Here is a 115,343-nt window from a genome sequence, read left to right on the forward strand (position 1 = left end):
TTATCTTCACCCGCCTGAAGCGATCGGGTCGGCGCACCATCCTGGAGCGCCTGCTTGTATGCACATGTCTATCGCCGACACTCCATCAGTCTTATCCCCTCCGATGTTTCTGTTTGGCGCCCGCGCCCCTATAATGGCTGCCTTTTTCGCCCAATGATTTTGCGGAGTTGGTGATGGCCGAACGTAAGGCGTCCGTCGAGCGCGACACTCTGGAAACCCAGATCAAAGCCTCGATCAACCTGGATGGCACCGGAAAGGCCCGATTTGATATCGGTGTCCCTTTTCTTGAGCACATGCTGGACCAGATCGCCCGTCACGGGCTGATCGACCTGGATATCGTCAGCAAAGGCGACCTGCATATCGATGACCACCACACGGTGGAAGACGTTGGCATCACCCTCGGCCAGGCGTTTGCCAAGGCTATTGGCGACAAAAAAGGCATCCGTCGCTACGGCCACGCCTACGTCCCGCTCGACGAAGCGCTGTCGCGCGTTGTCATCGACTTCTCTGGCCGCCCAGGCCTGCAGATGCACGTGCCCTACACCCGCGCCACTGTGGGCGGCTTTGACGTTGACCTGTTCCAGGAATTCTTCCAGGGTTTCGTCAACCACGCACTGGTCAGCCTGCACATCGACAACCTGCGTGGCACCAACACCCACCACCAGATCGAAACCGTGTTCAAGGCCTTCGGCCGCGCGCTGCGCATGGCCGTCGAGCTGGATGACCGCATGGCCGGGCAAATGCCATCGACCAAGGGCGTCTTGTAATGCAGACGGTCGCGGTTATCGATTACGGCATGGGTAACCTGCACTCGGTGGCCAAGGCCCTCGAACACGTAGGGGCCGGCAAGGTGCTGATCACCAGCGATGCCAACGTGATTCGCGAAGCCGACCGGGTGGTGTTTCCCGGCGTCGGTGCGATTCGCGACTGCATGGCCGAAATCCGCCGCCTGGGCTTTGACAGCCTGGTGCGCGAAGTCAGCCAGGATCGGCCGTTTCTCGGTATCTGCGTGGGCATGCAAGCCTTGCTCGACAGCAGTGAGGAGAACGACGGCGTCGACTGCATCGGCCTGTTCCCAGGCCAGGTGAAGTTCTTCGGCAAGGACCTGCACGAAGACGGCGAACACCTGAAAGTCCCGCACATGGGCTGGAACGAAGTCCGCCAGACCGTGGATCACCCGCTCTGGCACGACGTGCCGGACATGGCGCGTTTCTACTTCGTGCACAGCTACTACATCGCCGCCGGTAAACCGGGCCAGGTGGTGGGTGGCGGTCACTACGGCGTCGATTTCGCCGCCGCGCTGGCCGAGGGTTCGCGCTTTGCCGTGCAGTTCCACCCGGAGAAGAGCCATACCCACGGCCTGCAATTGCTGCAGAACTTCGCCGCCTGGGACGGGCGCTGGTAAATGGCCAGGAAGCCGAAGCAGCCGATCTTGAACCTCACGCCCGAACAGGAGAGTGAGGCTACCCTCAAGATCAAGCGCTTCATGGAGGACCGATTCGAGCTTAAATTGGGCTCGTTCGAGGTCGCCGAGATTCTTGAGCTGTTCACCACTGAAGTGGCTCCGCATTATTACAACAGGGCGATTTTCGACACGCAGACGCTCCTTAAAGAAAGGTTCGAAAGCATCGAAAGCGACCTGTGGTCGCTTGAGAAACCCTGATTTCCCAAGCATTGCTGAATATCGAATAAGGTTTGCCAGATGCTGATTATCCCCGCTATCGATCTCAAGGACGGCGCCTGCGTACGTCTGCGCCAAGGCCGCATGGAAGACTCCACTGTGTTCTCCGATGACCCGGTGAGCATGGCTGCCAAATGGGTAGAAGGGGGCTGCCGTCGTCTGCATCTGGTGGACTTGAACGGCGCCTTCGAAGGCCAGCCGGTCAACGGCGAAGTGGTTACCGCCATTGCCAAGCGCTATCCGAACCTGCCGATCCAGATCGGCGGCGGTATCCGCTCCCTGGAAACCATCGAGCATTACGTTAAAGCCGGCGTGAGCTACGTGATCATCGGCACCAAAGCCGTGAAAGACCCGGCGTTCGTCGCCGAAGCCTGCCGCGCGTTCCCCGGCAAAGTGATCGTGGGTCTGGATGCCAAAGACGGCTTCGTCGCCACCGACGGCTGGGCTGAAATCAGCACCGTGCAGGTGATCGACCTGGCCAAGCAGTTCGAAGCCGACGGCGTGTCCGCCATCGTTTATACCGACATCGCCAAAGACGGCATGATGCAGGGCTGCAACGTACCCTTCACCGCCGCGCTGGCGGCTGCGACCAAGATCCCGGTGATCGCTTCTGGCGGTATCCACAACCTGGGCGACATCAAGTCGCTGTTGGACGCCAAGGCGCCCGGCATCATCGGCGCCATCACCGGCCGTGCGATCTACGAAGGTACCCTGGACGTCGCCGAAGCCCAGGCTTACTGCGACGCCTACAACGGCTGAGGACTGACCATGGCGCTGGCCAAACGCATCATCCCTTGCCTGGACGTCGACAACGGTCGCGTGGTCAAGGGCGTCAAGTTCGAGAACATCCGCGACGCCGGCGACCCGGTGGAAATCGCTCGTCGCTACGATGAGCAAGGTGCCGACGAGATTACCTTTCTCGACATCACCGCCAGCGTCGATGGCCGCGACACCACGCTGCATACCGTCGAGCGCATGGCCAGCCAGGTCTTCATCCCCCTGACCGTGGGCGGCGGTGTGCGTACCGTGCAAGACATCCGCAACCTGCTCAATGCCGGCGCGGACAAGGTTTCGATCAACACCGCAGCCGTGTTCAACCCGGAGTTTGTCGGCGAAGCGGCGCAGCATTTCGGCTCGCAATGCATCGTCGTTGCCATCGACGCCAAGAAGGTTTCTGGCCCGGGTGAAACCCCGCGCTGGGAGATCTTCACCCATGGCGGGCGCAAGCCCACCGGCCTGGACGCGGTGGAGTGGGCAATGAAGATGGAAGGCCTGGGCGCCGGTGAAATCCTGCTGACCAGCATGGACCAGGACGGCATGAAAAACGGCTTCGACCTGGGCGTGACCCGCGCCATCAGCGATGCGCTGGGCATTCCGGTGATTGCTTCCGGCGGCGTCGGCAACTTGCAGCACCTGGCCGACGGTGTGACCGAAGGCCACGCCAGCGCGGTGCTGGCGGCGAGTATTTTCCACTTTGGCGAGTACACCGTTCCTGAGGCCAAGGCCTACATGGCGGCGCGCGGTATCGTCGTTCGCTGAATGCTGCTGGACACCATGGCAAGTGCGCGGCACTCTCTGCGCTTGCCATGGATTCCGGTAACTTACATGTTCAAGCACCTGCTGCTCGCCTTCGCCAGTACGTCCCTCCTGTTGGCAGGTTCGGCCCGCGCCGAAGAACCGTCCGACGCCTCCCTGGTGCTGCTGACGGAAAACTTCCCGCCCTACAACATGGCGAAAAACGGCAAGAACTTCGCCAAGGAAGAGAACATCGAAGGCATTGCCGTGGACATCGTGCGCGAGACCTTCAAGCGCGCCGGTATTGCCTACAACCTCACCCTGCGATTTCCTTGGGAACGCATCTACAAGCTCGCCCTGGAAAAACCCGGTTACGGTGTGTTCGTGATGGCCCGGCTGCCGGACCGTGAAGCGCTGTTCAAATGGGTCGGCCCCATTGGCCCCGACGATTGGGTGCTGCTGGCCAAGGCTGACAGCAAAATCCAACTGGCCCACCTTGAGCACGCCCGCCCCTACAGGATCGGTGCCTACAAGGGTGATGCGATTGCCGAGTCCCTGGAAAAACAGGGTTTAAAGCCGATAGTCGTGCTGCGGGACCAGGACAACGCGCAGAAACTGATGGATGGCCAGATCGATCTGTGGGCCACCGGCGATCCTGCCGGACGTTACCTGGCGCGCCAAGTCGGCGTGACGGGGCTCAAGACGGTCCTGCGCTTTAACAGCGCCCAGCTCTACCTTGCACTGAACAAGGACGTGCCGGATGAGCTGGTGGCCAAGCTTCAGGCCGCGCTGGACCAACTGCGAAAAGATGGCGTCGTCGACGAGATCATGGCGAACTATCTGTAACCGGCCGAACTCCCTGTAGGCGCTGGCAAGTCGGCGCCTACAACGGATCGTCAGCGGTAAATGCCATCCTTGCCGTGCCCGGCCATGGCCTGGTTGCTGCGCACGCTAATCATCAACTTGATATTGATCCAGTCGACGCCCTGGGCCTTGAGCTTGGGCAATTCGCGCTCCAACACCGCCAGGGTTTGTGGGTAAGGGTGGCCGATCATCACCACTGAACCCTGCTTGTGCGCCAGCTTGATTGCCGTCTGCAATTGCGTGGTGATCGCCGCTTCGGTGCGCTCGTCATCCAGAAACACATCCCGCGACACATGGGCCAGGCCAATCTTCTGCGCCTCGGCGGCCGCCACGGTTTGCGCACTGGTGCGGCTGTCGACAAAGAACTTGTTGCGCCGTTGCAGCTCGGCCATCAACCAGGCCATGGCGGCCGGCTGGGCAGTCATGCGGCTGCCCATGTGGTTGTTGATACCGGCGGTGTAGGGCACGGCCTGGAACGCGGCGTCCAGGCGCTTGCCGAGTTCTTCGATGGACAACTCGGGGTGCCAGGCAAACGGTCCGGTAGCCGGGTCCATGGGCATGTGCAGGATCACGATCTTGCCGGCCTTGTGCGCTTCGCGGGCGAATTCGGCGGCGTGGGGCGTGTCGGGCATGATCGCCGTGGTGACCGGCCCAGGCAGGGCCAGCACGCGACGATCGCGGGGCAGGTTTTGCCCGAGATCGTCGATGATGAGGGTCAGGTAGGCTTTGTGCGGCTCACCGGCAGGTGTCGCGTGGGCGACGCCTGCCAGGCTGCACAGCACAGCAATGATCAGGGCAAAACGCATATCAACGGCTGCGGGTGATGCTCAGGCCCTTGAGCAGGCTCAGCGCCTGGGCCAGCTGGTAATCGTCGTCCTGCGGCATCGGTTTGGCTTTCTTGCTGCTGTCGGTTGGCTGGTCAGCGCCGCCGTTGCCATTGCCCAAGTGACCTTGCAGGTCAGCCTCTTTGTAGTACTCGCTGTCGATCTCGTTGGTGATCTTGGCCTTGCGCACCTCGATGTCCGGCACGATGCCCTGGGCCTGGATCGAGCGGCCATTCGGTGTGTAGTACAGCGCAGTGGTGATCTTCAGCGCCCGCTCGTTGTTCAGCGGCAATACGGTTTGCACCGAGCCTTTGCCGAAGCTGGTGGTGCCCATCAGCACGCCGCGCTTCTGGTCTTGCAGCGCGCCGGCGACGATCTCCGAGGCCGAGGCGCTGCCGCCGTTGATCAGCACGGCCAGTGGCACGTTTTCGCTGAGATCGTTGCCGGTGGCCGAGAAGCGCAGCTCGGAGTTGGCGATACGGCCCTTGGTGTAGACGATCAGGCCTTTGGTGATGAAGTGGTCGACCACTTCCACCGCCGACTGCAGCACGCCGCCTGGGTTATTACGCAGGTCGAGCACGATACCGTTGAGTTTTTTGCCGTTGTCCTTGCGCAGCTTGGCCAGGGCCTTGGCCACTTCGTCGCCGGTCTTGACCTGGAACTGGGTGATGCGGATGTAGCCGTAGCCCGACTCCAACAGCTGACTCTTCACGCTCTTGACCACAATGGTCGCGCGGGTCAGCGTCACGTCGAACGGGTTGCCGCCGTCGCGTACCAGGGTCAGGGTGATTTTCTGGCCGATCTTGCCGCGCATCTTGTCGACGGCTTCGGTCATGGTCTGGCCACGGGTCGGCTGACCATTGATCTTGACGATAAAGTCGCCAGCCTGGATGCCTGCCTTGGACGCCGGGGTGTCATCGATCGGCGAGACCACCTTGATGTTGCCGTCTTCGGAGCCGACTTCAATGCCCAGGCCGCCGAATTCACCGCTGGTGCTTTCCTGCAGCTCGGCGAAATCTTCCGGGCCCAGGTAGGCGGAGTGCGGATCGAGGTTGCTGAGCATGCCCTTGATGGCATTTTCCAGCAGGGTCTTGTCGTCTACGGGTTCGACATAGGCTGCCTTGATGCGGTCCATGACCTCGGCGAACGTGCGCAGCTCATCCAGCGGCAACGGCGCCTTGGTGGTCGCGGCCGTGGCGGCGGGTGCAGCCGGAGCGGCCTGGTCGGCGAAAGCCAGGGGCGCGCCGATCACCAGGGCGATCGTCAGGGCCAGCGAAGTGAGGCGGGACAAATGCAGCATGTCGAACGAACTCCTAATGTAGATGCAGCCCTATCCTTGGGAACGGCACCATTGTGCAGGGTCGCTCGGGCGGCCCTGCTGACGAATAGCGAAGTACAGCGCCGGGGTGTCCTGGCCACCACTGTTACCGACAGTGGAAATGGATTCACCGGCTTTTACAACATCACCTGCCGACTTGAGTAAAGTCTGATTGTGGCCGTAAAGACTCAAATAGCCATTACCGTGGTCAAGAATCACCAACAAACCGGCACCCCGCAGCCAATCGGCAAACACCACGCGCCCACCGTGGACGGCGTGCACCTGGCTGCCAGCGGAGGCGCTGATCATCACGCCATCCCACTTCGCGCGGGTGTCATCGCCACGGGTTTCACCGAAGCGTGCCAGTAATCGACCATCAACCGGCCATGGAAGTTTGCCGCGCGCTGAAGCAAAAGGGCCGCCGAAGGATTCGCCGGCGCTGGAAACCAGCGGGCCAGGCGCTGCACGCGCCGGTTTACGCGGTGCCGGGGCGTCCGAGGTGGCAGCCAGCTCGGCCTCACGCTGGCGCTTTTTTTCGGCTTCCTGCTGGGCGATCAGCGCTTTTTGCCGCGCTTCTTCGGCCTCACGTGCCTGGCGGGCCAGGGTTTCTTCAATCGTTTTGAGGACTTTGGCCAAGTCGGCCTGGTCCTGCTCGCGGGCTTGCAGCTTGGCGTCGCGGGCCTTCACGTCGTCATTCAGCTTGGCCAGGGCCAGCTGGCGCTCTTTGCGAACCTTGTCCAGCTCGTCGCGCTGAGCGTTGAGGCTGCTTTTCTGGTCCTCAAGCTGCGACTGCTGGTTAGCGATTTCCTGTTCGACGTTGACCAACTGGCGCAAGGTCTCGTTGAAGCTTTTCAATTGCTCCAGGCGAGCCTTGCTCAGGTAGTCGTAGTAGGTCAGGGTGCGCGCGAATTTTTCCGGGTTCTGCTGGTTGAGCAGCAGCTTGAGGTATTCCTGGCGGCCATTCTGATAGGCGGCACGAGCCTGGATCGCGATCAAGCGTTGCTGTTCAACGCGTGCGCTCTGGAGTTTTTTTTTCTCAGCGTCGAGTCGCTCCAGTTCCGACTCGCTCTTCTTTAGTTCTTTTTGTAACTCCTGGACCTGCTTCTCCAGCTTGCCCATCTCGGTTTCCGTGCCGCGCAGGTCTTTCTGCACGCCGGATTTTTCTTCCTGGAGCTTGCCGAGCAGTTTTTTCAGCTCGGTAATGTCCTGACGCGTAGCGTCCAACTGTTGTTGGGTTTGTGCGCGCTCATCGGCAAACGCCGGTTGGAGCAGGCAGACAAGAGCGAGGGTAATCAAGGCGCGAAGCATAGAGGCGGGCGACACCAGGGAAAGGGACGCTCTAGTATGCCCGCCAAGCGCGGCAAAAAAAACGCCCAATTCGGGCTGGGGGGCAAGATAGGTGCCGAGTGGCGGTGGTATGGCGAAAAGACATCTATCAAACAGCGTACAACCAATGTGGGAGCGGGCTTGCTCGCGAATGCGGTGTGCCAGTCGCTGAAAATGTCGACTGAGCTACCGTATTCGCGAGCAAGCCCGCTCCCACACTGGTTTTGTGGTGAGGCTGGGATCAGACCAGAATCGAAGTCCCGGTCATCTCCACCGGCTTCTCCAGCCCCATCAGCATCAGCATGGTCGGCGCCACATCTGCCAGCACGCCGCCTTCGCGCACTTTCAAATCACGCTTGCCGACATAGATAAACGGCACTGGCTCAGTCGTGTGGGCTGTGTGGGCCTGGCCGGTGGATTCATCGGACATCTGTTCGCAGTTGCCGTGGTCGGCCGTGATCAGTGCTTCGCCGCCGACTTTCTCCAGGGCATCGACGATGCGACCGACGCAAAGGTCCAGGCATTCCACGGCCTTGGTCGCGGCTTCCAGGTTACCGCTATGGCCGACCATGTCGCCGTTGGCGTAGTTGACCACGATCACGTCGTAACGCTGGTGTTCGATGGCGTCGACGATCTTGTCGGTGACTTCCGGCGCGCTCATTTCCGGCTGCAGGTCGTAGGTCGCAACCTTTGGCGATGGGATCAGAATGCGTTCTTCGCCTGGGAACGGCTCTTCACGACCGCCGGAGAAGAAGAAGGTCACGTGGGCGTATTTCTCGGTTTCGGCAATGCGCAGCTGGGTCTTGCCGTTTTTCGCCAGGTAGTCGCCCAGCACGTTGTCCAGGCTGCCCGGAGCAAAGGCCGCGGGGGCCGGGATACTGGCGGCGTATTGGGTCAGGCCCACGTACTGCACTTTGGGCTGGCGGGCACGCTCGAATTCCTTGAAACCGTCTTCGACAAACACGCGGCTCAGCTCGCGGGCGCGGTCGGCACGGAAGTTCATGAACACCACCGCGTCGCCGTCTTCTACCTTCACCGGCTCGCCGATGGTGGTGGCCTTGACGAATTCGTCGCTCTCGCCACGGGCGTAGGCGGCCTCCAGGCCTTCCTGGGCGGTGGCGGCGTGGAATTCGGCCTGGCCGTCGACGATCAGGTTGTAGGCCTGGGAGACGCGGTCCCAACGGTTGTCGCGGTCCATGGCGAAGTAACGGCCGACCAAACTGGCGATACGGCCTTTGCCGAGGGCGGCGAAGGTGGTGTCGAGCAGTTCGATGGAGGATTGCGCGCTTTTCGGCGGGGTGTCCCGGCCGTCGAGGAAAGCGTGCAGGTAAATCTTGTCGGCGCCGCGCTTAAAGGCCAGTTCGGCCATGGCGACCAGGTGGTCCTGGTGGCTGTGGACGCCGCCATCGGACAGCAGGCCCATGAAGTGCACGGCCTTGCCGGCAGCCACTGCTTTATCTACCGCGGCGCAGATGGTCGGATTCTCGAAGAACTCACCATCGCGGATCGCTTTGGTCACACGGGTGAAGTCCTGGTATACCACTCGTCCGGCGCCGAGGTTCATGTGGCCGACTTCCGAGTTGCCCATCTGACCGTCCGGCAAGCCTACGTCCATACCTGAACCAGAGATGAGGCCGTTGGGTACGCTGGCGGTCAGGCGGTCGAGTACCGGCTTCTTGGCCGCGTATACCGCGTTGTCGTGGTGGCTTTCACTGTGTCCGAAGCCATCGAGAATTATCAGGACCAAAGGTTTAGGCGTAGTAGTCATAGATCCTCTCGCGGCGGTAATAAAGGAAGACAATTGAAAAGGGAGTGGCAGTTTAAAGCGAAGTTCCGACCACGTCACCGCTTTACGGGGGTTGGCCCCCCCTGACGGCTGTGTATACTTACCGCCATTTTAACGCCCTGGAACCTCCTTGATGGTTGATCACCTGATTGCATTTGCCACTGCCCACTACCTGCTCGTGGGTGCCTTCGTCATCCTGCTGGCGCTGCTGATCGCTCACGAATTGAGCCGCGGTGGCCGCAGCCTGAGCACGGCGGAGCTGACCGCACTGGTCAACAAGGATGAGGCCGTTGTCGTGGACATCCGCCCGGCCAAGGATTTTGCCACCGGCCACATCGTCGGTGCCCTGAACATTCCGCAGGACAAGCTGATCGCGCGCCTGGCCGAGTTGGAAAAGCACAAGGCCAAGACCATCATCCTGGTCGACGCCCAAGGCCAGCACGCCGGCACCCACGCCCGCGAAATGCTCAAGACCGGTTTCACCGCCGCCAAGCTGTCCGGTGGCATCAGCAGCTGGCGCGCCGATAACCTGCCGCTGGTGAAGTGATATGAGCCAGGTTGTCGTGTATTCCAGCGATTGGTGCCCTTACTGCATGCGGGCCAAGGCTCTGCTGGAGAAAAAGGGCGTTGCCTTCGAAGAAATCAAGGTCGACGGCAAACCCCAGGTGCGCGCCGAGATGGCCCAGAAGGCGGGGCGCACGTCCGTGCCGCAGATCTGGATCGGCGCCAAGCATATCGGTGGTTGCGATGACCTGTTTGCCCTGGAGCGCGCGGGTAAACTCGATGCGCTGCTGCTCGTCTGATGCCTAAACCCTAAAAGACCCCAAGATCACAAGGATCTGCGATGACTGACCAACAGAACACCGAAGCTGCAGAAGCCCAAGCGCCACAGTTTTCGCTGCAGCGCATCTACGTGCGTGACCTGTCGTTCGAAGCGCCGAAAAGCCCGGCCATCTTCCGCCAGGAATGGACCCCAAGCGTTGCACTGGACCTGAACACTCGCCAGAAGGCCCTGGAAGGCGACTTCCACGAAGTCGTGCTGACCCTGTCCGTGACCGTCAAGAACGGCGAAGAAGTGGCCTTCATCGCTGAAGTGCAACAGGCCGGTATCTTCCTGATCCAGGGCCTGGACGAAGCGTCCATGAGCCACACCTTGGGCGCGTTCTGCCCGAACATCCTGTTCCCGTATGCCCGTGAGACCCTGGACAGCCTGGTCACCCGTGGCTCGTTCCCTGCGCTGATGCTGGCTCCGGTGAACTTCGATGCCCTGTACGCTCAAGAGCTGCAGCGCATGCAACAGGAAGGTTCGTCGACCGTTCAATAAGTCGATGCGGTAAAAATGTGGGAGGGGGCTTGCCCCCGATAGCGGAGTGTCAGTCACATAGATGTCGACTGGCACTCCGTCATCGGGGGCAAGCCCCCTCCCACACTTGTTTTACGGTGTTACTTGAAACCGAGCTGGCGCCAGCCTTCGTAAACCGCGACGGCCACGGTGTTGGACAGGTTCAAGCTGCGGCACCCCTCGCGCATCGGCAAGCGCAGGCGATGGCCATCGGGCAGGGCGTCGAGTACCTCGGCCGGCAGGCCACGGCTTTCCGGACCGAACAGGAAGGCGTCACCTTCGGCAAAGCTGACATCGTGGAACGGTTGCGAGCCCTTGGTGGTGAACGCGAACAGTCGCGGATGCCCCAGGCTTTCCAGGCAACTGGCCAGGTCGGCGTGGCGCTTGAGCGTGGCGTACTCGTGGTAGTCGAGCCCGGCACGGCGCAGGCGCTTGTCGTCCATGTCGAAGCCCAGGGGCTCGATCAAATGCAGGTGGCAGCCACTGTTGGCGCACAGCCTGATAACGTTGCCGGTATTCGGCGGAATTTCTGGTTGAAAAAGGATGACGTGAAACATGCACGGCTCCGAAGGCAAAGATGCGCTGCATTCTACCCCTGAAGAGGACCCAAGACCGAAGCTTATGCCTCGGGTCATGGGCTCATTGGCGATTGTTGGCATGATGGTGGGCCTGATGATCGGTCGCCTGACCACACCGGACCCGGTCGAACTGCAGCAGGTCGAGACCGCGGCGGACGGCGTGGTGGTGTGGTTCAACAGCGAACCCAAGCTGCACGGCGAGCATATCGACGGCACCGTGGCGCTGCTGTTCGACGCACAGGGCCAGGCCGCCGGTGGGCAGCTCAAGGTCAATGACAAGGATGTGAACTGGCGCGTGCGCAAGACCGATGGCGGCCTGCTGCTGAACCTGGTGGCGGCTCGGCCGTTGCGCGGGGAATGGAAAGGGGAGGAGGCTGACGGCCGCTGGCGGCTGGAGATCCATCTCCAAGAGCAATAAAAGAGGGAGTTCCCGGCCTGCCTGTACCAGGGCTCCCAAAACAGGGTGAAGCTTGCAAAGCTTCGGTGTTAAAGAGGGAATCCCCGGCCTGCCTGTACCGAGGTTCCCCAAAGCGGTGTGGGGCGCGACGCTGCTCGCGTCAAGCACCCCGGGTGTAAAGAGGGGATTCTCGGCCTGCCTGTACCAAGGTCCCCGAAACTGGGTAGTACAAGGGTTATTGCAGGGCGCGTGCCAGAGTGGCGACGTTGTGCCAAAAAAATCCTAAAAAAAGCGCAAAGCCCCGGAATACGGGGCTTTGGTGTTTTTGGTATTCAGATTGTCATCAACGAGCCTGAGGCTTGATGCGTTAGATTCATGCCCGATGCCGGTTCATGGTGCATTGAAGCGGTGCACGGCGCTGGAACCTTGTAGCGGTCCAAATGTGGGAGGGGGCTTGCCCCCGATAGCAGTAGGTCAGTCACAACATCTGTGGCTGATATACCGTCATCGGGGGCAAGCCCCCTCCCACATTGGATCTTCAGTGGATCTGAGATTCAGGCTTCATCACCCTCGTCATCATCCCCACCATCCACCTTCATCCCCAACTCCTTGATCTTGCGCGTCAGGGTATTGCGGCCCCAACCCAGCAACACGGCGGCATCGCGGCGGCGACCGGCGGTGTGCTTGAGGGCGGTCTCGATCATGATGCGCTCGAACGCCGGCACGGCGCTGTCCAGCAGGTTCGACTGGCCGCGCGCCAGGGCCTGGTCGGCCCATTGGCGCAGCGCTTGTTCCCAGTTGGTCACCGGCGCGGAATCCTGCGGAAGGCTCAACAGCTCCGGAGGCAGGTCGCTGATGTGCACTTCGCGTCCGGAGGCCATCACCGTGATCCAGCGGCAGGTGTTCTCCAACTGACGCACGTTGCCGGGCCACGGCAGGTTCTTCAGGTATTCCTCGGTCTCGCTTTTCAGCAGCTTCGGCTCGACGGCCAGCTCCTGAGCGGCGCGGCTGAGGAAGTGGCGGGCCAGGGTCGGGATGTCTTCGCGACGGTCCGACATGCGCGGGATATGGATGCGGATCACGTTGAGGCGGTGGAACAAGTCCTCACGGAATTTGCCCGCGTGCACCAGGGTTTCCAGGTTCTGGTGGGTCGCCGCGATGATGCGTACGTCGACCTTGACCGGTGTGTGTCCGCCCACCCGATAGAACTCACCGTCCGCCAGCACGCGCAGCAGGCGGGTCTGGGTGTCGGCCGGCATATCGCCGATTTCATCGAGGAACAGCGTGCCGCCGTCAGCCTGTTCAAAGCGCCCGCGACGCAGGTTGGCTGCGCCAGTGAATGCGCCTTTTTCGTGGCCGAACAGCTCGGATTCCATCAAATCCTTTGGAATCGCCGCCATGTTCAACGCAATGAACGGCGAGGCTGCGCGTGGGCTGTGACGGTGCAGGGCATGGGCGACCAGCTCTTTACCGGTCCCCGACTCGCCGTTGATCAGCACGGTGATGTTGGAATGGCTCAAGCGCCCGATGGCGCGAAACACTTCCTGCATCGCCGGCGCTTCGCCGATGATTTCCGGGGTGCGGGTCAGGGCGGGTGGAGCTTCCTGGTTCTGTTGTTCCTGGGCGTGCTGGTTGGCGCGTTTGACCAATGCCACCGCTTCGTCCACGTCGAACGGCTTGGGCAGGTATTCAAAGGCGCCGCCCTGATAGGACGCGACAGCGCTGTCCAGGTCCGAGTGCGCCGTCATGATGATCACCGGCAAGCGCGGGTGCTGCTCGCGAATCCGCGCCAGCAGGTCCAGGCCACTGGCGCCGGGCATGCGGATGTCCGAGATGATCACGTCGGGCTGCTGGCGCGCCAGGCGGCTCATTACACCGTCGGCGCTGTCGAAGCTCTGGGTGGTCATGCCTTCCTGTTGCAAGGCTTTCTCGAGGACCCAGCGGATAGAACGGTCGTCATCGACGATCCAGACAGTTTCACTACGGCTCATGTCGATGGGGCTCCTTGTTCCAGTGGCAGAAAGATCGAGAACGTGGTGTGGCCAGGATGGCTCTCACACTCGATCAGACCCTGGTGCTGGCTGATGATGTTCTGGGTAATGGCCAGGCCCAGCCCGGTACCGTCCGGGCGGCCACTGACCATGGGAAAGAAAATGGTTTCCTGCAGTTCCGCAGGAATCCCCGGGCCGTTGTCGATGATCTCGACCTTGGTCACCAGGCGATGGCGCACATGGCCAATGGTGAACTGACGCAGGGCGCGGGTGCGCAGGCTGATGCGGCCCAGGCGCAGCTCGTTCTGGCTGCTGATGGCCTGCATGGCGTTACGTACGATATTGAGCACCGCCTGAATCATCTGTTCGCGGTCGATCAAAACGTCGGGAATGCTTGGGTCATAGTCGCGCACCAAGGTGATGCAGCCCTGGCTTTCGGCCTCAACCAGCTGACAGACACGCTCCAGCACTTCGTGCACGTTGGTCATCGCCAGCGACGGCAGCTTGTTGGAGCCGAGCATGCGGTCCACCAGGTTACGCAGGCGGTCGGCCTCTTCGATGATGACGTTGGTGTAGTCCTTGAGGTTATCGTCCGGCAGCTCGCGGGCCAGCAGTTGCGCTGCGCCACGGATACCACCCAGCGGATTCTTGATCTCATGGGCCAGGCCACGCACCAACATCTTGCTGGTCTCCTGCTTGGACAACTGCGCTTCTTCCTTGGTGATGCGCAGGAGGCGGTCGCGCGGGTGCACTTCCAGCAGCAGCAAGGTGGCGCCGTTGCTGAGGATCGGGGTCACGGCGTAGTCGACGGTCAGGGTCTGGCCGGTCAGGGCCGTGAGCATCGCTTCGCGCTTGGTGAAGGGGTGGGCCTGCTCCACAGCCTGGCGCAATGAGCTCAAGGCTTCGGCTGACTCGGTGAACAATTCGCTGATGAACTGCCCATGGCTGCGCTGGCCGCTGATGGCCAGGAGCATCTCCGCCGCCGGGTTCATGTACTCAAGACGCAAGTCGTCGTTGAGTAGGATGGTCGCGGTGGTCAGGTTGTCGAGTAGCAAACGGTGCAGTGCATCGCTGATGGTCATCAGGACCTCTTTTGGAGCAACGCGCGGGCTTGAGGCACACGCTGATACAAGGAAAATGCAAAAACCAAACCAAGGCTCCGAAAAGAAGCGTGCAAGCCCTGAAATGGGGGTTTTAGGCGCGAAACTGTGGCGTTCTGCCAGCTTGCTCGGGAAGTTTCGAACCAAAATGGGCTGGGCAGGTGGGTAGGGTGCAGCCTATCGCACCAATATAGTGCGGTTTTGTGAAGGTTGTTCAGGAAGTGCTGGGCGGACCGTTTTCAATGCGGGGTGAAAACGGTTCGGGACGGTCAGCGTTGCTCTGACAGTGGCATGCCTGGAGTGCCCGCATAAAAGACCAGAAGCTCAACGGGTGTGTTTCCGGTAATGCCGCGATGTTCGGTGCCCACCATCTCGGCCAGGGTTTGCCCTTGCCTCAAGGTCCGCGAGGCGCCGTTTGCGCGGGTTTCAACGGTCAACTCCCCTGAAACGATGTAGGCAGCGTTCGGCATCGGGTGGGTGTGCCAAGGCAGTTGCGTGCGTGCCGGGATCTTCAGGCGTATCAGCGTGAGCTGCGGCGGGCCGGACGGGTAGGCTGTGTAGGGCGTGCCGTCCCAAGACTCGCTACGTTCAAGCAAGACCTCTTTCTCGATCTGTGCCGCATCCTTTGCCTGCGTGCCGCAGCCCAGCAACGACAAAACGGTCGCTGCTGCAGTCAAGCACTTGAGGGTGTCCATGGTTCCATCCTGTTCGGTCAGTGAACGCTCAGGCTATGGCTGTCGGCCCAGGTGAAGATGCAGGACGGTTCCTCAAATCAAGTAGGTCGAACGCACAGCTCGGCCGTGGCACGGATCATCGCCAGTTGCCGCAGTGGATCGTTCAGCGGCTCATGCACGGCTTCGGCCAGCCACTGTGGGCACTGCGGGTCGGTGCGCTGCGGGGTAAAGTCGGCCAGCTGCTGCAGCAGGCGTTTTTGCAGTTCATCCAGCTGCGGGCGTATCTGTTTGATCAGGTCCGGGCGTGGGTCGTCCGGCGCCTTGCCTTGGAATTGCCAGTCGGAAAGGTGGGTGTATTGCACCAGCTTGTTGGCCTCGATCTGCGCCGAAAAAAACTGCTCGGCGGCGGCCGCGTCCAGCTTGTAGGTCGGTGCCTGGGCGCTAACGCTGGCGATCACCTCTTGTTCGCGCTTTTTATCTTCCACGGGCTTTTTGCTGTCCCATTTGCTCAGGGCTACCTGGTCGGCGATCTCCAGGCGTTCGGCAATGCTGTTGAGCAGCGGCTCCAGAGTGGGCGGCGCAGCACTCGCACTGGCACTGACGAACAACAGAGCGAACACAAGTCGACGTTTCAAGGATGATCTCCTGTGGGAGCGGGGCTTGCCCGCGATGGCGGAGTATCAGTCAATACAACAGGTGCTCGATGCGGCGCAATCGCGGGCCAAAAAAAAGACCTCCCGAAGGAGGTCTTTTTTCATCACGCTACATTAAGCAGCGCTACCGGATCAGCAGCTGTAGTACAGCTCGTATTCCAGTGGGTGTACGAAGGTGCGAACCTTGATTTCTTCTTCGCTCTTCAGGCCGATGTAAGCGTCGATGAAGTCGTCGCTGAACACGCCGCCTTTGGTCAGGAACGCACGGCCCTTGTCCAGCTCTTCCAGGGCTTCTTTCAGGCTGCCGCACACTTGTGGGATCTCTTTGGCCTCTTCAGGCGGCAGGTCGTACAAGTTTTTGTCGGCGGCGTCGCCAGGGTGGATCTTGTTTTGGATACCGTCCAGGCCAGCCATTACCAGGGCAGCGAAGGCCAGGTACGGGTTGGCTGCTGGATCCGGGAAGCGTGCTTCGATACGGCGAGCGCGAGGGCTGGACACGTATGGAATACGGATCGAAGCGGAACGGTTGCGCGCCGAGTAGGCCAGCATTACCGGTGCTTCGAAACCTGGGACCAGACGCTTGTAGGAGTTGGTCGACGGGTTGGTGAAGCCGTTCAAGGCCTTACCGTGCTTGATGATACCGCCGATGAAGTACAGGGCAGTGTCGGACAGGCCGGCATAACCTTCGCCAGCGAAGGTGTTCTTGCCCTCTTTGGCGATGGACAGGTGAACGTGCATACCCGAACCGTTATCGCCGTACAGAGGCTTAGGCATGAAGGTAGCGGTACGGCCGTAGGCAACGGCAGTGTTGTGTACGCAGTACTTCAGGGTCTGTACTTCGTCAGCCTTGGCCACCAGGGTGTTGAATTTCACACCGATTTCGTTCTGGCCGGCAGTGGCCACTTCGTGGTGGTGCACTTCGATGGTCAGGCCCATGTCTTCCATGGCGTTGCACATGGAGGTACGGATTTCGTGGTCGTGGTCGAACGGCGGAACTGGGAAGTAGCCACCTTTGATGCCTGGACGGTGGCCATGGTTGCCGCCTTCCACGTCTTGATCGGACATCCAGGAGCCTTGTTCGGAGTAGATCTTGAACATGGAGCCGGAGATGTCGGACTTGAACTTCACTTGGTCGAAGATGAAGAATTCTGGCTCTGGGCCTACGAATACAGTGTCACCGATACCGGTCGACTTCAGGTATTCCTCGGCACGCTTGGCGATCGCACGTGGGTCGCGGTCGTAGCCTTGCATGGTCGAAGGCTCGATCACGTCGCAGACCAGGATCAGGGTCGGCTCTTCGGTGAACGGGTCGAGTACGGCAGTGCTGTCGTCCGGCATCAGGATCATGTCGGAGGCTTCGATGCCTTTCCAGCCAGCGATGGAGGAACCGTCGAACATTTTGCCTTCTTCGAAGAAAGCTTCATCCAGCGCGTCGCGAGCCGGCATGGTCACGTGGTGCTGAGTGCCTTTGGTGTCCGTGAAGCGCAGATCAATCCATTTAACGTCATGATCTTTGATGAGTTGAACCGACTTCGACATAGTGTCCTCCGGGTGGCTTCGGGCTGGGGTAGTGGAGTTAGCCCTTAGAATGTGGGTGATGCCGGCGCGGATAGTCCGCCATGGCAACCTGCCTCACAAGAGAGCAAATTGCATGCCAGTGCGCCAACATGGGTTTTCTGCTCAAAAAACGACCCTATAAAGGTGCATTACGACAAAAGACCAAAAATGGCGCACCGCAATGTAGCGCAAAGGCGCACAAATGCACCTATTTAGTGCGTGATACGTGCGATGCATATTAACTGGTTAAACCTTGAGCGATTTCCGCTATAATCCGCGCCCCCCTTTTTCAGCAGGCCCGGCGCGCGCTGTTTCCATGAAATTAATCGTTAAAGTCTTCCCCGAGATCACCATCAAAAGCCGACCGGTACGGACGCGTTTCATCCGTCAGTTGGCCAAGAACATCCGTGCCGTGCTCCGCGATCTGGACCCGGCTGTGGTGGTGAACGGCGTGTGGGACAACCTCGAGCTGGAAACCCGTGTCACCGAGCCCAAAGCCTTGAAGGACATGACCGAGCGCCTGAGCTGCATGCCGGGCATCGCGCATTTCCTGCAGGTGGATGAGTACCCGCTGGGCGACTTCGATGACATCACCGAGAAGTGCAAACAGCACTACGGCAGTGAGCTTGAAGGCAAGATCTTTTCGGTGCGCTGCAAGCGTGCCGGCAAGCACACCTTCAGCTCCATGGACGTCGAGAAATACGTCGGCAGCAAGCTGCGTCGCGAGTGCGGCGCAGCCGGAATTTCCCTGAAAGCGCCACAAATCGAAGTGCGCATGGAAATTCGCGACCAACGGTTGTTTGTGATCCACAGCCAGCACAACAGCATCGGCGGCTACCCGCTGGGCGCCCTGGAACAGACCCTGGTGCTGATGTCCGGCGGTTTCGATTCCACGGTGGCGGCCTACCAGATCATGCGCCGCGGCCTGATGAGCCACTTCTGCTTCTTCAACCTGGGCGGGCGTGCACACGAATTGGGCGTGATGGAAGTCGCGCATTTTATCTGGAAGAAGTACGGCAGCTCCCAACGCGTGCTATTTGTGAGCGTACCGTTCGAGGAAGTACTGGGCGAAATTCTCGGTAAAGTCGATAACGGTCATATGGGCGTGGTATTGAAGCGTATGATGTTGCGCGCGGCCTCGCGAATCGCCGACAAGTTGCAGATCGATGCACTGGTAACCGGTGAGGCGATTTCCCAGGTCTCCAGCCAGACGCTGCCGAACCTGTCGATCATCGATTGCGTCACCGAGAAGCTGGTCTTGCGCCCGCTGATCGCCAGCCATAAGCAGGACATCATCGACCTGGCAGAGCAGATCGGCACCGCCGACTTTGCCAAGCACATGCCCGAGTACTGCGGGGTCATTTCGGTGAACCCCAAGACCCACGCCAAGCGCCATCGCGTGGAGCATGAAGAGAAAGAATTCGACATGGCGATTCTGGAGCGTGCGCTCGAGAACGCCAAGCTGGTCCCGATCGATCGCGTGATCGACGAATTGGGCCAGGACATCAAGATCGAAGAAGTCAGCGAAGCCCTGGCCGGCCAGATCGTCATCGACATCCGTCACCCGGATGCCGCTGAGGATGAGCCGCTGGAAATCGCCGGCATCGACGTACAAACGCTGCCGTTCTATGCATTGAATGCGCGTTTCAAGGAACTGGATAACAGCCGTCAGTACCTGCTGTATTGCGACAAAGGCGTGATGAGTCGCCTGCATGCCCACCATTTGCTCAGTGAGGGACATGCCAATGTGCGCGTTTATCGACCGAGCTAAGAGCCCGGGGCTGTTTGCCTGTGGCCTGCGTCACCGGCCCCCCGACTCTGCCGTCAAGCTGTAACGGCAAGGCCTGACTCTACTGTTAATCGCTGCCACGACCTGTCAGCACACCGAATCCTCTGATCGAGATACACAAGTGATCGAAAATCTACGTAACATCGCCATCATTGCTCACGTTGACCATGGTAAAACCACCCTGGTAGACAAACTCCTGCGTCAATCCGGCACCCTGGAGCGCAACGAGCTCAACGACGAGCGCGTGATGGACTCCAACGACCAGGAAAAAGAGCGCGGTATTACCATCCTGGCTAAAAACACCGCTATCAACTGGAACGGCTACCACATCAACATCGTGGATACCCCGGGCCACGCCGACTTCGGCGGCGAAGTAGAACGCGTAATGTCGATGGTTGACTCCGTTCTGCTGCTGGTTGACGCTCAAGACGGCCCTATGCCGCAAACCCGTTTCGTGACCAAGAAGGCGTTCGAAGCCGGCCTGCGTCCGATCGTGTGCATCAACAAGGTTGACCGTCCAGGCGCGCGTCCGGACTGGGTTCTGGACCAGATCTTCGACCTGTTCGACAACCTGGGTGCCACCGAAGAGCAGCTGGACTTCAAAGTCGTCTACGCCTCGGCCCTGAACGGTATTGCCGGTCTGGACCACACCGACATGGCTGAAGACATGACCCCGCTGTACCAGTCGATCGTCGACAACGTACCAGCCCCGGCTGTTGACCGTGACGGCGCGTTCCAGATGCAGATCTCCGCTCTGGACTACAACAGCTTCCTGGGTGTTATCGGCGTTGGCCGTATCGCCCGTGGTCGCGTCAAGCCGAACACCCCGGTTGTCGCTATCGGCGCCGACGGCAAGAAGCGCAACGGTCGTATCCTGAAGCTGATGGGTCACCACGGTCTGCACCGCATCGACGTTGAAGAAGCGGCCGCTGGCGACATCGTGTGCATCAGCGGTATGGACTCGCTGTTCATCTCCGACACCCTGTGCCACCCGGACACCGTCGAGGCGATGAAGCCTCTGACCGTTGACGAGCCAACCGTTTCCATGACCTTCCAGGTAAACGACTCGCCTTTCTGCGGTAAAGAAGGCAAGTTCGTGACCTCCCGTAACATCAAGGAGCGTCTGGACAAAGAGCTGCTGTACAACGTTGCACTGCGCGTTGAAGAAGGCGACTCGGCTGACAAGTTCAAGGTTTCCGGCCGTGGTGAGCTGCACCTCTCGGTACTGATCGAAACCATGCGTCGCGAAGGCTTCGAAATGGGCGTTGGTCGTCCAGAAGTGATCATCCGTCAGGTTGACGGCGTGAAGCAGGAACCGTTCGAAAACGTCACCATCGACACCCCGGAAGAATCCCAGGGCAAGGTGATGGAAGAGATGGGTCTGCGTAAAGGCGACCTGACCAACATGGTGCCGGATGGCAAAGGCCGTGTGCGTCTGGAATACAACATCCCTGCTCGTGGTCTGATCGGTTTCCGTAACCAGTTCCTGACCCTGACCAACGGTGCTGGCATCCTGACCTCGATCTTCGATCGCTACGACACCATGAAGTCCGGCGACATGTCCGGCCGTCAGAACGGTGTTCTGGTATCGGTAGAAACCGGCAAGGCACTGACCTACTCCCTGGAAACCCTCCAGGCGCGTGGCAAGCTGTTCGTTGAACACGGTCAAGAGATCTACAACGGTCAGATCGTTGGTCTGAACAGCCGTGATAACGACATGGGCGTCAACCCAACCAAAGGCAAGAAGCTCGACAACATGCGTGCTTCGGGTAAAGACGAAACCATCGCTCTGGTTCCACCTGTTCGCTTCACCCTGGAACAGGCCCTGGAATTCATCCAGGACGACGAGCTGTGCGAAGTCACGCCTAAGTCGATCCGCCTGCGTAAGAAGATCCTGGACGAAGGCGAGCGTACCCGCGCTGCCAAGAAAGCCAAGAACTGAGTTAACTCAGGCTGAATGAAAAACGCCCCCGGTCGAAAGGCCGGGGGCGTTTTTTTTTATGCCTGCAAAATGTGCAGTGATTGTGCCGGCCTCTTCGCGAGCAAGCCCGCTCCCACATTTGACCGCGTTTTTTCAGGATGAATGAGGTCAAGTGTGGGGGCGGGCTTGCTCGCGAACGCGGTAGCCCAGGCAATAAAGAACTTGGATCAGAACTTATCGAGTGTCCGAAACTTGGTCTCGCGCACCACTTCCTTCGGCTTGTACGCGCAATACCCAGGGCGTGGACCGATCTTCGGGTGGTTGCGGCAGGTATCCGGGCGCTTGTCATAAATAGTGCAGAAGCGCGTCTTACGATCCAGGTACAGGCAATCGTTGTTGCTCATGCGCTGCAGGGTAAAAATCTCGGATTTGGCGTTGAAGCGCTCGACGATGCCTTCCTTCTGCAAGCGCTTGGCGATGTTCTTCGGCGGGTCGCCGCGCTCGAATTCATCGACGATACCAATGCGGATCAGGTCCTTGATCTTCACTTCGACCGGCAGCGTGCAGCAGCTGGACACGCAACCACCGCACATATGCGCGGAATATTTCTGCCACGTTTCAAGACGGTCGAGTTCCGCGGCGGCGATCAGTTGAGGCTTCATCAGGGTTCCAAGGTGGGGCGGTGTCCGGGCGCGCGATCATACCGGGATTGATGATTTTTTGAACAATTTTTTATGGGTTTCGGCCAGAAGGCGCGCTTGTATCAAAAGCAGGCACGGCCAATGCATCAAAACCCTGTAAAGGTAAATGCGTTAAAAAAGTGCCGAACCAGAGCGTCTACCGTCTGTCAGACCGTCTAGGCTCTAGCAACTCCTTCTATCTCGCCCGAGGTCGCAATTGATGTCTCAGGAACCACTTGAACGAGAAGCAGAGGTAGCCGCATTCCGCGATGCCGTCTTGACCAAACTTACCTACGCGGTGGGCAAGGACCCGGATCACGCCTTCGACCACGACTGGTTCGAAGCCATTGCCCTGGCCGCGCGCGACCAGATGGTCGATCACTGGATGGACCACACCCGGCGCATCTACCGCAAGGGCCAGAAGCGGGTTTACTACCTTTCCCTGGAATTCCTCATCGGCCGCTTGCTCTACGACAGCCTGAGCAACCTCGGCGTGCTGGAAATCGCTCGTGAAGCGCTCTCGGAGCTGGGTGTCGACCTTGAGCGCATCCGCCTGCTGGAGCCCGATGCCGCACTGGGCAACGGCGGCCTGGGTCGCTTGGCGGCGTGCTTCATGGAAAGCATGTCGACCCTGGGCATTGCCGGCCATGGGTATGGCATCCGTTATGAGCACGGCTTGTTTCGCCAGGCGATTGTCGATGGCTGGCAGCAGGAGCAGACCGAGCGCTGGCTGGACTTCGGCAACCCATGGGAATTCGAACGCCCTGAAGTGGCGTACCCGATCGGCTTTGGTGGCAGCGTCGAAACACTGGAAGATGCCTCCGGGAAAATGATCCAGCGATGGACGCCGAACGAAACCGTGCGCGCCATTGCTTATGACACGCCGGTTGTCGGCTGGCGCGGTGCCAGCGTCAACACGCTGCGGCTGTGGCGTGCCCGGGCGGTGGAAGACCTGCACCTGGAGCGCTTCAACGCCGGTGACCACCTTGGCGCGGTCGCCGAAGTGGCACGCGCCGAAAGCATCTCCCGAGTGCTTTACCCGGCCGACAGCACCGAAGCAGGGCAGGAACTGCGCCTGCGCCAGGAATACTTCTTTGTCGCCGCCTCCCTGCAAGACCTGCTGCGCCGCCACAAGAACATGCACGGCTCGGTGCTGAGCCTGGGCGAACACGCCGCGATCCAGCTCAACGACACCCACCCGTCCATCGCCGTGGCCGAGCTGATGCGTCAATTGGTCGACCTGCACCACATTCCGTGGGAAGCGGCGTGGGATGTGACGGTGGAAACCCTGTCGTACACCAACCACACGCTGCTGCCTGAAGCGCTGGAAACCTGGCCGGTCGGCCTGATGGAACGCATGCTGCCCCGGCACATGCAGATCATCTACCTGATCAACGCCCAGCACATCGACTCGCTGCGCGCCAAGGGCATCCACGACTTTGACGTACTGCGCGCGGTGTCATTGATCGAAGAAGACAACGGCCGCCGCGTGCGCATGGGCAACCTGGCATTCCTGGGCTCCCACAGCGTCAACGGCGTGTCCGGCCTGCACACCCAATTGATGCGCAGCACGGTGTTCTCCGAGCTGCACAAGCTGTACCCGGAACGCATCAACAACAAAACCAACGGCATTACCTTCCGTCGCTGGTTGTACCAGGCCAACCCCAAGCTCACGTCCATGCTGGTGGAAGCGCTCGGCCCGGACATTCTCGACAAGCCCGAAGAGCGGTTGGGGGAGCTTGAGCCATTTGCCGAAAAACAGACGTTCCGCAAGGCATTTGCCGAGCAGCGCCTGCACAGTAAGCGCGCGCTGGCGGACATCATTCACGAGCGCCTGGGCATTGCGGTCAACCCGGCGGCGATGTTCGACGTGCAGGTCAAGCGTATCCACGAATACAAGCGCCAGTTGCTCAACCTGCTGCACACCGTGGCGCTGTACCAGGCCATCCGTGCCGAGCCGGGCACCGACTGGGTGCCGCGCGTGAAGATCTTCTCGGGCAAGGCGGCGGCCAGTTATCACCAGGCCAAGTTGATCATCAAGTTGACCAACGACATCGCCCGCACGGTCAATAACGACCCGACCGTACGCGGTTTGCTCAAGGTGGTGTTCCTGCCCAACTACAACGTCAGCCTGGCGGAAAGCATCATTCCGGCGGCGGATTTGTCGGAGCAGATTTCCACCGCCGGTTTCGAGGCCTCGGGCACCAGCAACATGAAGTTCGGTCTCAACGGTGCGCTGACCATCGGCACAATGGACGGCGCCAACGTGGAAATGCACGAGCGTGTGGGGGCCGAGCACATGTTTATCTTCGGCCTCAGCGCGCAGCAGGTGGAAGCCCGCAAGCACGCTGGTGAATTCAATGCAGGTGCTGACATCGCAGCGTCTCATCGATTGAACGACGTGCTGCAAGCGATCCGCGGCGGGGTGTTCTCGCCGGACGATCCGGGCCGCTACGCGGGGCTGATCGACGGGCTGATCGACTACGACCGCTTCCTGGTGTGTGCCGACTTCGATTCGTACTGGGACGCCCAGGCGCGGGTTGAGGCGCATTGGCATGATTCCAAGGCGTGGTGGCGTTCGGCGGTGCTGAATACGGCGCGGATGGGTTGGTTCAGCTCGGATCGGACCATCAGGGAGTACGCGACCGAGATCTGGAAAGCCCTCGACTGAACACGGCTGACCTGAATATGTGCGCGGGCTTGTGTGGCAGCTGGCTTGCCTGCGATAGCATCACCTCGGTGTGACAGATACGCCGAGGTGTCTGGGTCGCGGGCAAGCCCGGCTCCCACACACGCCTGCTTCCACATGGGTGCAGCGTCGATATACTAGGCCTCGGTTTGCTTGCCTCGGGCTGCTTAGGGATATCGACCATGCAATGGATTTTCATGCTGATTGGCCTGGTGCTCGGCTGGACGCTCGACGAATCGTTCAGTGATGCGGGTATCGGTGCGCTGCTGGGGCTGGGCATTGGCCAGGCGATTCGCCTGGCGCAGCTGTCGGCCCAGGCGGACAAGCAGGCGCGTCAGTTGGACACCACGCAGAAGTCGCTGATCGCGCTGGGCGAGCGCTTGCGGCAACTGGAAGTGCCCGCGCCTGCAAGCAGCGTGAAGGTCGAGCCCTCTGTTCCCGAATCGGCACCTGTCGCCAAACCGCCCGAGCTGGTGTGGGAGCTGCCTGCCGAGTTGGCCCCCGTTACCAGGGGCGCCGAACCGAGCCAGCCGCTGCCGGATGACGTGTGGGCTCCGGCGCCGACGCCTAAAGAACCTGCAATCCCTCGCGGCCCCAACCTTATCAAGCGCGCCATTGAAGGTGCGCGCAATTGGCTGTTTGGCGGCAACACCGTGCTGCGGGTCGGCGTGGTGCTGTTGTTCCTCGGCCTGGCTTTCCTGCTGCGTTATGCCACTGAAGGCATGGTGGTGCCGATCGAGCTGCGCTACGCCGGCGTTGCCGCTGCCGCGTTGGGCCTGCTGGGCCTGGGCTGGTGGCTGCGGCTGCGCAACGGCAACTACGGCTTGATGCTGCAAGGCGCGGGGATTGCCGTGTTGTACCTCACGGTATTTGCGGCAATGCGTTTGCATCCCCTGATCGATCCTGGCGCCGCAATGGGGTTGCTGGTAGCCGTCACGGTCTGTTCGGCGATCCTGGCAATCACCCAGGATGCCATCGGCCTGGCCTGTGCGGCGGCGTTGGGTGGTTTTGCGGCACCGATCCTGGTGTCGACCGGCGCTGGAAGCCATGTGGCGCTGTTCAGCTACTTTGCGTTGCTCAACGCCGGCATCCTCACGATTGCCTGGTTCAAAGCCTGGCGCCTGCTGAACGTGATCGGTTTTGTTGGCACCTTTGGTATTGGTTTCGCCTGGGGCATGCGCGCCTACACGCCGGAGCTGCTGTGGAGCACCGAGCCGTTCCTGATCCTGTTTTTCCTGATGTACCTGGCTATCGGCCTGTTGTTCGCGCGGCGTAAATTGCTGGAAACCCAGGACGCCCCCGAAGATGCCAGCCGTGGCGCGCAACTGCGCTGGTCGGCGGCCAAGGGGGATTATGTCGATGGCACGTTGTTATTCGGCCCACCGCTGGTGGGCTTCGGTCTGCAGTTCGCGCTGGTACAACACCTTGAGTTCGCTGCTGCGTTCAGTGCGCTGGGCCTGGGCATCATTTACATGGTCTTGGCCCGCGTGCTCAGTGGCGCGCGCGCCTTGCTCCTGACGGAAACCTGCCTGGCCCTTGGCGTGATCTTCGCCAGCCTGGCCATTCCCTTGGGCCTTGATGCGCGCTGGACTGCTGCGGCGTGGGCCGTCGAAGGCGCCGGGATCTTCTGGCTCGGTCTACGCCAGCATCGCCCCGTCGCGCGGGCGTTCGCCCTATTGCTGCAACTGGGTTCGCTGCTCGCCTTCCTCGGCGAACTGCGCGATGGCCAGGACACCTTGCTGCAGGGGCCGCCATTGGGAGCGTTGCTGCTGGGTGCGGCACTGCTGTTCAGCTTTTATCAAATACACAACGCCGCGCCGCAACAGACCCGGCGTTGGGAGCGCCTCGGCGCTCCAGGGCTCGCCGTCCTCGGCCTGGGCTGCGCTTACCTGCTGGCGCCGCTGGTGTTTTCGACCCAAGGCAGCATCGTCAGTTGGTCGGTTGCGGGCCTTGCGACCGTGTGGGCGGGCCTGCGTATCGGCTCGCCATGGGTTGTGCGCTGTGGCGTTGCCGTGCAAGTGCTTGCGGGCGCGCTGTTTGCGCTCGACCCCGTGAACAATGCCTGGACACCGCTGATCATTGCCTTGGCGGCCATGCTCGGCGCCTGGTGCTTGCCCCGTGGGCGCTTGTCCGCCGGTCTGCTGGCCTGGGGCGTGGCGTGGTGGGCGTTGGCGGTGATCATTGAAGTCTGGCGCTTGGCACCTGCGGCCTTGCACGCTTCGCTGTTGGTGCTGGCGGCCGCGCTGAGCGTGGTGATCTGGACGGCACTGGCGCTGCGTTTGCGCTGGGCGGCGTTGGGTATCGCCAGCACGTTGTTGATGCCTGCGGTGGGGCTCGTGTTGTTGGGCGCGTGGACCGAGTATTACCACCCGGCCGCGCAGTTCGGCTGGCTGGCCTGGTGGGTGGTGTTCGTGGTGCATTTCATCTCGCTGCGGCATTTGTCGACGGTGGTGCCCGGCAAAGTGCTGAGCGCGGCTCACGTACTGGGTTGTTGGATGCTGATCGGTGTGCTGGCGCTGGAACTGCGCTACGGCCTGCTGGTGCTGTCGAGCGAATACAACGCCTGGCGCTGGTTGGGCTGGGCGATTCTGCCAAGTCTCTATCTCGTGCTGGCTGCCGCACCGCGCCATTGGCCATGGCCGGTGTCGGCCTACCCCAGGGAATACCGCGTATTCGCTGCATTACCGCTGGCGGTGCTGATGCTGGGTTGGTTCTGGCTGGCGAACATCTTTAGTGACGGCACGGCCAAGCCGCTGCCCTATGTGCCACTGCTCAACCCATTGGACCTGGGCCTGCTGTTCGCGCTGCTGGGCATTTACCTGTGGTCGCGCAGTGCGGCGCCGGAACGTGGGCCGCGCGTTGAGTTGATCGCCCAGGGCGTGGCCGGCATTTCGCTGTTCGCATTCTTCACCGCGCTGGTGATGCGTACCGCCCACCATTGGGGCGGCGTGCCGTTTCATCTGGATGCGTTGCTGGAGTCCATGCTGGTGCAGGCCGGCCTGTCGATCGTCTGGACCCTTATTGCCCTCGGACTGATGATCGGCGGCCATTTGCGCCATCGTCGCGAAGTGTGGCTGATCGGCGCGGCACTGATTGCCGTGGTGGTGGCCAAGTTGTTCTTTGTCGAGCTGAGCAACCGTGGCGGTTTGGCGCGGATCGTGTCGTTTATCGGCGTGGGCGGTTTGTTGCTGGTGGTTGGCTACTTTGCGCCGCTGCCGCCTAAGCGCGTTGAACCTGAGGGAGCATCTTCTTGATGGGCAGGCTGAGTCTGAGTGGGTTGACGATATGGATGCTGTGTTCGGCGACGTTTGCTCAAGAACGTCCGGCTGATTTCGCCACCCAGGTGCCGCTGGCCGTAAGCGGCGCTGGTCCCTGGTATAGCCTGGAGCTGCCATTGGCGGTTCAAATGAGCGCGCGCCAGGCAAATCTCAGCGATGTTCGGGTTTTCGACGCTGCCGGTGAGCCTCAGGCGTATGCGTTGTCGCGCCCGTCCGCGCAGCGCACCGAGAGCCGCAACGTCACCGACGTGAAGTGGTTCCCGCTGTACGCTGCCGACACCGAGCAAGCCTTGCCTGACGTGGTGATGAAGGCCACCACCACCGGCGCCCTGGTGGAAATCACACCGTCCACTGCCGCTAAGCCCGGCAAGCAGGTACTGCGTGGCTGGGTGTTGGACGCCAGTGCGATCAAGGCGCCGTTGCAGCAATTGAGCCTGGACTGGAGCCATGAGCAAGAGGGCTTCCAGCGTTTCAGCATTGAAGCCAGTGATGATTTGCAGCACTGGCAAGCCTGGGGTGATGGGCAAGTGGCGCGTTTGTCATTTGCCGATGAGCGGGTCGAGCAGCATGACGTGAGCCTGCCCGGTCAATCGGCGCGTTACTTGCGGTTGGTGTGGCAGGGCCAGGCGGCGCCGTTGCTGACGTCGGCCCGCCTGGAGAGCTCCACTCGCAGTAACCTGCCGATGCCGTTGGTGTGGTCGCAAGCGTTGCCGGGGGGTCGCCTCAAGGCGGGCGAGTACAGCTGGCAATTGCCCACGGGGCTGAATGTGGAGCGCTTGCGGGTCGAGTTGAAGCAGCCCAACACGCTGGCGCCCGTGACGTTGTCGGGGCGAAGTGAGGTCAAGCAAGCGTGGCAGCCGTTGAGCAATGGCCTGCTGTACCGCCTGAGCCAGAACGGCAAGGAGGTGGTGCAGGATGAATTGCAGTTGCCGGGCCAGGCGGTTGCTCAGTTGAGATTGCAGGTGGACGAGCGGGGCGGCGGCCTGGGCGTCGAAGCGCCCGTGTTGCGCGTTGCCGTACGGGCCACGCAGTTGGTGTTCCTGGCACGGGGTGAGCCGCCGTTCACCCTGGCGTTGGGGAATGTGTCCGTGAAAGGGGCGAACTTGCCGCTGTCGACGCTGATCCCCGATTACCGTGACGAGCGCCTGAAAACCTTGGGCCAGGCCACGTTGGCGGGGGAGATCGCGGTCAAACCGGCTGCGATTGCTGCGTTACCCGACACTGGCCCCGACCTGAAGAAGCTCGGCCTCTGGGCCGTGCTGCTGCTCGGCGTGGCGGCACTGGGCGCCATGGCCTACAGTTTGCTGCGCAAGCCGCCGGTGGCACGTTAAATAAAGTCCATGAACTCTATTGGGTTTAAATCCTCTGATAGGAGGAAATACGCCCCGACTCGCGTTAAACTGCGCGGGTTTTCAAGCCCCCCATTTTCCGGAGCCTTACATGTCCCGCGTTACCTTGAGTCGCTATTTGATTGAGCAGACCCGCAGCAACAACACGCCTGCCGATCTGCGCTTCCTTATCGAAGTGGTGGCGCGTGCTTGCAAGGAAATCAGCCACGCCGTGTCCAAAGGCGCACTGGGTGGTGTCCTGGGCAGCATGGGCACCGAAAACGTGCAGGGCGAAGTGCAGAAGAAGCTCGACGTGCTCTCCAACGAGATTCTGCTCGAAGCCAACGAGTGGGGCGGTCACCTGGCCGGCATGGCGTCCGAAGAAATGGACAATGCCTACCAGATCCCCGGCAAATACCCGAAAGGCGCCTACCTGCTGGTGTTCGACCCACTGGACGGCTCGTCCAACATCGACATCAACGCCCCGGTCGGCACCATCTTCTCGGTATTGCGTTGCCCGAACGAATACCTGAGCCAGAACGAAGCCCTGAACGAAAAGGCCTTCCTGCAGCCAGGCACCGAGCAGGTCGCTGCCGGCTACGCCATCTACGGCCCGCAGACCATGCTGGTACTGACCCTGGGCGACGGCGTCAAAGGCTTCACCCTGGACCGCGAAATGGGCAGCTTCGTACTGACCCACGAAGACATTTCCATCCCGGCTTCCACCCAGGAATTCGCGATCAACATGTCCAACCAGCGTCACTGGGAAGAGCCGGTGAAGCGCTACGTCAACGAACTGATGGAAGGCGAAGAAGGCCCGTTGAAGAAAAACTTCAACATGCGCTGGGTCGCCGCGATGGTCGCCGACGTGCACCGCATCCTGACCCGTGGTGGCTTGTTCATGTACCCACGCGACAGCCGCGAGCCGTCCAAGCCAGGTAAGCTGCGCCTGATGTACGAAGCCAACCCGATGTCCTTCCTGGTCGAGCAAGCGGGCGGCGCGTCGACCGACGGCCACCAGCGCATCCTCGACATCCAGCCTGAAGGCCTGCACCAGCGTGTGGCGGTGTTCCTGGGTTCAAAGGAAGAAGTTGAGCGTGTGACGGCCTATCACAAGAAGTAAGTTGATGCGATAAGTGACCGGCGTTGTTGTGAGCCGGTTCACCCTTGAAGAAGCCCCGAAACGTTTCAGCGTTTTCGGGGTTTTTTTGTTTTCGTTCATCGGGAACCAGACACCTCTTTTCCCTTCTAAGCTTCTGGCAGATACCCACGCTGCTTCGTCCCTCCAGGAGTTTTTCCATGTCGTTACGCCGTCTCGCTTTGCTGGCTTTTTGCGTGTTGTTGGGCGCTTGCAGCAAGGTCAACCAAGAAAACTACGCGAAGTTGTCGGCTGGCATGGCCAAGGCTGAGGTGGAGTCGTTGCTGGGTAAGCCGACCGATTGTTCCGGCGCGCTGGGCATGTCCAGTTGCACCTGGGGCGATAAAACCAGCTTTATCAGCGTTCAATATGCCGGTGACAAAGTTCTGATGTTTTCCGGGCAAGGCCTGAAGTAAACCGGGGCGAGAGCCTGCGGGAGAAGAAGAATGATGCGTTTTGTTTTGTTCCTTTGTGCCAGCCTGTTTTTGGCGGGCTGCGCCAGCCATTCTGGCGATGATCTGCAACCCAAGACAGCCGGCAGCGTCAACCTCAAGCGTTACCAGGGCACCTGGTATGAGTTGGCCCGATTGCCGATGTATTTCCAGCGCAATTGCGCCCAGTCCGAAGCGCGCTACACCCTGTTGCCCGATGGCGATATGTCGGTGTTCAACCGTTGCTTGACGACCGAATGGAAGTGGGAAGAAGCCAAGGGCACCGCCACCCCGCAAGTGCCAGGCAAGACCGACAAGCTCTGGGTGGAATTCAATAACTGGTTTACCGCGCTGTTACCCGGCGTCGCCAAGGGCGACTACTGGGTGCTGTATGTCAGCGATGACTACAAGACTGCGATCGTCGGCAGCCCTAGCCGGCGCTACATGTGGATCTTGTCGCGCACGCCGACGGTCAATGCGGACACCCGCGAAGACCTGCTGAGCAGGGCGCGGCAACAGGGGTATGACACCACACGTTTGATCTGGCGCACGTCGGACAAGCAGATGGCGAAAACCTCGCAATAACCCTGAATCAATGCGGATCAAAATGTGGGAGCGGGCTTGCTCACGAATGCGGCGTGTCAGTCGACAGATGCAATGACTGGCACACCGCATTCGCCAGCAACCCCGCTCCCACAGTTTTAATCGAGTAAGTCCTTTAATACCTGTGTGAAGGCGCGATTGCTGTCCTCTTCGCCGGCATGGTGCCCATCGCGCACCACCCACTTCCCATTGACCAGCACATCCCGCACCTGCCGATCTCCGCCTGCGAACAGCCAGCGATTGAGAATCCCGTCCTCCGTTGCCGTCGCCAGGTACGGATCATTACCGTCCAGCACAATCCAATCCGCTCGCTTACCCACTTCCAATCGACCAATCGGCTGCCCCAGCGCTTGGGCACCACCGTCCAGCGCGGCATCAAACAGCGTGCGGCCGACCATCGGCTGATCACCGCGATACAGCCGGTTACGCCGCTGATCGCGCAAGCGCTGGCCGTATTCCAGCCAACGCAACTCTTCCACCACGCTCAGTGATACATGGCTGTCGGACCCGATGCCCATGCGTCCGCCCTGGGCGAGAAAATCCACCGCCGGGAAAATCCCGTCACCCAGGTTGGCCTCGGTGGTCAGGCACAAGCCGGCAATCGCACGGCTCTTGGCCATGCGCGCGACTTCATCCGCATCGGCATGGGTGGCATGCACCAGGCACCAGCGCTCATCCACTTCTACGTTGTCATACAGCCATTGCAGCGGACGTTTGCCGCTCCAGGCCAGGCAGTCATCGACTTCTTTTTGCTGTTCGGCGATGTGGATATGCACCGGGCACGCCTTGTCGCTGGCGGCCAGCACTGCATTGATTTGTTCGGGCGTCACCGCACGCAAAGAGTGGAAACACAACCCCAACTGTTGCGCCGGTTGTGCGGCGAGGATGGGTTTCAACTGCGCCTGCAGGTCCAGGTAGTGTTCGGTGCTGTTGATAAACCGTCGCTGGCCTTCATTTGGCGCCTGGCCGCCAAACCCGGAGTGGGTGTAAAGCACTGGCACCAGTGTCAGGCCAATCCCGCTGCTGGCTGCCGCCTGGCTGATCTGCCGCGACAGCTCCGTACGATCGGCATACGGCTGGCCGCTGATGTCATGGTGCACATAGTGGAATTCGGCCACCGACGTGTAGCCGGCCTTGAGCATTTCGATGTACAGCTGGCGTGCGATCACCTGCAATTGATCCGGGTTGATCTTGCCCACCATGCGATACATCAGGTCGCGCCAGGTCCAGAAACTGTCATTCGGGTTACCGGCAACTTCCGCCAAACCGGCCATGGCACGCTGGAATGCATGGGAGTGCAGGTTCGGCATGCCCGCCAACACCGGGCCTCTCAGCCGTTCTGCACCCTCTGCCCTGGCATTGGCCTCTACTTTGATCAGCAGGCCATCGGCGCTGACTTCAAGACGTACATCATTGGCCCATCCATTAGGCAGCAGCGCGCGTTCGGCAAAGAAAGCGGACATGATCAAGGCACCCCGGTCGTGTGTTTATTTGTATATACATATACAGACGTTTGCCTGCTCGGTAAACTCCGGCAATCTATGCATCTTTTCCCCCTGCAAGGATTCCCTGTGCCGACTCCGCCTGCCAAGTCTTCGCTGGCTGCCCACATGGACGAAAGTCCGGCGCCCTTGTATGCCCGCGTCAAACAGATGATCAGTCAGCAGATTCTCAACGGCAACTGGCCGCCTCATTACCGCGTGCCGTCGGAGAGCGAACTGGTCAGCCAGCTGGGTTTCAGCCGCATGACCATCAACCGCGCCCTGCGCGAGCTCACCGCCGAAGGGTTGTTGGTGCGCATGCAAGGTGTCGGCACCTTTGTCGCTGAGCCCAAGAGCCAGTCTGCCCTGTTCGAAGTGCACAACATTGCCGATGAGATCGCCTCCCGCGGTCATCGGCATACCTGCCAGGTCATCCACCTGGGCGAAGAGGCCGCCGGTTCCGAGCGCGCCGTCGCCCTGGAGATGCGCGAAGGTGGACGGGTATTCCACTCGTTGATCGTGCACTTCGAAAACGATATTCCCGTGCAAATCGAAGACCGTTTCGTCAACGCCCTGGTCGCGCCGGAATACCTGCAGCAGGATTTCACCCAGCAAACGCCCTACGCCTACCTGAACCAGGTGGCGCCACTGACCGAAGGCGAGCACGTGGTCGAAGCCATCCTCGCCGACGCGGCCGAGTGCAAGCTGCTGCAGATCGAACCCACCGAACCGTGCCTGTTGATTCGCCGACGCACCTGGTCGGGCCGCCAGCCGGTGACCGCCGCGCGTTTGATCCACCCCGGTTCCCGTCACAGCCTGGAAGGACGTTTCAGCAAATGAGTTCGGTAACAGTCTGGCGCGCCGCCGATTACGTACGCATGCCGTGGAAAAACGGCGGCGGCAGCACCGAAGAAATTACCCGCGATGCCGGTACTGGCCTGGATGGTTTTGGCTGGCGCCTGTCGATTGCCGATATCGGTGAGTCGGGCGGGTTCTCCACATTCGCCGGCTACCAGCGCGTGATCACTGTGATCAAAGGCGCGGGCATGGTGTTGACCGTGGATGGTGAGGAACAGCGCGGGTTGTTACCGCTGCAACCGTTCGCGTTCAAAGGTGACAGCCAGGTGTCGTGCCGGCTCATCACTGGCCCGATCCGCGATTTCAACCTGATCTATTCGCCACAGCGTTACCACGCCCGCCTACAGTGGATCGACGGTGTGCAGCGTTTTTTCAGTACCGCTCAGACGGTGCTGGTGTTCAGCGTGGCTGATGAAGTGAAGGTGTTGGACCAGAAGCTGGGTCATCACGATTGCCTGCAAGTGGACGGTAACACTGGCGTGTTGGACATCTCCGTCAGTGGCCGCAGCTGCATCATCGAGCTGGCTCCGCGCGGTTAAAACTGTGGGAGCGGGCTTGCTCGCGAATGCGGTATCTCAGCACCAGATAGGCTGGCTGACCCACCGCATTCGCGAGCGAGCCCGCTCCCACATTTGTTTTGTGGTAAGCACAAATTCTGTTTCCTGCCCCTCGCACCAATTTGTTACCAAATGCCCCAGCGTGGCGCAAAACCCCGCTGTCGTGACAAACCTTTCGCGTAGCAAAACGCCTCCGCAAGAAATTTCATAAAGTCTCAAAGCCTTATTTTCCAAGGCTTGAGCTCGACTTCGAAAAAAATCCGCACGGCGCCCTCGGGAAGTTGGCCGCTTGATTGCATATGCTTGTATGTACAAGTAAAGATGTGTGCGTAAGACTCTGCTTCGCACCATCCATGTTCGCGCATCGATCGCCGAGGAGTCCTAGCTGTGACCAAGCCTACAAAGTACCGTGACGTCGAAATCCGTGCCGCCCACGGTAACAAGCTCACCGCCAAAAGCTGGCTGACTGAAGCGCCGCTGCGCATGCTCATGAACAACCTTGACCCGCAAGTGGCCGAGAACCCGAAAGAATTGGTGGTGTACGGCGGTATCGGCCGTGCAGCGCGTAACTGGGAGTGCTACGACCAGATCGTCGAGAGCCTCACTCATCTGAATGACGACGAAACCCTGCTGGTGCAATCCGGCAAGCCGGTCGGCGTATTCAAGACCCACAGCAATGCCCCGCGCGTGCTGATCGCCAACTCCAACCTGGTGCCACACTGGGCCAGCTGGGAACACTTCAACGAACTGGATGCCAAGGGCCTGGCCATGTATGGCCAGATGACCGCCGGCAGCTGGATCTACATCGGCAGCCAAGGCATCGTCCAGGGCACTTACGAAACCTTCGTAGAAGCCGGCCGCCAGCACTACAACAGCGACCTTACCGGCCGTTGGGTACTCACCGCCGGTCTCGGCGGCATGGGCGGCGCGCAGCCTTTGGCGGCAACCCTGGCCGGTGCCTGCTCGCTGAACATTGAATGCCAGCAGGTCAGCATCGACTTCCGTCTCAACAGCCGCTACGTCGATGAGCAAGCCACCGATCTCGACGACGCCCTGGCGCGTATCGCCAAGTACACCAAGGAAGGCAAGGCCATCTCTGTCGCCCTGCTGGGCAACGCGGCGGAAATCCTGCCGGAACTGGTCAAGCGCGGCGTGCGTCCGGACATGGTCACCGACCAGACCAGCGCCCACGACCCCCTCAACGGCTACCTGCCGGCCGGTTGGACCTGGGACGAATACCGCGCCCGCGCCAAGACCGAGCCTGCTGCCGTGATCAAGGCCGCCAAGCAGTCGATGGCCGTACACGTCAAAGCCATGCTGGAATTCCAGAAACAAGGCATCCCGACCTTCGACTACGGCAACAACATCCGTCAGATGGCGCAAGAAGAAGGCGTGGAAAACGCATTCGACTTCCCAGGTTTCGTCCCGGCCTACATCCGCCCACTGTTCTGCCGTGGCATCGGCCCGTTCCGTTGGGCGGCGCTGTCCGGTGACCCGCAGGACATCTACAAGACCGACGCCAAGGTCAAAGAGCTGATCCCAGACGACGCCCACCTGCACAACTGGCTGGACATGGCGCGTGAGCGCATCAGCTTCCAGGGCCTGCCGGCGCGAATCTGCTGGGTTGGCCTGGGCCAGCGCGCCAAGCTGGGCCTGGCGTTCAACGAAATGGTACGCAGCGGCGAGCTGTCGGCACCGGTCGTGATCGGCCGTGATCACCTGGACTCCGGCTCGGTCGCAAGCCCGAACCGCGAAACCGAAGCCATGCAGGACGGCTCCGACGCCGTGTCCGATTGGCCACTGCTCAACGCCTTGCTCAACACTGCCAGCGGCGCGACCTGGGTGTCGCTGCACCACGGTGGCGGCGTGGGCATGGGCTTCTCCCAGCACTCCGGCATGGTCATCGTCTGCGACGGGACCGATGAAGCGGCCGAGCGCATTGCCCGTGTACTGCACAACGACCCGGCCACCGGTGTGATGCGTCACGCGGACGCCGGTTACCAGATCGCCATCGATTGCGCCAAAGAGCAGGGCCTCAATCTCCCGATGATCAAATAGCTAATGTGGAAGCGGGCTGGCTCGCGAATGCGGTGGGTCAGCTACAGAAAGATTGACTGGACGTCCGCTTTCGCGAGCACGCCCGCTCCCACATTTGATCTGCAGTGAACCAGGAAACAATCCATCAGAGGTTGAACACACATGGCTGCAAATGACGCACGTGCAAGCACCACCCCGTTGATCGAAAGGCGTTCGATCGACTACATCCCGGAAGCGGAAAGACACGGTCGTCTATTTAGCCAGTTCACCCTGTGGATGGGTGCCAACCTGCAGATCACCGCGATTGTCACTGGGGCCTTGGCCGTGGTGCTGGGCGGTGATGTGTTCTGGTCGTTGATCGGCCTGTTGGTCGGTCAATTGATCGGCGGTGGCGTCATGGCGTTGCATGCGGCGCAAGGGCCCAAGCTCGGCCTGCCGCAGATGATCTCCAGCCGGGTGCAGTTTGGGGTGTATGGCGCGGCGATCCCGATTGTGCTGGTGTGCCTGATGTACCTCGGCTTCACCGCCACCGGTACGGTACTTTCCGGTCAGGCGCTGGGTCAGTTGTTCGGGGTCAGCGACAGCGTCGGTATCCTGATTTTTGCCAGTGTCATCGTGCTGGTCACGGTGCTCGGTTATCGGGTGATCCATTTCATCGGCCGTGTCGCCAGCGTTATTGGCGTGATTGCCTTTGTCTACCTGTTCAGCCGTCTGATGAGCCAGACCGACGTTGGCGCACTCTTGCAGATTCGCCATTTCAGCTGGAGCAGCTTCCTGCTGGCGGTGTCGCTCGCGGCCTCCTGGCAGATCGCCTTCGGCCCCTACGTGGCGGACTACTCACGCTATTTGCCGAGCGACACCTCCTCGCTGAAAACCTTTCTCGCCGCGGGTGCGGGTTCGGTGATTGGCGCGCAGGTGGCAATGATCCTCGGCGTGTTTGCCGCGGCGATGTCCAACGGGCAATTCGCCGGTCACGAAGTCGCCTACATCGTGGGCTTGAGTGGTACGGGTGTCACTGCTGCGCTGCTGTACTTCAGCATCGCCTTCGGCAAGGTCACCATCTCGACGCTGAACTCCTATGGCAGCTTCATGTGCATCGCGACCATCATCAGCGGCTTTCGCGGTCGCCTGGAGGTCACGCGCTTGCAGCGTCTGGTGTTCGTGCTGGCGATTGTCGGCACGGCGACCTTGATCGCGTTGCTCGGCCAGCATTCGTTCCTCGGGGCATTCAAGTCTTTCATCCTGTTCCTGTTGGCGTTCTTCACGCCTTGGAGCGCGATCAACCTGGTGGACTACTACTGCATCACCCGTGAACGCTATGACGTGCCGGCGCTGGCCGACCCAAACGGTCGCTACGGTCGCTGGAACCTGCTGGGTATCAGCGTGTACGTCTTCGGCGTGCTGGTGCAGTTGCCGTTCATCTCCACCAAGTTCTACACCGGCCCTTTGGTGGCCGCGCTGGGTGATGTGGATATTTCCTGGATCATCGGACTGGTGCTGCCGGCAGCGCTGTATTACCTGTGTGCGAAAAAATGGCACGGCACGGTGCCCGATCAATTGATCCTGCCAACAGAGCAGGGCGCTATACCAAGAACAAACGGGCTGGCTGCACAAGCCTGATGGGACGTGGACAGGGCAGGACGCCTACTGACTGCCGTAATCCATTTCAAGATTGGGAGCGTCACAACAATGAAAATGCATAAGACCCTGATGGCCACCTTGCTCTCTGCAGGTGTGTTGGCAAGCGCTGGCGCCCAGGCGGCAGGTTGGTGCGAATCCGGTAAGCCGGTGAAATTCGCAGGCCTGAACTGGGAAAGCGGCATGTTGCTCACCGACATCCTGCAAACCGTGCTGGAAAAAGGCTACGACTGCAAAACCGACAGCCTGCCGGGCAACTCCATCACCATGGAAAACGCCCTGAGCAGCAACGACATTCAGGTCTTCGCCGAAGAATGGGTGGGCCGCAGTGAAGTCTGGAACAAGGCCGAGAAGGCCGGCAAAGTCGTCGGCGTCGGCGCCCCGGTTGTCGGCGCTATCGAAGGCTGGTACGTGCCGCGTTATGTGATCGAAGGTGATGCCAAACGCAAGCTGGAAGCCAAGGCACCGGACCTGAAAAATATTGCCGACCTGGCCAAGTACGCCTCGGTGTTCAAGGATCAGGAAGAGCCGTCCAAGGGCCGTTTCTACAACTGCCCGGCTGGCTGGACCTGCGAGCTGGACAACAGCGAGATGCTGAAAAGCTATGGCCTGGAAAGCACCTATACCAACTTCCGTCCAGGCACCGGCCCGGCGCTGGATGCCGCCGTGCTGTCGAGCTACAAGCGTGGCGAGCCGATCCTGTTCTACTACTGGTCGCCAACGCCGCTGATGGGCCAGGTCGACCTGGTCAAGCTGGAAGAAAAGCCCGGTGTGGATAAAAGCGTGAGCATCAAGGTCGGCCTGTCCAAGACCTTCCACGAGCAAGCGCCTGAACTGGTGGCTGTGCTGGAAAAGGTCAACCTGCCTATCGACCTGCTGAACCAGAACCTGGGTCGCATGGCCAAGGAGCGCATTGAGTCGCCAAAACTGGCGAAAATTTTCCTCAAGGAACATCCTGAAGTCTGGCACGCCTGGGTGAGCGACGACGCAGCCAAGAAAATCGACGCGGCCTTGTAGGTCAAGCGTGCCCGGCTACCCTGAGGGGCAGCCGGGCGCCTGGCCACAACCCACTGGATCGAGAGCACGATATGTTTCCTGAGAGTTTTACGTTTTCCATCGCCGACTGGGTCAACGGTTGGGTGGACTCATTGGTCACCAACTACGGTGATGTGTTCCGGCACATTTCCGACACCCTGCTGTGGGCCATCGTCAACCTGGAAGGGTTGCTGCGCGCAGCGCCCTGGTGGCTGATGCTGGCCATCGTCGGCGGTGTCGCCTGGCACGCCACCCGCAAGGTGGTGACCACGGCGGTGATCGTCGGTTTGCTGTTCCTCGTAGGTGCGGTTGGCCTGTGGGACAAGCTGATGCAAACCCTGGCCTTGATGATGGTCGCCACGGTGATCTCGGTGTTGATCGGCGTGCCGCTGGGTATCCTGTCCGCACGCAGCAATCGCCTGCGCTCGGTGCTGATGCCGCTGCTCGACATCATGCAGACCATGCCGAGCTTCGTGTACCTGATCCCGGTGTTGATGCTGTTCGGCCTGGGCAAGGTCCCGGCGATTTTCGCCACGGTGATCTACGCCGCACCGCCGCTGATTCGCCTGACAGATTTGGGGATTCGCCAAGTCGACGGCGAAGTCATGGAAGCGATCAACGCCTTCGGTGCCAACCGTTGGCAGCAACTGTTCGGCGTGCAGCTGCCGCTGGCGTTGCCGAGCATCATGGCCGGTATCAACCAGACCACCATGATGGCGCTGTCGATGGTGGTGATCGCCTCGATGATCGGCGCCCGAGGCTTGGGTGAAGATGTCCTTGTCGGCATCCAGACCCTCAACGTCGGGCGTGGCCTTGAGGCCGGCTTGGCGATCGTGATTCTCGCAGTGGTCATCGACCGCATTACCCAGGCCTATGGTCGTCCCCGGCATGAGGCGAGCAAATGACTACTGTCAGCAAAATCGAAGTTAAAAACGTCTTCAAGATCTTCGGCGCCCGCTCCAAGGATGCGCTGTCGCTGATCGGCCAGGGCAAGACCAAGGACCAGGTGCTTGCCGAGACCGGCTGCGTGGTCGGCGTGAACGATCTGTCCCTGAGCATCGGCACGGGTGAGATCTTCGTGATCATGGGCTTGTCGGGTTCCGGCAAGTCCACGTTGGTGCGCCACTTCAACCGCCTGATCGATCCCACCAGCGGCGCGATCCTGGTGGACGGCGAAGACATCCTGCAACTGGACATGGAAGCCCTGCGCCAATTCCGTCGGCACAAGATCAGCATGGTGTTCCAGAGCTTCGGCCTGCTGCCCCACAAGAGCGTGCTCGACAACGTCGCCTACGGCCTGAAGGTACGGGGTGAAACCAAACAGGTGTGCGCTGAACGCGCCCTGCACTGGATCGGAACCGTCGGCCTCAAGGGCTACGAAAACAAATATCCGCACCAGCTCTCTGGCGGCATGCGCCAGCGCGTCGGCCTGGCCCGTGCATTGGCGGCGGATACCGACATCATCCTGATGGACGAGGCCTTCAGCGCCCTCGACCCGCTGATCCGCGCCGAGATGCAGGACCAATTACTGGAGCTGCAAAAGACCCTGCACAAAACCATCGTGTTCATCACCCATGACCTCGATGAGGCCGTGCGTATCGGCAACCGCATTGCGATCCTCAAGGACGGCAAGCTTATCCAGGTCGGCACGCCTCGGGAGATCCTGCATTCGCCGGCGGATGAGTATGTGGATCGGTTTGTCCAGCGGCGGGCCGCGGTGGTCTGATTTCGACCTTGTGGTGAGCCGGCTGGCGCTATCGCAGCGGTGCGACGATTCGACAAGCCAGCTCCCACAAGTTAATCGGTTCACACAGTTCAGCTGTGGGAGCCGGGCTTGCTCGCGAAGAGGCCGGCAAAGCTGCACAAGAATTAAAGAAGGTATGAAGATGTCCCAGGCAACAAAAATCACCATCGCCGATGCGCCATTGCGCTGGCAGGACGTAGCCGCCGTCGCCCGTCATGGCGCTGTCCTGGAGCTTTCGGGCCAGGCCTGGGCGCGCATCGACAATGCCCAGGCGATCGTGCAGCGCATTGTCACCAGCGGCGAGCGCGCCTATGGCGTGAACACCGGCCTGGGCGCGTTGTGCAATGTGTCGCTCAAGGGTGAACAACTCAGCCAGTTGTCGCGTAACACCTTGCTGAGCCATGCCTGCGGCGTCGGCCCGGTACTGAGTGACGAGCAGACCCGCGCGATCATCTGCGCGGCGATCATCAACTACAGCCACGGCAAATCCGGCCTGCATCCGCAGGTGGTGCACTCGTTGCTGGCGTTGCTCAACCATGGCATCACACCGCAAGTGCCGTCCCAGGGGTCGGTGGGTTATTTGACCCATATGGCCCATGTCGGGGTGGCCCTGCTGGGTGTGGGCACTGTGAGTTATCAAGGCCGGATCGTCCCGGCTCAAGAAGCATTAAGCGCGGAAGGTTTGCACCCGGTAGTGCTGGGCGCCAAGGACGGCCTGTGCCTGGTCAATGGCACGCCGTGCATGACCGGCCTGAGCTGCCTGGCCCTGGCCGACGCCCATCACTTGTTGCAATGGGCCGACGTGATCGGCGCCATGAGCTTCGAAGCCCAGCGCGGCCAGATCGACGCGTTTGACGAAGAAATCATCGCCCTCAAACCCCACCCAGGCATGCAACAAGTGGGCATCAACCTGCGCGCCTTGCTTGATGGCAGCGAAGTGATCGCCAGCAGCCAAGGCATTCGCACCCAGGACGCCCTGAGTATCCGCTCGATCCCGCAGATCCACGGCGCGGCGCGCGATCAGGTAGAACACGCCACCCGCCAGATCGAGACCGAACTCAACAGCGCCACCGACAACCCGTTGGTGCTCGGCACGCCGGACCACTACCGCGTGGTGTCCCAGGCCAACCCGCATGGGCAGTCTGTGGCGCTGGCGGCGGACATGCTGGCGATTGCCATGGCCGAAATCGGCGCGGTGGCCGAACGTCGCCTGGACCGTCTGATCAACCCGCACGTCAGCGGCTTGCCGGCGTTCCTGGTGAGCAACCCAGGGGTCAACTCCGGGATGATGATCGTGCAGTACGTCGCCGCTTCACTGTGTGGGCAAAACCGCCAATTGGCACAACCGGCGGTGCTCGACAACTTCGTCACCTCGGGCCTGCAGGAAGACCACCTGAGCATGGGCACCAATGCCGCGCTCAAGCTGCACCAGGTGCTGGCCAACGTGACGCAGATCCTCGCTATCGAGTACCTGCTGGCGGCCCAGGCGTTTGAGTTCCTCAAAGAGCAACGCTTCGGCGCCGGCACTGACCGCGCCTGGCGCCTGTTGCGTGAAGTGGTGCCGGCCTATGAGCAGGACCGCTGGCTGGCGCCAGACATTGCGGCCGCCGCCAAGCTGCTCAAAGACACCGATTTACCGAATTTCCACTGAAAACCAATTCAAAAGAACAATTCAAAAGGAGTATGAATGTGACCGCGCTAAACCTGATTCCAGGTCAACTGAGCCTTGCCCAACTGCGAGCTATCTACCAGCAGCCGGTAACCCTTAGCCTGGATGACAGCGCCACGGCGCAGATCGAAGCCAGTGTTGCCTGCGTGGAGCAGATTCTCGCCGAGAACCGCACCGCCTATGGCATCAACACGGGTTTCGGCCTGCTGGCTTCGACCCGCATCGCCAGCGAAGACCTGGAAAACCTCCAGCGTTCCCTGGTGTTGTCCCATGCCGCCGGCGTGGGTGAGCCGATCAGCGACGCACTGGTGCGGCTGGTCATGGTGCTCAAGGTCAACAGTCTGAGCCGTGGGTTCTCCGGAATCCGCCGCCAGGTGATCGACGCGCTGATCGCGCTGATCAACGCCGAGGTGTACCCGCATATTCCTTTGAAAGGTTCGGTCGGTGCCTCCGGTGACCTGGCGCCATTGGCGCACATGTCCCTGGTGCTGCTGGGCGAAGGCAAGGCGCGCTACAAGGGCGAGTGGCTGGACGCGACCGAGGCGCTGAAAGTCGCCGGTTTGACCCCGCTGACCCTTGCCGCCAAAGAAGGCCTGGCGCTGCTTAACGGTACCCAAGTGTCCACCGCCTATGCGTTGCGTGGCCTGTTTGAAGGCGAAGACCTGTTCGCCGGTGCCCTGGCGTGCGGCGCGCTCACCGTGGAAGCGGTGCTGGGCTCGCGCTCGCCGTTCGACGCACGTATTCACGCCGCGCGCGGCCAGCGTGGGCAGATCGATTCGGCTGCGGCCTATCGTCATCTGCTGGGTGAAAGCAGCCAGGTGTCCCAGTCGCACCAGAACTGCGACAAAGTGCAGGACCCGTACTCCCTGCGCTGCCAACCACAAGTCATGGGCGCCTGCCTGACCCAGTTCCGCCAGGCCGCCGAGGTACTGGTGGTAGAAGCCAATGCCGTGTCGGATAACCCGCTGGTATTTGCCGCACAAGGCGACGTGATTTCCGGCGGTAACTTCCACGCCGAACCGGTTGCCATGGCGGCCGATAACATGGCGCTGGCCATCGCTGAAATCGGCTCCCTCAGCGAGCGTCGTATCTCGCTGATGATGGACAAGCACATGTCGCAACTGCCGCCGTTTCTGGTGGGCAATGGCGGCGTGAACTCCGGCTTCATGATCGCCCAGGTGACCGCCGCTGCGCTCGCCAGCGAAAACAAGGCGCTGGCCCACCCCCATAGCGTCGACAGCCTGCCGACCTCGGCCAACCAGGAAGACCACGTGTCCATGGCCCCAGCTGCGGGCAAGCGCCTGTGGGAAATGGCCGAGAACACCCGTGGCGTTCTCGCCGTGGAATGGCTTGCCGCGTGTCAGGGCCTGGACCTGCGTGAAGGCCTGAAAACGTCACCTGCGCTTGAAAAGGCGCGCGGGATTCTGCGCGGCAAAGTGGCGTTCTATGAGAAGGACCGTTTCTTCGCGCCGGACATCAACGCCGCCAGCGAGCTGTTGGCCAGCCGCTGCCTGAATGAGTTGGTGCCGGCCAATCTCCTGCCGAGCCTTTAAGCGCGACAGCGGACCATTGAGGGCGCTGGCTTGCCTGCGATAGCTATCTGTCAGTTGAAGCATGTGTGATTGATACACCGCCATCGCAGGCAAGCCAGCTCCCACATTTGATCTTTTGCAGATTCAGATTTTCTCGGGATAACAATAACTAGGGAAGAGAAATGCAACAGCAAGAAAAGGGTTTGAAACGCGGGCTCAGCGCCCGACATATTCGCTTCATGGCACTCGGTTCCGCGATCGGTACCGGGCTGTTCTATGGCTCCGCCTCCGCCATCCAGATGGCTGGCCCTGCCGTGCTGCTGGCCTACCTGATCGGTGGCGCCGCCGTATTCATGGTGATGCGCGCCCTCGGCGAAATGGCTGTGCACAACCCGGTGGCCGGTTCTTTCGGCCAGTACGCCAGCACCTACCTGGGCCCTATGGCAGGGTTCATTCTTGGCTGGACCTACGCCTTTGAAATGATCATCGTCTGCCTCGCCGACGTGACAGCCTTCGGTATCTACATGGGCTTCTGGTTTCCCGACGTCGCGCGTTGGGTCTGGGTGCTCGGCATTGTGCTTTTGATTGGCGGCCTGAACCTGTGCAACGTCAAAGTGTTTGGCGAAATGGAGTTCTGGCTGTCGTTGCTCAAGGTCGGCGCCATTGTGGCGATGATCCTCGGCGGTTTTGGCATCATGCTGTTCGGCATTCATTCGGCCGGTGAAACCCAGGCCAGCGGCCTCAGCAACCTGTGGGCCCACGGCGGCTTCATGCCCAACGGCATCGGCGGCCTGATCGCCTCCTTTGCAGTGGTGATGTTCGCTTTTGGCGGCATCGAAATCATCGGCATCACCGCCGGTGAAGCCAAGGACCCACAGCGCGTGATCCCCAAGGCGATCAACGCGGTGCCGCTGCGCATTCTGTTGTTCTACGTGCTGACCCTGTTTGTGCTGATGGCTATCTATCCGTGGCCGCAGATCGGCAGCCAGGGCAGCCCGTTCGTGCAGATCTTCAGCAACCTCGGCATCGGCTCGGCGGCGACCATTCTCAATATCGTCGTGATCTCGGCGGCCGTCTCGGCCATCAACAGTGACATCTTCGGCGCGGGTCGCATGATGTACGGCCTGGCCCAGCAAGGGCAGGCGCCCAAGGGTTTTGCACAACTGTCCAAACAGGGCGTGCCCTGGATGACTGTCGTGGTAATGGGGGCGGCGCTGCTTGGCGGCGTGGTGCTCAACTACCTGATCCCGGAAAACGTGTTTCTGGTGATTGCCTCGATTGCGACCTTCGCCACTGTTTGGGTGTGGCTGATGATCTTGTTCACCCAGGTCGCCATGCGCCGCTCGATGACCAAGGAACAGGTCGCCGAACTGAAGTTCCCCGTGCCGTTCTGGCCCTACGCGCCAGCGGCCGCCATCGTCTTCATGCTGTTCGTGTTTGGTGTGCTGGGTTATTTCCCGGACACCCAGGCCGCCTTGCTGGTCGGTGCCGTGTGGATCGTGTTGCTGGTCGTCGCGTACCTGCTGTGGGTCAAACCTTCGGCAGGGCAAGCGGCCAAGGTCCATTACGACGCGGCTTTGTCTCATCGATAACTTAGGGAGGCGTTGATGAAAACGCTTTGGCAACACTGCCACGTCGCAACCATGGCACAGGGCAACTACTCGATCATCGAGGATGCCGCCATGGTGACTGCCGGTTCGCTCATTGAGTGGATCGGCCCCCGCAGCCAGGTACCTACGGCAGATTACGCCCAGGTGCATGACCTGCAAGGCGCGTGGGTCACCCCCGGGCTGATCGACTGCCACACCCACACGGTGTTCGGCGGCAACCGCAGCGGCGAATTCGAGCAGCGCCTCGAAGGCGTGAGCTACGCCGAGATCGCGGCCAAGGGCGGCGGTATTGCCAGCACCGTGCGCGCCACCCGTGCCGCGACCGAGGATGAACTGTTCGCCAGCGCCCACAAGCGCCTGCGCAGTTTGCTGCGCGACGGCGTCACCACAGTAGAGATCAAGTCCGGCTACGGGCTGGATCTGGTCAACGAACGCAAAATGCTGCGGGTGGCCCGTCGCCTCGGTGAAGCACTGCCGGTCAGTGTGCGTGCTACGTGCCTGGCGGCCCATGCCTTGCCACCCGAATACAAAGACCGCGCCGACGATTACATCGACCACATCTGCGTCGAGATGCTGCCGGCACTGGCGGCAGAAGGTCTGGTGGACGCGGTGGATGCGTTCTGCGAATACCTGGCGTTTTCCACCGAGCAGGTGGAGCGCGTGTTCAAAGTCGCCCAGCAGTTGGGCCTGCCGGTGAAGCTGCACGCCGAGCAACTGTCGTCGCTGCACGGCTCCAGCCTGGCTGCGCGTTACCAGGCGCTGTCGGCGGATCACCTGGAATTCATGACCGAAGACGATGCCATCGCCATGGCCGCCTCCGGCACCGTTGCGGTGCTACTGCCGGGCGCCTTCTACTTCCTGCGCGAAACCCAGCTACCGCCGATGGATGCCCTGCGCAAGCACGGCGTGAAGATCGCCATTGCCAGCGACCTCAACCCCGGCACCTCGCCGGCACTGTCGGTGCGCCTGATGCTGAACATGGCCTGCACGCTGTTCCGCATGACCCCGGAAGAAGCCTTGGCGGGCGCCACCCAACATGCGGCCACCGCATTGGGCATGGGCGACACCCACGGCTCGCTGGAAGCGGGCAAGGTCGCGGACTTTGTCGCCTGGCAGATTGATCGCCCCGCCGACCTGGCCTATTGGCTGGGCGGCGAGCTGGATAAACGCGTCGTACGCCACGGCGTCGATGTCACTGTTTGAGGAGTGCTACTTGTGGATAAGGTTCTGAATTTCAAACAAGGCCGTGTGCCGCTGTTGATCAGCATGCCCCACGCCGGCCTGCGCCTGACGCCTGCTGTCGAGGCGGGGTTGATCCCTGAAGCGCAAAGCTTGCCGGACACCGACTGGCACATCCCCACGCTCTATGACTTTGCCGAAGAACTGGGCGCCAGCACCCTGGCGGCCGAGTACTCGCGGTTCGTGATCGACCTTAACCGCCCATCCGACGACAAGCCGCTGTACGCGGGCGCCACCACCGGTCTGTATCCGGCGACACTGTTTGATGGCGTGCCATTGTTCCGCGAAGGGTTGGAACCGAGCGAGGCCGAGCGCGCCAGTTACTTGCAAAAGGTCTGGGGCCCGTATCACCGCACGTTGCAAGAGGAACTGGCGCGGCTCAAGGCCGAATTCGGCTACGCCTTGCTGTTCGATGCGCATTCGATCCGCTCGGTCATCCCGCACCTTTTCGACGGCAAACTGCCGGACTTCAACCTCGGTACGTTCAACGGAGCCGCCTGTGATCCTGAGCTGGCCAACCAGTTAGAGGCCATTTGTGCCGCGCATCCGCAGTACACCCATGTGCTTAACGGGCGCTTCAAGGGTGGCCACATCACCCGTCACTACGGCGACCCGGCGCAGGATATTCACGCGGTGCAGTTGGAGTTGTGCCAGAGCGCCTATATGGAGGAGTTAGAACCGTTCCGTTATCGCCCGGATCTGGCCGAGCCGACTCGGGTGGTGCTGAAGCAGTTGTTGCAGGGGCTGTTGGCGTGGGGGCAGAAGCGCTACGGCTGACCGTCTGTCGCCTGGGTGCAAAACCCGGTCGCCACAGGTCGCTTTTGTCGAGGTCTCGCTGAGTAAGGTTGTGGATACGGCGCGTCAGACGCCACTCCTACAATAAAGCTGCCGAGTGAGACCTCCTCCATGAAACGACTGTTGTTGACCCTCACCGCCGCCGCGTTGCTCAGCGCCCATGCCATGGCCGCCGAACCGGCTTCCTGCAAGAACATCCGCATGGGCGTGGTCAGCTGGACTGACGTGGTCGCCACCTCCGGGATGGCCGATGTGCTGCTCAATGGCCTCGGCTACGACAGCAAACAGACCAGCGCCGTGCAGCAGATCATCTTTGCCGGCATCCGCGACAAGCGCCTGGATATCTTCCTCGGCTACTGGAAGCCCGCGATGGACAACAACATCGCGCCCTTCCTCGCGGCCAAGCAGGTCAAGGTGTTCGACACCCCGAGCCTCTCCGACGCCCAGGCCACCCTGGCCGTGCCGCAATACGTGGCCGATGCCGGCTTGAAGACCTTCGCCGATATCGCCCGTTTCAAGGACAAGCTCGGCGGCAAGATCTATGGCATCGAGCCAGGCAGCGGCGCCAACACCGACATCCAGAAAATGATCGACACCAACCGCTTCGGCCTTGGCGGCTTCAAGTTGGTCGCCTCCGGTGAAGCGGGGATGCTGGCGGCGGTGCAGCGTGCGGTGAACCGCAAGGAATTCGTGGTGTTCGTCGGTTGGACCCCGCACCCGATGAACATCAACATGAAGATGGCTTACCTCACCGGCAGTGAAGACGTATTCGGCCCCGACGAAGGCCGCGCTACCGTTTCCACCGTCACCGCCCCGGATTTTGCCGAGCGCTGCCCCAACGCCAATCGCTTGTTGGAAAACCTCACTTTCACCGCCGCCCAGGAAAGCCAGTTGATGGTGCCGATCATGGAGCGCGAGTCGCCCCAGGACGTGGCCCGGCAATGGCTGCGTGATCATCCTGAGGATTTGCAGCGCTGGCTGGCCGGGGTCACGGCGTTTGATGGCACGGACGGAGTGGCGGCCGTACAAGCCAGCCTGGAGCTCTGAGCCGAACCTGCCAGACCAGACAACACCGAACTCGTGTGGGAGCCGGGCTTGCCCGCGATAGCGGTGTATCAGGCAATGAATGCTTGGCAGGTACACCGCTATCGCAGGCAAGCCAGCTCCCACGTTGATCTCCAGCGTCAGGGATATTCGAGCATGTATCCGATTTCTCCAGAGTTGGCCGCTTTCGTTGCCAAAACCGCGTCCTTCACTGGCGACGACTCGTCGCTCGCCGGGATGCGCCAGGCCTACAACCACATGTGCCGGGCCTTCACCTCGCCCACGCCTGAGGGTTTGGCGGTCACAGACTTTTCCCTCGCAGGCAGAGGCGTGCGCAGTTACCTGCCGACCATGCTCGGTCCTGCTGATGGTTGGCCGTGCCTTCTTTATATACACGGCGGCGGCTGGGTGGTGGGCGGGCTGGATTCCCACGACTTCATCTGCGTCGAACTCGCCAGCGCTCTGCAAGTGCTGGTGATCGCCATCGACTACCGCCTGGCGCCGGAGCACCCTTTCCCTGCCGCTTACGAAGATTGTCGTGCCGTGTGGCGGGCGATCCAGGCGGGGCAGGGGCCGCATGCGATCAACCGGCAACGTCTGGTGGTGATGGGCGACAGCGCTGGCGGCAATCTGGCTGCGGCCTTGTGCCTGGGCCTGCGCGACGACGGCGAGCCGCAACCTCGGGCCCAAGTACTGATTTACCCAGGCCTGGGCGGCCCGGCGGATTTGCCCTCGCGCCGCGATTGCAGGGACGCGCCCCTGCTCAGCAGCGCCGACACCGACAGCTACCTGGCGCTGTACCTGCAGGGCAGTGGCAAACCGTCGCCCTACGCCATGCCGCTGCTGGCCGCAGACTTCAGCGGTTTGCCCAAGGCGTTCATCGCCGTGGCCCAGTTCGACCCCTTGCGCGACGACGGCATTTTGTACGCCGAGCGTCTGCAAGCGGCGGGTGTGACCGCCGTGCTGTATCCCGGCAAAGGCCTGGTGCATGGCTGCCTGCGCGCGCGGCGGCAGGTGCCGGAAGTGGACCGGCTCTACGATTACCTGCTGGATTACCTGGGCAGCGAAGGGCTGACACAGGTCTAAGCGCTCTAGGACATGCTCATTGCACAATTCGGGTTTATAGTGCCAGACGGCAAAATAAAAGACGTCCCCCCAGGGATGAACCCGACCCCCTACGGAGCGCGCAATGCAGACTTGGTACCCGCAGATCAAACCCCACGCCCGGCACGATCTGGCCGTCGATGACACCCACACGCTGTACGTCGATGAAAGTGGCTCCCCCGAAGGCTTGCCCGTCGTATTCATCCATGGTGGTCCTGGTGCTGGTTGTGATGCCCAGAGCCGCTGCTATTTCGACCCGAACCTGTACCGCATTGTCACCTTCGACCAGCGTGGCTGCGGCCGCTCCACCCCGCGCGCCAGCCTGGAAAACAACACCACCTGGGACCTGGTCGCTGACCTTGAGCGCATCCGCGAGCACCTGGGCATCGACAAATGGGTGCTGTTCGGTGGTTCCTGGGGTTCGACGCTGGCCCTGGCCTACGCGCAAACCCACCCGGAGCGCGTTCACGGCCTGATCGTGCGCGGTATTTTCCTGGCGCGTCCGCAGGACATTCATTGGTTCTACCAGGAAGGGGCCAGCCGCCTGTTCCCGGATTACTGGCAGGACTACATCGCGCCGATTCCGCCGGAAGAGCGCCATGACATGATCGCGGCCTACCACAAGCGCCTCACCGGCAACGACCAGATTGCCCAGATGCACGCGGCCAAGGCCTGGTCCGGCTGGGAAGGGCGCATGCTCGGCCTGTGCCCGAGCCCGCAGCATGTGGAGCGGTTTTCCGAGCCGCAACGTGCCTTGTCCATCGCGCGAATCGAGTGCCACTACTTCACTAACAACTCCTTCCTGGAGCCCAACCAACTGATCCGCGATATGCACAAGATCGCCCATCTGCCTGGCGTAATCATCCACGGGCGCTACGATATGATCTGCCCATTGGATAACGCTTGGGAGTTGCACCAGGCGTGGCCCAACAGTGAGCTGCAGGTGATTCGCGAGGCCGGCCATGCCGCCTCCGAACCCGGCATCACGGATGCCCTGGTGCGTGCGACCAGCCAGATGGCACGTCGCTTGCTCGACTTGCCGCCTGAAGAAGCATGAAGGGCCTGTTGCAACGGGTGCGAGGCGCCCGGGTCGAGGTCGCGGGCGAAATCGTCGGCGCCATCGACCAGGGTTTGCTGGTCCTGGTGGCCGTTGAGCCTGCGGATACGCCGGAGAGTGCCGATAAGCTGTTACACAAGCTGTTGAACTATCGGGTGTTCAGCGACGACGAAGGCAAGATGAACCTGTCGTTGAAGGATATCGACGGGGGGTTGCTGCTGGTGTCGCAGTTCACGCTGGCGGCGGATACCAAGAGCGGGCTGCGGCCAAGCTTCTCCACCGCGGCCCCGCCAGCCTTGGGAGCGGCGCTTTTTGATCACTTGCTGATACAAGCGCAACAATTGCATGGCAAGGTGGCGTCAGGGCGTTTTGGCGCCGATATGCAGGTGCATTTGGTCAATGATGGCCCTGTGACCTTTCTCTTGCAGACGTGAATGTATTAAAAACGACTTTTAATGCCTAAAAACGCAGGATTTCGCTACAAATACTTCGTTATCCCTGATGCGTTGTTTCGCGGGCTACTAGATAATCGCGCGCTACGGGGATCAGCGTTGTTTGGTCCATTTTGACTTAGGTAGAGACTTGTCCGACAACCACTGGGGAATCATTTTGCCCCACGGGAGTCGGAACAATGCTCGCCAACCTGGCATATAGATAGCTGGCCGTTGGTTTTTTGATCTGTTTTCGGCGAGGGTTGCTCGTGATTGTTAGTCCCTGTAATGCACCAAAATTGTCTGCCAAACGGTTACGAAACGCACTGGTGACGGGCTCCGCCCTGTTTTGCCTGTTCGGCGCGGGTCAACTGTGGGCATTCAGTCTGGATGATGTGTCGGCCAAGGCAAAAGAGCTGGCCGGGCAGAAATACGAAGCTCCGCGCAGCAATCTGCCGAACGAATTCCGCGAAATGAAGTTCGCGGACTACCAGAAGATTCGTTTCCGCAACGAAAAAGCCGAGTGGGCCGATCAGAACACCCCGTTCAAGCTGTCCTTCTATCACCAGGGTATGCACTTTGATACACCGGTGAAAATCAACGAAGTCACCGCCGACAGCGTTCAGGAAATCAAATACGACCCGACGCGCTTCGATTTCGGCGACGTGAAGTTTGATCCCAAAGCCACCGAACAGCTGGGTTATGCCGGCTTCCGTGTGCTGTACCCGATCAACAAGGCCGACAAGCAAGACGAAATCATGACCATGCTGGGCGCGAGCTATTTCCGCGTGGTCGGCAAGGGCCAGGCGTATGGCCTGTCCGCCCGCGGCATGGCGATCGACACGGCATTGCCGTCCGGCGAAGAATTCCCGCGTTTCACCGAGTTCTGGATCGAGCGTCCAAAGCCGGGTGAGAAACAACTGGTGATCTTTGCCCTGCTGGACTCTCCACGGGCTACGGGTGCTTATCGCCTGATCCTGCGTCCGGGCACCGACACCATTGTCGACGTGAAATCCCAGATGTTCCTGCGCGACAAAGTCAGCAAACTGGGCGTTGCCCCGTTGACCAGCATGTACCTGTTCGGCGCGAACCAGCCTTCCAAAGTGCTGAACTACCGCCGTGAACTGCACGACTCCAGCGGTCTGTCGATCCATGCCGGCAACGGCGAGTGGATCTGGCGCCCCCTGAACAACCCTAAACACCTGTCGGTCAGCAACTTCACCGTAGAGAACCCGAAAGGTTTCGGCCTGCTGCAACGCGGTCGCGACTTCAGCCACTACGAAGACCTGGACGACAACTACGACAAGCGCCCAAGCGCCTGGATCGAGCCTGAGGGCGACTGGGGCAAAGGCACCGTCAACCTGGTGGAAATCCCGACCGCCGATGAAACCAACGACAACATCGTTGCGTTCTGGAGCCCGGCAGAGCTGCCTGAAATCGGCAAGCCACTGGACGTTTCCTATCGCCTGCACTGGACCATGGACGAAAAGGCCCTGCACCCGAGCGACAGCGCCTGGGTCAAGCAGACCCTGCGCTCCACCGGTGACGTGAAGCAATCCAACCTGATCCGTCAGCCGGATGGCAGCGTGGCCTACCTGGTGGACTTCGAGGGCCCGTCCCTCAAGGCTTTGCCGTCGGATGCCGCGGTGCGTAGCCAAGTCAGTGTCAGCGACAACGCCGAACTGGTTGAAAACAGCGTGCGCTACAACGAGCACACCAAAGGCTGGCGCCTGACCCTGCGCATGAAGATCAAGGACGCAGGCAAGCCGACCGAAATGCGCGCAGCGCTGGTGCAGGACGTTCCGCCACCTGCCCCTGAGCAGGACTCGAGCCACGTGCTCAAGGCCGACAAGGTCCTGGCCAAGCAGCACGAAAAACAGGCCAAGAAAGACGCGAAAGACAAGGAAGCCAAGCAGCCAGAAGCTGCCCCAGCCACACCGGAGCCGATCAAGACCGAACAAGTCCTGACCGAAACCTGGAGCTATCAGTTGCCTGCCGATGAGTAACTCTCAAGTCCAGCCAGAAACTCTGCAGGAGTATCTGGCGCATCTACCGATGACCGCTGAGCAGCGCGCCGAACTGGCGGGCTGCACATCCTTCACCGAGTTGCACGAACGCTTGTCGTCGTCGACCTTTGACGCGCCTGGCGATGCCGCACAGGCGTCGGTCGGCACGCGGTTGACCCTGAGCACGGCCGAAGAGCTGCAAGACGCCGAAATGCTGGCGCTCGACGCCGCTGGCCGCGTGTGCCTGAAGGCCACGCCGCCGATCCGTCGTACCCGCGTGGTCCCGGAGCCATGGCGCACCAATATCCTGGTGCGCGGCTGGCGTCGTATCACCGGGCGCAGCAACCCGCCTGCTCCGCCAAAGGATGAGCGTGTATTGCCGGCTGCGCGCTGGCGTACCGTCGGCTCCATCCGCCGTTACATCCTGCTGGTGCTGATGATCGGCCAGACCCTCGTCGCCGGTTGGTACATGAAAGGCATCATGCCGTACCAGGGCTGGTCGCTGGTGGACTTCGACGAAATCCGCAACCAGACCCTGCTGCAAACCGCCACCCAGGTACTGCCATACGCCCTGCAAACCAGCATCCTGATCATGTTCGGGATCTTGTTCTGCTGGGTGTCGGCCGGTTTCTGGACTGCGCTGATGGGCTTTCTGGAGTTGCTGACTGGCCACGATAAATACCGCATCTCCGGTAAAAGTGCCGGTGACGAGCCGATTCCCAAAGACGCCCGTACCGCGTTGGTGATGCCGATCTGCAACGAAGACGTGCCTCGGGTATTTGCCGGTTTGCGCGCGACGTTTGAGTCGGTGGCCGCCACCGGTGACCTGGATCGCTTCGACTTCTTCGTGCTCAGCGACAGTAATGACGCCGACATCTGCATCGCCGAGCAGCAAGCCTGGCTCGACGTGTGCCGTGAAGCCGGTGGTTTCGGCAAGATCTTCTATCGCCGTCGTCGCCGTCGCGTAAAGCGCAAGAGCGGCAACCTCGACGACTTCTGCCGTCGTTGGGGCGGTGACTACAAGTACATGGTCGTGCTCGACGCGGACAGCGTGATGAGCGGCGAATGCCTGACCAGCCTGGTACGCCTGATGGAAGCCACGCCGGACGCGGGGATTATCCAGACTGCGCCGCGTGCGTCGGGTATGGACACGCTGTATGCGCGCATGCAGCAGTTCGCTACCCGTGTGTACGGCCCGCTGTTCACCGCCGGCTTGCACTTCTGGCAGCTGGGTGAATCCCACTACTGGGGTCACAACGCGATCATCCGCATGAAACCGTTTATCGAGCACTGCGCCCTGGCGCCGTTGCCGGGCAAAGGCGCGTTCGCCGGTTCCATTCTGTCCCACGACTTCGTTGAAGCTGCGCTGATGCGTCGTGCTGGCTGGGGCGTGTGGATTGCCTACGACCTGCCAGGCAGCTACGAAGAACTGCCACCGAACCTGCTGGATGAGCTCAAGCGTGACCGTCGCTGGTGCCACGGCAACCTGATGAACTTCCGCCTGTTCCTCGTCAAGGGCATGCACCCGGTGCACCGTGCGGTGTTCCTGACCGGCGTGATGTCCTACCTGTCGGCGCCGTTGTGGTTCCTGTTCCTGGTGCTGTCCACGGCGCTGCTGGCGGTAAACACCCTGATGGAGCCGCAGTACTTCATGGCACCACGCCAGTTGTACCCGCTGTGGCCGCAATGGCACCCGGACAAGGCGGTGGCGCTGTTCTCCACGACTATCGTGCTGCTGTTCCTGCCGAAACTGCTGAGCATCATCCTGATCTGGGCCAAGGGCGCGAAAGAGTTCGGTGGCAAGTTCAAGGTGACCTTGTCGATGCTGCTGGAGATGTTGTTCTCCATGCTGCTGGCGCCGGTGCGGATGATTTTCCACACTCGCTTCGTACTTGCCGCGTTTCTCGGCTGGGCTGCGACCTGGAACTCGCCGCAGCGTGACGACGACTCCACCCCATGGAGCGAAGCGGTCAAGCGCCACGGTCCGCAAACCCTGCTGGGCTTCCTGTGGGCGCTGCTGGTGGTGTGGTTGAACCCGAGTTTCCTGTGGTGGTTGGTACCGATCGTGGGTTCGCTGATGCTGTCGATCCCGGTGTCGGTGATCTCCAGCCGTGTCGGTTTGGGCCTCAAGTCCCGTGACGAGAGCCTGTTCCTGATCCCTGAGGAATACAATCCGCCGCAAGCGCTGTTGTCCACCGACAAGTACACCCACGAAAACCGTTGGCACGCGCTGAACGACGGCTTCGTGCGTTCGGTGGTCGACCCGCAGCAGAACGCCCTGGCCTGTGCCCTGGCAACCTCGCGTCATGCCCAGGCCGAGCCGATCGAGTACCTGCGTGCCGAGCGTGTGCGTCACGCGTTGAAAGTCGGCCCTGCCGGCCTCAACAACGCTGAACGCCTGGCCTTGCTCAGTGACCCGGTGGCCCTTGCCCGCCTGCACGAGCAGGTCTGGAGCGAAGGCCATGCCGAGTGGCTCGCCGCCTGGCGGGATTCGATCAAGGCTGACCCGCACGCGCCGTTGCTGCCGTTGCAACCGCTGTTGTCCCAGGCCCAACCGGCCTGATTCAGACGCCCCCGAGGGCTCACCTCGGGGGTGTTTTAAGCGCTGTTCCTACAGCGTCTTCCGCTTCTTCCCCTCCTGCGCCAACCCCTTGTTTTTTCGAAACAAAAGACCTCGTTTGAGGCGTATTGCCGTGCCCGTCGCTGAGTTAGCATCGCCCCCGTATTTGACTCGCCACAGGGATAATCCATGAGCAAAAGCTATTGTTCGGCGCTGTTGCTAAGTGCTGTCGCGTTGATTCACATGGGGCTGGCGCAGGCAGGCGCGATTGATGACGCCGTTCGACGCGGCGTGCTGAAAGTTGGTACCACGCCCACCTATGTGCCCTTCGAAATGACCGATAAACAGGGCCGTATCGTCGGTTTTGAAATCGACCTGCTTAACGTGATGAGCCAGGCTCTGGGGGTAGAGCTTGAAATGGTCTCGATGCCTTACACCGAGCTGGTGGCGGGGTTGCAGGCGAAGAGTTTCGACCTGATCGGCAGCGGCATGACCGTCACTCAGGAGCGCAACCTCAAGCTGAACTTCAGCGACTCGTTCATTGTGGTCGGCCAGTCCGTGTTGTTGCATCCACGCCTTGCGGGCAAGGTCGCCAGTGTCGAGGACCTGGACGACGCCAGCTACCAGATCGCCACCACCGAAGGCACTACCGGCGAGGCGGCGGCGCGACGGTTCCTTGGGGCGGCCCGAATCAGCAGTTTTTCGACACCGGAGGAAGGGGTACGCCAAGTGGTGCAGGGCAAGGCGGATGCTTTTATTCATGACGCGCCCTACAACCTGATCGCCCTGAGCCGCCCGGAAAACGCCACGCTGCTGGCACTTGAGCAGCCGTTCACGTTCGAGCCGCTGGCGTTTGGCGTGAAAAAAGGTGATGTCGACAGCCTTAACTGGATCAATCATTTCCTCAACCAGATTGCCCAGGACGGGACCTACGATCGTCTGCATGACAAGTGGTTCAACGACACTGCCTGGCTGGCGGAGATCGAGTGAAAGTCATAACTGCTTACACATCAAGTCGTTGCCTCAATCGCTCACGCACGTGTCTACGCCTGCTCTTTGCTGCCCTGTTGTGGGGCCTTTCCGACATACGCCGATAACAAATAGCCGTGAAACCTTTGTGACAGCAGGGGAGTGGGTTAGGATCGCACCCCGAAATGGTGCAGCCCTTTCGCGCGCCGACCTTATAAGAATCGTTCAGGGGACTTGATGATGAAAAAGTATCTTTCGATGCTGCTGCTTGGCGTCACCGCGCTGGTCGCGGTCAATGCGGCCCAGGCCGGCGCCATCGACGATGCGGTCAAGCGCGGTACGCTGAAAGTCGGCATGGACCCGACCTACATGCCGTTCCAGATGACCAACAAGCGTGGCGAAATCATCGGTTTCGAAGTGGACATCCTCAAGGCCATGGCCAAGTCCATGGGCGTCAAGTTCGAGCCGATCTCCACCGGCTACGACGGTATCATCCCGGCCCTGCTGACCGACAAGTTCGACATGATCGGCAGCGGCATGACGCTGACCCAGGAACGCAACCTGCGCCTGAACTTCAGCGAACCCTTCATCGTGGTCGGCCAGACCCTGCTGATCCGCAAGGAGTTGGAAGGCACCATCAAGTCCTATAAAGACCTGAATGACGAGAAATACCGCCTGACCTCAAAGCTCGGCACTACCGGTGAGATGGTGGCCAAGAAGCTGATCTCCAAGGCCAAATACCATGGCTACGACAACGAGCAGGAAGGCGTGCTGGACGTAGTCAACGGCAAGGCCGACGCCTTTGTGTATGACGCGCCGTACAACGTAGTGGCGGAGAAAAAGGTCGGTAATGGCAAGCTGGTGTACCTCGAAGAACCCTTCACCTTCGAACCCCTGGCATTCGGCCTGAAGAAAGGGGACTACGACAGCATCAACTTCATCAACAACTTCCTGCACCAGATCCGCAACGACGGCACCTACGATCGCATCCATGACAAGTGGTTCAAGAGCTCCGAGTGGCTCAAGGACATGGAATAAGGCTTAAGACCGAGTCGCGCCCTTCGCGAGCAAGTCGAACGTCGCCCCCACATTTGACCGAGTTCCAACATGAGAATGCGATCGAATGAGGGAGCGGCGGTTCGACGGTTCGACTTGCTCGCGAAGGCAGCCTCACAGGCGACACACACCCTGGAACCAGAAATGAAACAGAAAAAAGCCCAATGGCCCTGGCACCTGCTGACCGTGGTCGTGCTGGTCGGCCTGGCTGGCGCCCTGTACTACGCCACCTCGCTGATGTCCTACGAGTGGCGCTGGAACCGCGTGCCGCAATACTTCGCCTATCAGGCCGAAGTGTCCCAGCGCGCCGAGGACATCTCCACCGTCGTTGAGTTGGTGCGCAAAGGCGACGTCGCCGAAGTGACTCTGCGCAACGACGCGGGCGCCGAGCAAAAGCTGACCGTTGCCGACAACAGCCTGCAAGTCGCGCGTGGCGACGACGTTGCCGAAGGCGATGTGGTGGGCGTGACCCGCCATTGGGCATTGGGCCCGCTGATGTGGGGGTTGTGGACCACGCTGTGGCTGTCGGTGGTGTCCGGCATCCTTGGGTTGATCATCGGCCTGGCAACCGGCCTGTGCCGTTTGTCCAGCAACCCGACCCTGCGGGATCTGTCGACGATCTACGTCGAACTGGTGCGTGGTACGCCACTATTGGTGCAGATCTTCATTTTCTATTTCTTTATCGGCACGGTGCTCAACCTGTCCCGCGAATTCGCCGGGATCGCCGCGCTGTCGTTGTTCACCGGCGCGTATGTGGCGGAAATCGTCCGCGCCGGCGTGCAGTCCATTACCCGTGGCCAGAACGAAGCCGCGCGGTCCTTGGGCCTGAGCGCCAGCCAGTCGATGCGTCATGTGGTGTTGCCGCAAGCGTTCAAGCGCGTGCTGCCGCCGTTGGCCGGGCAATTTATAAGCCTGGTGAAGGACACATCACTGGTCTCGGTGATTGCCATTACCGAACTGCTCAAGAGCGGCCGCGAAGTGATCACCACCTCGTTTTCGCCGTTTGAAATCCTGTTCTGCGTCGCAGGCCTGTACCTGCTGATCAACCTGCCGCTGTCGAAAATGGCCAGCCGGCTAGAGCGGAGGCTCGCGCAAAGTGATTGAAGTCCGCGATCTGGTAAAAGTCTTCGACACCCGTGGCCATGTGGTCCGCGCGGTCGACAACGTGACCACCCAGGTGGCCAAGGGCGAAGTGCTGGTGGTGATCGGCCCGTCCGGCTCCGGCAAGTCCACCTTCCTGCGTTGCCTCAACGGCCTGGAAGAATTCGACTCGGGATCGGTGAGCATCGACGGCCTGCAACTGGCTGACCCGAAGACCGACGTGAACGCCTATCGCCGCGAAGTCGGCATGGTGTTCCAGCACTTCAACCTGTTCCCGCATATGACCGTGCTGGAAAACCTGTGCCTGGCGCAGAAGGTCGTACGCAAGCGCAGCAAGAAGGAGAGTGAGGCCAAGGCCCTGGCCTTGCTGGAAAAGGTCGGGATTGCGCAGAAGGCCAACGAATTTCCATCACGCTTGTCCGGCGGCCAGCAGCAGCGGGTCGCGATTGCCCGGGCCTTGGCAATGGACCCCAAGGTCATGCTGTTCGACGAGCCCACCTCGGCGCTGGACCCGGAGATGGTCGGCGAAGTGCTGGATGTGATGAAGACCTTGGCCCTGGAAGGCATGACCATGGTCTGCGTCACCCACGAAATGGGCTTTGCCCGTGAAGTGGCAGACCGGGTGCTGTTCTTCGATCACGGCAAATTGCTGGAAGATGCGGCCCCGGCCGAGTTCTTCGATGCGCCGAAGGACCCCCGGGCCCAGGCGTTTCTGCGTCAAGTTCTGTAGGACTTGGTCAGGGCGGTCAGACCTTGAACTGCCCCACGCACTGCTGCAAATCCGTTCCCAGTCGCGCCAGTTCGATGCTCGCCGCTGCCGTCTGTTCGCTGGCGGCGGCGGTTTGCTCCGAGGCATCGCGAACTTTCAATACACTGCGATTGATCTCTTCGGCGACCGCGCTTTGCTCTTCGGCGGCTGCCGCAATCTGTGGGTTCATTTCCTGGATGACCAGGACTGTACGGGCGATTTCGCTCAGGGCGTCCCCGGCATTGCGTGCCAGGCCGACGCTGTTGTCGGTCAGCGTGCGGCTGTAGTCCAGGATATCGGCGACTTGCTGCGTGCCACTGTGCAAGCCACCAATCAACTCTTCGATTTCCTCGGCGGACTGCTGGGTCCTTTGAGCGAGGCTGCGTACCTCATCGGCGACTACCGCAAACCCTTGGCCAGCCTCGCCGGCCCGTGCGGCTTCTATCGCGGCGTTGAGCGCCAGCAGATTGGTCTGCTGCGACACGGACTTGATCACATCCAGCACGCTGCCGATCTTCTGGCTCTCCCGTTGCAACGCCAGCATGGCCTGGCTTGAGCGTGCCATCTCATGGGCGAGGTGCTCAATTTGCGCCACGACATCCGTCACGACCTGATCGCCCAGGTCAGTCTGGTGATTGGCCTGGCCGGCGGCAATCGAAGCCTGCTCGGCATGGCGCGCAACTTCCTGGGCGGTGGCCAGCATCTGATTCATGGCGGCTGCCACCTGCTCGGTTTCCTCTCGCTGATTACTCACCCCCGCACGGGTTTGTTCGGTGATGGTGGAAAGCTCCTCGGCAGCGCTGGCGATTTGCTGCGCGTTATCGCTGATATTGCCAATCAGCCCGCGCAGGTTCAGCGTCATCTGAGTCATGCTGTGTTGCAGCTGGCCCAACTCATCCTTGCGACGGGTCTGCACTTCGTGGCTCAGATCGCCTTCGGCAATGCGATTGGCCACTGACAGGGCTTTGCGCAGCGGTGTCACTATTTGTCCGGCAATCACCCAGGCGGCCAGGATGCCCAAAAGCAATGCGGCAGCGGTCACGCCGAGGGTTTGGGTGCGGGCTTGCTCGGCTTCGTGGTCGCGTCGCTGGGTCTGATCCTGGCTCAACAAGTCACTCTGCCCGAGTAACTGATCCAACTGCTGCTCCAACTGGTTTTGCGATTTTTCGGTCGTAAGCTGTGCTTCCTTGAGGCGTGTCAGGCGGGTGCGGATCTCGAGTACGGCATTTTTCAGTGCGGTGCTATCGACCGGCAGCTTCGCGACGGCCGCCTGGGCGAGTTCGAGGTTGCGCTCTGCGTCGTTCACGGCCTGGGCATAAGCATCCAGGGAACTGGCAGCCCAGGCGGGGCTTTGGGCTCGATCTTCCGCCTGCTCTATGGCCTGGCGCAGGTTTTCGACGGCGTCGAGGGCTTTTTCGTCTTCTTGATCAGGCAAGTCACTGGCCAGTTGCGCCAGCACGTCGCCGGTCCGCGTGGAGCTTTGTTTCAATTCTTCGCGGGTGTTTTCGCGTGTTTTAACCAGCGAAGGCACGTCCTTGAGTGTGGTGTTGAACGTTGCGCCAATACGCGCCATCTCTTGCAGATACTCAATGGGTTTTGGCGCTATCAGTCGGTTGGAAAGCGCCTTAAGGTGTCCATCGATTTTCTCCATGCTCGCGCTCAACCTATTGAGGCTATTGGCATCGTCAAGGGTGCGGTAGAGGATTCTGTCAGCGCGCAATTCCTCACCTGCCACCGCCAGTTGCGCGAGCACGGTCAGCGTTTGCGAACGGTAGAGGGAGGCCGCCAGGGCTTGCCAGCCTGTTACGGCAATGATGAGGCTCAGGGCCAGTACCAGGGAAAAGCCCAAGGCCAGTTTGAGGGTGACACTGGCGTCACCCAACAGGTGAGTCATTCGACGAAGCATGATCAACCTCCGACAAGTGAGTAGCGGGCGTTATCGTCGTGTCGGGCACCGCAGGTGCGCGCACACATTGACGTGACTTGAACGCTAGCTCTCTTGGCGGTCGGGTGAGCCTGATAAACGTGTAGGAAATTTCACAGACTGAAGGCGGCGACCCTGGGCAGGTCGCCACGCGGTGAGGTGCGTCAGACCCTGAAGCGGCCGACCAGTGCTTGCAAATGGGTGCCCAGGCGCGCCAGTTCGGTACTCGACGCTGCGGTCTCTTCACTGGCCGCAGCCGTCTGCTCCGACACATCGCGCACATTCAGCACGCTGCGGTTGATCTCCTCGGCCACCGCGCTTTGCTGTTCGGCAGCGGTGGCGATCTGCGAGTTCATCGCCTGGATGGTCGAGACTGTCCGAGTGATGCTCGCCAGGGCACTGCCGGCACGGCGGGTCAGTTCGACGCTGCTGTCGGTCAGGCCGCGGCTGTTGTCCATGATGGTCGCCACTTGCTGAGTGCCGCTTTGCAGGCCGACGATCAGTTCTTCGATCTCTTCGGTGGACTTCTGAGTGCGTTGGGCCAGGCTGCGCACCTCGTCCGCTACCACAGCGAAGCCCCGACCGGCTTCCCCGGCACGCGCGGCTTCAATCGCAGCGTTGAGGGCCAGCAGGTTGGTTTGCTGGGCCACGGACTTGATCACGTCGAGCACGCTGCCGATCTTGTCGCTTTCGCGCTTCAGGTCGCCCATGGCAACCGTGGAGTTGCCCACTTCGGTGGCCAGGCGCTCGATCTGGGCGATGGCTTCGCCGACCACCTTGTCGCCTTCACGGGCCTGCTGGTCAGCCGCTACGGCCGCTTCGGAGGCTTCCTCGGCGTTACGCGCGACTTCTTGCACGGTAGCGGCCATTTCATTCATGGCGGTGGCCACCTGGTCCGTTTCGACCTTCTGGCTGTTGACCCCGGCGCTGGTCTGTTCGGTCACGGCCGACAGTTGCTCGGCGGCGCTGGCGATCTGGGTGACGCCGTCGCTGATGCCGCCGATCAGTTCGCGCAAACCGACGGTCATGCTTTGCATGGCACGTTGCAGCTGGCCCAGCTCATCCTGGCGCATGGAGGTGAGGTTGTGGCTCAGGTCGCCCGATGCCACGCGCTGGGCAACCTGGAGGGTCTGGTTCAGCGGAATCACGATCTGGCGCGTGATCGCCCAGGCGGCCACCAGACCAAAGATCAGCGCCAGTACGGTAGCCAGCAGCAAGAGTTGTTTGGCGTGCGCGGCGTCGGCGTCGCGCACCACGGTTTGCGAGAGGGTGAGTTTGTCGCTGTGGCCCAACAGCGTGTCACCCTGGGCACTCATGATCTTCAACGCAGCGGCGGCGGCGGTCTGAGAGTCACGGTACTGGCTGACCGCCGCGCGGTAGGCTTGCAGCGAGGTGCTGGCCTCCTCCAGGTTGGCCTGGTACTGCGCGGGCAGTTGGCCCTGCAGTTCGGTGATCTTTTTCACCGCGTTATCAATGGCGTCGAGGGCCGGTTGTTCAGCTTCGACCTTGGCGCTGTAGGTGTAGCCGCGCACCTGGAAGCGCGCCTGCTGGATCAGTTTGCTCAGGTCGACCACGCTGTTGAACTGCGTGACGCTGTCGCCTTGCAGCAGGCTTTTTTCGACCTCGCTGACCTTCGCTACGGCGTTGTCGGCGGTATCGCCCAGTTTACTGCGGGCACCTTCACGCTTGAGCCCGGCCTGAACCATGGTGGCAAAGGCCTTTTTATACTGGCTCAGGGCGTCCTGTTGCTGTTCGACAAGGGCCTTGTCGTCGGGTTGTTCGATCAGGTCTGCGGCGGTTTTCAGACCACTGTCCAGCTTGGCGATCAGGTTGTTGACCGCGTCGGTGCCTTGTTCGCCGCGCCGCATTTCGAAGTCCAGGCGCGCCAGGCGCAAGTCCTTGGTCAGCCCGTTGAGGCTGGAGATATGGCCCAGCTTGTCACCGCGACTGGTGACATCGCCCAGGCCGGTCCAGCCAGTGAACATGATCAATAATGTCAGCAGTAACACCAGGCCGAAGCCCACGCCGAGTTTGGTCTTGACGCTGATATTCCCCAGCTTTTCGGCTAACCAACGATGCATGCTGCGAACTCCCCTGGAACAAGGCTTGGACTTATTCAAAGGGTATCGGCGGTGACAGACTTTTCTGTAGGAGGGCGGCGAGTGAGATTTAGAAGAGACGGGCGAGCAGGGCGGTGACGGCGGTTTCGACGCGCAGGATGCGCGCGCCCAACTGCACGGGCTGCAAGCCAGCTTGGGTGAGCAGGTCCACTTCGTAGGGAATCCAGCCACCTTCCGGGCCGATCGCCAGGGTCACCGGCTCGTCCAGTCCGCGTGGGCAGGCCGGGTAATCACCGGGATGGCCAATCAGCCCCAGGCTGCCTGCGGCCATGGCCGGCAGGCGGTCTTCGACGAAGGGCTTGAAGCGTTTTTCGATGATGATCTCGGGCAATACCGTGTCCCGCGCCTGTTCAAGGCCGAGGATCAATTGCTCGCGAATCGCCTCAGGTTCCAGGAATGGGGTTTGCCAGAAGCTCTTTTCGACCCGGTAGCTGTTGACCAGCACCACCTTGGGCACGCCCATCGCCGCCACAGTCTGCAATACCCGACGCAGCATCTTTGGGCGGGGAAGGGCCAGCAGCAGGGTCAGCGGCAGCTTGGCCGGTGGTGGTTGGTCGACGCTCACTTGCAGCTCGGCTTCGGTGGCTTCCAGGCGCAGCAGTTGCGCATTGCCCATCAGCCCGCCAATGCGGCCGACGCGCAGGCTGTCGCCGACGACGGCGCGATGGACTTCCTGCATGTGCACCAGGCGCCGATCACGCAGTACCACGCGGTCGGCCGCGATGAAGTCGGCCTCTTCCAGTAGCAGCAGGTTCACGGCTGGGTCGCTGGCGGCTGGTCGTCGTCAGGCTGATCATCCGGGTGTTCGCCGCGCTTGCTGATCAAGCCGCTGAACAGGATGCCGATCTCGAACAGCATCCACATCGGTACGGCCAGCAAGGTCTGGGAGAAGATGTCCGGCGGCGTGAGGATCATGCCGACCACGAAGCAGCCGATGATCACGTACGGGCGGATTTTCTTCAGGTACGCCACGTTGACCACGCCGATCCACACCAGCAGTACCACGGCCACCGGAATTTCGAAGGCCACGCCAAAAGCGAAGAACAGCGTCATCACGAAGTCGAGGTAGCTGGTGATGTCCGTCATCATTTCCACGCCGGCCGGGGTGGCGGCGGCGAAGAATTTGAAGATCAGCGGGAACACCAGGAAGTAGGCGAACGCCATGCCGGTGTAGAACAGCAGGATGCTCGACACCAGCAACGGCACGGCGATGCGCTTCTCATGCTTGTACAGGCCCGGTGCGATAAAGCCCCAGATCTGGTGCAGGATCACCGGGATCGCCAGGAACAGCGACACCATCATGGTCAGCTTCAACGGCGTGAGGAACGGCGACGACACATCGGTGGCGATCATCGTCGCACCGGCCGGCAGGTACTGGCGCAGTGGTGTGGAGACGAAGGTGTAGATCTGCTGGGTAAAGGCGAACAACCCGGCAAAGATGATGAAGATGGCCGCTACGCAACGCAGCAGGCGGGTACGCAGCTCGGTGAGGTGCGAGACCAGCGGCATATGCTGGTCGTTTTCCGGTTTATCAGCGCTCATGGGGCTCGCGGCGGCAATGTAGGGTCATGGGGCGCGGGCGACGCGGTGGGCGTCGGCGCAGGCTCGGTTGGCGCGGTCGGTGCCACGGGTGCGGCCTCAACCGCAGGCGCGATGCTGTTTTCGACAGCGGGCTCCGCCGGTTTGGCGGGCTCATGCACGGGCGACAGAATCTTCCGGGCTTCCTGTTCCAACGACAGAATATGCTCGTTGTGCAGTTGCCGACGGATCTCGTCGGCGCCGATTTCCCGTTCAACTTCCTGTTTGATGGCGTTGAAACTGCGTTTCAGGCGCCCGATCCACAGGCCGGCCGTGCGTGCTGCACCGGGCAGGCGTTCCGGCCCCAGTACCAGCAGGGCCACGAGGCCGACGAGCAGCAGTTCAGAGAAGCTGATACCAAACATTAGTCAGTGCTCACGAGTCTTTGCGGGTCGGCTCTTCGACTTTCTCAGCCTGTACGTCGAAGGTGCGACGCTCGGTGATCGGCTGAGTGGCCTGCGGGTGCACAGGCTGCGCCGGGGGGACCGGGTTGGCGGCGGGATCGGCCGGCTTTTCGTCGTCGTTCATGGCTTTGCGAAAGCCCTTGATCGACTCGCCCACGTCGGTGCCCAGGTTCTTCAGTTTCTTGGTGCCGAACACCAGTACCACCACCACCAGGATGACGATCCAGTGTTTCCAGTCAAAAATGCCCATGCTGCAAATCCTCTAGTCTTGGTTATTCAGGCGGACGGGCGCGAGGCCTTCTCGGCATGCCCGGACAAGCCGAAGCGACGGTCCAGTTCATCCAGCACTGCCTGCGGATGCTGCCCCAGTTGGGCGAGCATGACCAGGCTATGGAACCATAGGTCGGCGGTTTCGTAGATGACATCGCTGCAGTCGCCGCTGATTTGCGCGTCCTTAGCGGCGATGATGGTCTCGACGGATTCTTCGCCGAGTTTTTCCAGGATCTTGTTCAAGCCCTTGTGGTACAGGCTGGCGACGTAGGAGCTGTCGGCATCCGCGCCTTTGCGGTCTTCCAGCACCTGGGCCACGCGGTTCAGGGTATCGCTCATGTCTTAGTGTCCTGCCGAGTAAATGGCGTCGGGGTCTTTGAGCACCGGCTCGACGGTCTTCCATTCGCCATTTTCGAAAACGCGATAGAAGCAGCTGTGGCGGCCGGTGTGGCAGGCGATGTCGCCGATCTGCTCGACCATGAGGATCACCACGTCGGCGTCGCAGTCGATGCGCATCTCGTGCAGGGTCTGCACGTGCCCGGACTCTTCGCCCTTGCGCCACAGTTTGCCACGCGAGCGTGACCAGTAGATGGCACGCTGCTCAGCGGCGGTGAGGCTCAAGGCCTCACGGTTCATCCAGGCCATCATCAGCACGCGCCCGGTCTTGTAGTCCTGGGCAATGGCCGGCACCAGGCCGTCACTGTCCCACTTGATATCGTCCAGCCAGTCTTTCATGTTCGGCTCCGGCAATTTGCGACAGTGTATAACCGGATTGGCTATCGACGCACGATCAGATAGATACCCACGGCGACCATGATGCCAGCCGGCCAGTGGCCCAGTTGGTTCAGCGGGCCACCGATGGCCAGCATCACCCCACCGACCAGGTGAGCAGCGCCCAGCAGGCGCAGGAACCAGTCGTCCTTGCGCTTCTTCCAAGGCGGCGCCGGGTCCTTGGCGTGGGGCTGGGACATGCGCTCCAGCAGGTCGCGGGTCATGTTGGCCAGGTGCGGCAGTTGTTCCATCTGGCTGTGCAGGTTGCCCAGCACGGTTTTCGGGCTCATGCGCTCGCGCATCCAGCGTTCCAGGAACGGCTGGGCGGTGTTCCACAGGTCGAGGTCCGGGTACAGCTGGCGGCCCAGGCCTTCGATGTTCAGCAGGGTTTTTTGCAGCAATACCAACTGTGGCTGCACTTCCATGTTGAAGCGCCGCGCGGTCTGGAACAGGCGCATCAGCACCTGGCCGAAGGAAATATCTTTTAATGGTTTTTCGAAGATCGGCTCGCACACGGTGCGGATCGCCGCTTCGAATTCGTTGAGCTTGGTTTCCGCCGGCACCCAGCCCGAATCGATGTGCAACTGCGCCACACGCCGGTAGTCGCGCTTGAAGAAGGCGAACAGGTTGCGGGCCAGGTAGTCCTGGTCTTCCGGGGTCAGGCTGCCGACGATGCCGCAGTCGATCGCGATGTACTGCGGGCTCCACGGGTTCACGGTGCTGACAAAGATGTTGCCGGGGTGCATGTCGGCGTGGAAGAAGCTGTCGCGGAACACTTGGGTGAAGAAGATCTCCACGCCGCGCTCGGCGAGCATCTTCATGTCGGTGCGCTGGTCGGCCAGGGTCGCGAGGTCGGTGACCTGCACGCCGTAGATGCGCTCCATCACCAGCACTTTAGGGCGGCACCAGTCCCAATACACTTGTGGCACGTACAGCAGTGGCGAGCCTTCGAAGTTGCGCTTGAGCTGGCTGGCGTTGGCGGCTTCGCGCAGCAGGTCGAGTTCGTCGTAGATGGTTTTTTCGTAGTCGGCGACCACGTCCACCGGGTGCAGCAGGCGTGCATCGGCCGAGAAACGCTCGGCGGCACGGGCGAGGATGAACAGCCATGCCAGATCCTGGCCGATGATCGGCTTGAGGCCAGGGCGGATTACCTTTACCACCACTTCTTCGCCGGTCTTGAGCTGTGCCGCGTGCACTTGGGCCACGGAGGCCGAGGCGAGGGGCTCGACGTCGAAGCGGCTGAAGACTTCGCTGATCTTCTTGCCCAGTTGCTCTTCGATCAACGCCATTGACTGTTGGGAGTCGAACGGCGGCACGCGGTCCTGCAGCAGCATCAACTCGTCGGCGATGTCCTCGGGCAGCAAGTCGCGGCGGGTCGAGAGGATCTGCCCGAACTTGATGAAGATCGGCCCCAGGTCCTGCAGTGCCAGGCGCAGGCGTGCGCCACGGCTCAGTGCCAGTTGTTTGCGCGGGAACCAGCGCCACGGCAGCACATAGCGCACCGCCAGCAGGAACCACGGCAAAGGCAGGGCGAACAGCAGGTCATCGAGGCGGTAGCGGATTACGACGCGCTGGATACGAAACAAACGGCGGACGGCGAGCAGCTTCATGCGTTATCGCTTGGATCAAGGGAACGGCTTAGGCGCTCGAAGCGCGCCTCAAGGCGTTCCAGGTCGATTTTGGCCTTGTCGAGTTCACGAAAGCGCGCTTGCGCTTCCCGTTCTCCGACCAGGGTGCGCGATTCTTCGCTCAGGTATTCGGCGAGGTTCTGGTTAAGGCTGGCGAACCCTTGCTGGTACCAGCGCGAGCGGCTGCGCAGGTGCCCGCTGATCAACTGGGTGGCCACTGGACCGATCCAGCGCGACAGCTCGTATTCCCAGTCCAGTTCCAGGTCCTGCAGCACGGCGGCCAGGTCCATCAGCACCGAACTGTCGCCTTCCAGCTCCACCTCGGCGCTGTGCAGGATGGCCGTCTTGTTGCGGCTCAGGGCCAGGTGCAGCAGGCTCGATGCCGGCGCACGCAGGGTACAGTCGGCTTCTGCGGCCCATTGGCTCGCGAGCATCAGGCCTTCATCGCTGGGCAGGATAAACAGCTGCAAGGCGGGGCTGCGGCAGTCGACGGCAATGACTTTGCCGCTGAGGTGCGCAAGCCGCGCCAGGGCGGTACTGTCCAGGCGCAGCACACGGTTGAGGCCGTGTTCAACGCTGGCGAGAAGGCCGGCGAACAGCATCAGGGCTTGATGCCGCGATGCAGGGCGACGATGCCCGAGGTCATGTTGTGGTAGGTCACGCGGTCGAAACCGGCTTCTACCATCATTGACTTCAGGGTTTCCTGATCGGGGTGCATGCGGATCGATTCGGCCAGGTAGCGATAGCTTTCGGCGTCATTGGTGATCAGCTTGCCCATCAATGGCATGAAGGCGAAGGAGTAGGTGTCATAGACCTTGGACATCAGCGCGTTGGTGGGCTTGGAGAACTCCAGCACCAACAGGCGGCCGCCCGGCTTGAGGACGCGCAGCATCGAGCGGATCGCGTCTTCCTTGTGGGTCACGTTGCGCAGGCCGAAGGCGATGGTCACGCAGTCGAAATGGTTGTCGGGGAACGGCAACTTTTCAGCGTCGGCCTGGACGAACTCGATATTGCCCGCCACGCCCTTGTCGAGCAGGCGGTCACGGCCGACCTTGAGCATCGAACCGTTGATGTCCGCCAAGACCACCTGGCCGGTCGGGCCAACGAGCTTGGAGAACTTGGCCGCCAGGTCGCCCGTACCACCGGCGATGTCCAGTACGCGGTTGCCGGTGCGAACACCCGACAGCTCGATGGTGAACCGCTTCCACAGGCGGTGCATGCCACCGGAGAGCACGTCGTTCATCAGGTCATACTTGGCCGCTACGGAATGGAACACCTCAGCGACTTTTTCCGCTTTCTGGCTTTCCGGGACGTTCTTGAAGCCGAAGTGAGTGGTGGGTTCGGCATCGCTGCCTTTGCGCTGATCAGTCATATCGCTGTCACCAAAAGAGAATGCGGGACATGATAATCCCCAAGGCCTACTTTGTCTTGGCAAGGCTGCAGGTAAGATGGGTGGTCACCGAGACCTTTTGCCGCATCGAAGGTATCCACTTCCCCATAAAGAGGAGTCATTGCAATGGCCCGTATAACCGTTGAGCGTGCACATTCCCTGGGTAAAGAAGGCGCACGTGCAAAGGCCGACAAGTTGGCGCACAAACTCAAGGAGCACTATGGCCTGGAGCCGTCGTGGTCCGGCGATACCTTGAACCTCAAGCGTTCGGGGGTTAAGGGCACTGTAGTCGTCGCCGATGATTCGTTGCGCATTGATGTGGAACTGGGCCTGTTGATGTCGGCCATGAGTGGCACCATCAAGTCCGAAATCGAAAAGGCCCTGGATAAAGCGTTGGCGTGATCAACCTGTTCTTAGGGTGCCGATTCTAATTTTCCAGCCTACTTTGTGCCCAAGCCCTCAACTCCTGTGGGCCGTTCCTCCACCCTATTCTGCGTGAGGTGCACCATGGCCAAAGTTATCCTGAAGAAAAAAATCGACGCCCAGACCACTACCTTGAGCGAGGTTAAATCCTACGCCCGCAAGATCTGGCTGGCAGGACTTGGTGCTTATGCCAAGGTCGGAAGCGAGGGCGGCGATTACTTCAAAGAGTTGGTTAAAGCCGGTCAACATGTTGAAAGTAAAGGTAAAAAAGTTGCAGTTGAACAACTTGAAGCCGCCAACAGTCAGATTGACCAAGTAAAGAGTAATGTCTCCTCCGTCAAAGGTCTGGTAGAAGTTCAGCTTGATAAAGTTGAAAAAGCTTTTGACACTCGTGTTGCCAGTGCCTTGAATCGAATCGGCATTGCGTCTAAACATGACGTTGAGACACTCTCTGCTAAGCTCGAAGAGCTGACGACATTGCTAGAACGTGTCGCGCGTAAACACTAAGGAGACATCGGGATGGCTGTTAAAAAGACTACTCAGAAAGAAGGCAGCTCGTGGGTCGGGGAAGTTGAAAAATATTCCCGTAAGATCTGGCTTGCTGGTTTAGGCGTGTACTCGAAGGTTAGCAGTGACGGCGGCAAATACTTCGAGACTTTGGTCAAGGACGGCGAGAAGGCCGAGAAGTTGACCAAAACCACGGTTGGTAAAAAAGTTGAAGCGGCCAAGGCAACTGCCGGTTCCGCCAAGTCGAGCCTTTCGGACACTTGGGGCAAGTTGGAAGAAACTTTCGACAAGCGCCTCAACAGTGCCATTTCGCGACTGGGCGTGCCGAGCAAGGCAGAGCTGAAGACGCTGCACAGCAAGGTCGATACCCTGACCAAGCAAATCGAGAAACTGACCGGCGCTAAAGTGGCTCCCGTGAAAACGGCGGCGGCCAAACCGGCTGCCAAGCCAGCGGCGAAAACCGCAGCGGCCAAACCGGCTGCGAAAACTGCCGCCAAGCCTCTGGTGAAAGCTGCCGCGAAACCGGCTGCCAAACCCGCTGCCAAGGCAACCGCTAAACCCGCCGCCAAGCCGGCGGCAAAAACGGCAGCTGCCAAGCCCGCCGCCAAGTCGGCAGCTAAGCCGGTAGCCGCGAAAGCTGCTGCCAAGCCTGCCGCTAAGCCAGCAGCCAAGGCAGCCGCAAAACCTGCCGCCAAGCCTGCGGCTAAAACCGCAGCCGCAAAACCCGCTGCCAAACCCGCCGCTGCGAAACCTGCAGCCAAGCCGGTCGCCGCGAAACCCGCCGCCAAACCTGCTGCAGCCAAGCCAGCGACAAAACCAGCCGCCGCGAAGAAGCCAGCGGTAGCGAAAAAGCCAGCAGCATCGAAGCCTGCGGTTGCGGCAAAGCCTGCTACTGCGCCAACCGCTTCCACAGCCAACTCGGTGTCCGCGCCGACCCCTGCTGCTGTGACCCCGACTGCAACGCCGGCAACCCCGACGCCATCCAGTCAGTCCTGATTTTTCCCAGGACACAAAAAATGCCCGGCCTGCAAAGGTCGGGCATTTTTTTAGGTGTGTGGGCTTGCTCCGACATGTTTAGACGCTGTCATCCAGGTATTTCAGCGCGAACTTCTCGGTTGCCAGGCGTGCCGGCAGCAATAGATGCGGCGCTACCAGCATCATGACCTGGTACACCACCACCCGTACCTCACCTTCACGATCAATAATCCGCTGGTAATCCAACGAGAACAGCAAGGTCAACGTGATCTGCTCCACCAGTTGCCCCAGGGCCTGGGTGCTACTGACCAACTGACCTGCCGCCTTCAGTCGCGCCAGCAATGACGCCAGGGTCCGCTTGAGCGCAGTCAGCTGGTTGCGAATGCCTTTGGCCAGCTTCGGCAAACGCCCCGCCAGGTTCGACAAGTCCTGGAACAAGAACCTGTAATGCGCCATGCGCTCGACAATCAGGTGCAGGAACAGCCAGTAATCCTCGGCCTCCAGTTGTGCGTCCGCCGGTGGGTCCAGCAGGGGCGCCAGCTCATTCTGGAAGCGTTCGAACAACCCGAGTACCAGTGGCTCCTTGCCATGGAAGTGGTAGTAGAGGTTGCCGGGGCTGATCCCCATTTCATTGGCCACCTCCATGGTCGACACGTTTGGCTCGCCCTTCTGGTTGAACAACTGCAGGGCACATTCAAGGATACGGTCGCGGGTCTTCATCCAGTCTTCTTAATGTGATCGCTGAGCTCAGCGCACCCGCACATAGGTGCCGGGCGCTGCTTCCATCGGTGGGTAATTCTGGTTGCCCAGGGCGGTAAGGGTTTCCCGTTGCACGCCGGAGCGCTGCTGGATCCACTCCAGCCATTGCGGCCACCAACTGCCTTCGACGTGGTTGGCGTCGTAGTACCAGGCGCGCGGGTCGCTGCTCAGCTTGGGGTTCTCGACGTAATTGGCCTTGGGATTGCCCGGCGGGTTGAGAATGCTCTGGATATGCCCGCTGTTGGACAGCACGAAGCGCCGCTCGCCGCCCAGCAATTGGGTCGAGCGATACACCGCGTCCCATGGCGTGATGTGGTCGTTGATGCCTGCCACGCTGAAGCTGTCCACCGTGACCTTCTGCAAATCGATCGGTGTACCGCACACCTCCAGGCCACCGGGATGACTCAGCGGGTTGTGCTTGAAGAAGTCCAGCAGGTCGCCGTGCAGCGCGGCGGGCAGGCGCGTGTTGTCGTTGTTCCAATACAGGATGTCGAAGGCCGGCGGTTCCTTGCCCAGCAAGTAGTTGTTGATCCAGTAGTTCCAGATCAGGTCATTCGGACGCATCCAGGCGAACACCTTGGCCATGTCGCGGCCGTCCAGCACGCCTTGTTGATAAGACCGACGCTTGGCGGCTTCCAGGGTCTGCTCGTCGGCGAACAGCGTGGCGGGGCTGTCGATCTGGCTGTCCAGCAGGCTCACCAGGTAGCTGGCGCTTGAGATGCGGCGCAGCTGGCGTTTGGCTTGCAAGTGGCCTTGCAGCGCGGCGATGGTCAGCCCGCCGGCGCAGGCGCCCATCAGGTTGACCTCGCGGGCGCCAGTGATCGCGCGGCACACGTTGAGCGCTTCCTCCAGCGCCGCAACGTAGGTGGACAGGCCCCATTCGCGATGCCGTACATCCGGGTTGCGCCAGCTGACCATGAAGGTCTGCAAGCCGTTTTTCAGGGCGTACTGCACAAAGCTGTTGGCCGGGCTTAGGTCGAAAATGTAGTACTTGTTGATTTGCGGCGGCACGATCAGCAGTGGCTTGGCGTACTGCTTTTCGCTCATCGGCTTGTACTGGATCAGTTCCAGCAGTTCATTGCGAAATACCACCGAGCCGGGCGTGGTGGCGACCGTCTTGCCCACTTCGAAGGCGTGCTTGCTCACCTGGCGCGGCAGGCCGTTGTTGTGCAGCATGTCTTCGAACAGATGGGTCACTCCGCGCACCACGCTGTTGCCGCCGGAGTTGAGCAGCTCCTTGATCGCCAGCGGGTTGAGCAGGGTGTTGGAAGGGGAGACCGCATCGTTGATCAGCGAGAAGGCGAAGTGTGCGCGAGTGCGGTCATCGGCGCTCAGAGTGCTGTCATCGATCCAGTGCCGGGTCTGCTTCTGCCAGCTCAGATAAGCTTGCAGGCTACGCCGGTACAGTGGGTTGAGTGTCCAGGTGGGGTCGGTGAAGCGGCCGTCGTTGGGGTTGGGTTCGTGCACGGTTTCACCGAGCAATACGCGCCCCAGTTGTCCGCTCAACGCCCAGGCATGGCGAACGGTATGCACCGGGTTGCGCAAGCCGTGGGCGGCCACGCTGCGCAGGGTCGACAGCAGGTCCCGACCCCGCAGGCCGGTGATCGCATTTTGCGCATTGATGAACGCCGCCGGGGTGGGCGCCGGGTTCGTCACGGGTCTTTCTCGCATGAGCCAACACTCCTTCGTCAAGCCATCAAACAGGCACGCCAATTCAGAACCATAGTCGGTTCCTGGCAAGTTGCGCGGCGGTGTGTCCTTACACGGCCGGTCGCGGATGAATCACCGCACGCATACGCTCCTCTTCAAGAAATTTCATGATGATCGGCGCCACGGCTTCCGCTCGGGTGATCAGGAACAGGTGGCCGTCATCGATGATGTGCAGCTGTGCATTGGGAATGCGCCAGGCCAGCATGCGCATGTTGATCAGCGGGATCAGCGGGTCGTCGTCCCCCGCCAGCACCAGGGTGGGTTGGCGGATCTTGTGCAGCCAGTGGATGCTGGTCCAGCCCAGTCCGGCGAACAGCTGCCAGTAGTAACCGAGCTTGCCGGCCGAGCGCACTTTGCTCGCATGCTCGGCGGCCAGGTTCGAATCGCGGCGGAACGAGCCGCCATAAATCATCGGTGCGATGCGCACCACGTGGGACGGTTGGATGTAGCGCCGGGGACTGGCCATCAGCCACAGCACCTTGGGCTTGCCGGGCACCATAAAGGCCCCGGCAGCGGTGGCGGCGAGAATCAGTTTTTTGCAGCGTTCCGGATAGTCATAGGCGAACTGTTGCGCCAGCGCACCGCCCCAGGACACACCCACGGCGTTCACTTGGCCATAGTCCAGGTAATCGAGCATGCGCGCGGTGAGTTTGGCCAGGCCGGGAAAGCGGTAGGGTCGTTTGGGCGTCGAGGAGCCGCCCACGCCAGGCACATCGAAGGCGATCACTTCCAGGTCCGGGTCCAGCGCCTGGACGAATGGAAACACCAACTCAAGGTTGGCGCCGATGCCATTGAAGATCAGCAACGGCGTCAAGTGAGGCTTGCCCGGGCGCACCGCCGTGCGGAGGGCCTGGCCATCCAGGTCGATGGTACGAAAGATGAACGGTTGCGGCATGCTCAAGCCCTGTGAGGTGGTGCATAGGTCTAATGGGCGGTGCGGACCTTGTGGCAGCTGGCTTGCCTGCGATGCCGGCGGTGAATGCAACACCGCTTCCGCAGGCAAGCCAGCTCCCACATCGGTCTCATTTCAACCACAAGGTCGGGTTAGCGTTCATGCACATATGTTCCCGGCGCAGCTTCGGCTGCGGCGTACGTTTTATTACCTAATACCGTCGGTGCTTTCTTTAATTTGCCCGCCCGTTCCGCCTGCCAGGCCTGCCAATGCAGCCACCAGGAATCCGTATGCTTGGTCGCGTTTTCCTGCCACTCCAGCGGCTTGCCGGCCAGGCTGTCGTTGGTCTGGTAACGCGCCTTGGGGTTGCCTGGCGGGTTGAGGATGCTCTGGATATGCCCGCTGCTGGACAGTACAAACTCCACCTTGCCACCGAACAACTGTGCTGATTTGTAGCAGGATTGCCACGGCGTGATGTGGTCATTGGTGCCGGCCAGTGAATAAATATCGGCAGTGACTTGCTTGAGGTCGATGGGCGTGCCGCACACTTCCAGGGCATTCGCCCGCACCAAAGGGTTGTTCTTGAACAGCTCGATCAGGTCGCCGTGGAATGCCGCCGGCAAACGCGTGGTGTCGTTGTTCCAGAACAGGATGTCGAACACCGGCGGCTCGTTGCCCAGCAGGTAGTTGTTGACCCAGTAGTTCCAGATCAGGTCGTTGGGGCGCATCCACGCAAACACCTTGGCCATGTCGCGGCCTTCCAGCACACCGGCCTGGTAGGAGTGGCGCTTGGCCGCCTCCAGGGTCTGCTCGTCGACGAACAGTGCCACCTGGGTGTCCAGCGTGGTGTCCAGCACGCTCACCAGCAGTGTCAGGGCATTGACCTTTTTCTCCCCCAGCGCCGCATAGTGGCCGAGCAACGCGGTGCAGGTGATACCGCCGGAACAGGCGCCGAGCATGTTGATGTCCTTGCTGCCGGTAATCGCGGTGACCACATCCACGGCTTCCTTGAGCGCATCGATATAGGTCGACAGCCCCCACTCGCGCTGGGCCTTGGTGGGGTTGCGCCAGCTGACAATGAAGGTTTGCTGGTTATTGCGCAGGCAGAAACGCGCCAGGCTCTTTTCCGGGCTCAGGTCGAATACATAGAATTTGTTGATCTGCGGCGGCACCACCAGCAGCGGGCGTTCGTGCACCTGTTCGGTGATCGGCTTGTACTGGATCAGCTCCAACACGTCGTTGCGAAACACCACCGAGCCTTCGGTCGTGCCCAGGGTCTTGCCCACTTCAAAGGCGCCCATGTTCACCTGGCTCGGCATGCCGCCGTTGTGCACCATGTCCTTGGCCAGGTGGGACAAGCCATCGAGCAGGCTCTTGCCGCCGGTTTCAAAGAAGCGTTTGACCGCTGCCGGATTGGCCGCGCTGTTGGTGGGGGCCATGGCTTCGGTCATCAGGTTGATCACGAAGTGGCCGCGGCTGATGTCCTGTTCCGACAGGTTACTGTCGCCGATCCAGTCGTGCAGTTCCTTGCGCCACGCCAGGTAGGTTTGCAGATAGCGTTTGTACAGCGGGTTCTGGCTCCAGGCCGGGTCCTGGAAGCGACGGTCGTCGTTCTCGGGCACCAACGCGGACTTGCCGAACATCACGTTCTTCAACTCAACGCCAAAATGTGCGACGTGCTTGACGCTGTGCAACGGTTGTTTGATGGCTTGGGTCAGCACCATCTTCGCTGATGCGAGTAAATCCTTTTTACGTAACGCGATGATCGGATTGAGCCCCAGGGTGTTTTCCGAGGCCTGGCGTTTCAAGTCATCGTTGTTCTTGTTACTCATCTACGACGCTCCATTGTCCGAAAGACGAGTACCGGGGACCGCTGCGCACCCAGTTTCGATACACAACACAAGCCTGGTACTGCGACTCGGGTGACCGTTGATACCGCATCGTCAAATGCAGGGAACTTGCCAGTTCCATTGGTTACCCGAGTTTAATTTTTTTCGCAAGCGGACCAATCGTTGGTCACGCGACAGGGCATTCAAGCAGATGAAATTAGAAAATGCCCTCTAAAGAGCAAGACCCCTGGGCTAGAGCATCAGCCGCACGACCGACTGATCCGGATCGCGGGTTTTGCCGGCTGCTTTGAGTTCGGCGAGGTAATCAGCCCACAGCGCGTCCTGACGCACGGCCAGTTGGTAGAGGTAGTCCCAGGTGAACAGTCCGCTGTCATGGCCGTCGTCGAAGGTCAATTTCAGTGCGTACTGACCGGCCGGTTCGACCTTGGTCAACCGGACGTTGAGCTTGCCGAATTGCAGGATGGGTTTGCCGTGACCCTGGACCTCGGCGGAAGGCGAGTGGGTGCGCAGCAGTTCGGCAGGGAGTTGGTACACCTCGTCGGGCCCGTAGGTAAGGCCGAGGGTGTTGGAGGTTTTGTGCAGGTTTACAGCTGTAGGAAATTTGGACATTGGAGATGATCCTGAAGGAACCGGCTCGAAAATGTGGGAGCGGGCTTGCTCGCGAATGGGCAGTGTCAGTCAGTACAGGTGTGACTGATACACCGCATTCGCGAGCAAGCCCGCTCCCACCTTAAAGCAAAGCGGCTCTGCGTGAGGCTTACAGGATATAACGAGACAGATCTTCGTTCTGCGCCAATTCGCCCAAGTGGCTGTTGACGTACTCAGCATCAATCTTGATTACTTCGCCATTCTGCGCACCGGCCAGGTCGCCGGCGCTGAAGGATACTTCCTCCAACAAGCGCTCCAGCAGCGTGTGCAAACGACGGGCACCGATGTTCTCGGTCTTCTCGTTGACCTGCCAGGCAATCTCCGCCAGGCGCTTGATACCGTCCGCCTGGAACTCGATACCCAAGCCTTCGGTTTTCAGCAGCTCACGGTATTGCTCGGTGAGCGACGCGTGCGGCTCACTGAGGATGCGCTCAAAGTCGCCAGGGGTCAGCGCCTTGAGCTCCACGCGGATCGGCAGGCGGCCTTGCAGCTCCGGCACCAGGTCGCTTGGCTTGCTCAGGTGGAATGCACCGGAGGCGATAAACAGGATGTGGTCGGTCTTGACCATGCCCAGCTTAGTGTTCACGGTGCAGCCTTCGATCAGCGGCAGCAGGTCGCGCTGTACGCCTTCACGGGACACATCCACGCCGCCGGAGTTGCCGCGCTTGGCCACCTTGTCGATCTCGTCGATAAACACGATGCCGTGCTGCTCGACCGCTTCCAGGGCCTTGGCCTTGAGTTCTTCCTCATTGACCAGGCGCCCGGCTTCTTCGTCACGCACCAGTTTCAGGGCTTCCTTCACCTTGAGCTTGCGGCTTTTCTTCTTGCCCTTGCCCATGTTGGCGAACAGGTTCTGCAACTGGCTGGTCATTTCTTCCATGCCAGGCGGGGCGGAGATGTCGACGCCGGAGACTTCGGCGACTTCGATCTCGATTTCCTTGTCGTCCAGCTGGCCTTCACGCAGTCGCTTGCGGAACAGCTGGCGGGTGTTGGAGTCCGAGGCCGGCGCGGCGTCCTCGTTGAAACCCATGCGTGCCGGTGGCAGCAGGGCGTCGAGGATGCGTTCTTCGGCGGCGTCTTCGGCGCGGTGGCTGACCTTGGTCATTTCCTGTTCGCGCAGCAGCTTCAGGGCGGCGTCGGCCAGGTCACGGATGATCGACTCGACGTCGCGGCCCACGTAGCCCACTTCGGTGAACTTGGTGGCTTCGACCTTGATGAACGGCGCGTTGGCCAACTTGGCCAGGCGACGGGCGATTTCGGTTTTACCGACGCCGGTAGGACCGATCATCAGGATGTTCTTTGGCGTTACTTCAACGCGCAGTTCTTCGGGCAGTTGCATCCGGCGCCAGCGGTTACGCAGCGCGATGGCAACGGCGCGCTTGGCATCGTCCTGGCCGATGATATGGCGGTTGAGTTCATGGACGATTTCGCGGGGAGTCATGGACATAGTGTTTGGCGGCCTCAAGCGGAATAAGCCTACGGCTTACTCGGCGAGGTCCTGCTCCTCAATGGTCTGGTTGTGGTTGGTGAACACGCAGATATCGCCGGCAATGCCCAGGGCTGTCTCGACGATTTCGCGAGCCGACAGGTCGGTCTTCTTCAGCAGTGCGCTGGCTGCCGCCTGGGCGTAGCCACCGCCGGAACCCATGGCGATCAAGCCATGTTCAGGCTCAACCACATCGCCGTTGCCGGTGATGATCAGAGAAGCGTCTTTGTTGGCGACGGCCAGCATGGCTTCCAGACGGCTGAGGGAGCGGTCGGTACGCCATTCTTTGGCGAGTTCGACGGCTGCGCGCACGAGATGGCCCTGGTGTTTTTCCAGCTGGCCTTCGAAACGTTCGAAGAGGGTGAAGGCGTCGGCGGTAGCGCCGGCAAAGCCTGCGAGAACCTGGCCGTGGTACAGGCGACGCACTTTCTTGGCGTTGCCTTTCATTACGGTATTACCCAGGGAAACCTGGCCGTCGCCGCCCATGACGACTTTGCCGTGGCGACGTACTGAAACGATGGTGGTCAAGGGGAGAGTCTCCACGCAGCGGGGCGAAAATGCCCTGATGGAAACTGATATGGGGGTGGTGAGGGGGATTTCAACTGTAGGACGGGAGGGCGGACGAGTGGTGTTTATGTGCCGGACTCGGTCCTGAGGCCGCTTTAAATCAACTGTGGGAGCGGGCTTGCTCGCGAATGCGCTAGATCAGTCGATACATCGGGTGACTGATACACCTTATTCGCGAGCAAGCCCGCTCCCTCATTTTGATTAGCGTTGACTGTGAATCAGCGGCTCTGGCGTTGTTGTAACAACAGGTTGCTAAAGCCCGCGCCGGCCAATTGTTTCTGTGCCACGGTCAGCTGTTCACGGTTGCTGAACGGCCCCACCAGCACGCGATACCAAGTCGCATCCTTCACGGTGCCGGACTCTACCGTCACCGACTGGCCCAGCAGAATGATCTGCGCCCGTACGCGATCTGCATCCGCCTGTTTCGGGAACGAGCCCGCTTGCAGGAAGAACTTGGTCACCGGCGCGGCCTTGGTCTCGGCAACCGGCGGTGCTGGCGGTGGGGTGATCCCGGCCAGTGCGGCCTGGGCACGCGCCGTGTCGATTTTCGCCGCCTCCGCAGGCGTGACCGGTGTGGTCGGCACCTGTGGCGTCGGCAGGGTTTTCTCCGGCACGGCGTCAGGCGGCACGATCACTTCCGACTCCGGCAGCAACGTGTAGAAATCGTACTTAGGCTTCACCGGTGCCGTCGGGCTCGGCGCAGTCTTGTTGGCTTCGGCCATTTTCGTGGCTTTCTGTTGTTCCTGCTTGACCCGTTTGACGTCATCGCCCTTGCCCGGATCCAGTTTCATCAGGAACACGATAAACGCGCCGACGGTGAGGCCGATCGCCAGCCACAGCCAGCCCGGAATCGGCTTCTTCGCCGGGGCTTGGTAGCGGCTGGCGCCGCGCTTGGGTGCAGGTTTTTTCTTGGCAGCCAACTTACATACGCTCCAGAGTTTCCAGGCCCAACAGTTCCAGGCCTTGCTTGAGGGTCCGTCCAGCCAGAGCGGCGAGGCGCAGGCGGCTCTGCTTCTGGGCTTCGTCGTCGGCGGTCAGGATCGGGCAGTTCTCGTAGAAGCTGGAGAACAGGCCGGCGACTTCGTACAGGTAGGTGCACAGGATGTGTGGCGTACCTTTCTCGCCGACGCTGTTCAGCACTTCGCCGAATTGCGCCAGCTTGGCGGCCAGCTCCTGTTCATGGGTTGCCTCGAGGTTGATCTGGCCTTCGACTTCGCTGAAGTCCTTGCCCAGCTTGCGGAACACGCCGGCCACACGGGTGTAGGCGTACAGCAGGTAAGGCGCGGTGTTGCCTTCGAAGTTGAGCATCAGCTCGAAGTTGAAGCTGTAGTCGCTGGTGCGGTGCTTGGACAGGTCGGCGTATTTCACTGCGCCAATGCCCACCACGCGGGCAATGTTGCGCAGGTCGGCCTCGGCCAGCTCCGGGTTTTTCTCTTTCACCAGGTTGTAGGCACGCTCCTGGGCTTCGGTAAGCAGGTCGATCAGCTTCACGGTGCCGCCGTCGCGGGTCTTGAACGGACGGCCGTCGGCGCCGTTCATGGTGCCGAACCCCATGTGTTCCATGTGCATCGGGTGGGTGACGAAACCGGCGCGACGCGCCACTTCGAACACCTGCTGAAAGTGCAGGGCCTGACGCTGGTCGACGAAATACAGCGCGCGATCGGCCTTGAGTACGCCGCTGCGGTAGCGCACGGCTGCCAGGTCGGTGGTGGCGTAGAGGTAGCCGCCATCGGCCTTGACGATGATCACCGGCAGCGGCTCGCCGTCCGCCGTCTTGAATTCTTCCAGGAACACGCACTGCGCGCCGTTGCTCTCCACCAGCAGGCCCTTGGCCTTGAGGTCGTTGACCACGTTGATCAGGTCGTCGTTGTAGGCGCTTTCGCCCATCACGTCGGCCATGGTCAGCTTGACGTTGAGCAGCTCGTAGATTTCCTGGCAGTGGGACAGTGAAATCTCACGGAAGCGGTTCCACAGCGCCAGGCATTCCTTGTCGCCGGCTTGCAGCTTGACCACCAGGCCACGGGCGCGCTCGGCGAACTCTTCGGATTCGTCGAAGCGCTTCTTGGCGGCGCGGTAGAAGTTTTCCAGGTCCGACAGCTCGTTGCTGGTGATCGGGTTTTCCTGCAGGTAGGCCATCAACATGCCGAACTGGGTGCCCCAGTCGCCCACATGGTTCTGACGGATCACGGTGTCGCCGAGGTACTCCAATACGCGTGCCACGCCGTCACCGATGATGGTGGAGCGCAGGTGGCCCACGTGCATCTCTTTAGCCAGGTTCGGTGCCGACAGGTCAATTACCACGCGTTGCAGCGGGCCGGCCTTGTGCACGCCGATCTTGGCGTCGGCCAGGGCCGCATCCAGGCGCGACGCCAGGGCCTGGGTGTTCTGGAAGAAGTTGATGAAGCCAGGGCCGGCGATTTCAGCCTTGCTCACGCTTTCGTCGACAGGCAGCGCAGCGATGATTTTCTCTGCCAGGTAGCGCGGCTTCATGCCCGCGGGCTTGGACAGCATCATCGCGATGTTGCTGGCGAAGTCACCGTGGGTCTTGTCGCGGGTGTTTTCCACCTGGATCGCCGGCGTCAGGCCTTCAGGCAACACACCTTCGTTGACGAGTTGGGTGAGGGCTTGTTGGATCAGCTGGCGAATGGTGTCTTTCATGGTGTTCTCTTTCGACCGCAAGCGGCGGCGCGCGATGCGCAGGTGGAAAAACTGAGCATTATCCGTGGCGAGGGCGGGCTTGCCAACCTTCGCGGGACCTATGGCCAGGCTTAATACAAATCTACCGGGTCTACGTCCAACGACCATCGCACTTGGCGACCGCTGGGCATTTGCTCCAGGGCAAGCAACCAGCTACTTAATAGTCGATGCAGGGGCGCGCGCGAGGTTGCCTGCAAGAGTAGTTGAGCGCGATAACGCCCGGCACGGCGCTCCATGGGCGCGGGCACCGGGCCGAGCAGTTCGATGCCGTTCAGGCCCAGTTCGCCAAGTAAACGTTCGGCGGCGCTGCAAGCTTCATCGAGGAAACCTTCGGCTTGCCCGGGTTTGTGGGCTTCGGCGCGCAACAGAGCCAAATGGGAAAAAGGTGGCAGGCCCGCGGCGCGACGCTCGCTCAGCGCCTGCTCGGCGAAGGCAAAGTAGCCCTGTTCGGTCAGTTGGATCAGCAGCGGATGGTCGGCCAGGTGGGTCTGGATGATCACCCGGCCTGGCTCTTCGGCGCGGCCCGCGCGGCCGGCGACCTGCACGATCAACTGCGCCATGCGCTCGCTGGCGCGGAAATCCCCGGAGAACAGCCCGCCGTCGGCATCCAGGATCGACACCAGGGTCACCCGTGGAAAATGGTGCCCTTTGGCAAGCATCTGCGTGCCGATCAGGATGCACGGATGGCCTTTCTGGATGGTGGCGAACAGCTGGTTCATTGCATCTTTGCGCGAGGTGCTGTCGCGGTCGACTCGCAGCACCGGGTAGTCAGGGAACAGAATGCCCAGGCGTTCTTCGGCCCGTTCTGTGCCGGCACCGACGGGTCGCAGGTCGACTTTGCCGCATTGCGGGCAGTGGCGCGGTACGCGTTCCACATGGCCGCAGTGATGGCAGCGCAGTTCACCGTAGCGCTGGTGCACGGTCATGCGCGCGTCGCAGCGTTCGCATTCGGACATCCAGCCGCAGTCGTGGCACAGCAAGGTCGGTGCAAAGCCGCGCCGGTTGAGAAACACCAAGACCTGTTGGCCGGCGGCGAGGGTCTGGCCGATGGCTTGTTGCATCGGTCCGGAAATGCCGCTGTCGAGTGGGCGGCTTTTGACGTCAAGGCGCAGGAAGCGTGGCTGCTTGGCGCCGCCGGCACGCTCATTAAGGCGTAGGAGGCCATACCGCCCGGTGTAGGCGTTGTGCAAACTCTCTAAAGATGGCGTGGCCGAGCCCAGCACAATCGGGATGTCTTCCTGGCGTGCGCGCACTAGCGCCAGGTCGCGGGCGTGGTAGCGCAGGCCTTCCTGTTGTTTATAAGAGCCGTCGTGCTCCTCGTCGATGATGATCAGCCCGGGGTTTTTCATCGGGGTGAACAGCGCCGACCGGGTGCCGATAATAATGTCGGCCTCGCCGTCCCGTGCGGCCAGCCAGGATTCGAGGCGCTCACGGTCGTTGACGGCCGAGTGCACCAGAGCGATGCGGGCGTTGAAACGCTGTTCGAAGCGCGCCAGGGTCTGCGGGCCCAGGTTGATCTCGGGAATCAGCACCAGGGCCTGTTTGCCGGCTTGCAGGGTTTCGCGAATCAACTGCAAATAGACTTCGGTCTTGCCACTGCCGGTGACGCCGGCCAGCAGGAAGGCGTGGAAACTGTCAAAGCCTGCGCGAATCGCTTCGTAGGCCGCACGTTGCTCCGGGTTCAGCGGCAACTCCGGTTGGGCCAGCCAGTGTTCGTGGCGGGCGTCGGGGGCGTGCTTGCGGATTTCCACCTGCACCAGGCCCTTGGCGAGCAACAGGTCGAGGCTGTCTTTGCTCAGCATCAATTTGCTTAACAGTTGATGGGCCACGCCATGTGGGTGTTGGGCCAGGGTCGCCAGGGCTTCACGTTGGCGCGGGGCGCGGGCGATGCGCGGATCGTCGAGGCGCGCACCGGGCACCATCGACCAGAAGCGTTCCTGGCGCGCTTCGGCCAATTCGCCCTGGCGCAGCAGTACCGGCAACGCCCAACTGAGGGTATCGCCGAGGCTGTGCTGGTAATACTGGGCGGTCCACAGGCACAGCTTGAACAGGGCGGGCGGCAGCGGTGGGGTGGCGTCGAGCATGGCCAGCGCGGGCTTGAGTTTTTCCGCAGGCACTTCGCTGTGGTCCGCGACTTCCACCAGGATGCCGATCATTTCCCGTCGGCCAAACGGCACACGCACACGCATGCCCGGCTGCAGCTGTGCCCGCAGCACGCCGGCCGGGGCCCGATAATCGAACAGGCGGCGCAGGGGCGAGGGCAGGGCTAGGCGCAAAATGGCGTCGGGCACGCGGGGGGTCTCTTATAAAAGGCAGGCGGTGGCGCAGGGGCGGGAGCCTAGCAGACAGGGGAGGGCTTGGGTATGCCACGGTTTTCTGATGAAAGGAGGTTTTCAGTCGAATACGCGGCTTGCGTGATTAAAAAGGTCTGGTAGAATCCGCGGCCTAATTACGTGCGGTATTCGACAATAGTGTCGAGTGGCGGCACGCTAGCCCGAGGAAGTGCCATGAAAGCCGATATCCATCCAGCGTACGAAACCATCGAAGTCACCTGCAGCTGCGGCAACAAGTTCGAAACCCGTTCGAACCTGTGCAAGCCACTGGGTACTGACGTATGCAACGAGTGCCACCCGTTCTACACCGGTAAGCAGAAAACTCTGGACACCGGCGGCCGTGTACAGCGCTTTGCTGACCGTTTCGGTGCTTTCGGTGCCAAAAAGGCCTAAGGCCGATCAACTTGGGAAGCCGTTACGGTTTTTCCATGCTGATGAAAAAGGCGTCCCTTGTGGGCGCCTTTTTTGTGCCTGGGATTTGGCTCTCAGTCGCCCAGGCCGAGGTGTTTTGCCGCGCACCGACTTCCCTGGCCCAGGTGGAAGTGCAGCGCGTGGTGGATGGCGACACGGTGCGCCTCAAGGACGGCCGCGGTGTGCGGATGATCGGCCTCAATGCCCCGGAAACCGGCAAGAAGGGCCGCCCCGACGAGCCTTACGCGGTTGCCGCCCGCCAGCGTTTACAGGCATTGGTCGACGCCAGCGACGGCCGCGTCGGCTTGGTGGCTGGGCGCGAGAGCAAGGACCGCTACGGTCGCACGCTCGCCCACCTCTACGGCGCGAATGGTGAGAATCTTGAGGCGCGGCTGCTGGCCGAAGGCCTGGGGTTTCAGGTCGGTGTCGCGCCCAACGTTGATCTTGTTACCTGTCAACAGGCCGCCGAAAACAGCGCCCGTGACGCACGATTGGGCCTTTGGCGGCAATCGCCAGTGCAAAGCGTGGCGCAGCTCAAACAGTCCGGCTTCGCTCTGGTCAGTGGCCGAGTGAGCAAGATCGAACGCAATCGCGGCGGAATCTGGATCGAATTGCAGGGGGCACTGGTATTGCGCATTGCACCCGACCTCGTCCGTCAGTTCGACGCCGCAGGGCTCAGTGGTCTGCAAGGCAAGCCCGTCGAGGCTCGTGGCTGGGTGCAGGATCGCGCCAAGCGCGGCGGCCTGAAAAACGGCCAGGCACGTTGGTTGTTGCCATTGACCGACCCTGGCATGCTCAAATCGACTGATTAAGAAAAAATTGTAGACATTTTTTTAGTCGATTGTGAACAGTTGAGCCCTTGTATCCCGTGGCCTTAGACCAAAGTACGTCGCTTTAGGGCCTTGACACCTGTGACTGCCCAGTCTTGTGGGGACTTTACGACACGCGTATCCTCGGCGGTCCGTCGACCAACAGTAAAAGCGGAATGCCGATATGTCTGATTTGAAAACTGCCGCTCTCGAATATCATGCCCATCCTCGTCCAGGAAAGCTGAGTGTAGAGCTCACCAAAGCCACTGCCACTGCTCGCGACCTGTCGCTGGCCTACAGCCCTGGTGTTGCCGAGCCCGTACGTGAAATCGCCCGCGACCCTGAACTGGCGTACAAGTACACCGGCAAAGGCAACCTGGTTGCAGTGATTTCCGATGGCACCGCGATCCTCGGCCTGGGCAACCTCGGCCCATTGGCATCCAAGCCAGTCATGGAAGGTAAAGGCGTGTTGTTCAAGCGCTTTGCCGGCATCGACGTTTTCGATATCGAAGTCGATTCCGAAAGCCCGCAGGCTTTCATCGACACGGTCAAGCGCATTTCCATCACCTTCGGTGGCATCAACCTGGAAGACATCAAGGCGCCTGAGTGCTTCGAGATCGAAAAGGCCTTGATCGAACAGTGCGACATTCCGGTATTCCACGATGACCAGCACGGCACCGCGATCGTTACCGCCGCCGGCATGATCAACGCCCTGGAAATCGCTGGCAAAACCCTGGCTGACGCCAAGATCGTCTGCCTGGGCGCCGGTGCTGCAGCTATCTCGTGCATGAAGCTGATCGTCAGCATGGGCGCCAAGCTGGAAAACATCTACATGGTCGACAGCAAGGGCGTGATCCAGTCCGAGCGTACCGACCTGAACCAGTACAAGGCGATGTTTGCGCATCCGTCTTCCAAGCGCACCCTGGCTGACGCCCTCGACGGTGCAGACGTGTTCGTCGGCCTGTCCGGCCCGAACCTGCTGAGCGCCGAAGGCCTCAAATCCATGGCGGCCAACCCGATCGTGTTCGCCTGCTCCAACCCGGACCCGGAAATCGCGCCGGAACTGGCACACGCCACCCGCGACGACGTGATCATGGCGACCGGCCGTTCGGACTACCCGAACCAGGTCAACAACGTGTTGGGCTTCCCGTTCATCTTCCGTGGTGCCCTGGACGTTCGCGCCAAGCGCATCAACGAAGAAATGAAAGTGGCTGCCGCCAACGCCCTGCGTGAACTGGCCAAGCTGCCGGTGCCTCAGGATGTGTGCGATGCCTATGGCGGCGCCAAGCTGGAATTCGGTCGTGAGTACATCATCCCGAAACCAATGGACAAGCGCCTGATCACCCTGATCTCCGACGCTGTGGCCAAAGCCGCTATCGAGACCGGCGTGGCCACCCTGCCGTATCCGAAAAACTACCCGCTGCAAAGCGTGGATGATGTGTTCAACGGCTAAGCCGTTGTAGCGCACCAACAAAAAGCCCCGGCTCTCGCGAGTCGGGGCTTTTTTGTGGTCGATTAGATCTAAAGGTGGGAGCAGGCTTGCCCGCGATAGCGGTGGATCAATCCGCTCATGTGGTGCCTGACACACCGCAATCGCGGGCAAGCCCGCTCCCACATTCGGCCTGTTTCAGGCCATAAATCTCACTAGAACAGATCGATCGGCGCCGCCTCATCCGCCGGCAACGGGCTGCCCGGTACAACGCCATTGCCCAGCTCGTTGACCGACGGCGGTGTGTCTTCGCTCTTGAACAGTTCGAAGTACGCATTCGGCGTGCTTGGCGAGGCCGCGCGGCCACTCACCGGGTCGATGCGCAGGCTGAGGATACCCTCCGGCTCCGGTTGGGTGTGGGGCGGCTTGTCCTTCAAGGCTGCGCCCATATAACTCATCCAGATCGGCAGCGCGACGGTGCCACCGAACTCGCGGCGACCCAAGCTTTCCGGTTGGTCATAGCCGGTCCACACGGTGGTCACGTAATCGGCGTTATAACCGGAGAACCAGGCGTCCTTGGACTCGTTGGTGGTACCGGTCTTGCCCGCAATGTCCGGACGCCCCAGGGCCAGGGCGCGGCGGCCGGTGCCCTTCTTGATCACGTCTTCAAGGATGCTGTTGAGGATGTAGGTGGTACGGCCATCCACGATGCGCTCGGCCACGGCGGGCGTCTGCGGTTCGGTTGCAGCAGCGTTGGTGGCCGGCGTGGTGCCAGGGGCCGGCTCGATGGTGATGCCGCCATTGCTCGGCGCCGCCAGGCCATCAGTCGCCGCTACACCGTTGACCACATCACCCGGCACGCGTGGCGGGTTGGCGGTGAACAGGGTGTCGCCGTTGCGGCTTTCAATCTTGTCGATCAGGTACGGCGCGATCTTGTAGCCGCCGTTGGCAAAGGTGCTCCAGCCCGTGGCGATTTCCATCGGCGTCAGGGTCGCAGTGCCCAGGGCCAGGGACAGGTTCGGCGGCAGGTCTGACTTGGAGAAGCCAAAGCGCGTCATGTAATCGATGGTCTTGCCGACGCCCATCGCCTGCAGCAAGCGGATCGACACCAGGTTGCGCGACTTGTACAGCGCCTCGCGGATACGGATCGGGCCGAGGAAGGTGTTGGTATCGTTCTTCGGACGCCAGACCTTGTCCAGGTACTCGTCGACAAACACGATCGGCGCATCGTTGACCAGGCTGGCGGCGGTGTAGCCGTTGTCCAGCGCGGCACTGTAGATGAACGGTTTGAAGCTCGAGCCCGGCTGGCGCTTGGCCTGGGTCGCACGGTTGTAGTTGCTCTGTTCGAACGCGAAGCCGCCGACCAGGGCGCGAATCGCACCGTTCTGCGGGTCCAGGGAGACCAGGGCGCCTTGGGCCAACGGCACTTGGCTGAACTTGAGGCTGTCGTCTTTCTGGCGCTGCACGCGGATCAAATCACCCACCTGGGCCACGTCAGACGGCTGCTTGGGCAGCGCGCCCATGCTGTTGGTGTTCAGGAATGGGCGTGCCCATTTCATGCTGTCCCACGCCACATGGGCTTCGCCAGTGCGGGTCAGCACCTGCAGGCCATCTTTCTTCACCTGGGTGACGATGGCCGGCTCCAGGCCGCTGATGGCGCGTTGTTTGCCCAGTTCGGTGGTCCAGGCGCTCAGGGTCTTGCCCGGCAGGCGCGACTCAGGGCCCCGGTAGCCGTGGCGCTGGTCGTAGGTGATCAGGCCTGAGTGCACCGAGTCATTGGCGATTTCCTGCAGGTTGCTCGGCACCGTGGTGGTCACCCGGAAACCTTCGGTGTACGCCTCGCTGCCATAGCGGCCGACCATCTCGGCGCGCGCCATTTCGGCGATATACGGGGCGTTCACTTCCGGCGTCGGCACGTGGTAGCTGGCGTTCAACGGTTCGGCGATGGCGCTTTCGTAAGCGGCCTGGTCGATCTTGCCCAGCTTGTACATGCGGCCCAGGATCCAGTCGCGGCGTTCTTTGCTTCGCGCCGGGTTGGCCAGCGGGTTGAAGCGTGACGGGGCCTTGGGCAGGCCGGCGATCATGGCCATCTGCGCCAGGCTGGCGTCACGGATGGACTTGCCATAGTAAACCTGGGAAGCCGCCTCGATCCCGTAGGCACGGTTGCCCAGGTAGATCTTGTTGACGTACAGCTCGAGGATCTCGTCCTTGGTCAACTGGCGTTCGATCTGCAGTGCCAGGAGGATCTCGGTAGCTTTACGTGAAAAGCTGCGCTCGCTAGTGAGGAAGAAGTTCTTCGCCACCTGCATGGTGATGGTGCTGCCGCCGGACTGAATGTGTCCGCTTTTTACCAATTGCGTGGCCGCGCGCACCAGGCTGCTGGGGTCGACGCCATAGTGGTTGGCAAAATTATCGTCTTCGGCCGACAGCAGGGCGCTGATGAAATTGGGCGGAATATCGGCAAAACGGATCGGTGTGCGGCGCATTTCGCCGAACTCCGCGATCAGTTTTTCATCGCTGCTGTAGACCCGCAAAGGAATCTGCAACTGGATACTTCTGAGGGCCTCTACCGAGGGCAAACCCGGACTAAGGTAGAGGTAGGCCCCGCTGAATACGAGCAGCAGCCCGCAAACGATGGCGACAATGGAGTACCCGAAAAACTTCAGCAGACGAATCAAGGCTTTTGGATTTCCAGAGAAAAGAATGAGTTAGGCCTCGGGGCATGCATGGCAAACGATGGATCGACCCGAGCTGCAGATAAAAAGCGGGAAAAAACGCTGGGCATTAAAGCATTTTTCGACTTGGGGCGTCATTCGCACCTGTTCAACAAGTCGACCGAATGCATGGCGCCCAGCGGCAATCAGGCGGTATGACAGACAAAGCTTTAGGGAGTTTTATGGCAAAAGGATTTTTCACGGGAAAAGCTCGCACCTTGCTGGGTGTCGACATCAATGACACGGCCATCCGCTTGATCGAGCTGGGCCGTTCACCTTCAGGTTTCAACATTCAAGGCTACGTCACGCAGGCGTTGCCGGCGCAAACGGTGGTCGACGGCACACTCCTTGATCTTGAAGGCGTAGGGCGCGCTTTGCGCAGCGCGTGGTCGCGGTTGTCGACATCGGTTCGTGGCGCTGCCGCTGCCGTGGCCGGGCCCTCGGTGATCACGCGGATGATTGATCTGGAAGCCGGCCTCACCGACGATGAGATGGCCTGGATGATCCAGATGGAGGCAGACCAGTACATTCCTTATCCGCTGGATGACGTGGCTATCGACTTTCAAGTGCGTGGGCCGACGGCCCTGGACCCGAACCGGGTCGAGGTATTGCTGGCCGCCTGCTTGAAGGAACAAGTGGAAGCCCGCGAGGCGGTTTTGGCCTTGGCGGGGCTGGTGCCGAAGGTGATCGATGTCGAAGCGTTTGCATTGGCGCGCGCTTGCAGTCAGGATTTCGCCAGCTTCACGCCGAGTCATCGCGTCGATGGTGCACAATGGGCCGTGGATGCCCAGGGGATGGGAATTGCTTGCGGGTTGGCCCTGAGGAGTTTCGCTTGAAGACACGAATCAACCTACTGCCTTGGCGCCAGGCGCTGGCAGAGCGGCGACGCAAGTATCTACTGGCGTGCTTGCTGGCGTTCGCCTGTGCGGCGCTCGCGGCCGTTTGGCTGGCGGACCAGGTGATCGACCGGGCCATCGATCGTCAAGTGACCCGCAATGACCATCTGGGCAAGGAGATCGTCGGCCTGGATTCACGCATCAAGACCATCGACGATCTGCAGGAGCAAAGCCAGCAGTTGGCGCAACGCATGAAAGTCGTTCAAGACCTGCATGATGCCCGCTCGTCCGGTGCTCAACTGTTGGACCAACTGGCGCGCGCGGTCCCCGACGGCGTGCACCTGCATGAGGTGGTGGCCAAGGGGGATACGGTCAGTATCAGCGGCAGCGCTGAATCCAGCCAGGACATCGCTCAATTGATGCGCCGCCTGGAAGCCGCGGAAGGCGCCCATTCCACTCGGTTGCAGCATGTGCGAACGGATGGCGCGCGCGGCAACAATCAATTCCAGCTGATGGTGCGTCAGGGAGAGTCCTCCGAGGCTCAACCTTGAGCCTGCCAAGGCTCAATCTTTCTGCACTCACTCACAACGCTGCAAAATGGTCCCTACCTGGCAAGGCCCTGTTGGGTTGTGCGCTGGCGGGCGTGGTGTTTGTGGTGGGCGACCTTGTGTACCTGAGCCCTTCGCGGGAACGGTTGCACCAGGTCGAGGCGCGGGAAGTGGCCCTGCAGCAGCAAGTCGCACAAAAGACTGGGCTGGCCGCCAGCCTTGCAGCGCGTACGCAGCAGCTCCAACTGATGCAAGCGAAGGTCGACGAACGTTTGCAGGCGTTGCCTGGCGAGTCCGAGATGCCTGGTTTGCTGGAAGACATCGCGCGTCTGGCGCTGGCCAACGGGTTGGTGGTCGAGAGCGTCACGCCTTTGGATGCGTTGTCCAGGTCGTTCTTTCACGAACAACCCGTGCAGGTCGGCGTCGCGGGGGCTTATCACGACCTGGCGATGTTCCTGGCGGGCCTGGGTGGCCTGTCGCGCATCGCCACGGTGCACGATGTGGTGCTTCGGCGTGACGGCAAGCGGTTGCGCCTTGACGTGCTGGCCAAGACTTACTGGCATGCGCAGGGCGGTGGGCGGCTTGTACAGCGGCAGCCCTTTGCCTACGACTCGTCCGCGTTGCGTGATCCATTTCACCGGCTTGCGGTGCAGGTCGATCATTTGAAGGGGCGCCCGGCCCGTGCGCCGGACTTTGCCCGGCCACGTGGCGTGCTGGAAAACCTTGCAGTGGACCAGTTTGAAATGGTTGGCACGCTGTCTCGTGGGGTGCAGGTTTTTGCTCTGCTACGTGCCTCGTCCAAGGTGCATCGCCTGACGGTCGGGGACTACCTGGGGCCCGACCATGGCCGAGTCACGGCCATTCATGAGCGCTCCGTAGAACTGGTCGAGCTGTTTCCCGATGGTCAGGGGGCATGGCTGGAACGCCCGCGAACCCTGGTGCTAAACATCAACTCATAACGGAATCAAACAATGAAAAGGACTTTCTCGTCCTTCGGTGTGGCGCTATGGATAGCGTTCACGGCACCGATGGCTGCTGCTGTGCCCAATCGTGTAGATCTGATCCAGTTGCCGCCTCCCGGCGGTACCACGCTGAACGCCTACACAGGCGACAAGCTCAGCCTCAACTTCCAGAGCATCGAGTTGCGCACGGCGTTGCAACAAATTGCCGATGTGGCGGGCCTCAATCTGGTTGCCAGTGACGATGTGCAGGGTTCGATCACCCTGCGCCTCAAGGATGTGCCCTGGGATCAGGCGCTGGACCTGGTGCTGCAAGCCAAGGGCCTGGACAAGCGGGTGAAGGCCGGCGTGTTGTTGGTGGCGCCGTCCGAGGAACTGGCTGCGCGCGAGCTGCTCACGCTGGAATCGCGAAAGCAGATGGCCGAGCTGGCGCCGTTGCGCCGCGAGCTGCTGCAAGTCAATTACGCCAAGGCGGCAGACCTGGCCAAGTTGTTCCAGTCGGTCACCGGCCTTGAGGGCGTGACCGATGAGCGTGGTTCGGTGGCGGTGGATGATCGCACCAACAACATCATCGCCTACCAGACTGTCGAGCGACTGGAGGAACTGCGACGGATCGTGGCGCAGCTGGATATTCCCGTGCGCCAGGTGATGATCGAGGCGCGGATTGTCGAGGCCAATGTCGATTACGACAAAAGCCTGGGCGCGCGCTGGGGTGGGCGGCTCAATCGGGGTAACTGGGGCGCGGGTGGCATTGCGAAACCTCCGCCTGAGGGCGCCGCACCGCCGGAAAACCCACCCCCATCACCTTTTGTGGACTTGGGATCACTCACCGGCACCTCGGGCCTGGGCATTGCCTATATCACCGACAACCTGTTGCTGGACCTGGAGCTCACCGCCATGGAGAAAACCGGCAACGGCGAAATCGTCTCGCAACCCAAGGTGGTCACTTCCGACAAAGAAACCGCACGCATCCTCAAGGGCACCGAGATTCCCTACCAGGAATCCAGCTCCAGCGGCGCTACGTCAGTGTCGTTCAAGGAGGCCTCGCTGTCGTTGGAAGTCACCCCGCAGATCACCCCCGATGACCGCGTGATCATGGAGGTCAAGGTCACCAAGGATGAGCCCGACTACTTGAACAAACTCAACGACGTGCCGCCGATCAAGAAGAACGAGGTCAACGCCAAGGTATTGGTCAAGGATGGCGAGACCATCGTGATCGGCGGAGTTTTCTCCAATACCCAGAGCAAAGTGGTAGATAAAGTGCCATTTTTGGGCGATGTGCCGTATCTTGGCCGCCTTTTCCGGCGCGATGTGCTGGCGGAGAAAAAATCCGAGCTGCTGGTATTCCTGACTCCGCGTATTATGAATAACCAGGCGATTGCTGTGAGTCGTTGATTCTGTGCGAAATTTGATTCTTGTAGGACCGATGGGGGCTGGAAAAAGCACCATCGGCCGTTTGCTGGCCAAAGAGCTGCGCCTGCCGTTCAAAGATTCCGACAAGGAAATTGAATTGCGCACGGGTGCCAATATCCCATGGATCTTCGATAAGGAAGGCGAACTGGGCTTTCGTGACCGCGAGCAGGCGATGATTGCCGAGCTGTGCGGCTGCGATGGCGTGGTATTGGCGACCGGCGGCGGTGCGGTGATGCGCGATGAAAACCGCCGCGCGTTGCATGCCGGTGGTCGGGTGGTCTATCTGCATGCCTCGGTCGAGCAGCAGGTGGGCCGCACCGCCCGCGATCGCAATCGTCCGTTGCTGCGCACGGCCAACCCGGAGAAAACCCTGCGGGACCTGCTCACGCTGCGCGATCCGCTGTATCGGGAAATCGCCGATCTGGTGGTGGAAACCGATGAGCGGCCACCCCGGATGGTGGTCCTCGACATTCTTGAGCGCCTGCAACGGCTGCCACCCCGTTAAAGCCCGGCTCGAAATGCGCTATTCTCGGCGGCGCGCTATCACCCTGTGGGGTGTGGCGTAGAGCCATCAGGTGACGTCAGATCTTGACGTCGTCGGTCGTCACTCCATCTCTAACGCGGGGACACATGCAGACACTTAAGGTCGATCTAGGCGAGCGCAGCTACCCGATCCATATTGGCGAAGGTCTGCTGGACCAGCCCGAGTTGCTCGCACCGCATATTGCCGGGCGGCAAGTGGCGATCATCTCCAACGAAACGGTCGCGCCGCTGTATCTTGAGCGTCTGAGCCGCAGCCTGGCGGCGTATTCGGTGATCTCGGTGATCCTGCCCGACGGCGAAGCCCACAAGAACTGGGAAACCCTGCAACTGATTTTTGATGGCCTGCTGACTGCACGCCATGATCGCCGTACTACTGTGATCGCCCTAGGCGGCGGTGTAATCGGCGATATGGCCGGTTTTGCGGCGGCCTGCTACCAGCGCGGCGTGGACTTTATCCAGGTGCCGACCACCTTGCTGTCCCAGGTCGATTCGTCGGTGGGCGGCAAGACCGGCATCAACCACCCGCTGGGCAAAAACATGGTGGGCGCGTTCTACCAGCCTCAAGCCGTGCTGATCGACACCGCGACCCTCAACACCTTGCCGCCGCGCGAGCTGTCGGCGGGCTTGGCGGAAGTCATCAAGTACGGGTTGATCTGCGACGAGCCCTTCCTGACCTGGCTGGAAGAACATGTGGATGCCCTGCGCAACCTGGACCAGGCGGCACTCACTGAAGCGATTTCGCGCTCCTGCGCCGCCAAGGCGCTGGTGGTGAATGCCGACGAACGGGAGTCCGGTGTGCGGGCCACCTTGAACCTGGGCCACACCTTCGGCCATGCGATCGAAACGCACATGGGCTATGGTGTGTGGTTGCATGGAGAGGCTGTAGCGGCTGGCACGGTGATGGCGTTGGAGATGTCGCAGCGTCTGGGCTGGATCAGCGCCCAGGAGCGTGATCGTGGCATCCGCCTGTTCCAGCGCGCCGGTTTGCCGGTCATTCCGCCGGAGGAGATGACTGAGGCGGATTTCCTCGAACATATGGCAATAGACAAGAAAGTGATCGACGGTCGACTGCGACTGGTGCTGCTGCGCCACATGGGCGAAGCAGTGGTGACCGACGATTATCCGAAAGAGATTTTACAGGCCACGCTGGGAGCGGATTACCGCGCCCTGGCCCAGCTTAAAGGTTAATAAGATCCCGATGACTAGTTTGCATGCCGACGAGGCGTTCCTCGGCCATTACCAGTTAAGCCACGACCCTTTTGCTCCACGGGTGCCTGGCTTCAAATTTTTCCCGGCCCAGCGCAAGCCAGTGCTCGGCCAACTGCACCACCTCGCGCGATACAGCCAACTGCTGCTGGTCGTGACCGGCCCGTTGGGCAGCGGCAAGACCCTGCTGCGCCAGGCCCTGGTGGCCAGTACCAACAAGCAGTCGGTACAGAGCGTGGTGGTATCGGCCCGTGGTGCCGGGGATGCGGCGGGCGTGCTGCGTCAGGTTGCCCAGTCCCTGGACGTGGCCACTGCCGAGCCAAACGCGATCCTCAAGCAGGTGGTACAACTGGGCCTGACGGGCCAGGAAGTCTACCTGCTGGTGGATGACGCCGAGCAGCTCGACGAATCCGCCCTGGAAGCGCTGCTGGCGCTGGCGGCGGGTACGCCGGAAGGTCGCCCGCACGTATTCCTGTTTGGCGAGTCGTCGCTGATCGCCGATCTTGAGCAGATCAGCGGTGATCAGGAGCTGTTCCACGTCATCGAATTGCAGCCGTACGAAGAGGAAGAAACCCGCGAATACCTGGCTCAACGCCTGGAAGGCGCAGGGGCGGGTATCGAACTTTTCTCCGCTCAGCAGATCTCTGATATTCACGAAAGCTCCGACGGCTGGCCTGGCACCATCAACCAGGTTGCCCGCGATGCCATGATCGAAGCCATGATTGCCAGCCGCACTGCGGTCAAGCGTCCAAAGATGGGGTTCACAATGCCTAAGAAACACGTATTGGCTATTTCCGCCGTTGTTGTGGTCGCTGTCGCCGCCGCCTGGTTGATCCCAGGTCGCAGCAAGGCACCGACCACCGCCGGCGCGCCAACCGAACAGGCGCAGTTGCCACTGGGCAAGCCCACACCAAATGTTGAATTCGCCAACTCCGGTCAACCGACCAACCTGCCGATGGTCGGCCAGCCTGTGATGCGTGGCCCCCTTGCAGAAGAAGCCGGTGGCATCTCCGAAGGCGACGACGGCGTGCCGGTGGAAGGCTCCAGCGCGACACCGCCAACCGTGACCACCACTGCACCGCCTGCGGGCGTGCCAGCGGGTCAGCCGGCCGCCAAGCCGACCCCCGCGCCTACCCCTGCGCCGACCGTCGCCACCGCCAAGCCTGCGCCTGTGACCAAGCCGGTTGCGCCTGCGCCAACCGTCAAGCCTACCCCGGCTCCAGCGGCCAAGCCGGCTGAAAAACCGGCCGCCACTGTTGCCAAAGCGGGTGCCGCTGGCAGCAGCTGGTACGCCAGTCAGCCTTCCGGCAACTTCGTGGTGCAGATCCTGGGTACCAGCTCCGAGGCCAACGCCCAGGCGTTCGTGAAAGAGCAGGGCGGCGAGTACCGTTATTTCAAGAAAGTGCTCAACGGCAAGCCTCTCTACGTGATCACCTACGGCAACTTCTCCAGCCGTGCAGCAGCCGATTCTGCGATCAAAGCCTTGCCAGCGAAGGTTCAGGCTGGTAAACCTTGGCCTCGCACTGTTGCCAGCGTTCAACAAGAACTCGCAACAACTCGCTGAAGATCCGGCGGCCTTACCCAGGCCGCCCTCCCGGCACCTCAAAAAATAACCGCAAGTGCGTGCAGTCTCTAGAGACCGCGCGCTTTGTGGTGTCTGCGTCACAGTAGCTTTTGAGTCGTAGCGGTCAGAATTAAAAAAGTTTTGACTAGCACAGCATATCGCTTTAAACCTTTCATAAATGCGACATAGATTTGCGACATTTCGTCGCTAAATTTGTGAGCGTCTGTGTCGGTGTGTACAATGACCTCCCTTTTGCCCCCGCTAAGCCGGCGTACGTTCGGCGTGGAAGGTAACCGGTTGAATTGAAAAGAAATTTGCCTCGATATAAGAGGCAGCCTGGTGAGAAAGTGTCTATGAAAGCAGGTCTGTACCAACCCGATGAATTCAAGGATAACTGTGGTTTCGGCCTGATAGCCCATATGCAGGGCGAACCCAGTCATACCCTTTTGCAAACGGCCATCGAGGCCCTGACCTGCATGACCCACCGCGGTGGGATCAACGCCGACGGCAAGACCGGTGACGGTTGCGGCTTGCTGATTCAAAAGCCCGACCAGTTCCTGCGTGCTGTCGCAAAAGAGCAATTTGCGGTCGACCTGCCCAAGCAGTACGCCGTGGGCATGGTGTTTTTCAACCAGGACCCGGTCAAAGCCGAAGCCGCTCGCGAGAACTTGAACCGCGAGATCCTGGCCGCCGGCCTGCAGCTCGTCGGCTGGCGCAAAGTGCCGATCGATACCAGCGTGCTCGGCCGCCTGGCCAATGAGCGCCTGCCGCAGATCGAACAAGTGTTCATCGCGGGCGAAGGCCTGAGCGACCAGGACATGGCGATCAAGCTGTTTACCTCGCGTCGTCGCTCGTCCGTGGCCAACGCGGCCGACACCGACCACTACATCTGCAGCTTTTCCCACAAGACCATCATTTATAAAGGCCTGATGATGCCGGCGGACCTCACCGCCTTCTATCCAGACCTGAGCGATGAGCGCCTGCAAACCGCAATCTGCGTGTTCCACCAGCGCTTCTCCACCAACACCCTGCCGAAATGGCCGCTGGCCCAGCCATTCCGCTTCCTCGCCCACAATGGCGAGATCAACACCATCACCGGCAACCGCAACTGGGCCGTGGCCCGTCGCACCAAGTTCGCCAACGACCTGATGGACCTGGAAGAGCTCGGCCCATTGGTCAACCGTGTGGGTTCTGACTCGTCCAGCATGGACAACATGCTCGAACTGATGGTCACCGGTGGCATCGACCTGTTCCGTGGCGTGCGCATGATCATTCCGCCGGCGTGGCAGAACGTCGAGACCATGGACCCGGACCTGCGTGCATTCTACGAGTACAACTCGATGCACATGGAGCCGTGGGACGGCCCGGCCGGCGTGGTCATGACCGACGGTCGCTACGCGGTGTGCCTGCTCGACCGTAACGGTCTGCGCCCGGCGCGTTGGGTCACCACGACCAACGGCTTCATCACCCTCGCGTCGGAAATCGGCGTGTGGAACTACAAGCCGGAAGACGTCATCGCCAAAGGCCGTGTCGGTCCTGGCCAGATCCTTGCCGTGGACACCGAAACCGGTCAGATCCTCGACACCGACGCTATCGACAATCGCCTGAAGTCCCGTCACCCGTACAAGCAATGGCTGCGCAAGAACGCCCTGCGCATCCAGGCGACCATGGAAGACAATGACCACGGTTCGGCGTTCTACGACGTCGATCAGCTCAAGCAGTACATGAAGATGTACCAAGTCACGTTCGAAGAGCGTGACCAGGTGCTGCGCCCGCTTGGCGAGCAAGGCTACGAGGCGGTCGGCTCCATGGGCGACGACACGCCGATGGCTGTGCTGTCCCAGCGCGTGCGCACGCCGTACGACTATTTCCGTCAGCAGTTCGCCCAGGTGACCAACCCACCGATCGACCCGCTGCGTGAAGCCATCGTGATGTCGCTGGAAGTGTGCCTCGGTGCCGAGCGCAACATCTTCCAGGAATCGCCTGAGCACGCCTCCCGCGTGATCCTCAGCTCGCCAGTGGTCTCGCCGGCCAAGTGGCGCTCGCTGATGACCCTGGAGCGTCCAGGGTTCGACCGCCAGATCATCGACCTGAACTACGACGAGAGCCTCGGCCTTGAAGCCGCTGTGCGCAACGTCGCCGACCAGGCCGAAGAGGCCGTGCGCGCCGGTCGTACCCAGATCGTGCTGACTGACCGTCACATCGCGCCGGGCAAACTGCCGATCCACGCGTCCCTGGCCACCGGCGCAGTGCACCACCGCCTGACCGAAAAAGGCCTGCGCTGCGACTCCAACATCCTCGTGGAAACCGCCACTGCCCGCGACCCGCATCATTTTGCGGTGCTGATCGGCTTCGGCGCTTCGGCGGTGTACCCGTTCCTCGCGTACGAAGTGCTGGGTGACCTGATCCGCACCGGTGAAGTGCTGGGCGACCTCTATGAGGTGTTCAAGAACTACCGTAAAGGCATCACCAAGGGCCTGCTGAAGATCCTGTCGAAGATGGGCATTTCCACCGTCACGTCTTACCGCGGTGCTCAATTGTTCGAAGCGATCGGCCTGTCCGAAGAAGTCTGCGACCTGAGCTTCCGTGGCGTGCCAAGCCGTATCAAAGGCGCGCGTTTCGTCGACATCGAAGCCGAACAGAAAGCCCTCGCGGCCGAAGCCTGGAGCGCGCGCAAGCCGATCCAGCAAGGCGGTCTGCTCAAGTTCGTGCACGGTGGTGAATACCACGCGTACAACCCGGACGTGGTCAGCACCCTGCAAGCCGCCGTGCAGCAGGGCGACTACGCCAAGTTCAAGGAATACACCGCGTTGGTGGACAACCGTCCGGTGTCGATGATCCGCGACCTGTTCAAGGTAAAAACCCTGGACACGCCGCTGGCCATCAGCGAAATCGAGCCGCTGGAATCGATCCTCAAGCGCTTCGACTCCGCCGGTATCTCCTTGGGCGCCTTGTCGCCTGAGGCCCACGAAGCCTTGGCCGAAGCCATGAACCGCCTGGGTGCGCGTTCCAACTCCGGCGAAGGTGGTGAAGACCCGGCGCGCTACGGCACTATCAAGAGCTCGAAAATCAAGCAGGTCGCGACCGGCCGTTTCGGCGTAACCCCGGAATACCTGGTCAACGCTGAAGTGCTGCAGATCAAGGTGGCCCAGGGCGCCAAGCCCGGTGAAGGCGGCCAGCTGCCAGGCGGCAAGGTCAACGGCCTGATCGCCAAGCTGCGTTATGCGGTACCGGGCGTGACGCTGATCTCGCCTCCGCCGCACCACGACATCTACTCGATTGAAGACTTGTCGCAGCTGATTTTCGACCTGAAACAAGTCAACCCGCAGGCCTTGGTCTCGGTGAAACTGGTGGCAGAAGCCGGCGTGGGCACCATCGCCGCCGGTGTGGCCAAAGCCTATGCCGACCTGATCACCATCTCCGGTTACGACGGCGGCACCGGCGCTTCGCCGCTGACCTCCATCAAGTACGCGGGCGCTCCGTGGGAACTCGGCCTGGCTGAGACCCACCAGACCCTGCGCGGCAACGACCTGCGCGGCAAGGTGCGTGTGCAGACCGACGGTGGCCTGAAAACCGGCCTCGACGTGATCAAGGCAGCGATCCTCGGTGCCGAAAGCTTCGGCTTCGGTACTGCGCCGATGATCGCCCTGGGCTGCAAATACCTGCGCATCTGCCACCTGAACAACTGCGCCACTGGCGTTGCGACTCAGAACGAGAAGCTGCGCAAGGATCACTACATCGGCACCGTCGACATGGTGGTGAATTTCTTCACCTACGTCGCCGAAGAGACCCGTGAGTGGCTGGCCAAGCTGGGTGTGCGTTCCCTCGAAGAACTGATCGGGCGTACCGACCTGCTGGACATCCTTGAAGGCCAGACCGCCAAGCAGAATCACCTGGACCTGACGCCGCTGTTGGGCAGCGACCACATCCCGGCAGACAAGCCACAATTCTGCCAGGTGGACCGCAACCCACCGTTCGACAAAGGCCTGTTGGCCGAGAAGATGGTCGAGATGGCTTCTTCCTCGATCAACGACGCCAGCGGTGGCGAATTCGCCCTGGATATCTGCAACTGCGACCGCTCCATCGGCGCACGCATCTCCGGCGAAATCGCACGCAAGCATGGCAACCAGGGTATGGCGAAAGCGCCGATCACCTTCCGCTTCAAGGGCACGGCGGGCCAGAGCTTCGGCGTGTGGAACGCCGGCGGCCTGCACATGTACCTGGAAGGCGACGCCAACGACTACGTGGGCAAAGGCATGACCGGTGGCAAGCTGGTGATCGTTCCGCCTCAAGGCAGCGTCTACAAGACCCAGGACAGTGCCATCATCGGCAACACCTGCTTGTACGGCGCCACCGGTGGCAAGCTGTTCGCCGCCGGCACTGCTGGTGAACGTTTCGCCGTGCGTAACTCCGGTGCCCACACCGTGGTGGAAGGCACGGGCGATCACTGCTGCGAGTACATGACCGGGGGCTTCGTCGCGGTACTGGGCAAGACCGGTTACAACTTCGGTTCGGGCATGACCGGCGGTTTCGCCTACGTGCTCGACCAGGACAACACCTTCGTCGACAAGGTCAACCACGAGTTGGTCGAGATCCAGCGGATCAGCGGCGAAGCCATGGAATCCTACCGGAACCACTTGCAGCACGTGCTGGACGAGTACGTCGAGGAGACCGGCAGCGAATGGGGTCGTAACCTCGCCGAGAACCTCGATGATTACCTGCGTCGCTTCTGGCTGGTCAAGCCCAAGGCTGCCAACCTGAAATCGTTGCTTTCCAGCATCCGTGCCAACCCGCAGTGATATGCGCCTGAAGAGTTTGATGAGGTTTTAACATGGCTGAACGTCTGAATAACGACTTCCAGTTCATCGATGTCGGGCGCAAAGATCCGAAGAAGAAACTGTTGCGTCAACGCAAGAAAGAGTTCGTGGAGATCTACGAACCCTTCAAACCCCAGCACTCGGCCGACCAGGCCCACCGCTGCCTGGGTTGCGGTAACCCGTATTGCGAATGGAAGTGCCCGGTGCACAACTTCATTCCCAACTGGCTCAAGCTGGTGGCCGAGGGCAACATCCTCGCCGCCGCCGAGCTGTCGCACCAGACCAACACCCTGCCGGAAGTGTGCGGCCGGGTGTGCCCGCAGGACCGTCTGTGCGAGGGTGCGTGCACCCTCAACGACGGCTTCGGCGCGGTGACCATCGGTTCGGTGGAGAAGTACATCACCGATACCGCGTTCGCCATGGGCTGGCGTCCGGACATGTCCAAGGTCAAGCCGACCGGCAAGCGTGTCGCGATCATTGGCGCGGGCCCGGCGGGCCTGGGCTGTGCCGACGTGCTGGTGCGGGGTGGCGTGACCCCGGTGGTGTTCGACAAGAACCCGGAAATCGGCGGCCTGCTGACCTTCGGCATCCCCGAGTTCAAGCTGGAAAAAACCGTACTGAGCAACCGTCGAGAAGTGTTCACCGGCATGGGCATCGAGTTCCGCCTGAACACCGAGATCGGCAAAGACGTGACCATGGAGCAACTGCTCGAAGAATACGATGCCGTGTTCATGGGCATGGGCACCTACACCTACATGAAGGGCGGCTTTGCCGGTGAGGACCTGCCAGGCGTGTATGACGCGCTCGACTTCCTGATCGCCAACGTGAATCGCAACCTGGGCTTCGAAAAGTCGCCGGAAGACTTCGTCGACATGAAGGGCAAGAAGGTTGTGGTGCTGGGCGGTGGCGACACCGCGATGGACTGCAACCGGACGTCGATTCGCCAGGGCGCCAAGTCGGTGACCTGTGCGTATCGTCGTGACGAAGCGAACATGCCGGGCTCGCGCAAAGAGGTGAAGAACGCCAAGGAAGAAGGCGTGAAATTCCTTTACAACCGCCAGCCGATTGCGATTGTCGGTGAAGACCGCGTCGAAGGCGTGAAGGTGGTCGAGACCCGTCTCGGCGAACCGGACGCCCGTGGCCGTCGCAGCCCCGAGCCGATCCCGGGTTCCGAAGAGATCATCCCGGCCGACGCCGTGGTCATCGCTTTCGGTTTCCGCCCAAGCCCGGCGCCGTGGTTCGAGCAGTTCCAGATCCAGACCGACAGCCAGGGCCGCGTCGTCGCCCCGGAACAAGGCCAGTACAAGCACCAGACCAGCAACCCGAAAATCTTCGCCGGTGGCGACATGGTGCGCGGGTCTGACCTGGTAGTGACGGCGATCTTCGAAGGCCGCAATGCCGCCGAAGGGATCCTGGACTACCTGCAAGTCTGACCCTGATTCCAGGTTGAAATGGGATCAAATGTGGGAGCGGCGGTTCGACTTGTTCGCGAATGCGGTTTATCAGTCACCAGATGTATCGACTGACCCACCGCGTTCGCGAGCAAGCCCGCTCCCACATTGGTTTGTGTGTATTCAATAAAGTCATGGGTTGAAATGGGATCGAATGTGGGAGCTGGCTTGCCTGCGATAGCAATCGTGAATTCACCACCGCCATCGCAGGCAAGCCAGCTCCCACACAAACCCCGTTCCACAGTGGGGTTTGCGTCGCCAGTCATTGCGACAAATTGACCCGATAGACAAAAGGCACGGCTCACTCCGTGCCTTTTGCGTCCGGCTCTGAGAAAATGCCCGTACTTTTTTTGCGGATGCCGACATGACTGCCCTCAAGAACGACCGTTTCCTTCGTGCCCTGCTCAAGCAACCTGTGGACGTCACCCCTGTGTGGATGATGCGCCAAGCCGGTCGCTACCTGCCGGAGTACCGCGCCAGTCGCGCCCATGCCGGCGACTTCATGAGCCTGTGCATGAACCCGGAGTTCGCCTGCGAAGTCACGATGCAGCCGCTGGACCGCTACCCACAACTGGACGCGGCCATCCTCTTTTCCGACATCCTCACCATCCCTGACGCCATGGGCCAAGGCCTGTACTTTGAAACCGGCGAAGGTCCGCGTTTCAAGAAAGTCGTCAGCACCCTGGCCGATATCGAAGCGCTGCCGATCCCTGATCCGCACAAAGACCTCGGTTACGTGATGGACGCCGTGAGCACTATCCGCCGCGAGCTTAACGGCCGCGTGCCGCTGATCGGCTTCTCCGGCAGCCCTTGGACCCTGGCCACCTACATGGTCGAAGGCGGCTCGTCGAAAGACTTCCGCAAGACCAAGGCCATGCTCTACGACAACCCGCAAGCCATGCACCTGCTGCTGGACAAGCTGGCGCAGTCGGTCACTTCCTACCTCAACGGACAGATCATGGCCGGCGCGCAAGCGGTGCAGATCTTCGACACCTGGGGTGGCAACCTGTCGGCGGCGGCCTACCAGGAGTTCTCCCTAGCCTACATGCGCAAGATCGTCAGCGGCCTGATCCGTGAACACGAAGGCCGTAAAGTGCCGGTCATCCTGTTCACCAAAGGCGGTGGCCTGTGGCTGGAAAGCATTGCCGACGCCGGTGCTGACGCCCTTGGCTTGGACTGGACCTGCGACATTGGCGAAGCCCGCCGTCGCGTTGGCGGCCAGGTCGCGCTGCAAGGCAACATGGACCCGACCGTGCTGTATGCCAAGCCGGAAGCGATCCGCACCGAAGTTGGCCGCATCCTCGCCAGCTACGGCAAGGGTACCGGGCATGTATTCAACCTGGGCCATGGCATTACGCCGGAAGTGAATCCGGAGCATGCCGGCGCGTTCCTGCGCGCGGTGCATGAACTGTCCGCGCAATACCACGAATAACACGCAAAACAATGTGGGAGCGGGCTTGCTCGCGAATGCGGAGTGTCAGTTGATACAGTCATGCCTGATACACTGCATTCGCGAGCAAGCCCGCTCCCACATTTAAAGCAGCACCGTATCAGGCCTTCACAATCCCCAACGGCGGCAACTTCGCCAACTTCAACGCCACCAGCAACGCACCCATCAACAGCGCCACGATAAACGCGCCGATGCCGTTCCACCCGGCAAAGTGCCAGAAGAACCCGCCCGCTGTTCCGGCAATACTCGACCCCACGTAGTAGCAGAACAGGTACAGCGACGATGCCTGCCCCTTCGCCTTGACCGCGCGGCGGCCGATCCAGCTGCTGGCCACCGAGTGGGCGCCGAAGAAGCCGAAGGTAAAGATCAGCATGCCCGGCACCACCAGCCACAGTGGGCTGAACAGGGTCAGGAGCATGCCGGCGAGCATCAGCACAATGGTGGCCCACAGCACGCGGCGGCGACCGAGGCGGTCGGCCAGGGAGCCGATTTTCGCCGAACTGTAGATACCCGAGAGGTACACCAGCGACAGCAGGCCGACCACGGCTTGGCTCAGGTCGTAGGGATCGGCCAGCAGGCGATAGCCGATGTAATTGAACATCGTCACGAACGCGCCCATCAGCAGGAAGGCTTCGAGGAACAGCCACGGCAGGCCCGCATCCTTGAAGTGCATGACAAAGCTGTCCACCAGGCTACGCGGCTTGAGACTGCTGGCGCGGAAGTTGCGCGATTCGGGGAGGATTTTCCAGAACACCGTGGCGGCGATCAGCGCCAGGGCGCCGATGATCAACATTGCGGTGTGCCAGCTGACGAAGTCGATCAACACGCCGATGATCAGGCGCCCGCTCATGCCGCCAATCGCGTTGCCACCAATGTACAGGCCCATGGCCAGGCCGATGTGCTGCGGGTGGATCTCTTCGCTCAGGTAGGTCATGGCCACGGCGGCCAGGCCGCTCAGCGACAGGCCCACCAGTGCGCGCATGAATAGAATCCCTTCCCAGGACGGCATCAAACCACTGGCAATCGTCGCGAACGCCGCGCAGAACAACGCGGCGACCATCACCGGTTTACGTCCCAGGGTGTCGGAAATCGGCCCGGTAATCAGCAGGCCCAGCGCGAGCATCGCGGTGGACACGGACAGGATCAGACTACTCTGCGCGGCATTGATGGAAAACTCGTGGGACAGCGCCGGCATCATCGGCTGCACGCAATACAGCAGGGCAAAGGTGGCGAACCCCCCGGAGAACAGCGCCAGCACCGTGCGCATGAACATCGGCGTGCCTTTTTCGATGTACGCGTCATTGAGCTGGGCCACTACCTCATCGAGGGCAGTGGGCGGGACTTCTTGAGCAAGTGGAGCGACAGCAGAATTCACGGGGACCTCGGGGAGGAAGAGCGTGCCAGGACCGGCCATGCAAAAAGAATATAGCTGGCTAATGATTCTTTCCAATATATTGTTCGACCTGTTTGATAGCTTTTACGACCTAATGAGGTTTGCATGGAATTGCGTCACTTGCGGTACTTCATTGCCGTCGCCGAAGAACTGCACTTTGGCCGGGCTGCGCAGGTGCTAGGCATCTCGCAGCCGCCGCTGAGCCAGCAGATACAGGCGCTGGAGCAGGAGGTGGGCGCGCGGTTGTTCGAGCGTACCAATCGTCGGGTCGAGCTGAGCGAGGCGGGGCGTTTGTTCCTGCACGAGGCGCGGTTGGTGCTGGCGCAGGTGGACAAGGCGGCGGATGTAGCGCGCCGGGCGCAGCTGGGTGAGCTGGGTGAATTGAAGATCGGCTTCACGTCATCGGCACCGTTTAACTCCAGCATTCCCCAGGCGATCTTTGCATTTCGCCAGGCGTTCCCGGCGGTGCATCTCAATCTGCAAGAGATGAGCAGCACCGAGGTGGCCGAGTCGCTGGTGGACGAGTCGATTCAGGTGGGCTTGATGCGCCCCCTGCCGTTGCCGGACTCACTGAGTGTGGTCGAGTTGATGCGCGAACCGCTGGTGGCCGTCATGAACGCTGGCCACCCGTTGGTAGCAGGCAGTGAGCGTGGCCTGCACCTAGCGCAGTTGGCGGAAGAACCATTCGTGTTTTTCCCGCGCAGCTACGGCAGTGGACTCTACGCGCAGTTGCTCAGCCTGTGCCGAGACGCCGGTTTCAGCCCGCATTTTGCCCAGGAAGCGGGGGAGGCGATGACCATCATCGGTCTGGTCGCGGCGGGGTTGGGCGTGTCGGTGCTGCCCGCGTCTTACCAGCGCATACGGATTGACGGAGTGGTGTATCGCACCTTGCTGGACCCGGAGGCGGTGACGTCGGTATGGCTGGTGCAGCGAAAAGGCGCGCAGACGCCGATGGCTGCGGCGTTTGTGGAGTTGTTAACGCGTAAATCCGCTCAGTAAGCACGCGTACTTCAACGCGAAGCAGATCGAGGTGGGAGCTGTCGAGCTTTAGCGAGGCTGCGAAAGCGCCGTATCTGCAAGACCGCAGCGCCTGCATCGCAGCCTCGCTAAAGCTCGACAGCTCCCACCTTTGATCGTCGCAGTTTTCCAACTGTGGTTGCGTCAGGCATATGCCCGAGTTCCCGAAAGGCGCCCTTTGTCGTTTCTGAGGGCGCGACAACCTCAGTTCTGCTTGGTACTGCCCGTCTGCTCAAACAACTGCGCCGCCGACCCTGCCTCACCACTCACGCCATTGCTGCGCAACCCCGCCATGATGTCGCTGTCCAGGTTGTTCACCCAACGGTTGTAGTTGCGATGGATCTTGCCGTCCTTGTAGCCGAGGTCGCGGCTGTCACGGTAGGTGATCGCGTAGCTGTTGCGGGTGTAGCGAATGTCGATGGCCGCGTAATACTGGTTGCGCACCGTGATCTCGGCCTGCACCAGTTGTGGGCTCAGGCGTTGAACCGTCCATTCACGTTTTTGCAGGGCGTTGACGATCACCGCTTTCATTTTTTCTTCGCTGACCTGGGCGTTGGCCGGCAGGTCGTGCTGGGTGTTGAGGATCGGCTTGCTGGTGCAGCCGGCGGTGACCAGCAGGGTCAGGGTGATCAGGGTGACGCGCAGCAAGGAAGACATTCCGTATTCTCCAATCGATTAAAAAGTCAGGACCAGCGGCGGAAGATCAGCGACGTATTGACGCCGCCAAAGGCAAAGTTGTTGTTCATCACGTAGTCGTGGTGCATCTCGCGGAACTCACCTTGCAGGTAATCCAGCTCTCCGCATTGCGGGTCTACCGACTCCAGGTTGAAGGTGTGCACGTACTGGTCGCGGTTCATCATCTCGATGCTGAACCATGACTCCAGCGCGCCGCATGCACCCAAGGTGTGGCCGAGGAAACTCTTCTGCGAGCTGATGGGCATGCGACTGCCGAACAGACTGCTGGTGGCCAACGTCTCGGCGATATCGCCCTGGTCGGTCGCTGTGCCGTGACCGTTTACGTAGCCGATCGCGGAAGGCTCAAGCCCGGCATCTTCCAGGGCCAGTTCCATCGCACGACGCATGGTTTTCTGTTCCGGGCGGGTAGTGTGCTGGCCATCGGCGTTGCTGCCGAAGCCCACCAGTTCGGCGTGGATATGCGCACCACGGGCCAACGCATGTTCCAGTTCTTCGAGCACCAGCATGCCGCCGCCTTCGCCGATCACCAGCCCGTCGCGGCCGCTGTCGTAGGGGCGCGGGCTGGTCTGCGGCGCATCATTTTTCAGGCTGGTGGCGTAGAGCGCGTCGAACACCATGGCTTCGGTGGGGCACAGCTCTTCCGCGCCGCCGGCGAGCATCAATGGCAAGCGGCCGAACTTGATCGCTTCATAGGCATAGCCGATGCCCTGGCTGCCGCTGGTGCAGGCGCTGGAGGTGGGGATCAGCCGCCCGGTCAGGCCAAAAAAGATGCTGATATTCGCCGCCGTGGTGTGCGGCATCATGCGCACATAGGAGTTGGCATTCAGCCCCTCGGCCACCGAGTTCAGCAGCATGTTGCCGAACGCCTTGATCTCGTCGGTGCTGCCGGTGGACGAGCCGCAGGCCACACCCATGCGCCCGTCCTTGATCGACTCGTCGCCGAGCAAGCCGGCGTCCTGCAACGCCTGTTCCGCCGCCCACACCGCCAGGCGTGACACCCGGCCCATGCTGCGCAGTTGCTTGCGTGTCCAGTGAGCGGGCACGACAAAATCGTCGATCGGCCCGGCCAGGCGCGTGTTCAATTCGGTAAAGCGGTCCCACTCGTCCATGCGCCGAATGCCGCTGCGGTTGGCGCGGAAGTTGGCGGCGATGGTGTCCCAATCGCTGCCCAGGGAGGTCATGCCGGCCATGCCGGTGACGACAACGCGCTTCATCAGCACAGGCCTCCATTCACGGCCAGGACCTGGCGCGTGATGTAGCCTGCCTCGGCCGACATCAGGAAATTCACCGCGCCGGCCACTTCTTCCGGCGTACCCATGCGCTGCGCCGGGATCATCTTCATCAGTTCTTCCACCGGCACGTTCTCATCCAGCATGGCGGTGTCGATCAAGCCGGGGGCGACGCAGTTGACGGTGATCTTGCGTTTGCCCAGCTCGATGGCCAGGGCCTTGGCCGCACCGATCAAGCCGGCTTTGGAGGCGCTGTAATTGACCTGGCCGCGGTTGCCGATCAGACCGGAAACCGAGGTGATGCAGACGATACGCCCGGCCGCGCGACGACGAATCATCGGCATCATCACCGGGTGCAGCACGTTGTAGAAACCGTCGAGGTTGGTGCGCATCACCACGTCCCAGTCGTCTTCCGACAAGGCCGGGAAGGCGCCGTCACGGGTCAGTCCGGCGTTGAGCACCACGCCGTAATAGGCGCCATGTTGCTCGACATCGGCTTCCAGGATGGCTTTGCACACAGCACGGTCCGCCACATCGAACTGCAGCACCCGCGCCTTGCTGCCCAGGGCTTCAACCTCGGCCAGCACTGCATCGGCTTCCGCACGACCACTGCGGCAATGCAGCACGATGTCATGCCCGGCCTGGGCCAGGCGCAGGGCGATAGCGCGGCCGATGCCACGGCTGGAGCCGGTGACCAGTACGGATTCAGTCATGGCGTTACGTCCTTCGATTCATCTAAATAGTTAGCCGCCTGGGGCGGTCGAAATACATTCAAACGGGCGCTGGCCTGGATTCCATCACCGGTCAGGTGGCATTCGAACACACCCATGCCGTTGTCGTCTTCCAGGGAGCGCAGGCCTTGGATCGCCAGCTCAGCGCCTGTCGGGAAGCAATCCACGTTGCACTCGAATTTACGTGTGCCGAGCAGGAAGCCCAGCTCCACGGCTTCGCCTTTCTGACGCGCGCGGCAACCGGCGTAGGCGGCGACGCTTTGCGCCATCAACTCGATGCCGACCCAGGCCGGCAGGCTGCCGTCCGGGCGGTTGAACAGACCGCCGGGTTTGACGGTCATGCGGGTGTGGATCTGCTCTTCATCGAACGACAGCACCTGGTCGATCAGGATCATGTCGCCCGCGTGGGGCAGCAGTTCGGCGAGTGGCCAATCGATCATGGGGCCTCTCCGATTATCAGGCTGACATTGTTACCGCCGAAGGCAAACGAATTGCTCATCAGGCAGCGCTTTCCCAGGGGTTCTGCAGCTTGCGCCCATTGTAAAGCGGGCAGTGCCGGGTCGGCCTGGCCGTCCCACACATGGGGAGGGACGCGGTTGTGAGCCAGGCTCAACCAGCAGAACGCAGCTTCCAGCGCCCCGGCTGCGCCCAGGGTGTGGCCGCTCATGGGTTTGGTCGACGAACAGGCCACGCCGTCCGGGAACAGGCTGGCGACGGCCAGGCTTTCCATGGCGTCGTTATGTTGGGTCGCCGTGCCGTGAAGGTTCAGGTAACCAATCTGCTCGGGCTGCAGTTGGGCGCTGGCCAAGGCCTTGCGCATCGACTGCAATGCGCCTTTGCCGGTGGGCTCGGGCGCCGAGATATGGTGTGCATCGCAACTGGCGCCGCTGCCCAGCAGGGCGATGGGCGCGCGCTCCTTGCTCATCAGAAACAGCACGGCCGCTTCGCCGATGTTGATGCCGTTGCGGTTCACCGAGAACGGATTGCAGCGTTCGTTCGACACCGCGTCCAATGAGCTGAAACCGTTGAGGGTCAGCTTGCACAGGCTGTCGACGCCGCCGCAGATCACCGCATCGCACACGCCCAGGTCCAGCAAGCGCTGGGCACTCATCAAGGCGCGGGCGCTGGAGGTGCAGGCGGTGGAAATCACATAAGCCGGGCCGCTCAGTTGCAGCCAGTCGGCGAGGAAATTCGCCGGTGCGCTGAGTTCCTGTTGCTGGTAGTCGTAGTCGCCGGGGAATTGCTGTTCCCGCAGGAAGTGGGCGATGCCACGACTGGCCTCGTCGATGCCCGAGGTGCTGGTGCCGAGCACAATGCCGACCCGCGAAGCGCCGTAGGTGTGGATCGCCTGGCGGATCGCGCCCTCGATCTGCAACGCGGCTTCCAGTAGCAACTGGTTATTGCGGCTGCTTTGCTGGCCCAGCTCGGCGGGGATGGTTGCCAGCTCGCCGTGTACACCGGCCACCGGCAATACGCGCTCCGGCACCCAGCCGCTTTCGGCGCGCATCCCGCTGCAGTCACCGGCAAACAGGTTACGGCTGACTTCATCCTGGCCACGGCCAAGGGCGCAGATCACGCCCAGCGCGTTGAGGTAGGCGCTCATCGGGCGGCTCCGAGCGGCGTGATGCGGTAGCTCAAGGGCTGACCGGTGATGTTCACGCTGAAGACCTCGGACGATTGATACACAATCTGCCAATGCCCCGGCAGGGTGCGTGTCAGGTCCATGGCCTGGGCGCTGGGGTAGAGCGCGCGCACGTCATCCGCCGAGGTCAAGGCAAACAGCAACGCGGCAAACAGCTCACGCGCCTGGGGGTTGGGCGGCAGCAAGCCATCGGCCTGCCATTTGCCATCGATCAGTTTTTGGCGGGCCTGGGGGATGCCCAGCGGGTCCATCATCGACCACCGAATGCCGCCGCCTTCGCGCTGGATCACCAGCAGCCAGTCCTGGCTCTGGCCGTCGGCCAGGCGCTGCACATGCAGCTGCACCGGCAAGGCCAGGGTTGGGGTTTTCTCGGGCAGCGGCGGTTGGCTGGCGCAGGCGCTCAGCAGCAACAGGCAGGCGATCAACCACGTGCGCATCATGGGGCAGCGCTCGCCAGAGGTTTGCGTGCCACACAGTTGACCAACGTTTCCTCACGCTGGCCTACCGGCGGCGCCTTGCGCAGGCCCCAGCGTTCCAGCAGGCCGAAATCGCGGGAACGGCTCCACCACAGGTATGGATACGAGACGTGTTGCGGGCCGAATTCAAAACCCTGCTCGCGGATCATCTCCAGGTACTCTTCGGCGCTTTTCTGCACATGCATCGGGTGGCGGAACAGCCAGCGGATCACCCAGGTGTCGATATAGGCTTCGGTGGATTCGGCAAACAGCAGATAACCACCCGGCTTGAGCACGCGGTAGAACTCCTTGAGTGCGCGGTGCTGTTCCACCAGGTGGTGGAAGGTCTGGTGGCAGAACAGGATATCGACGCTTTCGTCCGGCACTTGCAAGGTGGCGCAGTCGCTGCCGATCAGCTCGATGGCCAAGCCTTGGCGCTTGGCTTCTTCACGGCTCAGTTCCAGGCTGTGCGGGTCGGCATCCAGGCCGATCAGGCGCGCGGGGGCGAACACCTGCTGCAAGTACTGGAACGATTTGCCCTGGCCACAACCGGCGTCCAGCAGTACAGGCGCTTCTGGCAAGGAGTCGGTAAACAGGCTACGCAGGTCGTTGATCGCCACGCGCAGCACATGGTGCTGCCAGGTGTGGCTGCGCAGGAACCAAAAGCCGAACTTGGTCTCTTCGACGTAGTTTTTACTCAGGTACTGACTGCTCATACCGGCTCACTCGCACAAATCTCCGATAACATCCGCAACCGGCGCTTGGGCTCGCTCACAAACGGGTTGCGCTCATCCCACGCGTAACCGGCGAGGATCGAACAGATCATCCGGCGAATCTCCGGCGAACTGTCCGGATGGAAGATCACATCCTGGAAGGTCCCGGCGTACCAACCCTCGACGTAGCAGCGGAAGGTGTCCACGCCACGTTTCAACGGCGCTGCAAATTCGCTCTCCCAGTCCACGGTTTCGCCTTTGAGCTGACGATGCAGCACGCCAGCGGCCATGCTCGCCGAGCGCATGGCGATGGTTACCCCGGAGGAAAACACCGGGTCGAGGAATTCCGCCGCATTGCCCAGCAATGCAAAGCCCGGCCCGTGCAGGGTTTTGACGTTGGCCGCGTAGCCGCCGATGGTGCGCGCGGGCGTATCCCACACGGCGTTTTGCAGCACGCCGGACAGGCTTGGGGTTTCTTCGATAAAGCCGCGCAGGCAGGCATCGAGGTCACCATCGCGGCCGTCGAAATGTTCCTTGGCCGCGACCACGCCCACCGAGCAGCGGCCGTTGCTGAACGGGATGGTCCAGAACCAGATGTCACGCTGGGTCGGATGTGTGGTTACCAGAATCTTGTTACGGTCGAAGCCAGGATGTTCGATGCGGTCTTCGACGTGGGTGAACACGGCCTGGCGCACAGGAAAGTCGGACGGCAGATCCAGGTCCAGCAAACGCGGCAGCACGCGGCCATAGCCGCTGGCATCGAGCACGAACTTGGCCTTGAGGTGGTACTCGCTACCGTTCTCACGGCGTACATGCAGGTAACGGGATTCGCCCTTGAAGTCCACGCCGACGAGGGTCTCGCCGTAGCGAATCTCCACGCCTTGCAGCGCGGCTTGATCGGCCAGCAGCTTGTCGAACTCGCCGCGCTGCACCTGGAAGGTGGTGGGCTTGCCGTTGCTGAAGGTGTCACTGAAATCAAAGGCGCTGTAGCGCTCGCCCCAGGCGAACGCTGCACCCGTTTTCACCTGAAACCCTGCGGCCTGTACCGCTTCGAGCATGCCCGCTTCTTCGATGAAGTCGATGCAGTGGGACAGCAGGCTTTCGCCGATCGAGAACCGCGGGAAATGCTGGCGCTCGATGATCAATACATCATGCCCTTTGCGCTTTAACAGCGCGGCGGCGATGGCCCCGGACGGACCGGCACCGATCACCACCACCTGGCGACGTTCCATTTCAACTATGGGCACGAGGGCTCCTTGCCACATTGGCGATAATCACATTCATAAGGCGTGTTTCTGTTGCCCGGCCCAGGGTGCCAGCATAAAGCTGAATGCCAGTCCCAGGCTGACCGATAAGCCGAAATTACTCACTGCCGGTGTACTGGATACGGCCAGCAGACCAAACGACAGCCAGGTTGTCAGCGCCGCCAGCAATGTTCCCAATAGACTGACCGCAGGGCCGCCAATCTGCTCGCGCATCAGGATCGCGTAGTCGACGCTGATCGCCGTGACCAACAGCAGGCCAAACAGGCTGAACAGCGTCAGCGGCTGACCCAGCCAACCGAGGCTGGCCAGGCTGCACAGCGCAGCAAGCAGCGGCAGCGCGACGATGCGCAAGGCACCGCCGAAGCCGAACGGCAGGATCAGCAACAGTACAATCAACACGCAGGACATCAACTTCAGTTCTGCCGCGCTGATCTGTGTGTCGGCGAACACCCGGTTCAAGTCACCCAGGCGGTCCACCAGTTGCACGCCGGGTAAATCCACCGCTTGCACCCGCAGCAGCGCCGGGTTGTTCAGGCCTTGCAGGCTGACCATCGCCGCCACGCCGCCGTCCACCGGGCCCAGCCACAAGGTGCGCCAAGGCTCGGCCAATGGGCCTACCAGTGCGGCCTCGATAGTTTGCGTAGGCAACGCTTGCAGTTGCGTCACCTCGGCTTGCAGGGCGCTGGCCGGTACGCCAAGGGCCAGCAATGGCTGCCAGTGTTGCGTCAGTGTGTTCAAGGCATCACGCAGTTGTTGCTGCTCGGCGGGCAGGCTGACCAGTTGATTGAGCGCCAGATAGCCCTTGAGCTTATCCATGTTCACCAATTGATCCAGGCGCTGCGCCAGTGCGCTTTGGCGCTCCAGCAACTGCCGCTCATCCTGCGCCCGCACCAGGAAAAACTGGCTGGTGGGCTGGAACCCGGTAATCCGCGCGACGGCCTGTGCTTCTTCCAGCAATTGCGGCGGCGCGCCGATCCATTGGCGGATATCGTTTTTGCTGTTGAGGTGCCACAGCCCACCGGCGCAAAACAGCAGCACCAGCGCCAGCAGTACGGGGCTCGGTACGCGCTTGAGCAGCGATTCGCGCACCCGCCACAGGCATTCAGCGATGCGCAGCGGCCACTGCGCCGGGCGCAACTCGACGCCTTTGAGCAGCGCCGGCAACAGGCACACGGCGGACAGGTAGGCGCCGACCAGGCCGGCAGCGGAGAACACCGCGATTTGCGTCAACGCCGGGAATGGCGTCCAGGCCAGCGCCAGGTAACCGATGCAACTGGTCGCCAGGCTCAGGCTCAGGCCGGGCAAGGTCAGGCGCAACGCCGGCCAGCTGCGCCATGGGCGCATGCTCCAGCTTTTCGACAGGTAGTGCAGCGGGTAATCCACCGC

At 61.2% G+C, this 115,343-nt stretch carries 100 protein-coding genes and 3 pseudogenes (1 of these 103 cut by a window edge); 58 read left to right on the plus strand and 45 right to left on the minus strand.

Going from position 1 to position 115,343, the window contains the following annotated elements; translation table 11 throughout:
* Positions 1–173: 173 nt before the first annotated feature.
* The 6 genes from hisB to BMZ57_RS19875 all read left to right on the plus strand — a co-directional run bounded on the left by hisB (position 174) and on the right by BMZ57_RS19875 (position 4,042).
* Complete coding sequence (hisB, locus tag BMZ57_RS19850; protein ID WP_003218037.1) at positions 174–767, plus strand: imidazoleglycerol-phosphate dehydratase HisB; 594 nt, start codon at positions 174–176, stop codon at positions 765–767.
* A complete protein-coding gene (gene hisH / locus BMZ57_RS19855; RefSeq protein WP_010213889.1) occupies positions 767–1,405 on the plus strand; it encodes an imidazole glycerol phosphate synthase subunit HisH in 639 nt (212 codons plus the stop codon). The genes hisB and hisH overlap by 1 nt, the downstream gene beginning before the upstream one ends.
* The gene (locus BMZ57_RS19860) at positions 1,406–1,663 is read left to right on the plus strand and encodes a DUF2164 domain-containing protein (protein WP_010213888.1); all 258 of its coding nucleotides are present in this window, start codon (positions 1,406–1,408) and stop codon (positions 1,661–1,663) included. It abuts the gene before it with no gap.
* A 39-nt stretch (positions 1,664–1,702) separates the two neighbouring features.
* Entirely contained in the window at positions 1,703–2,440 is a 738-nt protein-coding gene (gene hisA, locus BMZ57_RS19865; protein WP_003187784.1) for a 1-(5-phosphoribosyl)-5-[(5-phosphoribosylamino)methylideneamino]imidazole-4-carboxamide isomerase, read from the plus strand.
* 9 nt (positions 2,441–2,449) lie between these two features.
* The gene (gene hisF, locus BMZ57_RS19870; RefSeq protein ID WP_016972251.1) at positions 2,450–3,220 is read left to right on the plus strand and encodes an imidazole glycerol phosphate synthase subunit HisF; all 771 of its coding nucleotides are present in this window, start codon (positions 2,450–2,452) and stop codon (positions 3,218–3,220) included.
* A gap of 66 nt (positions 3,221–3,286) precedes the next feature.
* Positions 3,287–4,042, plus strand: coding sequence for a substrate-binding periplasmic protein (locus BMZ57_RS19875; protein WP_010213885.1), 756 nt, complete (start codon positions 3,287–3,289; stop codon positions 4,040–4,042).
* A 50-nt stretch (positions 4,043–4,092) separates the two neighbouring features.
* Here BMZ57_RS19875 and BMZ57_RS19880 read toward each other — a convergent pair whose 3' ends face one another.
* The 4 genes from BMZ57_RS19880 to gpmI all read right to left on the minus strand — a co-directional run bounded on the left by BMZ57_RS19880 (position 4,093) and on the right by gpmI (position 9,296).
* Positions 4,093–4,866: a divergent polysaccharide deacetylase family protein gene (locus tag BMZ57_RS19880; protein ID WP_010213884.1), complete on the minus strand. Its 774-nt coding sequence runs from the start codon at positions 4,864–4,866 to the stop codon at positions 4,093–4,095.
* A 1-nt stretch (position 4,867) separates the two neighbouring features.
* Entirely contained in the window at positions 4,868–6,184 is a 1,317-nt protein-coding gene (locus BMZ57_RS19885; protein ID WP_021492191.1) for a S41 family peptidase, read from the minus strand.
* 30 nt (positions 6,185–6,214) lie between these two features.
* The gene (locus BMZ57_RS19890) at positions 6,215–7,510 is read right to left on the minus strand and encodes a murein hydrolase activator EnvC family protein (RefSeq protein WP_010213881.1); all 1,296 of its coding nucleotides are present in this window, start codon (positions 7,508–7,510) and stop codon (positions 6,215–6,217) included.
* A gap of 259 nt (positions 7,511–7,769) precedes the next feature.
* On the minus strand, positions 7,770–9,296 hold the full coding sequence (gene gpmI / locus BMZ57_RS19895; RefSeq protein WP_010213878.1) for a 2,3-bisphosphoglycerate-independent phosphoglycerate mutase: 1,527 nt from the start codon (positions 9,294–9,296) through the stop codon (positions 7,770–7,772).
* Positions 9,297–9,447: 151 nt separating this feature from the next.
* On the opposite strand from gpmI, the gene BMZ57_RS19900 reads away from it, so the two are divergent.
* From BMZ57_RS19900 to secB, 3 genes are read left to right on the plus strand one after another with little or no spacing between them, the layout of a single operon-like run.
* Positions 9,448–9,861 (plus strand): rhodanese-like domain-containing protein, encoded by a 414-nt coding sequence (locus tag BMZ57_RS19900; protein ID WP_010213877.1) that lies wholly within the window; start codon positions 9,448–9,450, stop codon positions 9,859–9,861.
* Between the two features lies 1 nt (position 9,862).
* Entirely contained in the window at positions 9,863–10,117 is a 255-nt protein-coding gene (gene grxC, locus BMZ57_RS19905) for a glutaredoxin 3 (protein ID WP_010213876.1), read from the plus strand.
* Between the two features lie 41 nt (positions 10,118–10,158).
* A complete protein-coding gene (secB, locus tag BMZ57_RS19910; RefSeq protein WP_010213875.1) occupies positions 10,159–10,638 on the plus strand; it encodes a protein-export chaperone SecB in 480 nt (159 codons plus the stop codon).
* 119 nt (positions 10,639–10,757) lie between these two features.
* On the opposite strand, the gene BMZ57_RS19915 is transcribed toward secB, so the two are convergent.
* A complete protein-coding gene (locus BMZ57_RS19915; RefSeq protein WP_010213874.1) occupies positions 10,758–11,213 on the minus strand; it encodes a tRNA (cytidine(34)-2'-O)-methyltransferase in 456 nt (151 codons plus the stop codon).
* On the opposite strand from BMZ57_RS19915, the gene BMZ57_RS19920 reads away from it, so the two are divergent.
* A complete protein-coding gene (locus BMZ57_RS19920; protein WP_021492189.1) occupies positions 11,212–11,652 on the plus strand; it encodes a hypothetical protein in 441 nt (146 codons plus the stop codon). The two genes, BMZ57_RS19915 and BMZ57_RS19920, sit on opposite strands and share 2 nt — an antisense overlap.
* Before the next feature lie 533 nt (positions 11,653–12,185).
* Here the strand turns inward: BMZ57_RS19920 and ntrC are convergent.
* The 5 genes from ntrC to glnA all read right to left on the minus strand — a co-directional run bounded on the left by ntrC (position 12,186) and on the right by glnA (position 17,588).
* The gene (gene ntrC, locus BMZ57_RS19925) at positions 12,186–13,622 is read right to left on the minus strand and encodes a nitrogen regulation protein NR(I) (protein ID WP_008435682.1); all 1,437 of its coding nucleotides are present in this window, start codon (positions 13,620–13,622) and stop codon (positions 12,186–12,188) included.
* Entirely contained in the window at positions 13,619–14,704 is a 1,086-nt protein-coding gene (gene glnL / locus BMZ57_RS19930; RefSeq protein WP_010213871.1) for a nitrogen regulation protein NR(II), read from the minus strand. Before glnL ends, ntrC begins: the two co-directional genes overlap by 4 nt.
* Before the next feature lie 287 nt (positions 14,705–14,991).
* Positions 14,992–15,417 (minus strand): cupin domain-containing protein, encoded by a 426-nt coding sequence (locus BMZ57_RS19935; protein WP_044286496.1) that lies wholly within the window; start codon positions 15,415–15,417, stop codon positions 14,992–14,994.
* 77 nt (positions 15,418–15,494) lie between these two features.
* Positions 15,495–16,031 carry a chorismate mutase gene (locus tag BMZ57_RS19940; RefSeq protein WP_021492187.1) on the minus strand — a complete coding sequence of 179 codons (537 nt, stop codon included), beginning with the start codon at positions 16,029–16,031 and terminating at the stop codon, positions 15,495–15,497.
* Positions 16,032–16,181: 150 nt separating this feature from the next.
* Entirely contained in the window at positions 16,182–17,588 is a 1,407-nt protein-coding gene (gene glnA, locus BMZ57_RS19945; protein WP_010213867.1) for a type I glutamate--ammonia ligase, read from the minus strand.
* Between the two features lie 334 nt (positions 17,589–17,922).
* Here glnA and thiI point away from each other — a divergent pair, with 334 nt between their 5' ends.
* Together thiI and typA are read left to right on the plus strand one after the other, a co-directional pair.
* Positions 17,923–19,377, plus strand: coding sequence for a tRNA uracil 4-sulfurtransferase ThiI (gene thiI, locus BMZ57_RS19955; protein ID WP_021492186.1), 1,455 nt, complete (start codon positions 17,923–17,925; stop codon positions 19,375–19,377).
* Between the two features lie 139 nt (positions 19,378–19,516).
* Positions 19,517–21,337, plus strand: coding sequence for a translational GTPase TypA (gene typA, locus BMZ57_RS19960; protein ID WP_010213863.1), 1,821 nt, complete (start codon positions 19,517–19,519; stop codon positions 21,335–21,337).
* 206 nt (positions 21,338–21,543) lie between these two features.
* Here typA and BMZ57_RS19965 read toward each other — a convergent pair whose 3' ends face one another.
* Positions 21,544–21,978 (minus strand): YkgJ family cysteine cluster protein, encoded by a 435-nt coding sequence (locus BMZ57_RS19965; RefSeq protein WP_010213857.1) that lies wholly within the window; start codon positions 21,976–21,978, stop codon positions 21,544–21,546.
* 238 nt (positions 21,979–22,216) lie between these two features.
* Between BMZ57_RS19965 and BMZ57_RS19970 the strand changes: the two genes are divergently transcribed.
* The 6 genes from BMZ57_RS19970 (at position 22,217) to BMZ57_RS19995 (ending at position 31,445) form a co-directional block, all read left to right on the plus strand.
* Positions 22,217–24,667, plus strand: coding sequence for a glycogen/starch/alpha-glucan phosphorylase (locus BMZ57_RS19970; protein ID WP_069672829.1), 2,451 nt, complete (start codon positions 22,217–22,219; stop codon positions 24,665–24,667).
* A 200-nt stretch (positions 24,668–24,867) separates the two neighbouring features.
* Positions 24,868–27,939 carry a DUF2339 domain-containing protein gene (locus BMZ57_RS19975; RefSeq protein ID WP_069672828.1) on the plus strand — a complete coding sequence of 1,024 codons (3,072 nt, stop codon included), beginning with the start codon at positions 24,868–24,870 and terminating at the stop codon, positions 27,937–27,939.
* On the plus strand, positions 27,939–29,294 hold the full coding sequence (locus tag BMZ57_RS19980; RefSeq protein ID WP_010213854.1) for a DUF3999 domain-containing protein: 1,356 nt from the start codon (positions 27,939–27,941) through the stop codon (positions 29,292–29,294). Before BMZ57_RS19975 ends, BMZ57_RS19980 begins: the two co-directional genes overlap by 1 nt.
* 109 nt (positions 29,295–29,403) lie before the next feature.
* Positions 29,404–30,414 (plus strand): class 1 fructose-bisphosphatase, encoded by a 1,011-nt coding sequence (locus BMZ57_RS19985; protein WP_003187818.1) that lies wholly within the window; start codon positions 29,404–29,406, stop codon positions 30,412–30,414.
* A 176-nt stretch (positions 30,415–30,590) separates the two neighbouring features.
* Positions 30,591–30,845, plus strand: a complete 255-nt coding sequence (locus BMZ57_RS19990) for a hypothetical protein (RefSeq protein ID WP_010213853.1) — start codon at positions 30,591–30,593, stop codon at positions 30,843–30,845.
* Positions 30,846–30,875: 30 nt separating this feature from the next.
* The gene (locus BMZ57_RS19995) at positions 30,876–31,445 is read left to right on the plus strand and encodes a lipocalin family protein (RefSeq protein WP_010213852.1); all 570 of its coding nucleotides are present in this window, start codon (positions 30,876–30,878) and stop codon (positions 31,443–31,445) included.
* Between the two features lie 116 nt (positions 31,446–31,561).
* On the opposite strand, the gene BMZ57_RS20000 is transcribed toward BMZ57_RS19995, so the two are convergent.
* On the minus strand, positions 31,562–32,926 hold the full coding sequence (locus BMZ57_RS20000; RefSeq protein WP_069672827.1) for a formimidoylglutamate deiminase: 1,365 nt from the start codon (positions 32,924–32,926) through the stop codon (positions 31,562–31,564).
* A gap of 147 nt (positions 32,927–33,073) precedes the next feature.
* Here BMZ57_RS20000 and hutC point away from each other — a divergent pair, with 147 nt between their 5' ends.
* The 22 genes and pseudogenes from hutC to BMZ57_RS20110 all read left to right on the plus strand — a co-directional run bounded on the left by hutC (position 33,074) and on the right by BMZ57_RS20110 (position 59,716).
* Positions 33,074–33,784, plus strand: coding sequence for a histidine utilization transcriptional repressor HutC (gene hutC / locus BMZ57_RS20005; protein WP_232920667.1), 711 nt, complete (start codon positions 33,074–33,076; stop codon positions 33,782–33,784).
* Positions 33,781–34,341, plus strand: coding sequence for a HutD/Ves family protein (locus BMZ57_RS20010; protein ID WP_069672826.1), 561 nt, complete (start codon positions 33,781–33,783; stop codon positions 34,339–34,341). Before hutC ends, BMZ57_RS20010 begins: the two co-directional genes overlap by 4 nt.
* A gap of 405 nt (positions 34,342–34,746) precedes the next feature.
* Positions 34,747–36,417: a urocanate hydratase gene (gene hutU, locus BMZ57_RS20015; protein ID WP_010213847.1), complete on the plus strand. Its 1,671-nt coding sequence runs from the start codon at positions 34,747–34,749 to the stop codon at positions 36,415–36,417.
* A 141-nt stretch (positions 36,418–36,558) separates the two neighbouring features.
* Positions 36,559–38,016 carry a purine-cytosine permease family protein gene (locus BMZ57_RS20020; RefSeq protein ID WP_021492183.1) on the plus strand — a complete coding sequence of 486 codons (1,458 nt, stop codon included), beginning with the start codon at positions 36,559–36,561 and terminating at the stop codon, positions 38,014–38,016.
* 69 nt (positions 38,017–38,085) lie between these two features.
* On the plus strand, positions 38,086–39,051 hold the full coding sequence (locus BMZ57_RS20025; RefSeq protein ID WP_010213844.1) for an ABC transporter substrate-binding protein: 966 nt from the start codon (positions 38,086–38,088) through the stop codon (positions 39,049–39,051).
* Between the two features lie 71 nt (positions 39,052–39,122).
* Entirely contained in the window at positions 39,123–39,974 is an 852-nt protein-coding gene (locus tag BMZ57_RS20030) for an ABC transporter permease (protein ID WP_010213842.1), read from the plus strand.
* A complete protein-coding gene (locus BMZ57_RS20035) occupies positions 39,971–40,795 on the plus strand; it encodes a quaternary amine ABC transporter ATP-binding protein (RefSeq protein ID WP_010213841.1) in 825 nt (274 codons plus the stop codon). Before BMZ57_RS20030 ends, BMZ57_RS20035 begins: the two co-directional genes overlap by 4 nt.
* Positions 40,796–40,955: 160 nt before the next feature.
* Entirely contained in the window at positions 40,956–42,464 is a 1,509-nt protein-coding gene (gene hutH / locus BMZ57_RS20040; protein ID WP_029529263.1) for a histidine ammonia-lyase, read from the plus strand.
* A gap of 32 nt (positions 42,465–42,496) precedes the next feature.
* Positions 42,497–44,035, plus strand: a complete 1,539-nt coding sequence (gene hutH, locus BMZ57_RS20045; protein WP_137205725.1) for a histidine ammonia-lyase — start codon at positions 42,497–42,499, stop codon at positions 44,033–44,035.
* A 161-nt stretch (positions 44,036–44,196) separates the two neighbouring features.
* The gene (locus tag BMZ57_RS20050) at positions 44,197–45,606 is read left to right on the plus strand and encodes an amino acid permease (RefSeq protein ID WP_010213837.1); all 1,410 of its coding nucleotides are present in this window, start codon (positions 44,197–44,199) and stop codon (positions 45,604–45,606) included.
* A gap of 15 nt (positions 45,607–45,621) precedes the next feature.
* A complete protein-coding gene (hutI, locus tag BMZ57_RS20055; protein WP_010213836.1) occupies positions 45,622–46,827 on the plus strand; it encodes an imidazolonepropionase in 1,206 nt (401 codons plus the stop codon).
* A gap of 12 nt (positions 46,828–46,839) precedes the next feature.
* Complete coding sequence (gene hutG, locus BMZ57_RS20060; protein WP_069672825.1) at positions 46,840–47,640, plus strand: N-formylglutamate deformylase; 801 nt, start codon at positions 46,840–46,842, stop codon at positions 47,638–47,640.
* 129 nt (positions 47,641–47,769) lie between these two features.
* Complete coding sequence (locus tag BMZ57_RS20065) at positions 47,770–48,705, plus strand: choline ABC transporter substrate-binding protein (protein ID WP_069672824.1); 936 nt, start codon at positions 47,770–47,772, stop codon at positions 48,703–48,705.
* Positions 48,706–48,858: 153 nt separating this feature from the next.
* Positions 48,859–49,788, plus strand: coding sequence for an alpha/beta hydrolase (locus BMZ57_RS20070; RefSeq protein WP_021492177.1), 930 nt, complete (start codon positions 48,859–48,861; stop codon positions 49,786–49,788).
* Positions 49,789–49,891: 103 nt separating this feature from the next.
* Positions 49,892–50,863, plus strand: coding sequence for a prolyl aminopeptidase (pip, locus tag BMZ57_RS20075; protein WP_010213829.1), 972 nt, complete (start codon positions 49,892–49,894; stop codon positions 50,861–50,863).
* A complete protein-coding gene (gene dtd / locus BMZ57_RS20080) occupies positions 50,860–51,297 on the plus strand; it encodes a D-aminoacyl-tRNA deacylase (protein WP_021492176.1) in 438 nt (145 codons plus the stop codon). The genes pip and dtd overlap by 4 nt, the downstream gene beginning before the upstream one ends.
* Positions 51,298–51,563: 266 nt before the next feature.
* The gene (locus BMZ57_RS20085) at positions 51,564–53,300 is read left to right on the plus strand and encodes a glucan biosynthesis protein G (RefSeq protein WP_010213824.1); all 1,737 of its coding nucleotides are present in this window, start codon (positions 51,564–51,566) and stop codon (positions 53,298–53,300) included.
* A pseudogene (gene mdoH / locus BMZ57_RS20090) lies at positions 53,293–55,865 on the plus strand (glucans biosynthesis glucosyltransferase MdoH); the annotation flags it as partial. The gene BMZ57_RS20085 and the pseudogene mdoH, both read left to right, overlap by 8 nt.
* A gap of 184 nt (positions 55,866–56,049) precedes the next feature.
* Complete coding sequence (locus BMZ57_RS20095) at positions 56,050–56,850, plus strand: transporter substrate-binding domain-containing protein (protein ID WP_010213821.1); 801 nt, start codon at positions 56,050–56,052, stop codon at positions 56,848–56,850.
* A 219-nt stretch (positions 56,851–57,069) separates the two neighbouring features.
* A complete protein-coding gene (locus BMZ57_RS20100; RefSeq protein WP_021492173.1) occupies positions 57,070–57,867 on the plus strand; it encodes a transporter substrate-binding domain-containing protein in 798 nt (265 codons plus the stop codon).
* Between the two features lie 162 nt (positions 57,868–58,029).
* Complete coding sequence (locus tag BMZ57_RS20105; protein ID WP_010213816.1) at positions 58,030–58,989, plus strand: amino acid ABC transporter permease; 960 nt, start codon at positions 58,030–58,032, stop codon at positions 58,987–58,989.
* Positions 58,982–59,716 (plus strand): amino acid ABC transporter ATP-binding protein, encoded by a 735-nt coding sequence (locus tag BMZ57_RS20110; RefSeq protein WP_010213814.1) that lies wholly within the window; start codon positions 58,982–58,984, stop codon positions 59,714–59,716. Before BMZ57_RS20105 ends, BMZ57_RS20110 begins: the two co-directional genes overlap by 8 nt.
* Positions 59,717–59,732: 16 nt before the next feature.
* Here BMZ57_RS20110 and BMZ57_RS20115 read toward each other — a convergent pair whose 3' ends face one another.
* From BMZ57_RS20115 to ubiE, 12 genes and pseudogenes are all read right to left on the minus strand, one after another.
* A complete protein-coding gene (locus BMZ57_RS20115; RefSeq protein ID WP_031290884.1) occupies positions 59,733–61,640 on the minus strand; it encodes a methyl-accepting chemotaxis protein in 1,908 nt (635 codons plus the stop codon).
* A gap of 182 nt (positions 61,641–61,822) precedes the next feature.
* A complete protein-coding gene (locus tag BMZ57_RS30240; RefSeq protein ID WP_373422392.1) occupies positions 61,823–62,695 on the minus strand; it encodes a methyl-accepting chemotaxis protein in 873 nt (290 codons plus the stop codon).
* Positions 62,681–63,739: pseudogene (locus BMZ57_RS30245) on the minus strand (methyl-accepting chemotaxis protein); the annotation flags it as partial. The gene BMZ57_RS30240 and the pseudogene BMZ57_RS30245, both read right to left, overlap by 15 nt.
* Positions 63,740–63,827: 88 nt before the next feature.
* A complete protein-coding gene (locus BMZ57_RS20125; RefSeq protein WP_010213807.1) occupies positions 63,828–64,535 on the minus strand; it encodes a 16S rRNA (uracil(1498)-N(3))-methyltransferase in 708 nt (235 codons plus the stop codon).
* The gene (gene tatC / locus BMZ57_RS20130; RefSeq protein ID WP_010213805.1) at positions 64,532–65,320 is read right to left on the minus strand and encodes a twin-arginine translocase subunit TatC; all 789 of its coding nucleotides are present in this window, start codon (positions 65,318–65,320) and stop codon (positions 64,532–64,534) included. The genes BMZ57_RS20125 and tatC overlap by 4 nt, the downstream gene beginning before the upstream one ends.
* Positions 65,317–65,721: a Sec-independent protein translocase protein TatB gene (tatB, locus tag BMZ57_RS20135; protein WP_010213803.1), complete on the minus strand. Its 405-nt coding sequence runs from the start codon at positions 65,719–65,721 to the stop codon at positions 65,317–65,319. The genes tatC and tatB overlap by 4 nt, the downstream gene beginning before the upstream one ends.
* A 10-nt stretch (positions 65,722–65,731) precedes the next feature.
* Positions 65,732–66,010, minus strand: a complete 279-nt coding sequence (locus tag BMZ57_RS20140; RefSeq protein WP_003171180.1) for a twin-arginine translocase TatA/TatE family subunit — start codon at positions 66,008–66,010, stop codon at positions 65,732–65,734.
* Positions 66,011–66,036: 26 nt separating this feature from the next.
* Positions 66,037–66,369, minus strand: a complete 333-nt coding sequence (locus BMZ57_RS20145) for a phosphoribosyl-ATP diphosphatase (RefSeq protein WP_003209299.1) — start codon at positions 66,367–66,369, stop codon at positions 66,037–66,039.
* Between the two features lie 3 nt (positions 66,370–66,372).
* Positions 66,373–66,765, minus strand: coding sequence for a phosphoribosyl-AMP cyclohydrolase (gene hisI, locus BMZ57_RS20150; protein ID WP_044286511.1), 393 nt, complete (start codon positions 66,763–66,765; stop codon positions 66,373–66,375).
* A gap of 41 nt (positions 66,766–66,806) precedes the next feature.
* A complete protein-coding gene (ubiB, locus tag BMZ57_RS20155; RefSeq protein ID WP_010213796.1) occupies positions 66,807–68,411 on the minus strand; it encodes a ubiquinone biosynthesis regulatory protein kinase UbiB in 1,605 nt (534 codons plus the stop codon).
* Positions 68,408–69,031, minus strand: coding sequence for a ubiquinone biosynthesis accessory factor UbiJ (locus BMZ57_RS20160; protein WP_042571350.1), 624 nt, complete (start codon positions 69,029–69,031; stop codon positions 68,408–68,410). Before BMZ57_RS20160 ends, ubiB begins: the two co-directional genes overlap by 4 nt.
* Positions 69,031–69,801 (minus strand): bifunctional demethylmenaquinone methyltransferase/2-methoxy-6-polyprenyl-1,4-benzoquinol methylase UbiE, encoded by a 771-nt coding sequence (ubiE, locus tag BMZ57_RS20165; protein ID WP_003171186.1) that lies wholly within the window; start codon positions 69,799–69,801, stop codon positions 69,031–69,033. Before ubiE ends, BMZ57_RS20160 begins: the two co-directional genes overlap by 1 nt.
* A 144-nt stretch (positions 69,802–69,945) precedes the next feature.
* Here ubiE and BMZ57_RS20170 point away from each other — a divergent pair, with 144 nt between their 5' ends.
* The 3 genes from BMZ57_RS20170 (at position 69,946) to BMZ57_RS20180 (ending at position 71,745) form a co-directional block, all read left to right on the plus strand.
* Positions 69,946–70,221, plus strand: coding sequence for a polyhydroxyalkanoic acid system family protein (locus BMZ57_RS20170; protein WP_021492330.1), 276 nt, complete (start codon positions 69,946–69,948; stop codon positions 70,219–70,221).
* Between the two features lie 105 nt (positions 70,222–70,326).
* Complete coding sequence (locus BMZ57_RS20175; RefSeq protein ID WP_010213785.1) at positions 70,327–70,749, plus strand: phasin family protein; 423 nt, start codon at positions 70,327–70,329, stop codon at positions 70,747–70,749.
* Positions 70,750–70,761: 12 nt separating this feature from the next.
* The gene (locus BMZ57_RS20180; protein WP_069672823.1) at positions 70,762–71,745 is read left to right on the plus strand and encodes a phasin family protein; all 984 of its coding nucleotides are present in this window, start codon (positions 70,762–70,764) and stop codon (positions 71,743–71,745) included.
* A gap of 78 nt (positions 71,746–71,823) precedes the next feature.
* Here the strand turns inward: BMZ57_RS20180 and BMZ57_RS20185 are convergent, their stop codons facing one another.
* From BMZ57_RS20185 to BMZ57_RS20230, 10 genes are all read right to left on the minus strand, one after another.
* On the minus strand, positions 71,824–72,444 hold the full coding sequence (locus BMZ57_RS20185) for a TetR/AcrR family transcriptional regulator (protein WP_044286514.1): 621 nt from the start codon (positions 72,442–72,444) through the stop codon (positions 71,824–71,826).
* A gap of 27 nt (positions 72,445–72,471) precedes the next feature.
* The gene (phaC, locus tag BMZ57_RS20190; RefSeq protein WP_044286515.1) at positions 72,472–74,154 is read right to left on the minus strand and encodes a class II poly(R)-hydroxyalkanoic acid synthase; all 1,683 of its coding nucleotides are present in this window, start codon (positions 74,152–74,154) and stop codon (positions 72,472–72,474) included.
* Between the two features lie 88 nt (positions 74,155–74,242).
* The gene (phaZ, locus tag BMZ57_RS20195; RefSeq protein WP_010213781.1) at positions 74,243–75,088 is read right to left on the minus strand and encodes a poly(3-hydroxyalkanoate) depolymerase; all 846 of its coding nucleotides are present in this window, start codon (positions 75,086–75,088) and stop codon (positions 74,243–74,245) included.
* A 149-nt stretch (positions 75,089–75,237) separates the two neighbouring features.
* A complete protein-coding gene (phaC, locus tag BMZ57_RS20200; protein WP_010213779.1) occupies positions 75,238–76,917 on the minus strand; it encodes a class II poly(R)-hydroxyalkanoic acid synthase in 1,680 nt (559 codons plus the stop codon).
* Positions 76,918–77,166: 249 nt separating this feature from the next.
* On the minus strand, positions 77,167–77,544 hold the full coding sequence (locus BMZ57_RS20205; protein WP_010213778.1) for a gamma-butyrobetaine hydroxylase family protein: 378 nt from the start codon (positions 77,542–77,544) through the stop codon (positions 77,167–77,169).
* A 148-nt stretch (positions 77,545–77,692) separates the two neighbouring features.
* On the minus strand, positions 77,693–79,030 hold the full coding sequence (gene hslU / locus BMZ57_RS20210; RefSeq protein WP_010213775.1) for an ATP-dependent protease ATPase subunit HslU: 1,338 nt from the start codon (positions 79,028–79,030) through the stop codon (positions 77,693–77,695).
* Positions 79,031–79,066: 36 nt separating this feature from the next.
* The gene (hslV, locus tag BMZ57_RS20215; RefSeq protein WP_003171209.1) at positions 79,067–79,597 is read right to left on the minus strand and encodes an ATP-dependent protease subunit HslV; all 531 of its coding nucleotides are present in this window, start codon (positions 79,595–79,597) and stop codon (positions 79,067–79,069) included.
* 257 nt (positions 79,598–79,854) lie between these two features.
* A complete protein-coding gene (locus tag BMZ57_RS20220; RefSeq protein ID WP_010213772.1) occupies positions 79,855–80,556 on the minus strand; it encodes an SPOR domain-containing protein in 702 nt (233 codons plus the stop codon).
* Between the two features lies 1 nt (position 80,557).
* Positions 80,558–82,294 (minus strand): arginine--tRNA ligase, encoded by a 1,737-nt coding sequence (gene argS / locus BMZ57_RS20225; RefSeq protein WP_044286516.1) that lies wholly within the window; start codon positions 82,292–82,294, stop codon positions 80,558–80,560.
* Between the two features lie 110 nt (positions 82,295–82,404).
* Positions 82,405–84,624: a primosomal protein N' gene (locus BMZ57_RS20230; RefSeq protein WP_044286517.1), complete on the minus strand. Its 2,220-nt coding sequence runs from the start codon at positions 84,622–84,624 to the stop codon at positions 82,405–82,407.
* Between the two features lie 216 nt (positions 84,625–84,840).
* Between BMZ57_RS20230 and rpmE the strand changes: the two genes are divergently transcribed.
* From rpmE to BMZ57_RS20245, 3 genes are all read left to right on the plus strand, one after another.
* A complete protein-coding gene (gene rpmE / locus BMZ57_RS20235) occupies positions 84,841–85,059 on the plus strand; it encodes a 50S ribosomal protein L31 (RefSeq protein WP_010213765.1) in 219 nt (72 codons plus the stop codon).
* Between the two features lie 35 nt (positions 85,060–85,094).
* Positions 85,095–85,889, plus strand: coding sequence for a thermonuclease family protein (locus BMZ57_RS20240; protein WP_044286518.1), 795 nt, complete (start codon positions 85,095–85,097; stop codon positions 85,887–85,889).
* Between the two features lie 181 nt (positions 85,890–86,070).
* On the plus strand, positions 86,071–87,339 hold the full coding sequence (locus tag BMZ57_RS20245) for a malic enzyme-like NAD(P)-binding protein (RefSeq protein ID WP_010213763.1): 1,269 nt from the start codon (positions 86,071–86,073) through the stop codon (positions 87,337–87,339).
* 191 nt (positions 87,340–87,530) lie between these two features.
* Here the strand turns inward: BMZ57_RS20245 and BMZ57_RS20250 are convergent, their stop codons facing one another.
* Positions 87,531–89,990: a penicillin-binding protein 1A gene (locus BMZ57_RS20250; RefSeq protein WP_370737443.1), complete on the minus strand. Its 2,460-nt coding sequence runs from the start codon at positions 89,988–89,990 to the stop codon at positions 87,531–87,533.
* Between the two features lie 51 nt (positions 89,991–90,041).
* Here BMZ57_RS20250 and BMZ57_RS29570 point away from each other — a divergent pair, with 51 nt between their 5' ends.
* The 11 genes and pseudogenes from BMZ57_RS29570 to hemE all read left to right on the plus strand — a co-directional run bounded on the left by BMZ57_RS29570 (position 90,042) and on the right by hemE (position 104,798).
* Positions 90,042–90,188 carry a hypothetical protein gene (locus tag BMZ57_RS29570; RefSeq protein WP_021492324.1) on the plus strand — a complete coding sequence of 49 codons (147 nt, stop codon included), beginning with the start codon at positions 90,042–90,044 and terminating at the stop codon, positions 90,186–90,188.
* Positions 90,189–90,211: 23 nt separating this feature from the next.
* Positions 90,212–90,865: a type IV pilus biogenesis protein PilM gene (pilM, locus tag BMZ57_RS20255; protein WP_010213761.1), complete on the plus strand. Its 654-nt coding sequence runs from the start codon at positions 90,212–90,214 to the stop codon at positions 90,863–90,865.
* The gene (locus tag BMZ57_RS20260; RefSeq protein ID WP_010213760.1) at positions 90,862–91,416 is read left to right on the plus strand and encodes a PilN domain-containing protein; all 555 of its coding nucleotides are present in this window, start codon (positions 90,862–90,864) and stop codon (positions 91,414–91,416) included. The genes pilM and BMZ57_RS20260 overlap by 4 nt, the downstream gene beginning before the upstream one ends.
* Positions 91,413–92,372 carry a pilus assembly protein PilP gene (locus BMZ57_RS20265; RefSeq protein ID WP_029529261.1) on the plus strand — a complete coding sequence of 320 codons (960 nt, stop codon included), beginning with the start codon at positions 91,413–91,415 and terminating at the stop codon, positions 92,370–92,372. Before BMZ57_RS20260 ends, BMZ57_RS20265 begins: the two co-directional genes overlap by 4 nt.
* 138 nt (positions 92,373–92,510) lie before the next feature.
* A pseudogene (locus BMZ57_RS20270) lies at positions 92,511–93,767 on the plus strand (type IV pilus secretin PilQ); the annotation flags it as partial.
* A gap of 4 nt (positions 93,768–93,771) precedes the next feature.
* Entirely contained in the window at positions 93,772–94,290 is a 519-nt protein-coding gene (gene aroK, locus BMZ57_RS20275) for a shikimate kinase AroK (RefSeq protein WP_010213757.1), read from the plus strand.
* Between the two features lie 125 nt (positions 94,291–94,415).
* On the plus strand, positions 94,416–95,516 hold the full coding sequence (aroB, locus tag BMZ57_RS20280; protein WP_021492321.1) for a 3-dehydroquinate synthase: 1,101 nt from the start codon (positions 94,416–94,418) through the stop codon (positions 95,514–95,516).
* 10 nt (positions 95,517–95,526) lie between these two features.
* Positions 95,527–97,098, plus strand: coding sequence for an SPOR domain-containing protein (locus tag BMZ57_RS20285; RefSeq protein ID WP_010213754.1), 1,572 nt, complete (start codon positions 95,527–95,529; stop codon positions 97,096–97,098).
* 353 nt (positions 97,099–97,451) lie between these two features.
* On the plus strand, positions 97,452–101,897 hold the full coding sequence (gltB, locus tag BMZ57_RS20295; protein WP_069672821.1) for a glutamate synthase large subunit: 4,446 nt from the start codon (positions 97,452–97,454) through the stop codon (positions 101,895–101,897).
* Positions 101,898–101,929: 32 nt separating this feature from the next.
* The gene (locus BMZ57_RS20300) at positions 101,930–103,348 is read left to right on the plus strand and encodes an FAD-dependent oxidoreductase (RefSeq protein WP_010213750.1); all 1,419 of its coding nucleotides are present in this window, start codon (positions 101,930–101,932) and stop codon (positions 103,346–103,348) included.
* Positions 103,349–103,730: 382 nt separating this feature from the next.
* On the plus strand, positions 103,731–104,798 hold the full coding sequence (gene hemE / locus BMZ57_RS20305; RefSeq protein WP_010213749.1) for a uroporphyrinogen decarboxylase: 1,068 nt from the start codon (positions 103,731–103,733) through the stop codon (positions 104,796–104,798).
* Between the two features lie 118 nt (positions 104,799–104,916).
* Here the strand turns inward: hemE and BMZ57_RS20310 are convergent, their stop codons facing one another.
* Complete coding sequence (locus tag BMZ57_RS20310; protein WP_010213747.1) at positions 104,917–106,131, minus strand: MFS transporter; 1,215 nt, start codon at positions 106,129–106,131, stop codon at positions 104,917–104,919.
* Positions 106,132–106,314: 183 nt separating this feature from the next.
* Here BMZ57_RS20310 and BMZ57_RS20315 point away from each other — a divergent pair, with 183 nt between their 5' ends.
* A complete protein-coding gene (locus BMZ57_RS20315) occupies positions 106,315–107,208 on the plus strand; it encodes a LysR family transcriptional regulator (RefSeq protein WP_010213746.1) in 894 nt (297 codons plus the stop codon).
* 222 nt (positions 107,209–107,430) lie between these two features.
* Here the strand turns inward: BMZ57_RS20315 and BMZ57_RS20320 are convergent, their stop codons facing one another.
* The 9 genes in view from BMZ57_RS20320 to BMZ57_RS20360 are tightly spaced (at most 33 nt apart) and all read right to left on the minus strand, a layout consistent with a single transcriptional unit that may run on beyond the window.
* Positions 107,431–107,883, minus strand: coding sequence for a hypothetical protein (locus tag BMZ57_RS20320; RefSeq protein WP_021493278.1), 453 nt, complete (start codon positions 107,881–107,883; stop codon positions 107,431–107,433).
* Between the two features lie 26 nt (positions 107,884–107,909).
* Complete coding sequence (locus BMZ57_RS20325) at positions 107,910–109,136, minus strand: beta-ketoacyl-ACP synthase (protein WP_010213741.1); 1,227 nt, start codon at positions 109,134–109,136, stop codon at positions 107,910–107,912.
* Positions 109,136–109,864, minus strand: coding sequence for a 3-ketoacyl-ACP reductase FabG2 (locus BMZ57_RS20330; protein ID WP_044286521.1), 729 nt, complete (start codon positions 109,862–109,864; stop codon positions 109,136–109,138). The genes BMZ57_RS20325 and BMZ57_RS20330 overlap by 1 nt, the downstream gene beginning before the upstream one ends.
* Complete coding sequence (locus tag BMZ57_RS20335; protein WP_069672820.1) at positions 109,861–110,322, minus strand: hotdog family protein; 462 nt, start codon at positions 110,320–110,322, stop codon at positions 109,861–109,863. The genes BMZ57_RS20330 and BMZ57_RS20335 overlap by 4 nt, the downstream gene beginning before the upstream one ends.
* Positions 110,319–111,485 (minus strand): beta-ketoacyl-[acyl-carrier-protein] synthase family protein, encoded by a 1,167-nt coding sequence (locus BMZ57_RS20340; RefSeq protein WP_042571358.1) that lies wholly within the window; start codon positions 111,483–111,485, stop codon positions 110,319–110,321. The genes BMZ57_RS20335 and BMZ57_RS20340 overlap by 4 nt, the downstream gene beginning before the upstream one ends.
* Entirely contained in the window at positions 111,482–111,964 is a 483-nt protein-coding gene (locus BMZ57_RS20345; protein ID WP_021493276.1) for a hypothetical protein, read from the minus strand. Before BMZ57_RS20345 ends, BMZ57_RS20340 begins: the two co-directional genes overlap by 4 nt.
* On the minus strand, positions 111,961–112,695 hold the full coding sequence (locus BMZ57_RS20350; protein WP_010213731.1) for a class I SAM-dependent methyltransferase: 735 nt from the start codon (positions 112,693–112,695) through the stop codon (positions 111,961–111,963). The genes BMZ57_RS20345 and BMZ57_RS20350 overlap by 4 nt, the downstream gene beginning before the upstream one ends.
* Positions 112,692–113,939, minus strand: coding sequence for an NAD(P)/FAD-dependent oxidoreductase (locus BMZ57_RS20355; protein WP_254668486.1), 1,248 nt, complete (start codon positions 113,937–113,939; stop codon positions 112,692–112,694). Before BMZ57_RS20355 ends, BMZ57_RS20350 begins: the two co-directional genes overlap by 4 nt.
* 33 nt (positions 113,940–113,972) lie before the next feature.
* On the minus strand, positions 113,973–115,343 hold the 3' portion of the coding sequence (locus BMZ57_RS20360; RefSeq protein ID WP_010213728.1) for an MMPL family transporter. Its footprint extends 942 nt past the window's final position; 1,371 of the gene's 2,313 nt are visible here — the last part of the coding sequence; its start codon lies beyond the right edge, outside the window — the gene reads right to left on this strand; it ends in the stop codon at positions 113,973–113,975.

This window comes from Pseudomonas simiae (assembly GCF_900111895.1).
GTDB classification, from domain to species: domain Bacteria; phylum Pseudomonadota; class Gammaproteobacteria; order Pseudomonadales; family Pseudomonadaceae; genus Aquipseudomonas; species Aquipseudomonas simiae.

Coding starts and splice junctions, on each gene's coding strand:
- ubiB (WP_010213796.1), bottom strand. CDS start 68,411: ATGAAGCTGCTCGCCGTCCGCCGTTTGTTTCGTATCCAGCGCGTCGTA.
- hisB (WP_003218037.1), top strand. CDS start 174: ATGGCCGAACGTAAGGCGTCCGTCGAGCGCGACACTCTGGAAACCCAG.
- phaC (WP_010213779.1), bottom strand. CDS start 76,917: ATGAGTAACAAGAACAACGATGACTTGAAACGCCAGGCCTCGGAAAAC.
- BMZ57_RS19880 (WP_010213884.1), bottom strand. CDS start 4,866: ATGCGTTTTGCCCTGATCATTGCTGTGCTGTGCAGCCTGGCAGGCGTC.
- BMZ57_RS20170 (WP_021492330.1), top strand. CDS start 69,946: ATGGCCCGTATAACCGTTGAGCGTGCACATTCCCTGGGTAAAGAAGGC.
- rpmE (WP_010213765.1), top strand. CDS start 84,841: ATGAAAGCCGATATCCATCCAGCGTACGAAACCATCGAAGTCACCTGC.
- hemE (WP_010213749.1), top strand. CDS start 103,731: ATGACTGCCCTCAAGAACGACCGTTTCCTTCGTGCCCTGCTCAAGCAA.
- BMZ57_RS20065 (WP_069672824.1), top strand. CDS start 47,770: ATGAAACGACTGTTGTTGACCCTCACCGCCGCCGCGTTGCTCAGCGCC.
- BMZ57_RS19890 (WP_010213881.1), bottom strand. CDS start 7,510: ATGCTTCGCGCCTTGATTACCCTCGCTCTTGTCTGCCTGCTCCAACCG.
- BMZ57_RS20140 (WP_003171180.1), bottom strand. CDS start 66,010: ATGGGCATTTTTGACTGGAAACACTGGATCGTCATCCTGGTGGTGGTG.
- BMZ57_RS20325 (WP_010213741.1), bottom strand. CDS start 109,136: ATGAAGCGCGTTGTCGTCACCGGCATGGCCGGCATGACCTCCCTGGGC.
- hisA (WP_003187784.1), top strand. CDS start 1,703: ATGCTGATTATCCCCGCTATCGATCTCAAGGACGGCGCCTGCGTACGT.
- argS (WP_044286516.1), bottom strand. CDS start 82,294: ATGAAAGACACCATTCGCCAGCTGATCCAACAAGCCCTCACCCAACTC.
- gltB (WP_069672821.1), top strand. CDS start 97,452: ATGAAAGCAGGTCTGTACCAACCCGATGAATTCAAGGATAACTGTGGT.
- BMZ57_RS20350 (WP_010213731.1), bottom strand. CDS start 112,695: ATGAGCAGTCAGTACCTGAGTAAAAACTACGTCGAAGAGACCAAGTTC.
- BMZ57_RS19860 (WP_010213888.1), top strand. CDS start 1,406: ATGGCCAGGAAGCCGAAGCAGCCGATCTTGAACCTCACGCCCGAACAG.
- BMZ57_RS19900 (WP_010213877.1), top strand. CDS start 9,448: ATGGTTGATCACCTGATTGCATTTGCCACTGCCCACTACCTGCTCGTG.
- hisF (WP_016972251.1), top strand. CDS start 2,450: ATGGCGCTGGCCAAACGCATCATCCCTTGCCTGGACGTCGACAACGGT.
- BMZ57_RS19920 (WP_021492189.1), top strand. CDS start 11,212: ATGCACGGCTCCGAAGGCAAAGATGCGCTGCATTCTACCCCTGAAGAG.
- pilM (WP_010213761.1), top strand. CDS start 90,212: ATGGCAAAAGGATTTTTCACGGGAAAAGCTCGCACCTTGCTGGGTGTC.
- gpmI (WP_010213878.1), bottom strand. CDS start 9,296: ATGACTACTACGCCTAAACCTTTGGTCCTGATAATTCTCGATGGCTTC.
- BMZ57_RS20030 (WP_010213842.1), top strand. CDS start 39,123: ATGTTTCCTGAGAGTTTTACGTTTTCCATCGCCGACTGGGTCAACGGT.
- BMZ57_RS20000 (WP_069672827.1), bottom strand. CDS start 32,926: ATGTCCGCTTTCTTTGCCGAACGCGCGCTGCTGCCTAATGGATGGGCC.
- BMZ57_RS20160 (WP_042571350.1), bottom strand. CDS start 69,031: ATGCTGTTCGCCGGCCTTCTCGCCAGCGTTGAACACGGCCTCAACCGT.
- ntrC (WP_008435682.1), bottom strand. CDS start 13,622: ATGAGCCGTAGTGAAACTGTCTGGATCGTCGATGACGACCGTTCTATC.
- BMZ57_RS19980 (WP_010213854.1), top strand. CDS start 27,939: ATGGGCAGGCTGAGTCTGAGTGGGTTGACGATATGGATGCTGTGTTCG.
- BMZ57_RS19935 (WP_044286496.1), bottom strand. CDS start 15,417: ATGGACACCCTCAAGTGCTTGACTGCAGCAGCGACCGTTTTGTCGTTG.
- BMZ57_RS20180 (WP_069672823.1), top strand. CDS start 70,762: ATGGCTGTTAAAAAGACTACTCAGAAAGAAGGCAGCTCGTGGGTCGGG.
- hutH (WP_137205725.1), top strand. CDS start 42,497: ATGAATGTGACCGCGCTAAACCTGATTCCAGGTCAACTGAGCCTTGCC.
- BMZ57_RS19985 (WP_003187818.1), top strand. CDS start 29,404: ATGTCCCGCGTTACCTTGAGTCGCTATTTGATTGAGCAGACCCGCAGC.
- BMZ57_RS20205 (WP_010213778.1), bottom strand. CDS start 77,544: ATGTCCAAATTTCCTACAGCTGTAAACCTGCACAAAACCTCCAACACC.
- BMZ57_RS19875 (WP_010213885.1), top strand. CDS start 3,287: ATGTTCAAGCACCTGCTGCTCGCCTTCGCCAGTACGTCCCTCCTGTTG.
- BMZ57_RS20330 (WP_044286521.1), bottom strand. CDS start 109,864: ATGACTGAATCCGTACTGGTCACCGGCTCCAGCCGTGGCATCGGCCGC.
- BMZ57_RS20020 (WP_021492183.1), top strand. CDS start 36,559: ATGGCTGCAAATGACGCACGTGCAAGCACCACCCCGTTGATCGAAAGG.
- BMZ57_RS20340 (WP_042571358.1), bottom strand. CDS start 111,485: ATGAGCGCCTACCTCAACGCGCTGGGCGTGATCTGCGCCCTTGGCCGT.
- dtd (WP_021492176.1), top strand. CDS start 50,860: ATGAAGGGCCTGTTGCAACGGGTGCGAGGCGCCCGGGTCGAGGTCGCG.
- BMZ57_RS20285 (WP_010213754.1), top strand. CDS start 95,527: ATGACTAGTTTGCATGCCGACGAGGCGTTCCTCGGCCATTACCAGTTA.
- hslU (WP_010213775.1), bottom strand. CDS start 79,030: ATGTCCATGACTCCCCGCGAAATCGTCCATGAACTCAACCGCCATATC.
- hutH (WP_029529263.1), top strand. CDS start 40,956: ATGTCCCAGGCAACAAAAATCACCATCGCCGATGCGCCATTGCGCTGG.
- BMZ57_RS19965 (WP_010213857.1), bottom strand. CDS start 21,978: ATGAAGCCTCAACTGATCGCCGCCGCGGAACTCGACCGTCTTGAAACG.
- ubiE (WP_003171186.1), bottom strand. CDS start 69,801: ATGACTGATCAGCGCAAAGGCAGCGATGCCGAACCCACCACTCACTTC.
- aroB (WP_021492321.1), top strand. CDS start 94,416: ATGCAGACACTTAAGGTCGATCTAGGCGAGCGCAGCTACCCGATCCAT.
- BMZ57_RS20175 (WP_010213785.1), top strand. CDS start 70,327: ATGGCCAAAGTTATCCTGAAGAAAAAAATCGACGCCCAGACCACTACC.
- BMZ57_RS19970 (WP_069672829.1), top strand. CDS start 22,217: ATGTCTCAGGAACCACTTGAACGAGAAGCAGAGGTAGCCGCATTCCGC.
- BMZ57_RS20145 (WP_003209299.1), bottom strand. CDS start 66,369: ATGAGCGATACCCTGAACCGCGTGGCCCAGGTGCTGGAAGACCGCAAA.
- BMZ57_RS20315 (WP_010213746.1), top strand. CDS start 106,315: ATGGAATTGCGTCACTTGCGGTACTTCATTGCCGTCGCCGAAGAACTG.
- glnA (WP_010213867.1), bottom strand. CDS start 17,588: ATGTCGAAGTCGGTTCAACTCATCAAAGATCATGACGTTAAATGGATT.
- BMZ57_RS29570 (WP_021492324.1), top strand. CDS start 90,042: ATGGCAAACGATGGATCGACCCGAGCTGCAGATAAAAAGCGGGAAAAA.
- BMZ57_RS20185 (WP_044286514.1), bottom strand. CDS start 72,444: ATGAAGACCCGCGACCGTATCCTTGAATGTGCCCTGCAGTTGTTCAAC.
- phaC (WP_044286515.1), bottom strand. CDS start 74,154: ATGCGAGAAAGACCCGTGACGAACCCGGCGCCCACCCCGGCGGCGTTC.
- hutC (WP_232920667.1), top strand. CDS start 33,074: ATGGACGAAAGTCCGGCGCCCTTGTATGCCCGCGTCAAACAGATGATC.
- BMZ57_RS20105 (WP_010213816.1), top strand. CDS start 58,030: ATGAAACAGAAAAAAGCCCAATGGCCCTGGCACCTGCTGACCGTGGTC.
- BMZ57_RS20025 (WP_010213844.1), top strand. CDS start 38,086: ATGAAAATGCATAAGACCCTGATGGCCACCTTGCTCTCTGCAGGTGTG.
- BMZ57_RS20035 (WP_010213841.1), top strand. CDS start 39,971: ATGACTACTGTCAGCAAAATCGAAGTTAAAAACGTCTTCAAGATCTTC.
- BMZ57_RS19975 (WP_069672828.1), top strand. CDS start 24,868: ATGCAATGGATTTTCATGCTGATTGGCCTGGTGCTCGGCTGGACGCTC.
- BMZ57_RS19885 (WP_021492191.1), bottom strand. CDS start 6,184: ATGCTGCATTTGTCCCGCCTCACTTCGCTGGCCCTGACGATCGCCCTG.
- hisI (WP_044286511.1), bottom strand. CDS start 66,765: ATGAAAGACTGGCTGGACGATATCAAGTGGGACAGTGACGGCCTGGTG.
- BMZ57_RS20095 (WP_010213821.1), top strand. CDS start 56,050: ATGAGCAAAAGCTATTGTTCGGCGCTGTTGCTAAGTGCTGTCGCGTTG.
- BMZ57_RS20320 (WP_021493278.1), bottom strand. CDS start 107,883: ATGTCTTCCTTGCTGCGCGTCACCCTGATCACCCTGACCCTGCTGGTC.
- BMZ57_RS19995 (WP_010213852.1), top strand. CDS start 30,876: ATGATGCGTTTTGTTTTGTTCCTTTGTGCCAGCCTGTTTTTGGCGGGC.
- BMZ57_RS20240 (WP_044286518.1), top strand. CDS start 85,095: ATGCTGATGAAAAAGGCGTCCCTTGTGGGCGCCTTTTTTGTGCCTGGG.
- BMZ57_RS19915 (WP_010213874.1), bottom strand. CDS start 11,213: ATGTTTCACGTCATCCTTTTTCAACCAGAAATTCCGCCGAATACCGGC.
- BMZ57_RS20115 (WP_031290884.1), bottom strand. CDS start 61,640: ATGCTTCGTCGAATGACTCACCTGTTGGGTGACGCCAGTGTCACCCTC.
- tatC (WP_010213805.1), bottom strand. CDS start 65,320: ATGAGCGCTGATAAACCGGAAAACGACCAGCATATGCCGCTGGTCTCG.
- BMZ57_RS20010 (WP_069672826.1), top strand. CDS start 33,781: ATGAGTTCGGTAACAGTCTGGCGCGCCGCCGATTACGTACGCATGCCG.
- pip (WP_010213829.1), top strand. CDS start 49,892: ATGCAGACTTGGTACCCGCAGATCAAACCCCACGCCCGGCACGATCTG.
- BMZ57_RS20070 (WP_021492177.1), top strand. CDS start 48,859: ATGTATCCGATTTCTCCAGAGTTGGCCGCTTTCGTTGCCAAAACCGCG.
- BMZ57_RS20300 (WP_010213750.1), top strand. CDS start 101,930: ATGGCTGAACGTCTGAATAACGACTTCCAGTTCATCGATGTCGGGCGC.
- secB (WP_010213875.1), top strand. CDS start 10,159: ATGACTGACCAACAGAACACCGAAGCTGCAGAAGCCCAAGCGCCACAG.
- BMZ57_RS20245 (WP_010213763.1), top strand. CDS start 86,071: ATGTCTGATTTGAAAACTGCCGCTCTCGAATATCATGCCCATCCTCGT.
- hisH (WP_010213889.1), top strand. CDS start 767: ATGCAGACGGTCGCGGTTATCGATTACGGCATGGGTAACCTGCACTCG.
- BMZ57_RS20335 (WP_069672820.1), bottom strand. CDS start 110,322: ATGATCGATTGGCCACTCGCCGAACTGCTGCCCCACGCGGGCGACATG.
- BMZ57_RS20100 (WP_021492173.1), top strand. CDS start 57,070: ATGAAAAAGTATCTTTCGATGCTGCTGCTTGGCGTCACCGCGCTGGTC.
- tatB (WP_010213803.1), bottom strand. CDS start 65,721: ATGTTTGGTATCAGCTTCTCTGAACTGCTGCTCGTCGGCCTCGTGGCC.
- phaZ (WP_010213781.1), bottom strand. CDS start 75,088: ATGCCGCAACCGTTCATCTTTCGTACCATCGACCTGGATGGCCAGGCC.
- glnL (WP_010213871.1), bottom strand. CDS start 14,704: ATGACCATCAGCGATGCACTGCACCGTTTGCTACTCGACAACCTGACC.
- BMZ57_RS20050 (WP_010213837.1), top strand. CDS start 44,197: ATGCAACAGCAAGAAAAGGGTTTGAAACGCGGGCTCAGCGCCCGACAT.
- BMZ57_RS19990 (WP_010213853.1), top strand. CDS start 30,591: ATGTCGTTACGCCGTCTCGCTTTGCTGGCTTTTTGCGTGTTGTTGGGC.
- BMZ57_RS30240 (WP_373422392.1), bottom strand. CDS start 62,695: ATGCAAAGCATGACCGTCGGTTTGCGCGAACTGATCGGCGGCATCAGC.
- grxC (WP_010213876.1), top strand. CDS start 9,863: ATGAGCCAGGTTGTCGTGTATTCCAGCGATTGGTGCCCTTACTGCATG.
- thiI (WP_021492186.1), top strand. CDS start 17,923: ATGAAATTAATCGTTAAAGTCTTCCCCGAGATCACCATCAAAAGCCGA.
- hutI (WP_010213836.1), top strand. CDS start 45,622: ATGAAAACGCTTTGGCAACACTGCCACGTCGCAACCATGGCACAGGGC.
- BMZ57_RS20345 (WP_021493276.1), bottom strand. CDS start 111,964: ATGATGCGCACGTGGTTGATCGCCTGCCTGTTGCTGCTGAGCGCCTGC.